The 82,149-nt window shown below is 64.4% G+C and carries 82 protein-coding genes and 1 pseudogene; 46 read left to right on the top strand and 37 right to left on the bottom strand.

Annotated features, from left to right (window positions below; all coding sequences use genetic code 11):
- From LJ656_RS32195 to LJ656_RS32165, 7 genes and pseudogenes are all read left to right on the top strand, one after another.
- Positions 1-205 (top strand): annotated as a pseudogene (locus LJ656_RS32195) (catechol 1,2-dioxygenase); the annotation flags it as partial.
- A gap of 111 nt (positions 206-316) precedes the next feature.
- Positions 317-1,675, top strand: coding sequence for an SRPBCC family protein (locus LJ656_RS32190; RefSeq protein ID WP_230513496.1), 1,359 nt, complete (start codon positions 317-319; stop codon positions 1,673-1,675).
- Positions 1,672-2,160, top strand: coding sequence for a benzoate 1,2-dioxygenase small subunit (gene benB / locus LJ656_RS32185; protein ID WP_230513495.1), 489 nt, complete (start codon positions 1,672-1,674; stop codon positions 2,158-2,160). Before LJ656_RS32190 ends, benB begins: the two co-directional genes overlap by 4 nt.
- 41 nt (positions 2,161-2,201) lie before the next feature.
- Positions 2,202-3,218: a benzoate 1,2-dioxygenase electron transfer component BenC gene (benC, locus tag LJ656_RS32180; protein ID WP_230513494.1), complete on the top strand. Its 1,017-nt coding sequence runs from the start codon at positions 2,202-2,204 to the stop codon at positions 3,216-3,218.
- Positions 3,215-3,994, top strand: coding sequence for a benzoate diol dehydrogenase BenD (gene benD / locus LJ656_RS32175; protein ID WP_230513493.1), 780 nt, complete (start codon positions 3,215-3,217; stop codon positions 3,992-3,994). The genes benC and benD overlap by 4 nt, the downstream gene beginning before the upstream one ends.
- 54 nt (positions 3,995-4,048) lie before the next feature.
- Complete coding sequence (locus LJ656_RS32170; RefSeq protein ID WP_075304518.1) at positions 4,049-4,447, top strand: RidA family protein; 399 nt, start codon at positions 4,049-4,051, stop codon at positions 4,445-4,447.
- 79 nt (positions 4,448-4,526) lie between these two features.
- On the top strand, positions 4,527-5,246 hold the full coding sequence (locus LJ656_RS32165) for a ribonuclease activity regulator RraA (RefSeq protein WP_230513492.1): 720 nt from the start codon (positions 4,527-4,529) through the stop codon (positions 5,244-5,246).
- Positions 5,247-5,300: 54 nt separating this feature from the next.
- Here the strand turns inward: LJ656_RS32165 and LJ656_RS32160 are convergent, their stop codons facing one another.
- The 6 genes from LJ656_RS32160 to LJ656_RS32135 form a co-directional block, all read right to left on the bottom strand.
- On the bottom strand, positions 5,301-6,128 hold the full coding sequence (locus tag LJ656_RS32160; protein ID WP_230513491.1) for an ABC transporter permease: 828 nt from the start codon (positions 6,126-6,128) through the stop codon (positions 5,301-5,303).
- Positions 6,129-6,152: 24 nt separating this feature from the next.
- Complete coding sequence (locus tag LJ656_RS32155) at positions 6,153-7,409, bottom strand: ABC transporter permease (RefSeq protein WP_230513490.1); 1,257 nt, start codon at positions 7,407-7,409, stop codon at positions 6,153-6,155.
- A gap of 42 nt (positions 7,410-7,451) precedes the next feature.
- Entirely contained in the window at positions 7,452-8,507 is a 1,056-nt protein-coding gene (locus LJ656_RS32150) for an ABC transporter substrate-binding protein (protein WP_425606053.1), read from the bottom strand.
- A 2-nt stretch (positions 8,508-8,509) separates the two neighbouring features.
- Positions 8,510-9,712: an ABC transporter ATP-binding protein gene (locus tag LJ656_RS32145; protein WP_230513489.1), complete on the bottom strand. Its 1,203-nt coding sequence runs from the start codon at positions 9,710-9,712 to the stop codon at positions 8,510-8,512.
- Between the two features lie 44 nt (positions 9,713-9,756).
- Positions 9,757-10,908, bottom strand: coding sequence for an SRPBCC family protein (locus tag LJ656_RS32140; RefSeq protein ID WP_230513488.1), 1,152 nt, complete (start codon positions 10,906-10,908; stop codon positions 9,757-9,759).
- 122 nt (positions 10,909-11,030) lie between these two features.
- Positions 11,031-11,957 carry a LysR family transcriptional regulator gene (locus tag LJ656_RS32135; RefSeq protein WP_230513499.1) on the bottom strand — a complete coding sequence of 309 codons (927 nt, stop codon included), beginning with the start codon at positions 11,955-11,957 and terminating at the stop codon, positions 11,031-11,033.
- A gap of 226 nt (positions 11,958-12,183) precedes the next feature.
- On the opposite strand from LJ656_RS32135, the gene LJ656_RS32130 reads away from it, so the two are divergent.
- From LJ656_RS32130 to argE, 4 genes are read left to right on the top strand one after another with little or no spacing between them, the layout of a single operon-like run.
- Positions 12,184-13,542: a flavin-containing monooxygenase gene (locus tag LJ656_RS32130; protein ID WP_230513487.1), complete on the top strand. Its 1,359-nt coding sequence runs from the start codon at positions 12,184-12,186 to the stop codon at positions 13,540-13,542.
- Complete coding sequence (locus LJ656_RS32125; RefSeq protein ID WP_230513486.1) at positions 13,542-13,973, top strand: RidA family protein; 432 nt, start codon at positions 13,542-13,544, stop codon at positions 13,971-13,973. The genes LJ656_RS32130 and LJ656_RS32125 overlap by 1 nt, the downstream gene beginning before the upstream one ends.
- A gap of 10 nt (positions 13,974-13,983) precedes the next feature.
- Positions 13,984-14,661, top strand: a complete 678-nt coding sequence (locus tag LJ656_RS32120; protein WP_230513485.1) for a DUF1028 domain-containing protein — start codon at positions 13,984-13,986, stop codon at positions 14,659-14,661.
- Complete coding sequence (gene argE, locus LJ656_RS32115; RefSeq protein WP_230513484.1) at positions 14,654-15,817, top strand: acetylornithine deacetylase; 1,164 nt, start codon at positions 14,654-14,656, stop codon at positions 15,815-15,817. The genes LJ656_RS32120 and argE overlap by 8 nt, the downstream gene beginning before the upstream one ends.
- A gap of 52 nt (positions 15,818-15,869) precedes the next feature.
- On the opposite strand, the gene LJ656_RS32110 is transcribed toward argE, so the two are convergent.
- Positions 15,870-17,588, bottom strand: coding sequence for an alpha/beta-hydrolase family protein (locus tag LJ656_RS32110; RefSeq protein WP_230513483.1), 1,719 nt, complete (start codon positions 17,586-17,588; stop codon positions 15,870-15,872).
- 346 nt (positions 17,589-17,934) lie between these two features.
- On the opposite strand from LJ656_RS32110, the gene LJ656_RS32105 reads away from it, so the two are divergent.
- From LJ656_RS32105 to LJ656_RS32080, 6 genes are all read left to right on the top strand, one after another.
- A complete protein-coding gene (locus LJ656_RS32105) occupies positions 17,935-18,969 on the top strand; it encodes an ABC transporter substrate-binding protein (RefSeq protein ID WP_230513482.1) in 1,035 nt (344 codons plus the stop codon).
- A 105-nt stretch (positions 18,970-19,074) separates the two neighbouring features.
- Complete coding sequence (locus tag LJ656_RS32100; protein ID WP_230513481.1) at positions 19,075-20,592, top strand: sugar ABC transporter ATP-binding protein; 1,518 nt, start codon at positions 19,075-19,077, stop codon at positions 20,590-20,592.
- Complete coding sequence (locus LJ656_RS32095) at positions 20,589-21,554, top strand: ABC transporter permease (protein WP_230513480.1); 966 nt, start codon at positions 20,589-20,591, stop codon at positions 21,552-21,554. The genes LJ656_RS32100 and LJ656_RS32095 overlap by 4 nt, the downstream gene beginning before the upstream one ends.
- Positions 21,551-22,537, top strand: coding sequence for an ABC transporter permease (locus tag LJ656_RS32090; RefSeq protein WP_230513479.1), 987 nt, complete (start codon positions 21,551-21,553; stop codon positions 22,535-22,537). Before LJ656_RS32095 ends, LJ656_RS32090 begins: the two co-directional genes overlap by 4 nt.
- An 86-nt stretch (positions 22,538-22,623) precedes the next feature.
- Positions 22,624-23,532 carry an SMP-30/gluconolactonase/LRE family protein gene (locus tag LJ656_RS32085; RefSeq protein ID WP_230513478.1) on the top strand — a complete coding sequence of 303 codons (909 nt, stop codon included), beginning with the start codon at positions 22,624-22,626 and terminating at the stop codon, positions 23,530-23,532.
- 34 nt (positions 23,533-23,566) lie between these two features.
- Positions 23,567-24,586 (top strand): ABC transporter substrate-binding protein, encoded by a 1,020-nt coding sequence (locus LJ656_RS32080; RefSeq protein ID WP_230513477.1) that lies wholly within the window; start codon positions 23,567-23,569, stop codon positions 24,584-24,586.
- A 181-nt stretch (positions 24,587-24,767) separates the two neighbouring features.
- Here LJ656_RS32080 and LJ656_RS32075 read toward each other — a convergent pair whose 3' ends face one another.
- The 5 genes from LJ656_RS32075 to LJ656_RS32055 all read right to left on the bottom strand — a co-directional run bounded on the left by LJ656_RS32075 (position 24,768) and on the right by LJ656_RS32055 (position 29,594).
- Positions 24,768-25,784: a fatty acid desaturase gene (locus LJ656_RS32075; protein ID WP_230513476.1), complete on the bottom strand. Its 1,017-nt coding sequence runs from the start codon at positions 25,782-25,784 to the stop codon at positions 24,768-24,770.
- Between the two features lie 153 nt (positions 25,785-25,937).
- Positions 25,938-26,726 (bottom strand): CDP-diacylglycerol diphosphatase, encoded by a 789-nt coding sequence (locus LJ656_RS32070; protein ID WP_230513475.1) that lies wholly within the window; start codon positions 26,724-26,726, stop codon positions 25,938-25,940.
- 42 nt (positions 26,727-26,768) lie between these two features.
- Positions 26,769-28,223 (bottom strand): indoleacetamide hydrolase, encoded by a 1,455-nt coding sequence (iaaH, locus tag LJ656_RS32065; protein WP_230513474.1) that lies wholly within the window; start codon positions 28,221-28,223, stop codon positions 26,769-26,771.
- Between the two features lie 148 nt (positions 28,224-28,371).
- A complete protein-coding gene (locus LJ656_RS32060) occupies positions 28,372-28,587 on the bottom strand; it encodes a transcriptional regulator (RefSeq protein ID WP_230513473.1) in 216 nt (71 codons plus the stop codon).
- A 332-nt stretch (positions 28,588-28,919) separates the two neighbouring features.
- Positions 28,920-29,594 carry an NADPH-dependent FMN reductase gene (locus LJ656_RS32055; protein WP_230513472.1) on the bottom strand — a complete coding sequence of 225 codons (675 nt, stop codon included), beginning with the start codon at positions 29,592-29,594 and terminating at the stop codon, positions 28,920-28,922.
- 462 nt (positions 29,595-30,056) lie between these two features.
- Between LJ656_RS32055 and LJ656_RS32050 the strand changes: the two genes are divergently transcribed.
- The 3 genes from LJ656_RS32050 (at position 30,057) to LJ656_RS32040 (ending at position 32,002) form a co-directional block, all read left to right on the top strand.
- A complete protein-coding gene (locus tag LJ656_RS32050; RefSeq protein ID WP_230513471.1) occupies positions 30,057-30,809 on the top strand; it encodes a J domain-containing protein in 753 nt (250 codons plus the stop codon).
- A 141-nt stretch (positions 30,810-30,950) separates the two neighbouring features.
- Positions 30,951-31,250, top strand: a complete 300-nt coding sequence (locus LJ656_RS32045) for a hypothetical protein (RefSeq protein WP_230513470.1) — start codon at positions 30,951-30,953, stop codon at positions 31,248-31,250.
- A 125-nt stretch (positions 31,251-31,375) separates the two neighbouring features.
- Positions 31,376-32,002, top strand: coding sequence for an arsenate reductase/protein-tyrosine-phosphatase family protein (locus LJ656_RS32040; RefSeq protein ID WP_230513469.1), 627 nt, complete (start codon positions 31,376-31,378; stop codon positions 32,000-32,002).
- Here LJ656_RS32040 and LJ656_RS32035 read toward each other — a convergent pair.
- The gene (locus LJ656_RS32035) at positions 31,999-32,331 is read right to left on the bottom strand and encodes an H-NS family nucleoid-associated regulatory protein (RefSeq protein ID WP_230513468.1); all 333 of its coding nucleotides are present in this window, start codon (positions 32,329-32,331) and stop codon (positions 31,999-32,001) included. The two genes, LJ656_RS32040 and LJ656_RS32035, sit on opposite strands and share 4 nt — an antisense overlap.
- Before the next feature lie 766 nt (positions 32,332-33,097).
- Between LJ656_RS32035 and LJ656_RS32030 the strand changes: the two genes are divergently transcribed.
- Positions 33,098-33,406 (top strand): hypothetical protein, encoded by a 309-nt coding sequence (locus tag LJ656_RS32030; RefSeq protein WP_230513467.1) that lies wholly within the window; start codon positions 33,098-33,100, stop codon positions 33,404-33,406.
- Positions 33,407-33,494: 88 nt separating this feature from the next.
- Here LJ656_RS32030 and LJ656_RS32025 read toward each other — a convergent pair whose 3' ends face one another.
- Positions 33,495-33,773, bottom strand: coding sequence for a hypothetical protein (locus LJ656_RS32025; protein ID WP_230513466.1), 279 nt, complete (start codon positions 33,771-33,773; stop codon positions 33,495-33,497).
- An 841-nt stretch (positions 33,774-34,614) separates the two neighbouring features.
- On the opposite strand from LJ656_RS32025, the gene LJ656_RS32020 reads away from it, so the two are divergent.
- From LJ656_RS32020 to lra1, 5 genes are all read left to right on the top strand, one after another.
- Positions 34,615-35,214 (top strand): hypothetical protein, encoded by a 600-nt coding sequence (locus LJ656_RS32020; protein ID WP_230513465.1) that lies wholly within the window; start codon positions 34,615-34,617, stop codon positions 35,212-35,214.
- A gap of 158 nt (positions 35,215-35,372) precedes the next feature.
- Positions 35,373-35,606 carry a DUF2964 family protein gene (locus tag LJ656_RS32015; RefSeq protein ID WP_230513464.1) on the top strand — a complete coding sequence of 78 codons (234 nt, stop codon included), beginning with the start codon at positions 35,373-35,375 and terminating at the stop codon, positions 35,604-35,606.
- 202 nt (positions 35,607-35,808) lie between these two features.
- Entirely contained in the window at positions 35,809-36,561 is a 753-nt protein-coding gene (locus tag LJ656_RS32010; RefSeq protein ID WP_230513463.1) for an SDR family NAD(P)-dependent oxidoreductase, read from the top strand.
- A gap of 130 nt (positions 36,562-36,691) precedes the next feature.
- Positions 36,692-37,870 (top strand): L-rhamnonate dehydratase, encoded by a 1,179-nt coding sequence (gene rhmD / locus LJ656_RS32005; RefSeq protein ID WP_230513462.1) that lies wholly within the window; start codon positions 36,692-36,694, stop codon positions 37,868-37,870.
- Between the two features lie 82 nt (positions 37,871-37,952).
- Entirely contained in the window at positions 37,953-38,735 is a 783-nt protein-coding gene (gene lra1 / locus LJ656_RS32000) for an L-rhamnose 1-dehydrogenase Lra1 (protein WP_230513461.1), read from the top strand.
- Positions 38,736-38,754: 19 nt separating this feature from the next.
- Here the strand turns inward: lra1 and LJ656_RS31995 are convergent, their stop codons facing one another.
- A complete protein-coding gene (locus LJ656_RS31995; RefSeq protein WP_230513460.1) occupies positions 38,755-39,768 on the bottom strand; it encodes a LysR family transcriptional regulator in 1,014 nt (337 codons plus the stop codon).
- 152 nt (positions 39,769-39,920) lie between these two features.
- On the opposite strand from LJ656_RS31995, the gene rhaM reads away from it, so the two are divergent.
- The 6 genes from rhaM to rhaS all read left to right on the top strand — a co-directional run bounded on the left by rhaM (position 39,921) and on the right by rhaS (position 45,949).
- Positions 39,921-40,244 carry an L-rhamnose mutarotase gene (gene rhaM, locus LJ656_RS31990; protein ID WP_230513459.1) on the top strand — a complete coding sequence of 108 codons (324 nt, stop codon included), beginning with the start codon at positions 39,921-39,923 and terminating at the stop codon, positions 40,242-40,244.
- A gap of 53 nt (positions 40,245-40,297) precedes the next feature.
- Complete coding sequence (locus tag LJ656_RS31985) at positions 40,298-41,191, top strand: amidohydrolase family protein (RefSeq protein ID WP_230513458.1); 894 nt, start codon at positions 40,298-40,300, stop codon at positions 41,189-41,191.
- Positions 41,192-41,253: 62 nt separating this feature from the next.
- Entirely contained in the window at positions 41,254-42,783 is a 1,530-nt protein-coding gene (locus LJ656_RS31980) for a sugar ABC transporter ATP-binding protein (RefSeq protein ID WP_230513457.1), read from the top strand.
- Positions 42,780-43,835, top strand: coding sequence for an ABC transporter permease (locus tag LJ656_RS31975; RefSeq protein ID WP_230513456.1), 1,056 nt, complete (start codon positions 42,780-42,782; stop codon positions 43,833-43,835). The genes LJ656_RS31980 and LJ656_RS31975 overlap by 4 nt, the downstream gene beginning before the upstream one ends.
- Complete coding sequence (locus LJ656_RS31970; protein WP_230513455.1) at positions 43,828-44,859, top strand: ABC transporter permease; 1,032 nt, start codon at positions 43,828-43,830, stop codon at positions 44,857-44,859. The genes LJ656_RS31975 and LJ656_RS31970 overlap by 8 nt, the downstream gene beginning before the upstream one ends.
- A 79-nt stretch (positions 44,860-44,938) precedes the next feature.
- The gene (gene rhaS, locus LJ656_RS31965; RefSeq protein ID WP_230513454.1) at positions 44,939-45,949 is read left to right on the top strand and encodes a rhamnose ABC transporter substrate-binding protein; all 1,011 of its coding nucleotides are present in this window, start codon (positions 44,939-44,941) and stop codon (positions 45,947-45,949) included.
- A 43-nt stretch (positions 45,950-45,992) separates the two neighbouring features.
- Here the strand turns inward: rhaS and LJ656_RS31960 are convergent, their stop codons facing one another.
- The 3 genes from LJ656_RS31960 to LJ656_RS31950 form a co-directional block, all read right to left on the bottom strand.
- On the bottom strand, positions 45,993-47,159 hold the full coding sequence (locus tag LJ656_RS31960) for a CmpA/NrtA family ABC transporter substrate-binding protein (RefSeq protein ID WP_230513453.1): 1,167 nt from the start codon (positions 47,157-47,159) through the stop codon (positions 45,993-45,995).
- Positions 47,160-47,166: 7 nt separating this feature from the next.
- Positions 47,167-47,742: an ANTAR domain-containing response regulator gene (locus tag LJ656_RS31955; protein ID WP_075304483.1), complete on the bottom strand. Its 576-nt coding sequence runs from the start codon at positions 47,740-47,742 to the stop codon at positions 47,167-47,169.
- 288 nt (positions 47,743-48,030) lie between these two features.
- Entirely contained in the window at positions 48,031-49,320 is a 1,290-nt protein-coding gene (locus LJ656_RS31950) for an MFS transporter (RefSeq protein WP_425606051.1), read from the bottom strand.
- A gap of 186 nt (positions 49,321-49,506) precedes the next feature.
- On the opposite strand from LJ656_RS31950, the gene LJ656_RS31945 reads away from it, so the two are divergent.
- Entirely contained in the window at positions 49,507-50,265 is a 759-nt protein-coding gene (locus LJ656_RS31945; protein WP_230513452.1) for a GntR family transcriptional regulator, read from the top strand.
- 187 nt (positions 50,266-50,452) lie between these two features.
- Here the strand turns inward: LJ656_RS31945 and infA are convergent, their stop codons facing one another.
- The 3 genes from infA to LJ656_RS31930 all read right to left on the bottom strand — a co-directional run bounded on the left by infA (position 50,453) and on the right by LJ656_RS31930 (position 51,957).
- Complete coding sequence (infA, locus tag LJ656_RS31940; RefSeq protein ID WP_230513451.1) at positions 50,453-50,728, bottom strand: translation initiation factor IF-1; 276 nt, start codon at positions 50,726-50,728, stop codon at positions 50,453-50,455.
- Positions 50,729-50,878: 150 nt separating this feature from the next.
- A complete protein-coding gene (locus LJ656_RS31935; protein ID WP_230513450.1) occupies positions 50,879-51,160 on the bottom strand; it encodes a hypothetical protein in 282 nt (93 codons plus the stop codon).
- A 578-nt stretch (positions 51,161-51,738) separates the two neighbouring features.
- A complete protein-coding gene (locus LJ656_RS31930) occupies positions 51,739-51,957 on the bottom strand; it encodes a hypothetical protein (protein ID WP_075304476.1) in 219 nt (72 codons plus the stop codon).
- Positions 51,958-52,321: 364 nt separating this feature from the next.
- Between LJ656_RS31930 and LJ656_RS31925 the strand changes: the two genes are divergently transcribed.
- The 3 genes from LJ656_RS31925 (at position 52,322) to LJ656_RS31915 (ending at position 53,491) form a co-directional block, all read left to right on the top strand.
- Positions 52,322-52,966, top strand: coding sequence for a helix-turn-helix transcriptional regulator (locus tag LJ656_RS31925; protein WP_075304475.1), 645 nt, complete (start codon positions 52,322-52,324; stop codon positions 52,964-52,966).
- 53 nt (positions 52,967-53,019) lie between these two features.
- Positions 53,020-53,232: a DUF1653 domain-containing protein gene (locus LJ656_RS31920; RefSeq protein ID WP_230513449.1), complete on the top strand. Its 213-nt coding sequence runs from the start codon at positions 53,020-53,022 to the stop codon at positions 53,230-53,232.
- A gap of 64 nt (positions 53,233-53,296) precedes the next feature.
- Positions 53,297-53,491, top strand: coding sequence for a YqaE/Pmp3 family membrane protein (locus LJ656_RS31915; protein WP_230513448.1), 195 nt, complete (start codon positions 53,297-53,299; stop codon positions 53,489-53,491).
- Between the two features lie 35 nt (positions 53,492-53,526).
- On the opposite strand, the gene LJ656_RS31910 is transcribed toward LJ656_RS31915, so the two are convergent.
- Positions 53,527-53,850 carry a 2Fe-2S iron-sulfur cluster-binding protein gene (locus tag LJ656_RS31910; protein WP_230513447.1) on the bottom strand — a complete coding sequence of 108 codons (324 nt, stop codon included), beginning with the start codon at positions 53,848-53,850 and terminating at the stop codon, positions 53,527-53,529.
- A gap of 282 nt (positions 53,851-54,132) precedes the next feature.
- On the opposite strand from LJ656_RS31910, the gene LJ656_RS31905 reads away from it, so the two are divergent.
- Positions 54,133-54,423, top strand: coding sequence for a DUF1488 family protein (locus LJ656_RS31905; RefSeq protein ID WP_230513446.1), 291 nt, complete (start codon positions 54,133-54,135; stop codon positions 54,421-54,423).
- Positions 54,424-54,474: 51 nt separating this feature from the next.
- On the opposite strand, the gene LJ656_RS31900 is transcribed toward LJ656_RS31905, so the two are convergent.
- The 7 genes from LJ656_RS31900 to LJ656_RS31870 form a co-directional block, all read right to left on the bottom strand.
- The gene (locus tag LJ656_RS31900; protein ID WP_230513445.1) at positions 54,475-55,008 is read right to left on the bottom strand and encodes a cytochrome b; all 534 of its coding nucleotides are present in this window, start codon (positions 55,006-55,008) and stop codon (positions 54,475-54,477) included.
- A 177-nt stretch (positions 55,009-55,185) separates the two neighbouring features.
- Entirely contained in the window at positions 55,186-56,487 is a 1,302-nt protein-coding gene (locus LJ656_RS31895) for an NCS2 family permease (protein ID WP_230513444.1), read from the bottom strand.
- 206 nt (positions 56,488-56,693) lie between these two features.
- Positions 56,694-57,188 carry a YaiI/YqxD family protein gene (locus tag LJ656_RS31890; RefSeq protein ID WP_230513443.1) on the bottom strand — a complete coding sequence of 165 codons (495 nt, stop codon included), beginning with the start codon at positions 57,186-57,188 and terminating at the stop codon, positions 56,694-56,696.
- A 191-nt stretch (positions 57,189-57,379) separates the two neighbouring features.
- Entirely contained in the window at positions 57,380-57,649 is a 270-nt protein-coding gene (locus tag LJ656_RS31885; RefSeq protein WP_230513442.1) for a DUF4148 domain-containing protein, read from the bottom strand.
- Positions 57,650-57,789: 140 nt separating this feature from the next.
- Entirely contained in the window at positions 57,790-58,560 is a 771-nt protein-coding gene (locus tag LJ656_RS31880; protein WP_230513441.1) for a slipin family protein, read from the bottom strand.
- Complete coding sequence (locus LJ656_RS31875) at positions 58,557-60,416, bottom strand: NfeD family protein (protein ID WP_230513440.1); 1,860 nt, start codon at positions 60,414-60,416, stop codon at positions 58,557-58,559. The genes LJ656_RS31880 and LJ656_RS31875 overlap by 4 nt, the downstream gene beginning before the upstream one ends.
- Positions 60,417-60,506: 90 nt before the next feature.
- Positions 60,507-61,553 (bottom strand): AraC family transcriptional regulator, encoded by a 1,047-nt coding sequence (locus tag LJ656_RS31870; RefSeq protein WP_230513439.1) that lies wholly within the window; start codon positions 61,551-61,553, stop codon positions 60,507-60,509.
- 232 nt (positions 61,554-61,785) lie between these two features.
- Between LJ656_RS31870 and LJ656_RS31865 the strand changes: the two genes are divergently transcribed.
- The 7 genes from LJ656_RS31865 to LJ656_RS31835 all read left to right on the top strand — a co-directional run bounded on the left by LJ656_RS31865 (position 61,786) and on the right by LJ656_RS31835 (position 70,538).
- Positions 61,786-62,919: an acyl-CoA dehydrogenase family protein gene (locus LJ656_RS31865; RefSeq protein WP_230513497.1), complete on the top strand. Its 1,134-nt coding sequence runs from the start codon at positions 61,786-61,788 to the stop codon at positions 62,917-62,919.
- 167 nt (positions 62,920-63,086) lie between these two features.
- The gene (locus tag LJ656_RS31860; protein ID WP_230513438.1) at positions 63,087-64,778 is read left to right on the top strand and encodes an AMP-binding protein; all 1,692 of its coding nucleotides are present in this window, start codon (positions 63,087-63,089) and stop codon (positions 64,776-64,778) included.
- Between the two features lie 166 nt (positions 64,779-64,944).
- Positions 64,945-66,486, top strand: a complete 1,542-nt coding sequence (locus LJ656_RS31855; RefSeq protein ID WP_230513437.1) for a CoA-acylating methylmalonate-semialdehyde dehydrogenase — start codon at positions 64,945-64,947, stop codon at positions 66,484-66,486.
- A gap of 54 nt (positions 66,487-66,540) precedes the next feature.
- Positions 66,541-67,455, top strand: coding sequence for a 3-hydroxyisobutyrate dehydrogenase (mmsB, locus tag LJ656_RS31850; protein ID WP_230513436.1), 915 nt, complete (start codon positions 66,541-66,543; stop codon positions 67,453-67,455).
- 34 nt (positions 67,456-67,489) lie between these two features.
- The gene (locus tag LJ656_RS31845; RefSeq protein WP_230513435.1) at positions 67,490-68,677 is read left to right on the top strand and encodes an enoyl-CoA hydratase/isomerase family protein; all 1,188 of its coding nucleotides are present in this window, start codon (positions 67,490-67,492) and stop codon (positions 68,675-68,677) included.
- Between the two features lie 422 nt (positions 68,678-69,099).
- Positions 69,100-69,282: a CsbD family protein gene (locus LJ656_RS31840; RefSeq protein WP_230513434.1), complete on the top strand. Its 183-nt coding sequence runs from the start codon at positions 69,100-69,102 to the stop codon at positions 69,280-69,282.
- Positions 69,283-69,440: 158 nt separating this feature from the next.
- On the top strand, positions 69,441-70,538 hold the full coding sequence (locus LJ656_RS31835) for an AI-2E family transporter (protein ID WP_230513433.1): 1,098 nt from the start codon (positions 69,441-69,443) through the stop codon (positions 70,536-70,538).
- Between the two features lie 72 nt (positions 70,539-70,610).
- Here the strand turns inward: LJ656_RS31835 and LJ656_RS31830 are convergent, their stop codons facing one another.
- The 7 genes from LJ656_RS31830 to LJ656_RS31800 form a co-directional block, all read right to left on the bottom strand.
- A complete protein-coding gene (locus LJ656_RS31830; RefSeq protein ID WP_230513432.1) occupies positions 70,611-71,642 on the bottom strand; it encodes an AI-2E family transporter in 1,032 nt (343 codons plus the stop codon).
- 46 nt (positions 71,643-71,688) lie between these two features.
- Positions 71,689-72,348, bottom strand: coding sequence for a DedA family protein (locus tag LJ656_RS31825; RefSeq protein ID WP_230513431.1), 660 nt, complete (start codon positions 72,346-72,348; stop codon positions 71,689-71,691).
- A 213-nt stretch (positions 72,349-72,561) separates the two neighbouring features.
- Positions 72,562-73,797, bottom strand: coding sequence for a GNAT family N-acetyltransferase (locus tag LJ656_RS31820; protein WP_230513430.1), 1,236 nt, complete (start codon positions 73,795-73,797; stop codon positions 72,562-72,564).
- Positions 73,798-73,805: 8 nt separating this feature from the next.
- Positions 73,806-75,788 carry a M48 family metallopeptidase gene (locus LJ656_RS31815; RefSeq protein ID WP_230513429.1) on the bottom strand — a complete coding sequence of 661 codons (1,983 nt, stop codon included), beginning with the start codon at positions 75,786-75,788 and terminating at the stop codon, positions 73,806-73,808.
- Positions 75,789-75,840: 52 nt separating this feature from the next.
- Entirely contained in the window at positions 75,841-76,440 is a 600-nt protein-coding gene (locus LJ656_RS31810) for a LemA family protein (RefSeq protein WP_230513428.1), read from the bottom strand.
- A 162-nt stretch (positions 76,441-76,602) separates the two neighbouring features.
- Positions 76,603-78,099, bottom strand: coding sequence for a Na+/H+ antiporter NhaC (gene nhaC, locus LJ656_RS31805; RefSeq protein ID WP_230513427.1), 1,497 nt, complete (start codon positions 78,097-78,099; stop codon positions 76,603-76,605).
- Positions 78,100-78,317: 218 nt separating this feature from the next.
- A complete protein-coding gene (locus LJ656_RS31800) occupies positions 78,318-78,581 on the bottom strand; it encodes a hypothetical protein (protein WP_230513426.1) in 264 nt (87 codons plus the stop codon).
- Between the two features lie 64 nt (positions 78,582-78,645).
- Here LJ656_RS31800 and LJ656_RS31795 point away from each other — a divergent pair, with 64 nt between their 5' ends.
- Positions 78,646-80,049, top strand: a complete 1,404-nt coding sequence (locus LJ656_RS31795; RefSeq protein WP_230513425.1) for a basic amino acid/polyamine antiporter — start codon at positions 78,646-78,648, stop codon at positions 80,047-80,049.
- Between the two features lie 386 nt (positions 80,050-80,435).
- Entirely contained in the window at positions 80,436-80,783 is a 348-nt protein-coding gene (locus LJ656_RS31790) for an RcnB family protein (RefSeq protein WP_230513424.1), read from the top strand.
- A 263-nt stretch (positions 80,784-81,046) separates the two neighbouring features.
- Here LJ656_RS31790 and LJ656_RS31785 read toward each other — a convergent pair whose 3' ends face one another.
- Positions 81,047-81,988 (bottom strand): autotransporter family protein, encoded by a 942-nt coding sequence (locus LJ656_RS31785; protein WP_230513423.1) that lies wholly within the window; start codon positions 81,986-81,988, stop codon positions 81,047-81,049.
- Positions 81,989-82,149: the final 161 nt, after the last annotated feature.

The following is an 82,149-nucleotide window of genomic DNA, read 5'->3' as shown; positions in this document are numbered from 1 at the left end:
AGGCGATCCGCTGATCTGGGACGACTTCGCGTATGCAACGCGTGAAGAACTGATCCCGCCGGTGACCGAAAAGACCGGTGGCGCGGCGCTGGGTCTGAAGGCCGACGCGTACAAGGAGATCGAGTTCAACTTCACGATCACGCCGCTGGTGCAGGGCAAGGACAACCAGCTGGTCCACCGCCTGCGCGCTTCGGCCGAGGCTTGACACAGAGCGGCGGCGGCGCGGGAGCGCTGCCGTTGTCCAACAGTACTTAATAGTCCGATACCAGCGCAAGGGACTTCGAACCCGCTTCGGAGCCTGCCTAGGAGTGCAAAAATGTCTGCCATTATCGATAAAGCCAGCGATCTCGAACAACTGCTCGCGACCGCGGTGCAGGACGACAAGGAAGCCGGCGTGTATCGCTGCCGCCGCGATATGTTCACCAACGCCGACCTGTTCGAACTCGAGATGAAGCACATCTTCGAGAAAAACTGGGTGTATCTCGCGCACGAGAGCCAGATTCCGAACAACAACGACTACTACACCACGTGGATCGGCCGTCAGCCGATCGTCATCACGCGCGACAAGACCGGCGAGCTGAATGCGGTCATCAACGCGTGCGCTCACAAGGGCGCGATGCTGTGCCGTCGCAAGCACGGCAACAAGGGCAGCTTTACCTGCCCGTTCCACGGCTGGACTTTCTCGAATACCGGCAAGCTGCTGAAGGTGAAGGACGAGAAGACCACCGAATATCCGGTGCAGTTCAACAAGAACGGCTCGCACGACCTGCGCAAGGTGCCGCGTTTCGAGAACTATCGCGGCTTCCTGTTCGGCAGCCTGAATGCGGACGTGCAATCGCTCGAAGAGTATCTGGGCGAGTCGCGCGTGATCATCGACCAGATCGTCGATCAGAGCCCGAACGGTCTGGAAGTGCTGCGCGGCAACTCCACGTATGTCTACGACGGCAACTGGAAGATGCAGATGGAAAACGGCTGCGACGGCTATCACGTCAGCACCGTGCACTGGAATTACGCGGCAACGATGGGCCGCCGCAAGGAAGACGGCACCCAGGCGGTGGACGCGAACAGCTGGAGCAAGTCGGTCGCCGGCGTGTACGGCTTCGACAACGGCCATATCCTGTTGTGGACCAAGACGATGAATCCGGAAGTGCGTCCGGTCTTCAAGCAACGCGAGGAAATCCGGAGCCGTGTCGGCGAAGTGCAGGCCGACTTCATCGTCAATCAGACCCGCAATCTGTGCCTGTATCCGAACGTGTTCCTGATGGACCAGTTCAGCACGCAGATTCGCGTGGTGCGCCCGCTCAGCGTCGACAAGACCGAAGTCAGCATCTTCTGCTTCGCGCCGAAGGGTGAAAGCGCCGAAGACCGCGCGGTGCGGATTCGCCAGTACGAGGACTTCTTCAACGTGTCCGGCATGGGCACGGCCGACGACCTCGAAGAATTCCGCGCGTGCCAGTCCGGTTACGCGGGCATCACGGCGATGTGGAACGACCTGTCGCGCGGCGCGCCGCTGTGGGTCCACGGTCCGGACGAGAACGCGAAGAAGATGGGCCTCAAGCCGCTGATCTCCGGCGAACGCAGCGAAGACGAGGGCCTGTTCGTGTGCCAGCACGAATACTGGGTGAACACGATGAAGGACGCGCTCAAGAGCGAACAGAAGGAGACCGCAGCATGAGCTTCGATTACCAGAAAATCTGCGCGGTGCTGTATCGCGAAGCGCGCCTGCTCGACGACCGTCAGTGGGACGAGTGGCTGAACTGCTACACGGAAGACGTCACCTACTGGATGCCGGCGTGGGACGACGACGACCAGCTGACCGAAGACCCGCACAGCCAGATCTCGCTGATGTACTACCCGGATCGCGGCGGTCTGGAAGACCGCGTGTTCCGTATCAAGACCGAGCGCAGCGGCGCGTCGACGCCCGAGCCGCGCACCGGTCACAACGTGACCAACGTCGAAGTGCTGGCCGAGCGCGGCGAGGAAGTGGACGTGCGCTACAACTTCCATACGCTCAGCCATCGCTACAAGATCACGGATCACATCTACGGCACGATGTTCGTCACGCTGCGTAAAAGCGGCGCTGACCTGCTGATTTCGTCGAAGAAGATCGTGCTGAAAAACGACTACATCCGGCAAGTACTCGACGTCTATCACGTCTGATACCCGAGCATTACGTAATACCTGAGGACGGAGGAGCTTCCATGTCCAGCTACAACATTGCATTGAATTTCGAAGACGGCGTGACCCGTTTTATCGAATGTAAGGCCGGCGAGAAAGTTCTCGACGCGGCGTTCCGCGCGAAGATCAATCTGCCGATGGATTGCTCGGACGGCGTGTGCGGCACCTGCAAGTGCCGCGCCGAAAGCGGCAGCTACGATCTCGGCGACGATTACATCGAAGACGCATTGAGCGAGGACGAAAAAGACAGCGGTCTCGTGCTGACGTGCCAGATGGTGCCCGAGAGCGATTGCGTGATCGCGGTGCCGGCGTCCTCGGCGGTATGCAAGACCGGCCAGAGCAAGTTCGCCGCGACGGTCACCCGGGTCGAGCAGCACAAGGACGCGGCGATCGTGCTGGAACTGGACGTGGAAGCGGCGGCGCCGGTGTTTCTGCCCGGCCAGTACGTGAACATCGACGTGCCGGGCAGCGGTCAGCACCGCTCGTACTCGTTCTCGTCGGCCCCCGCCGAGAAGAAGATCAGCTTCCTGATCAAAAAAATTCCCGGCGGCGTGATGAGCACGTGGCTCGACTCCGCGCAGGCCGGCGAGAAGCTGGAACTGACCGGCCCCCTCGGCAGCTTCTATCTGCGCGACGTGCAGCGGCCGCTGCTGTTCCTCGCCGGCGGCACCGGACTCGCGCCGTTCCTGTCGATGCTGGAAGTACTCGCGCGCACCAATGCGCAGCAGAAGGTCCATCTGATCTACGGCGTCACGCGCGACCTCGACCTCGTGCTGGTCGAAGCGATCGAGGCGTACGCGGCGAAGCTGCCGAACTTCAGCTTCGCGACGGTGGTCGCCGACGCGGACTCGAACCATCCGCGCAAGGGCTGGGTGACCCAGCACATGCCGGCCGAGTCGCTGAACGACGGCGATGTCGACGTATATCTGTGCGGCCCGCCGCCGATGGTCGACGCGGTGCGCCAGTACTTCGACGATAACGGTGTGAAGCCGAACAGCTTCCACTACGAGAAGTTCACCCCGAACGCGGTGGCGAAATGACGAACAACCAGCGATTCGCAGGCAAGGTGATGGTCGTGACGGGCGCGGCCCAGGGTATCGGCCGCGGCGTCGCGCTGCGCGCGGCGGCCGAGGGCGCCCGCGTGCTGTTCGTCGATCGCGCGGATTTCGTCGCCGAGGTGGCGGCCGAGGCGGGCGGTGCGGAAACCGCCGGCTTCGTCGCCGATCTGGAAACGTATGAGGGCGCGCAGGCGGCGCTCGCGTTTGCGGCCGAGCGGTTCGGCGGGATCGACATTCTGATCAACGGCGTCGGCGGCGCGATCCGCATGCGGCCGTTCGCCGAATTCGAACCGGCGCAGATCGACGCGGAGATTCGCCGCTCGCTGATGCCGACGCTGTATGCGTGCCACGCGGTGCTGCCGCATCTGCTCAGGCGCGGCGGCGGCACGATCGTCAACGTGTCGTCGAATGCGACGCGCGGCATCCGGCGCGTCCCCTATTCGGCGGCCAAGGGCGGCGTCAACGCGATCACCCAGTCGCTCGCGATGGAGTACGCGGAGCACAACATCCGCGTGGTCGCGACCGCGCCGGGCGGCACCAGTGCGCCGCCGCGCCGGATTCCGCGCAATGCGGCCGGCGACAGCGAGCAGGAACAGCGCTGGATGAGCGAAGCGGTCGAGCAGGTGACGCAGTCCACGTTCATGAAGCGCTACGGCACGATCGACGAGCAGGTCGCGCCGATCCTGTTCCTCGCGTCCGACGAAGCGGGCTATATCACCGGCTCGGTGTTGCCGGTCGCCGGCGGCGATACGGGCTGAGGCGCGAGCGTTTCCCCAACTGGGGCTACCAACACGAATATCAAAGGAGACTTCATGAGTGACCGGGAAGCAGTGATCCCGCCGGGAATGGAAGCGGTATATGAAAAGATCCGCTATTCCCCCGCGGTGAAAGTTGGCAATACGATCTATGTGTCCGGGCAGATCGGCCGCAATAGCGCAATGCAACTGATCGAACCGCGCGAAGCGCAGATCGTGCAGGCATTCGAAAACCTGAAGCAGGTTCTCGAAACCGCCGGCGCGTCGATGCGCGACGTCGTCGATCTGACCACCTTCCATACCGACCTGCGCGATCTGCCGCTGTTCATGCAGGTCCGCGACCGCTACTTCGATTCCGATCCGCTGCCGGCATGGACCGCGATCGGCGCGCACATGCTGTGCGGCTCGCCGGGGTACATTATCGAAATCAAGGCAGTGGCCGTGCTGTCGAAATAGTCCTTCCCGAGCGCGCCAGCTTCGCACAAGGGCAGTCACTGACCGAATCCTCCAGCTATTTCTTTTGCCGAGGTGACGCATGACTGTCCTGACCGCCGGGTTGCGCGCGCAACTGGAAAAGATCAGTACCGCAACGCTTGCCACCGCGCTTTTCAAGCGCGGTTTTCGTCTTCAGGCGATTCAGGGCGTCACGCCGCTAAAACGCCTGAGCAAAAGCATGGTCGGCGAAGCATTCACGCTTCGCTATATTCCCGCCCGCGAAGACCGCAACGGTCTCGAAGTGTTTCGCAATCCGGAGCATCCGCAGCGCAAGGCCGTGGAGACCTGTCCGCCCGGCGCGGTGCTGGTGATGGACAGCCGCAACGATCCGCGTGCCGCATCGGCGGGCGCGATTCTCGTGACCCGGTTGATGAAGCGCGGCGTGGCCGGCGTCGTCACCGACGGCGGCTTTCGCGATGCCGACGAGATCGCCAGTACCGACATCCCCGCCTTTCATAACCGGCCGTCCGCGCCGACCAATCTGACGCTGCACGAAGCGCTCGATATCGACGTGCCGATCGGCTGCGGGCAGGCGCCGGTGTTTCCCGGCGACGTGATCGTCGGCGACAACGATGGGGTGATCGTGATTCCCGCGCATCTCGTCGCGGAAATCGCGGCGGAAGCGGTCGAGATGACCGCGTTCGAGGACTTCGTGATGGAGCAGGTGCGGGCCGGCGAATCGATCGTCGGGCTTTATCCGGCGACCCGGCCGGAGACGCTGGACCGGTTCGCCGCATGGCGCAGCCGCAACGGGCGCTGAGCGGTGGGAAACGCGTTCGTACCGGTGCGCGCCGTCGTCTAAAAGGTCGGCCCGTCAGGCGTACGTGCTGCTCGCCACGGCCGCGCGTTTGCGCAGCCAGTTGATGCTCGCGAACAACGCGATCGCGAACAGCATCAGCAACGTGGCGACGGCAAGGATCGACGGATCGATCTGTTCGCGGATGCCGCTCCACATCTGGCGGGGCACGGTGCGCTGATCCGGGCCGCCGATGAACAGGATCACGATCACCTCGTCGAACGACGTCGCAAACGCAAACACGCTGCCGGTCGCGACAGCGGGTGTGATCAGCGGCAGCGTCACGCGCCTGAACGCGACCCACGGCGGCGCACCCAGGCCCGCCGCGGCGCGCAGCAGGCTCTGATCGAACGACAATAACGACGCGGTGACCGTGATCACGACGAACGGCGTGCCGAGCGCCGCGTGCGCGAGCACGACGCCCAGATAGGAGTTGACCAGTCCGAGCGGCGAAAACACCAGATAAAAGCCCGCCGCGACGACGACGATCGGAACGATCATCGGCGACACGATGATCGGCATGATGATCGAGCGCAACGGGAACTGTCCGCGGCTCAGACCTAGCGCGGCAAGCGTGCCGAGGACCGTCGCGATCAGCGTCGACGCGGCACCGATGCCGATGCTGTTCACGAACGCGCGTTGCCAGTCCGGGGAACTCAGTGCCTGCTCGTACCAGCGCAGCGAAAAGCCTTGCATCGGATACGAGAAGAACGAACCGGAGTTGAACGACAGCGGCACGATCGCAAGGATCGGCGCGACGAGGAAAAAGAACACGAGCGCGCAATGCACGTTCAAACCCGCGCCGGCGATGCGTTCCGAAAGTATTCGCGTGCGTCCGTCTTTCATGTCGGTCTGCCTTGTGATGACTCGCTAGCCGAAGCGCAGCCGGTCGATCCCGACCAGCCGGTTGAAAATGAAATAGAAGATCGCGGTGAACAGAACCAGATAACACGACAGCGCACCGGCGAGGCCCCAGTTGAGCCGCTCGTTGGTCTGCGAGGCAATCAGTTGGCTGATCATTTCGTCGCCGGCGCCGCCGAGCAGCGCGGGGGTGATGTAGTAGCCGAGCGCGAGCACGAAGACGAGAAAGCATCCGGCGCCGACACCGGGCAGCGTCTGCGGAATATAGACGCGCACGAATGCGACCGCCGGATGCGCGCCGAGCGATTTCGCCGCCCGCATGTAGACCGGCGGGACATTCTTCATGACCGAATAGATTGCGAGGATCATGTATGGCAGCAGCACGTGAGTCATGCCGATCAACACGCCGGTGCGATTGAAAATGAGCGGCAGCGGATGAGTGATCAGACCGAGACTGAGCAGCGCGCTATTGATCACGCCGCTGGGCTGCAGCAACACGTACCACGCGGTGGTGCGCACCAGCAGCGAAGTCCAGAACGGCACGATCACGAACAGAAGGAGGCGGTTGCTTTGCCGTTCCGGCAGTGTCGCGAGCAGATACGCGACCGGGTAGCCGAACAGCAGACAGAGCACCGTGACCGTCGCGCTGATCAGCACGGTGCGCTGGAATGCGGCACGGTACACCGCGCTATCGGCTGACACGGCAACTACGGAACCGTCGGGCCCGACCCGTGCGTCGACGGCGTTCAGCAAATAGTCCGGGGTCGGCGAGACGGACGCGCGTTTGAGCAGCCGCCAGGTTTCCGACTCGTTCCAGCGCGCATCGAGGTCGATCAGAGCGGGTTTCCATTGCGCCGGGGTTTGCGAGCGCGCGACGCGGGCCGTTTTGAAAAAGAGGCTGCGGAATTCCGGCTGATAGAAATTCATGCGCCGCGCGATATTGCCGAGCTGACTGTTCTCGCCCGCTTCCTTCAGGTCGTGCGCGAGCGCGGCAAATACGGCTTCGTCGGGCACGCCGGCGCCGTTCCACGTGGCCAGCGCCGCGCTGAGCTGCGGCATGCCCGCGCGTACCTCGTGATTCTGCACGCTGCGGCCGAGCAGACTGGCGATCGGCGCGACGAACGTCACCAGAAGAAATACGAGCAACGGCAAAGCCAGCAGCAGCGCGCGTGCCGCGGCTTTGCGGCGCGCGGCGCGAAACGCATCGCGGTCCGCGCTGCGTGGGCTGCGGCCAAAGCCAGCGGTGGATGGCAGCGGCGTGTTCATCGTATGGATCGCTCCGATGACGTTCGTTATGGCGGCGTGGCCTTACTGCGTCAGCCAGTTCTGGAATCGCTTGTTGATTGCGTCGGCGTTGTCGGCCCAGAACGTCGCGTTGATCTGCACCGGGCGCTTGAAGTTCTCGGGCGCCGTGGGCAGATCGTTCAGGCGTGCCTTGTCGATCAGCGGGATCGCATCCTTGCGCGGCGGCGCGTACGCGATGTACTTCGACAGGTCCGCATACGCTTGCGGCGTCGACGCGGAGACGATGAACTTTTGCGCGGCGTCCGCATGCTTGGCGTTGTTGACCACCGCCCACCACTCGTAGTCATATACCTGGGCATCCCAAACGACCTTGAAAGGCTTTTTGTCTTTATGGACCGCGTCGTCGATACGCCCGTTGTAAGCCTGGGTCATCACGACCGCGCCGTCGGCCAGCAACTGGGGCGCCTGCGCGCCGGCTTCCCACCAGACGATGCTCGGCTTGATCGTGTCGAGCTTCTTGAATGCGCGATCGACGCCCGCCGGTGTGCCGAGAACCTTATAGACGTCCGCCGGCGCGACGCCATCGGCGATCAGCGCCCATTCCATCGCGACCTTCGGCGATTTGCGCATTCCGCGTTTGCCGGGGTATTTCTTCAGGTCGAAGAAGTCGTTGATGGTGGTCGGCGCAGTCTTCAGTTTGCTGGTGTCGTACGCATAGACCGTGGACCACACCATTGCCGCGACCGCGCAGTCACTGATCGAGCCCGGCAAAAAATCGGCGGTGTTGCCCAGGAGCTTCTTGTCGAATTTGGCAATAAGGCCCTCGTCGCATGCGGTGATCGCGTCGTTGGTCTCGAGGTCGATCAGATCCCAGGTGGGATTTTTCGCCTGCTGCATCGCCTGCAGCTTGGCAAGGCCACCATCGTACGACTCGGTCGAGAACTGATTGCCGGTCTTCGCGGTGAAAGGCTCGAACCACGCCTTTTTGGCCGCGGCCTCATAGGCGCCCCCGAAGGTGACCACCGAAATCGTATCCGCGGCGTGCGCGGTACCGCCGGCCAGCATGCTGAAAGCGCAAGCCGCGAGGGTGGTGCGGAACAGAGAAGTATTGGTCTTCATTTTTAATTGACTCCTGCGATAAGTGGCGAGGCGGACGAGGAAGGCGAGATATCGGAGCGGGTGTCGCCGGACGCCGTGGTGGCGGGCAGCGCGGCAGCGGCCGCGGGCAGAACCTTGCAGTCGTCTCTGTGCCAGGTTACCGCGGCCGGCCGGCCAAGCGTGGGTAGATCACGGTGCTGCGTGTTCGGCACCTTGACGACGATCGTCTCGCCGTGGCCGAGTTTCAGATGAACGCGATGGTGGTCGCCGCAATAAACGAGTTCTTCCACCAGTGCCTGTACGACGTTCATGCTCTGTCGTGCGGCTTCCTCGAGTGCCTCCGGGGTCGCGGCGATACGCGCGCGCTCGGGACGCAGTGCCAGCATCGCGCTATCGCCGGGCGCGAGTCCGGCACCCGCACGGCCGAACACGACGCTGCCGTCGGCCAGTTGCATCGACGCCCATTCGCCGTCGTACGGATTCACCCGGCCGGTCAGTCCATTGTTCTCGCCGACGAAATTGGCCACGAATGCGTTCGCCGCGTTCTCGTAAAGTTCGGTCGGTGTGGCGGCCTGCTGGATCCGGCCGTCCGAAAACACCGCAACCCGGTCCGACATCGTCAACGCTTCGTTCTGATCGTGCGTCACATACACGATCGTCAGTGCCAGTTCGCGATGCAGCCGCATGATTTCGTACTGCATGCTTTCGCGCAGCCGTTTGTCGAGCGCGCCGAGCGGCTCGTCCATCAACACCACGCTCGGCTCGAACACGAGCGCGCGAGCCAGCGCGACGCGTTGTTGCTGGCCGCCGGAGAGCTGGGCGGGGCGCCGTGCGGCCAGATGCGGCAACTCCACCATCTCCAGCGCGCGCTTCACTCTCGTCTTCTGCTCGCTGCGACTCACGTTGCGCACCGACAGTGGAAACGCCACGTTCTCGGCGATCGTCATGTGCGGAAACAGCGCGTAGTTCTGAAACACCATGCCGATGTCGCGCCGGTGCGGCGGCTTGTCGTCCAGACGCTTGCCCGCCAGACGGATTTCGCCGCGAGTGGGCGATTCGAAACCAGCGAGCATCATCAGCGTAGTGGTTTTGCCCGATCCGGATGGCCCGAGCAACGACACGAATTCGCCGCGCGCGACATCGAGATCGAGCCCCTCGACCACGCTATGCACGCCGTCGTACGACTTGCTGACGCCGGCGAAGGAAATAAACGGTTGGCTTGACATGGGCAACTCGTCAGTGGGTTGGCAGTGCAGGCGCGGCGATGACGTCAATCCGACGCCACGCGTTGCGCAAGGTAGCGCGCAAAGTCGTAGTTCGGCCGCTCCAGGTGGCTCAGATGACCCGGTTTCGCGAGCGGCGCATGGACGCCGCGAAACACTGCCTCGACTCCGCGCCGGTCTTCGGCGTTCACGTCGTCGAGCAGCGCTTTGAGCGTGGCCATGTATTCGCCGGCTTTAGGGTCGTCGATGAACTCCGGCGCGAGCCCGCCGCCGAACCGGATATGCACGCGATCGACGCCGCGCGGCTGCAGGATCAGATACCAGAAGTAACCGGGCGTCAGTGTAATCAGATGATTCGGGTAAATCGCGAGCAGTGCGGTGGTGCGTCTCCAATGATCTTTCAGCCGGGTATTGTCCGGATGTGCGTTACCGATCGGCAACGACGCTTCCTTGGTAATCCAGTGATAGTTGAAAGCGGGCAAACCCGGCGGACATTCCATCTCCTCGAGCTTCGAATGCGGACCCACCGTGGCGCGGTGCAACATCGGCAGGTGATAGCTCTCCATGAAGTTTTCCGCGAGGATCTTCCAGTTCGTATCCCACACGTGTTCTTCATAAAACGTTTCGACGTAATCGGTCATCCCGTACGGTTCGATCAACTGCGTCAGATCCGCCAGATGCGCGTGTACCGGCGGCGCCTTGTCGTTGAGCGTGACATAGACCCAGCCCTGCCACGTCTCGCAGCGCACCGCGGGCAGCTTGTACTGGTCCTTGCAGAAGCCGGCTTGCCGATCCATTAGGGGCGCGCCCGCAAGCGAGCCGTCGAGCGTGTAGTTCCACGCGTGATACGGGCAGACGATCCGGCGGACATTACCGCGCCCTTCGAGCAGAACCGACATCCGGTGCAGGCAGACATTCGAGAATGCGCGCAGCTCGCCGCCTGCATCTCTGAGTACGACGACCGGTTGATCGTCGATGGTCCCCGTCAGATAGTCGCCGTGCTTCGCGAGCGCGCTCGCACGGCCCAGGCACAGCCATTCCCGACGGAATACGTCACGCCGTTCGAGCGCAAGAAAAGCCTCCGACGTATAGACCTCCGGCGGCATCGAGCGTGCGTCCTCGAACGGGCGCTCGCAGTTCGCGCGCAGCGCGTGAACGAGATCGAGTCCTGCGGGTGACGGGGTGATCGAACCGACCATGTGGCCTCCGTGACAGCGCGTACGTTGCGTTGCGTTCCAATCTACCAATCCAAATTTCAAGTCAAAATACTGTTTTTGGATGCATTGAATAAGCAAATGCTATGCAGCGTCTATTGGAGCTTTTACTGGGCGATGTGCAGCGTGTGGATATAGCTTTCGCAGAATGCCGCGAAGCGTTTGACGATTTCCCGCGGCTTCATGCTGCTCGACTGCGCGATGCCGAGCGAAGTGGCCTTCACGTCGTCCTTGAAATGCTTAATGACGAAATCGGCGCCGTCCACGGTCCGCGTCGATTTAAGCGGGAAGTTGAGAATACTGTAGCCCAGTCCGTTGGCCACCATCCCGCGGACCACCTCGGGTTGTGACGAACGGAAAGCCGCGCTCGGCCGGGTGCCGACCGCGTCGAACAGTGCCGAGAAATACTCGCGGCTGTGCGGGAGATCGAGCATCACATAGGGCTCCTCCAGCAGATCGGCGAGCGAAACCTTGCGTGCGCGCGCAAGCCGGTGCGTAGCGGGCAGGATCACATAGGGCGGCAGCGACAGCAGTGGGGTAAACGCGATGCCCTCCGTGATGTCCAGGCTGTAAGTGAGCGCGATGTCGAGCGAGCCGTCGTGCAGCCCGCTGAGCAGCGTGTCCTGATGGGCTTCTGTAGTCCTGAACGTAATCGCGGCGTGCTCCGTCACGAACTGGCTGATGATGCCGGGCATCAGCGGCGGCGCGAGCGAGACCATGCAGCCCAGAGAGATCGAGCCGGACATGCCCGCGTCCATCTCTTTCGCGCTCAACTGCAACTCTTCCGCATTTTTTAGAAGGTTGCGCGCCTGTCCGAGCAGGTCGCGCCCCGGTTGCGTGAGCGACAGGCCGCTCGCGTGATGGCGGATGAACAACTGGACTCCGAACGATTCTTCGAGATCGGCGAGCGCGGTCGAAATGGATGGCTGTGAAATATGCAGACGTTTAGCGGCGGCGGTGAATGACAGGGTTTCCGCCGTGATGACGAAATACCGCAACTGGCGCAACGAATACCTTACCGAATGGCCTTCCATGCAGGTCTCCCGATGAGCGTCTTTATTGTGGTCGCAAAATAAACCGCTGCATAGCAAAAAACAATGCATAGCATTTTTTGAATGTATTTTTGTTTGCGAGAGACGCGGCGTACATTCAGTCCCAGAGCGATCCGCCGGCAGACGCAATGCGGCCCGAGCGCTTCGCGCTCGTATCGCGTCAGCAACGGAACATCCGAATCCACTCGCTTTTCGAAAGGAGACAGCCATGACGGCTGAAACGTTGTCGATTGACACGCTGGTCGTGGGTGCCGGTCAGGCCGGCGTCGCGATGAGCGAGCATCTCGGCAAACTGGGCGTGCCGCATCTGGTGCTGGAACGGGACCGGATCGCCGAACGCTGGCGCACCGGGCGCTGGGATTCGCTGGTCGCCAACGGCCCGGCCTGGCATGACCGCTTCCCGGGGCTGGAATTCGAAGGGCTCGACCCCGACGCTTTTGCCGGTAAGGATCAGGTCGCCGAGTACTTCGAGGCCTATGCACGCAAGTTCAATGCGCCGATCCGCACCGGCGTCGAAGTCACCAGCGTCAAGCGTCGCGACGGGCATCCGGGCTTCACGATCGAAACCACCGACGGCGTGATCGAGGCCAACCGCGTGGTCGTCGCGACCGGGCCGTTCCAGCGGCCGGTGATTCCCCAGCTCGCGCCGGACGATGCAGGTCTGACGCAACTGCATTCGGCCGATTACCGCAACCCCGCGCAACTGCCGGAAGGCGCGGTGCTGGTGGTCGGCGCGGGCTCGTCGGGCGTGCAGATCGCCGACGAACTGCAGCGCGCGGGGCGCCAGGTCTATCTGTCGGTCGGCGCTCACGACCGTCCGCCGCGCTCGTACCGCGGCCGCGATTTTTGCTGGTGGTTAGGCGTGCTCGGCGAGTGGGACAAGGAAGTCGCCGGGCCTGGACGCGAGCACGTGACGATTGCCGTCAGCGGTGCGTACGGCGGCCAGACGATCGATTTCCGCAAACTGGCTCATCGGGGCATTACGCTGGTCGGCTTGACGCGATCGTTCGCCAATGGCGTGGTGAGCTTCGAACAGGATCTCGCCGACAATATCCGGCGCGGCGATGAGAACCTGATGGCGCTGCTCGATGCCGCGGACGCTTATGTTCAGCGCAACGGCATCGATTTGCCCGAAGAACCCGACGCACGGCTGGTCCCGCCCGATCCCGACTGTGTCACGCAGCCGCTGCGCGAGCTGGATCTTGCGCAGGCCGGTGTAAAGACGATCATCTGGGCGACCGGCTATGCGGTCGATTTCAACTGGCTCCAGGTGGATACCTTCGATGCGAAGGGCAAGCCGCAGCATCAGCGCGGTGTAGCGAAGGAACCGGGCATTTATTTCGTCGGCCTGCCGTGGCTGTCGCGTCGCGGTTCGTCGTTTATCTGGGGTGTATGGCACGACGCGAAACACATCGCCGATCACATCGCCACGCAGCGCAAATATCTGGCTTATCACGACGCGTCGCAGCGTCGCCAGAATGAGCGTCTCGCGCGCGCGGCGACTGAAGCCGAGGCCTCGCGCGAGAAGTCGCAGGTTACAAAAGCCAACGAACTGGGAGTGAATTGATGCCGACGCATACCCGCATCCGCATGTTCAATACGAAGGATACCTACCCGAATCAATCGCTCGACAACGACCTGTGCCAGGCGGTTCGTGCCGGCAATACGGTCTACGTGCGCGGCCAGGTCGGTACCGATTTCGACGGCAATCTGATTGGATTGGGCGACCCGCGCGCGCAGGCCGAGCAGGCGATGAAGAACGTCAAGCAACTGCTCGAAGAGGCGGGCAGCGATCTGTCGCATATCGTCAAGACGACGACCTATCTGATCGACCCGCGTTACCGCGAACCGGTCTATCAGGAGGTCGGCAAGTGGTTGAAGGGCGTCTATCCGATTTCGACGGGTCTCGTGGTGAGCGCGCTCGGTCAGCCGCAGTGGCTGATGGAAATCGATGTGATCGCCGTCATTCCGGACAACTGGACGCCCGCTCAGGCGTGAGGAGCTGCGCATGACATTCTCGATCGTCGGACGCTGCCGGCAGACCGGCCAACTCGGCATCGCCATCAGTTCGTCGAGCATCGCGGTCGGTGCGCGGTGCCCGTGGGCGCGTGCCGGGGTAGGCGCGGTCGCGACGCAAAACGTCACGTTGCCCGCGCTCGGTCCGCGAATACTCGGTCTGCTAGAACAGCAACAGCTTGCGCCGGATGCGGCGCTCGAACAGGCGTTGCGAGAGAGCGAATGGAGCGAGTATCGGCAGGTGACCGTGATCGACAGTCACGGGCGCACCGCGATGTTCACCGGGCAACAGGCGCTCGGCGTGCATAACGCGGTGGCGGGCGAGCAGTGCGTTGCGGCCGGCAATCTGCTGGCCGGCCAGCAGGTGATCGAAGCAATGGTCGACGCGTTCGAGCGCGCGCAGGGAGCGCTCGCGGCTCGCCTGCTTGCAGCGATGCACGCCGCGCTGGCAGCGGGCGGCGAGGCGGGGCCGGTGCATTCGGCCGCGTTGAAGATCGTCGATGCGCAAGTCTGGCCGGTGGTCGATCTGCGCGTCGACTGGGCCGACGAAGATCCGCTCGGTCAGCTCGATGCATTGTGGCAGGCCTATCGGCCGCAAATGCAGGACTACACCGCGCGCGCATTGAATCCGACTGCCGCACCGAGCTACGGAGTGCCAGGCGATGAGTGAACTGTCGAGCCGCGAATTGCTCGGGCGGCTGATCGGTTTTTCGACCGTCAGTCGCGACTCCAACCTGGAATTGATCTCGTTCGTGCAGCAGTACCTTGCGGACCTCGGGGTGGAAAGCGAACTCTTTCATAACGACGAGCGCAGCAAAGCGAATCTGTTCGCGACTATCGGTCCGCGCGACCGGGGCGGCATCGTGCTGTCCGGGCACACGGACGTCGTGCCGGTCGACGGTCAGGCATGGACGGTCGAGCCATTCCGTCTGACCGAGAAGGACGGGCGTCTGTACGGTCGCGGCACCGCCGACATGAAAGGGTATATCGCGTCCGTGCTGGCGGCAGTGCCCGTATTTCTGAAGCGCAAGCTCGACGTGCCGGTCCACCTCGCGTTTTCCTACGACGAGGAAGTCGGTTGCGTTGGCGTTCGACCGATGTTGGCCGAACTGGCGCGGCGCGAGCATAAACCTCGTTTATGCCTGATTGGCGAGCCGACCGAATTGAAACCGGTGCTCGGTCACAAGGGCAAACTGGCGATGCGCTGCAGCGTGAAGGGCGCCGCGTGTCACTCGGCCTTCGCACCTTATGGCGTGAACGCAATTCAATATGCGGCCCGTTTGATCAATCGGCTCGAAGCAATCGGGGAAGAACTGGCCGAGCCGCAACACCACGATGCTCGTTTCGATCCACCGTTCTCGACCGTGCAGACCGGCGTCATCAAGGGCGGCCGCGCATTGAACATCGTGCCGGCCGAATGCGAATTCGATTTCGAAGTGCGTTCTGTTCCGGGGTTCGATGCGACCGTCGTAGCGGATAAATTGCAGGCCTACGCGCAAGCCGAACTGCTGCCGAAAATGCGGGCAGTACAAGCGTCGACGGATATTCGTTTGGAGCAGTTGAACGCGTATCCGGAACTGGCAACTGATAAGGAAAGCGAAGCGGCGCGTCTGCTCGCGCTGCTGAGTGGATCGAATGAATTCGGCACCGTGGCGTTCGGCACCGAAGGCGGGCTGTTTACGCGCGCCGGTATTCCGGCGGTCGTTTGCGGGCCGGGCAGCATGGACCAGGGGCACAAGCCGGACGAGTTCGTCACCGTCGAGCAATTGAATGGTTGCGACGCGATGCTGATGCGCCTGGCGGATCATCTTGCGGTCGCCGGCTAGTCAGGCCCGACTCCCATGGCTGCTACCGGGTTGAACTGTTTGAGCAGTTCGCTCACGGCTCTGATTCGTCGCCCGCCGTCTCGTCGATTGAGTGCGCCAGTCGTTCGGTGTCTGCGTCCGTCCAGCCGTCGGGAGGCATGATACTGGCCCAAGCCTTGACATACTCTGATGACGCGTAGTTGTGTCCGAAGCCCGGCGGCACGTTGAGCTGGTTGAGCAGATCGCCCGCCGCCTGCACACCCGAGACGATCGGAAACCAACGCACGGCGTCACGTACGTCGAAGCCACGGGGCGCAGCCATCCACTCCGGCGGCCACCACAGCGCCTTGCCATTCCAGAAGACGGCCGGATCGGCCGCATGCTGCAGATACACGATTCGCGGAGCCGGCCAGTCGGCATCCAATGACAGCTGATGCGGATCCCGGTTCAGGAACCGTACGGAGCGCCCCTCGTCGAAGATCGGCTGCCAGAAGGGCGACCTGGAATCGCGCTCGCGAGTGAGCTGGGAATGGATAGGATTGCTTTGTCTGCCGCCGGTGATCAGCACGCCATCTGTCTGACCCACCATGTTGGCGACCGAGGCAGAGGCGTCCGCTCCGACGAAAGATGCCTCCACCCCCGCGGCGCCGAGGCTCTTGCCGAACACGACAAGCTTCGGGCGCCGATCCGGCGGCAGCATTGACCAGCGCGCGCGAACGGCGTTGAAGAGCGTGATTCCCGCCTCGTTCGCGAGTCCATCGTCCATGAAGACGGCGAGCAGACTAGGCAGAAAAGAGTATTGGATGGCGACGATCGCCGTATCGCCGCGGTACATCTGCTCAAGCGAAGTCGCGGCTTTCGGGACTATCCAACCCGTGCCGGTGGGCACCCACACGACAAGCACTTTCCGCTTGAACCCGCCCGCGCGTTCGAGCTCACGAACTGCGAGCTGTGCGCGCTGCCGCGCGGACTTCGCGGAATCCAACCCAACGTACACTCTCACCGGATCAACGAACCCGGCATCCGTCGCGTGGGACGTCGCAAGCTCCTGCCCGCTTGTGACTGCCGCCACGAAGTTGCGCCCCCTGAGTCCCAACGTGTCCCAGGCAACCAGCGATGCGCTGCTGCCGGAGACCGCCGACGAGCTGGGAGCCTGGATTCCATCAGCCGTTTTCTCGTTCACCCGCGCATGGACGAAGTTGGCGGCCGCGGTGAAGGCGGGAAGCGCCACTCCGCGAGCCAGCGCGATGCCGATCACGGCGACCAGCAGCGCTGTTGCCGGCACCGACACGATCGACGGCACGTAGCGCTGGACGACCCGCTTCGCTGCGGCGAAACCGTGGATCATCACGCGCCCGGCGCCCACCAGAACCACGGCGGCGAAAGGCGAGAGCAGGCCCACCAGCACGCCGTCAGACCAACCGATGGACGCCATTCCCATGAAGCTGCGTTGCTCGTTCTGCCAGTCGAGCCATAGCTTCGGGCCGACGAATATCGCAGCGAGCCAGGCCACTGCCAGAACGGTCCAGCCACACCGGCGGATCATGCTTGCGGGCAAGCATCCCCACCACTTCAGGAGCCGATGCACTCCAGCGCCGGCCATTGTGCCTATCCCGTAGCCGATGGCCACGCAGATCGCGCCGATCGCGGTTTGCATTCCCCACGACCGCGGTATCAGTGTCGGCGTCAGTGACTGCCACCAGAACAGAAGTGCGAGCAACGAGCCGCCGAGCGTCGGCGTCCCGAGTGCGTTGCGGAGCGCGGGAGCTTCTAATTTGTGGACGTTCTGCATGCTTGCTTGCTCGATTGATACAACTCGTACCCCGTTCCCGCGTGTCGACCGCGAAGAAGTTCAGGACGCGCAGAAGCGGGGGGCCGGACGGAGCTTGCATGAATCGTGTGCAACCGCATTGGGCCGATCGTAACGCATAACAATGTTACGGCCAGAGCGCAGCTGGTACACAGCGGTTACCGGTAACCACCCGCATTGCACGCGCCAAAACCAGTCGCTATACTGGCTCCGCGATCAATTGGCCTGACCAGAACTAATTGGCCTGACCGCGCCGGAGATCAATGCAGCGGCGCACTGTCCATCAAGCCGCGTCGTGTCTCCAAGAAAAACCATAGGAGATGACAGGATGTTCCGTCGAGGAATACAGCTCAGGGCCGCGCTTGCGCTCGCAGCGTGCATGTTCGGCAGCGCGGCGCACGCGCAGGTCGCGACCGGCGATACGTCGCAAAAGAAAATCGCGCTATCCAACAGCTTCGCGGGCAACGCGTGGCGCCAGTCGATGCTCAAAAGCTGGAACACGGTCGCGCAACAGGCGGCGAGCGACAAGAAGATCGCCGCCGCGCCCGCGTTCACGACCGCTGAAAACCAGGTGACCGAGCAGGCGCAGCAGGTGCAAAACCTGATCCTGCAAGGCTACAACGCGATCGTGATCGACGCCGTGTCGCCCACCGCGCTCAACGGAACGATCAGGAAGGCGTGCGCGGCGGGCATCGTCGTCGTGTCGTTCGACGGTGTGGTCGACGAACCGTGCGCGTATCGCGTCAATTTCGATTTCAAGGGCTGGGCCGAGCAGGGCGTCGACTATCTGGCGACCCGCCTGAACGGCAAAGGCAACATCCTGGAAGTGCGAGGCGTGGCCGGCATTTCCGTCGACAACCTGATGCATGAAGGCGTGCTCGAAGGGCTGAAAAAGCATCCGGGCCTGAAGCTCGTCGGCTCGGTGAACGGCGACTGGACGCAGTCGGTCGCGCAGAAGGCCGTCGCGGGCGTTCTTCCGACGCTGCCGCAAGTCGATGGCGTCGCGACCGAAGGCGAGATGTCGTTCGGCATCGCGCAGGCGTTCAAGGCGGCCAATCGACCCACGCCGCCGATGATCATCGGCAGCACCTACCCGGAACTCCAGTGGTGGAGCGAGCAGGCGAAGACCGGTTACCAGTCGCGCTCATTGTCGAACCCGCCGGGCGCTGTGTCGTTCGCGTTCTGGGTCGCGCAGCAGGTGCTCGCGGGCAAGCACATTCCGAAGGACGTGACGATCAACGTGCCGCTGCTCGCAATCTCCGAACAGGAGTTGCCGGCGAAGCTCGCGGCGACGCCACCGGGCGGACTCGCCGACGTCACCTACACGCTACCGCAGACCGTGGCCTTGCTCGACAGGAAGTAAGCGCGTCCGGTCACATCCCAGCAAGCAGTTCAGGCAATTGAAGCAAGCAGTTCGAGCAGGCGGTTCGAGCAAGCGGTTCGCGTCGCCGGGCATGGAGGCATGTGAATGGGAGCAACAGCGGGAGCAACAGCGGGAGCAACACCGGGAGCAACATCGAGCAACGAGCAGCAGGGCGCGCTGATTCGCTTCGAAGGCATCGGCAAGGTCTTCGGCCGGGTACGCGCGCTCGCCGACATCGACTTCGCGTTCCAGCGCGGAGAATGCGTAGGCATCGCGGGACACAACGGCGCCGGTAAATCCACGCTGATGGCCGTGCTGGCCGGCGTCTATCCGCCGACGCAGGGGCGCATCGTCGTCGACGGTCAGCCTGCCCCGCATTACGATGCGAATGCCGCGCGCGATGCCGGCGTGCGCTGCGTGTTCCAGGAGCTGTCGCTGTGCGCGAACCTGACGGTCGCCGAGAACATGACGATCGTGCATCCGCAATTGCGCGGGCGCGGCTGGCGCCGCGAGGCGACCGCGCTGATGCGCGAGAAGCTCGATGAAATTTTTCCCGGCCACGGGCTCAAGGGCAACGAGCTGGTATCCGACCTGACGCTCACCCAACAGCAGATGGTGGAGATCGCGCGCGGCTTCACGGTGACGGATACACCAGTGCGGCTCGTGATTCTCGACGAGCCGACCTCATCGCTCGACGCGCACACCGCCGAACAATTGCTCGCGTTCGTGCGGCGCGCTGCGCAACGCGGTATCACGTGTGTACTGATCACGCACATGCTCGGCGAGATCGAGCGTGTCGCGGATCGCGTGGCCGTGATGCGCGACGGCGGCATCGTCGGCGTGTTGCCGCGCGAGTCGGCGAGCCGCGCGGCGATCATTCAGGCGATGGGCCAGCAGCTCGAAGCGGACAAGACGCCGACGGCCGCGCGCTCACGCAACGCGAGCGGTGGCGAACGCGCGTTCCGCTGGAACTTCGGCGCGCAGAAGCGCACGTCGATAGAGGCGTCGCGCGGCGAGATCGTCGGCTTTGCGGGACTCGCGGGACAAGGGCAGACGGAGGCGCTGCTCGCGATCTACGAGGCCGCGACGCGTCACGGCGCCGCCCGCGTGAAGGCCGCGTTCGTCGCGGGCGACCGCGGCCGCGACGGCGTGTTTCCGGTCTGGTCGATTGCGCAGAATCTGGATCTGCGGTGGCTTCTCGGCGGCGCGAAAGCGCGGCGCGGTCTGGTCGATCGCAGCGCGGCGCGCGCGCTCGTCGAAGCGTGGCGCACGAAGATCGGCATACGCGGCGCGCCGATGAGCGCGGGCATTCTGTCGCTGTCCGGCGGCAATCAGCAGAAGGTGCTGTTCGCGCGCGCGCTCGCGTCGGACGCGCAGTTGATCCTGATGGACGATCCCACGCGCGGCGTCGACGTCGGCACGAAGCGCGACATCTATCAACTCGTGCACGACGAGGCGCACAAGGGCCGCACCTTCATCTGGTACACGACGGAAAACGAAGAGCTGTCGCATTGCGACCGCACGTACGTATTTCGCTCGGCGGCGGTCACCCGCGTACTCACCGCCGACCAATGCACGGAAGAAGCGCTGCTTGCGGCGAGCTTCGAGGAGCAGGCCGCATGACGCCAGCGCGCTTTACAGTCGAACGCTTCACTGTCCAGAACACTCAGGCGCGCCTGCGCGCGCTGCTTCCGGCCATCTCGCTGATCGCGGTGCTGGTGCCGATCCTGATCATGCAGCCGGCGGTGATGAGCTACTTCGGCAGCAGCCTGCTGCTCAATCTCGCGGTGCCGATCGTGCTCGCGACGCTCGCGCAGCTCGCGATCATCACCGTCAACGATCTCGACCTGTCGATCGGTTCGTTCGTCAGCCTTGTCGCGTGCATCGGCGCGACGCTGCTGGTGAAACAGCCATGGCTCGGCGTGCTCGCGCTCGTCGGCTGCGTGCTCGCGTATGCGGCCGTCGGCGCGCTGATCGAGCTGCGGCAGATCCCGTCGATCGTCGTGACGCTCGGGCTGTCGTTCGTGTGGAGCGGCCTCGCGATCGTGCTGCTGCCTTCACCGGGCGGCACGAGCCCCGCCTGGCTCGGCACCGCGATGAACTACCAGACGCCGTTGATCGCGGCGCCGATCGTGTGGTCGGTGCTGATCGCGGTCATCGGCCATGTGCTGCTGATGCGTACCTCGGCCGGCGTGCGGATTCGCGGCGCCGGCGGCAATCCCCGCGCGATGCGCCGCTTCGGCTGGTCGCTCGTGCGCAGCAAGGCGACGCTGTACGGTATCGCGGGCATCTTCGGGGTATTGTCCGGGCTGTCGCTGCTCGGGCTCACGACTTCCGCCGACGCGAATCTCGCGCTGCGCTACACGCTGCTGTCGATCGCCGCGGTGATTCTGGGCGGCGGCGAATTCATCGGCGGACGCGTGTCGGTGATCGGTGCGGTGCTCGGCGCGATAACGCTGACGCTTGCGGCATCGTTCCTCGCCTTCCTCAACATTTCGGCTGACTGGCAGGTCGGCATGCAGGGCGCGATTCTGATCGTCGTGCTGTCGCTGCGCGTGCTGCTCCAACGCGGAGAGCGTCAATGAAAACGCAGACTTCGGACAGCGCGATCGGTGCCGGCGGCGGCGTCTTCACACGCTGGCGGGAGCTTCAGGCGCCGTGGGTGTGGTCGTTCGTCGGCGCGGTGCTGGTGTGGTTCGGCATCGTCGGCGTGTTCGGCTTCGGCATCGCCAGCAACGTCGCGCAAACGGCGCTCACGTACGGCGTGTTCATGGTGCTGGTCGGTCTCGGGCAAATGCTCGTGATCACGTCGGGGGTCGGCAACATCGACCTCTCGGTGCCGTCGACGATCGCGCTCGCCGGCGTGATCGGCATGCACGTGATGGACGGATCGGACGCGCGCGTCGCGCTCGGCGTCGCAGCCGCGCTTGGCGTCGGCGTCGCGGTGGGCCTCGCGAATTTCGTGCTGATCCGGCTGCTGCGGATTCCGCCGATCATCGCGACGCTGTCGTCGAGCTTCATCATCCAGTCGATCGCGATCACGCAAGGGCGGCAACTGCCGCCGCCGCCGCCCGCGCTCGGCGCGTTCGCGACCGGACGGTTCGTCGGCGTGCCGTATATCGCGCTGTTTGCGCTCGCGTTGTCGGCGGCGCTCGCGGTGCTGTTGCATCGCGCGGTGTATGGCCGCCGGCTTTCGGCGATCGGGCAGAACGCGCGGGCCGCGTGGCTCGCCGGTGTCGACGTGCACCGCACGCGCTGCGTCGCGTACGTGTTGTGCTCGATGATCGCGGCGCTCACCGCGCTGCTGCTAGCGGCGACGTCGGGCGGCGCGTCGCTCGACATGGGGGTCGAGTACATGCTGATCTCGATCGCCGTGGTCGTGATCGGCGGCACCCTGGTCAGCGGCGGCAAGGCGACGATCGTCGGCGTGTGGGGCGCGTCGATGTTCCTGTACCTCACCAACGCCGCGCTCAATGCGCTTGGCGCCGATGCGGGCGTGCGCGCGATCGTCTACGGCGTTCTGATCGTCGCGGTGACGGTCGCGGCCGGCGGAAAGACCGCGCGGTGAGGCCGCGTGAGCGCACATGAGTGCACATGAGCGCGCATGAACCCGCATGAACTGCTGTTCGAATCCACCCAAAGAACGAGAGGGACATGAAATCCAGCGACTACGAAGTGCATGACCCGCGTTTCAGGCGGCTGCTTCAGCCCAACGCGTTCCTGACGCGCGTCACCGATCAGTGCCTGTGGGCCGAAGGACCGGTCTATTTCCCGGCGACCGACCTGCTCGTCTGGAGCGACATACCGAACAACCGGATGCTGCGCTGGGCACCGGGCATGGGGGTCGGCGTGTTTCGCGCGCCGTCGAACTACAGCAACGGCAACACGCGCGACCGCGAAGGCCGGCTCGTCACCTGCGAGCACGGCACGCGGCGCGTGACGCGCACCGAACACGACGGCAGTGTGACCGTGCTCGCATCGCACTACGAAGGCAAGCGGCTCAATTCACCGAACGATGTCGTTGTCGATTCGAGCGGCAACGTCTGGTTCACCGATCCGGACTACGGAATCCTGAGCGACTACGAAGGGTATCGCGCGGAGAGCGAGATCGGCCGGTGCAACGTCTATCGTGTGGCGGCGGACAGCGCACGCGTGGAACTGGTCAGCGACGAGTTCGCGAAGCCGAACGGCCTGGCCTTCTCGCCGGACGAATCGCGCCTCTATATCGCGGATTCGGCCGCGTCGCACGACGACGGCGCGCCGCGTCATATTCGCGTGTTCGACGTGGCGGGCGGCGCACATTTGCGCAACGGACGGGTGCTGGTCGGGATGGACAGCGGCGTGCCCGACGGCATGCGCATCGACGAGCACGGCAACGTGTGGACCAGCGCGGAAGACGGCGTGCACTGCTATGCGCCGGACGGCACGCTGCTCGGCAAGATCCTGATTCCCGAGGTCGTCGCAAACCTCACGTTCGGCGGGATCAACCGCAACTGCCTGTTCATCGCGGCAACCTCGTCGATCTATTCGCTGTACGTCGGCGTGCGCGGCGCGGGGCGTTGAAGCGTTACACCATCAAAAACAACCGGAGACAGACATGACGATGACAAGATTGGCCGTGGCGCTGTGCATCGCCGCGGCATCGGCGGGTGCGTCGGCGCAGGTCGCGACCGGCGACACCTCGTCGCAAAAGCTCGCGCTGTCGAACAACTACGCGGGCAACAGCTGGCGCCAGCAGATGCTCAAGAGCTGGGCCAGCGTCGCGGACCCCGCGGTGAAGCAGAAGGTCGTCGCGGCCGCGCCGAGCTTCACGACTGCCGAAAGCCAGGCGACCGAGCAGGTCCAGCAGATCCAGAACCTGGTTTTGCAGGGCTACAAGGCGATCGTCGTCGACGCCGTGTCGCCGACCGCGCTCAATGGCGTGATCAAGCAGGCTTGCGGCGCGGGCGTGACGGTCGTGTCGTTCGACGGAATCGCGACCGAGCCGTGCGCATACCGGATCGCGGTCGACTTCCAGGGCATGGGCCGCATGCAGGTCGATTACCTTGCGAAGCGTTTGAACGGCAAGGGCAATCTGCTGGAGATCCGCGGACTCGCGGGTGTGTCGGTGGACGACGAGATTCACCAGGGCGTCGTCGAGCAGTTGAAGAAGTATCCCGGGCTGAAGATCGTCGGCTCGGTGCACGGCGACTGGACGCAGACGGTCGCGCAAAAGCAGGTCGCGGGCATTCTGCCGACCTTGCCGCAGATCGACGGCGTCGTGACCCAGGGCGGTGACGGCTTCGGCGCCGCGCAGGCGATCAAGACGGCGGGACGGCCGACGCCGATCATCATCCTCGGCAACCGTCAGGAAGAACTCGCATGGTGGGCCGATCAGAAGAAGAGCGGCTACCAGACCATGTCGGTGACGATTCCGCCCGGCGCGTCGACGTTCGCGTTCTGGGTGACGCAGCAGATTCTGGCCGGCAAGAAGGTGCCGCACGATATCCGGATGCCGGTGCTCGAAGTGAAGCCGGAAGAACTCGATGCGGTGCTCGCCAGGACGCCGGCCGGTGCGCTGGCGAACAAGGAGTACACGCGCGACGAGGTGGTCGCCGTGATCGACGGGAAGAAGTGAGCGCGCGGTGCGGCTCGAGCGTTTGCTGGCCGTGCCGTTGGTTCGAAGCACGCTCGCCTCCGGGTGGAGGCCATAGGCCAGCAGTTTGGCTGCGGCGTTGGGAAGTTGGCGAGCGTCGGCTAGCGAAAGGTCGGGAAATCGGCCGAGGGTCTAACTGCAACCCTTGCGATCCAACCGATGGTCAAATTTCCAGATTTGCCCGCCGCAATTTACCCGCAAAACCGCCGGAAACAACTGGATTTTCATGGCGTGTGCCGAGCGCAGCGCCAGTCACCGGATGGCTCACCGACGCAAATGCATAACGCCTGACCCATTCGCTGTAACCGCCGACCAGAAAGCCGCCCGAGCGTTCGATGTACTGCTCGCGCGAGTTCCGATAGACCGCCCCCAGCGCAAACCACGGCACCTGCGGCAGGTCGTGATGAACGAGGTGGTAGTTGTTGTTCAGGAACAGCAGTCGCCATCCCCATGCCGCTTCGTTGATTACCGTGCGATGCGCGGCCACCTGGGCGTCGCGATGTTCGTAAAACGAGCGCACCGACGCGAGCGCCAATGAACCATACCCGGCCCCGACGATGAACACCCACACGGGTATTGCGCAGCGCTGCTGCAACCATCCGGTCAGCGCGGCCAGGGCGGCGAGATGGGCGAGCCACGCCGGCACGTCGCGCCAATCGCCGTCCCTGATTTTGCCGAGCGCTTGCGCGCCGGTCGCGGCAAGCGAAAACGCGGGCCCAACCAGCAAGCGACCGAACAAAGTAGTGCGAAACAACAGCAACGCACGCATCGCGGCGCCGGCGCGCAGCCAATCTGCGGAGCTGACGAAATAGCTTTCGGGATCGTGGCCGGGGCGCGTCAGCTGCGCATCGTCGTGATGCTGAAGGTGCGATTCGCGATAGATGCGATAAGGAAACCACACGGCCAGTGGCGCGAAGCCGAGCAGACCGTTGATGAATGGCGAGCGGGTCGGATGTCCGTGCAGCAGCTCGTGCTGCAACGACATGTACCAGGCGCCGAGCACGGCGAGCAGCAAGGTCGTAGCCGGCAAACCGAGTGCGCGAGCGTGTGTCGCGACACCGAACCAGCTAGCGTAGATCGTGACGATCAGCGCCCAGGTTGGCCATTGAGTGCGCCAGGTCCAGCTTCTCGCAAGATCGGCGAGGTCGCTGCGCTGGGTGTCGTCGAGATAGATCGCCATCGTAAAACCGGTCTGAATGCAGAGTCAGACCGATCGTACGGGCGCCCGCCGCGTGCAGGAACCATTTTATCGAGCAATGTATCTGTGCAATCGTGGATAGCGGCTGCCGCGCGATGCACGCTCAACGCAACACGCACTGAATGCAACGCAAGCTCAATGCTGGTCCGCGATCCGGCACTCGTGATCGAGCAGGCCTTCGGCGGTGCCGGTGCCGCCGTCGACATCGATGCCGCTGTTGACGATCAGCCAGCCGTCGCGTTCGGCGGACGGTCCGGCGCCGGTCACGAGAATCGTTTGCGTGGCCATCGTCGCGGGGTCGGGATTGTCGCGCGCGACGATTCGGAACGGGTCGTCGGCGCCGCTGATCGAACTCACGCGCATCACGCGGTAGCGCCGGCCGTCGAGCGTGGTCCAGCGCCAAACGCCCAGCGCATCCTGCGCGTGCCCGGCGAGCGCCGTGCTGATATCGCCGCGCATGCAATCGATATGCAGATGCAGCTGATTCTGCGAGCGTCGGTACTGCGAATTGATTTCAAGGCCGAGCTGATTGTCGGGCAATTCGCGCTTCACCGCGCGCTGCACGTAATGGCGCGAGTTCCACGCGTCGAGCCAGTAGTCCTTCGCGCCGGGGGCCACGATCAGCGGACTTTCGATGCCGGTGATGCGATCGGTCGGCATCAGCAGATATTGCGAGCGGCCGAGAATATCCTTCAGGATCACGTAGCGTTTATCGAGGTCGACGATCTCGCACTGGCCCGGGGTGCCGGTCGCCTGCTGCGACGGCACGCAACGGATATCGACGATTTTCCACAGTGCGTTCGAATCGACGGTCGCCAGACGCGCGCACGAGGTCGCGCTCAGCGCGAGCGCGAGCACGGCGGCGAAATGGGCGAGACGGTCAGGCAGTGTGCGGCGGGAGTGGGCGGTGGCGGTTCTCGTCATCGTCACTTGGGGGGAGGTTGAGCAAACGTAGCAAGGGTGGCGTCATAGTACCGGCGCCGGCAATGCGCCGAGCACCTGTTCGAACGCGATGCCGAGCGCCAGCAGCCGCCGGTCCGAGCCGAGCGGTCCGTCCAGCTCGAGCCCGACCGGCAGGCCGCTCGCGCTGATGCCGGCCGGCAGCGACAATCCGGGAAGGCCCGCGGTGCTGGCGGGATCCGTGTTGCGCAGGAACGCTTCCATCGTATCGAGCGTCGGCCCGCCGTCGATCCTGACCGTCGACGAACCGTTCAGATCGTCGATCGGTACGGCGACGAGGCGGGTGGTCGGAAACAGCAGCGCGTCGAGACCGGCATCGGCGAAGGTCGTCGCAAGATAGCTTTGCAGGCGCGGGCGCCAGTAAGTGAGCGCCGCAGTGTAGTGCGGGCCGAGCACGTCGGCGAGCACTTCGTCGTAAATCGCGCGCACGTCGGGGCTCGCGATCCGCGCGGCCAGTTCGGCGACCGTTTGCACCGGCGCGCGATTCGCGACGAGCCACGCGCGCACATCGTCGAGCGCTTCGTGAACCGCGATCGGGCCGCCGACCATCGCGTTCAGATGTTCGAGTTCGTCCATCGCCACCGGCACGAACGTCACGCCCGCCGCTTCGAGTTTGCGTAACGCGGCGTGCGCGACGTCGTCGACCTGGTGTTCGAGCCCGGCCCACAGCGGCGCCGGCAAACCGATGCGCAGGGTGTCGAGCGCGACCGTGGGCAGTTTGGCATCGCCGCTGATCACGCCGTCGAGCAGCGCCAGATCGGCGACGCTGCGCGCCATCGGGCCGACGGTGTCGCGCGTATGGCTGATCGGCACGACTGCGTCGTGATCGTGATAGCGGCGCTCGGCGCCGCCATTGCCGACCGACGGACGCAGCCCCGCGGTGCCGGTCAGCGCGGCTGGAATCCGCGTCGAGCCGCCGGTGTCGGTGCCGAGTCCTGCCGGTGCGATTCGCGCGGCGATCGCGACGGCTGTGCCGCCCGACGAGCCGCCCGGCATCAGCGACGGATCGTAAGGATTGCGTACCGGTCCCGCATGCGCGGCGAGGTTCGTGCTTGTGATGCCGAACGCGAGTTCGTGCATGTTGGCCTTGCCGAGCACGATCGCGCCCGCGTCGACGAGCCGTTGCAGCGACGGCGCATTCTGTGCCGCCACGAAGTTCTCCAGTGCCGGTGTGCCCGCCGAGGTCGGCAGACCCGCGGTGTTGATGTTGTCCTTGACGACGATCGGCAGACCGGCGAGCGGCAGGCGCGCTCTGGCGGCCGCAGGCAACGCGTCGATGCGGCGGGCGGCGGCGAGCGCGCCGCTCAGATCGAGCGTGGTGAACGCGTTCAGATGGGTGAGCGCGGCGGCGCGCGCGAGCAGCGTGGCGACGTAGTCGGCGGCTTTGAGGCGGCCGGACTGCAGCGCCTCGACCGCCTCGGTTGCGGTCAGCGCGAGTTGTGCGTCGACGGTCCAGGTCATGATTGCAGAATGCGAACGCAAGGGTCCGACTATTCTGGCACAACCGTCTGAATACCGACCGCCGGTCACGCACCACAGCGACGACGTGAAGCGTGCGAGGCGAATTTACCGGCGCGCCTCGCGCGCCTCGTAATCGATACCGACGCGCTTATGGATGATTGTCGATCCACATGCGTCCCCAATCGGACGCGTACGCGAGCGCATGCTCTTCGTCGAAGAAGTAATCGAGCGCGTCGAATGAATACGCTTTACGGGTGTCGGCATTGCGCCGTTCGATCGTCAGATTCGCGGCGAATAGACCATTGGGAAGCGGTTGCGTGGCCGCTTCGACTTCGTAGCCCTTGTAGCGGATATGTGAGTTCATGGTCTTGACTTGTCAGTGTGCTCGCATGCGTCGTGCGGAAAACCAGCGCGAGTCGCGCCGCTCTGTCGATGCCGAGGGTTCGTGAAACGGCAGGCAGGGTGTAGCGTAGGGCGCGCTGTGCAGCGGGTGAACCAATCTTTCGTCGTAAGCAAATCAGCGCGAGGCGGGAGTGATAATCAGCCGCCAGGATTGGCTCAAAATCGCTGTGTTCGATCACACTAAAGCGTTGGGCGCGCGGTGTCTGTTATGTGGCGCACGGTGCGCGGAGCGTGCCGTGTTTTTGATGCGGCGTGACGCGGTCTGAACCGCGTCACGCGGGGGCGTGCAGCGGTTCAGACCGCGTGCAGAAGGCGGGGGGCGTGACTGTCGGCGGCGCCGCGGGTCGATGGCTGGCTTGCGGGCGGCGTCAGTGCGGGCGTATGCCGCGCGTTGAACGCGAGCGCGAATTGCGCCGCTTGCTGACCGACTATCGCCAGTTGTTCGACCACCTTCGGATCGGAGCAACGGTCGGCGCTGTCGAAGCGCGTTTCCAGCGTGTTGATGCCGGCGCCGAACGGCGTCGGCCAGCCGCGCAGCGCATGCGCGATCGAACGCAGCGAGGTCAGCACGGAGCCCGCCGCCTGCCAGCCATAAGCGGTGACGATGCAGCCGACCGCGCGGCCGTCGAGATACGGCCGTTCGTCGGCGCGCAACTCTTCCAGCGTATCGAGCGCGTTTTTCACGAGGCCCGACACGCCGCCGTGATAACCGGGGGTCGCGATGATCACCGCGTCAGCGCGACGTACGGCGTCGATCAACTCGAGCTGTTCGTCGGTGCGCGCCGGTTGTTCCGGCGCGTAGTGCGGCAGGCTATGCAGAAAAGCGCCGCCAAACAGATGGGTCTGTGCGCCGGCCGCTTCGGCGCCGCGCAATGCGAACGCGAGCGCGCGTTCGGTCGACGAGGCCGCGCGCGTCGTGCCGCCAATGCCGACCACGAGAGGGCGGCGGGAATGATCGGGTCTGCTCAACGAAATGCTCCTTCGGTTTTGCGGCTTTTATACGGCTTTCCCTGCGATCCGTGCGCGCGGGCCGTAGCACGACGCGCACGGATCGCAGCGGGCGAACCGGACTTTGAAGTGTCATCTTAATGAGCGCCCGCCGCGCCGCTAAGCGACTTTTTGTTCTAACGATATAACCGCGCGGCCGCTGCAATACACGTGAACGACCGCGCGATAAGCATATGGCGAACTGTTGGTTGGGCACCCGCGGTGCCGACGGTATGATGAATCCGTCTCCTCCATGACATCTCCTTTGACATGGGACTCGGCCTCGCCGCGCAAGTGGCGAGGCCTTTTTTTCGGCCATTTTTCAGTCGACGTGACGGCGCTGCGCACTGTCGTGCGCGTGGTGGTTCCAGCGCTTGCGTCACGATGGCGGCGTTTCTCGCATGCTACGATGCCGCGTGGATTCCCCGCGATATCGAGTTCAGCATGGCAACCCTGTATGACACGCTCGGCGTGCCCGCGCACGCCACCGACGAAGAAATCAAACGCGCTTACCGCAAGGCCGCGATGAAGTGGCATCCGGACCGCAATCATGGCGCCGAAGAAACCGCGCGTGCCGCATTTCAGGAAATCAAGGACGCGTACGCGATCCTCTCCGACGCGGACCAGCGCAAGGTCTACGACACCGTCTACGCGGAACAGATGAGCGCGTTCGAAGCCGAATTGTCGGGCCGGCGCCGCGAGCAGGCCGAACGCGATGCGGCGGCGCGCGCGGCGGACGAAGCGGCGTATGCGGAGATGGTGTCGATCGCCATCCGCTTTGCCGACGAAGGTCATAATCGCGACGTGCTGTTCGGCGTGCTACTCGGGCGCCAATGCGAACCGCAACGTGCGGCGCAGATTGCGGACAGCGTCGCGGCGTTGCAGGCGGCGCGGCGCGAGGAAGCCGAGCGGGCGCAACAGAAGCGGCACGCGCGCAACGCGGCGCGAAGCGCGAAAGCGCACCAGGCTGCCGCTCAGAGGCCCGAGTCAGAGCCAGCCGAAGCCGTTGGGGAGGCCGGCGCCGCGTCGGCCGCCAACGGGACCGATAAGGCGACCTCCGCTCGCCACGGCCACCCCGACACGCCGCATGCCGGACGCGCGCAGCCGCCCAAACGCGAGGAAACCGCCAGCGATATGCACCCGGCCAGCGCGCTGAGCCACCTCTGGCTGCAATTCCTGAACGGTCTGAAATTCTGATGTCGCCCGTTGCCAGCGTGTGACGAATATCCCCCTGTCCGCCAGACGATAGACGTCGACCGAATTGATCGGCAGTCCCGTCTTTGGCGCTCGACATGGCGCTTCTACAATCGATTACGGGTTCGCAATCGAGCGTCCGCCATGTTTCTCACCTACATCCTCGTGGTCGCGATCGCGGCGTTTATTCCTTACGTCGCGACACCGGCAATTGCCGATGGCGCGAAAGCGCTCGACACACCGCCCGCGGCGACCTCGCCCGATGCGACGCCAAACGCGCAGACTCCGGCCGCAGTGGACGGCGACGCGGTCAAGCAGGTCGGGGGGGGGCCGCAAGGACGACCAGGTCCTTTGATCCGACGAATATTGAGCCGGCATGAAAGAGCCGCCCGGACACTGGTACACTGCGCATCGTTCGCAGTGCGTTGTGCCTTGTGCCCGTGACTCGAGATGCCTGGTGCGAATCCCGTGGCGCAAATAATAAAGACGCCGTAGTGTCACGGGGGCGCAAGACTGGATCGGCATAATGCCGGCCGGAGACCAGATAAAAACATCGGTACGGGGAAAGTGTGACCAATAAATATAAGGTGCTGTTTCTTTGCCGCGACAATTCAATCCGCAGCATCATTGCCGAAGCGTTGCTGCACGAACTGGCGGCACACCGGTTCGACGCCTTTAGCGCGGGCCCCGAACCGGCCGCGGGAATCCATCCTCAGGCGCTGGCGCAATTGCAGCCCGGCATCGCCGGGCGCGCGCCGTTGAGCCCGAAAAGCTGGCTCGAATTTACCGGCGAATGGGCGCCGCGCATGGATGTCGTGATCGCGCTCGACGAAGCCGTCGATGCACTGCATGCGCCGGCATTTCCCGGCCAGCCGCTGTTTCTCCACTGGTCGATTGCCGATCCTCTCGCGGGCGAGGCCGCCGGCGCGGACGAACTGGCGCGTCTGTTCGACAAGACTTTTTGGCAAACGGTACGGCAGGTGAGTGCGTTTATCGCGCAACCGGAATATGCACGGCGTACGGCGAACGGGGTCACTTCGGAGCATGCGGGCGAGGCGGCGGAGGCAAGCGGGATTGTCGATGCGCGCAATGCGGTCAATACCGCAAACGGCGGGGGCAGCAGAGCGCTGCGCGGTGCAAGCGGTCATTTTGAAGTCGCCGCGAGGGCGCCTTCGAGCGTGGCAGCCCGCGCCTAGCGGTTACCGGGGCGCGCAAGTCGCGTACCGGCGAATGGATCGTTCGACCAATCCACCTGTTTTTTCGGTTGCGGCACGGCAGGCGCCGGCTTGTCCACCACCAGTTCGAAATGCTCGATGCTCTGGCCTGCGCTGATTGCCTGCTTCAGCCATTGGGGCATTTCGCCGTTTCCGTCCCAGCTGTCTCCGGTCGCGCTGCGATAGCGCTCGGCCTTTTTGGCCATCGACTCGGACGCGAGCGCCGCGGCAAGGTCGTCTGGTTTGATACCAAACTCTTCCATACGATGGCGGAGATACGCAATCATGCTATCCCGCTTTCTTTCGTCCATAAGATATTCGTCCTTCTAAATCGTGCCGCATTCCGTCATTGACGGATGCAGGAAAAAGCTGCGAAGCATCGCGCCCCAAACCAGAGAGGGTCGGCCCGCGATCGGGTTGTCGAGTGAAGTGAAGGCCATGAGCGCCGTTAAAAAACGTTGCTCTCCGAATTGCAAAGCGGGCTGCGCCAAAGGCGGCCGCCTGAAAATCCGACCATCAAACTGAGTATGTCGATCTGCAAATAGTTCAGCATGTCACAGCGCGGCGAACGAGGCCGGTAGACCTGACGTCCGGCAAAGAAGAAACCGTGTTTCGATGCAATGATTGCGAATGGCTGGGATCACTCCACGCTGTCCGTCTTTCACCGGACTTTCGCCGGTGTGCGGGCGCCGCTTCTTGTGCGTTATAGCGACATCATAACGCAATGCGCGCACAAAGCACGTTTTGTTCACGCCGATTTTGCCGACCAATGCGGTTTATCGAACGGTGTGGGCAATTGACCACATCTCTCGCAGCTCCGGATTGAATTCCCCGATGTGCGAACTATAAAAGAACTACGAAAAACTGCGCAATGCAGACTGACAGCTCGCCTCCAGCGGCCATTTCCCGAGTGAAGAGGCGGCAATTCTTTATCTGTTTAGTTCGATGACCCGTCGCGGCAGTGGCGCATTGGCATCGATCCGTTCCCCGCTGTCGTGGGCAATCTCGCTTTCGCCCACGCGGATCCATTGTTCTGGAGGACGAACACTGCTGCGCCGGAGTCGAGGAGTTCCGGAAATGAAATTACGTGTATTGATGATCGCCGCCAGCGCGTTGCTGTTTCTGATCCCCAGGACCGCTAGCGCCGCGGAGCCGGGCGGGCCGCCGGACGCCGCGATGCCGGCCCATGCGGTAATGCAGCAGAACGCGAACGAATCGGCGCAGGCGACTACCGACATATCGTTGGGACAGGGCTGGCAGTCGCGCCAGCAACCGATACAGAACACCGCTTATGGCGGCGTCGCCGCGGGGCACGCGGAAACGGGCGGCCGCCACGCGCAAGCCTGCGCGATCGGCTCCGGCTGCAACGTGTATTTCGGCCAATAAGCGTTGCTTCAGTGCCAACGATAGCGGCAGCGGCCGCGGCGCGCGCGATAACCGACGCTCGCCACGACGCGCCGCGCTTCGTCCTCTGTCATGCAAGCGCCGGTTCGCGCGGCGCGCGGCCGGCGGGCTCGCCCAGTTGCGCGACCAGCGCTTCGACGCCGGGCGCGCTTGCGCTGCTTCCGGCCGCTTCGTAATACCCGCGGAATTCATCCAGCAGTGAGCGCCACGTGCCATGCCAGCGAGTCTCCCGCAGACACGCGCCGGACGAATCGGCAATCCGCAGCACGACGTTGTCCGGATGGAACGTCAGCGTGACGAGGCGACCGTCGATCACACAGGCGGCGGTGCAGGGGCGGGCAGTAATCATATGCGGTGTCCTTTGGATAACGAATGGTGTGCGGTAAAAGTTGACGCGGTTTCCCAGCAAGCGCTGTGCCTGCTTTGCTTTCCTTTCGCCCGGGGGCCGTTATTGCACGGACATTGGGCGGCATGCAAAGTATCGCGGGAATTGACGACAATTTTTTGTCTCTACCGATGCGAAATGCGTGTTAACCCACCGGAAGAATCGTTAAGGATATTTACGCATCTTTTTACACCAGCTTCGACACGAACCGTGCTATGGGAATGCGAATTTAATGGTGCATTGCGCTGGCCTCGATTCGCGGATCTGGTGCTTATGCGCGGCCGTGGGGCCTGCCTTGCCATTCCCCGACGCGTTTGCTAGCATCGCCGGACAGTTCAAGACAGTCATAACCTTATTTATTTCCGGGCCGATTCATTTGCGCCTAACGGTAATCGATGTCCTTGCGAGGAAAGTGTTATGACTAGTCGTTCCCGCGTCCGCTGATGCCCATGCAAGCGGACGTCCACCCGCGCGGTTCCGCGTGCGCCGCCCGCCACAAAGGCCGCGGCGGTTGCGTCGCGGCTCCGCCCGCGTATCGCCCCCTCAGGTTTTTCCGTACGAGATTGCTTTACGTATTGCGACGCGTCCGGGTCGAAGCGCCCTTATGTCCACAGCGCGGGCAGATTTCGACTAAAAGCGGATTAACTGCCCCATTCGCCATTTTTAATGCTCGCGCGAGCGGCGGTTTTGCCGTCAACGCATATACGGAAAATCCAACCGCCGTGCATAGGCATCGTCTTGCGCCGGCCATGCCGATAAGAACAGTTTTTTGCCGTACTACCGACGTAGTCAAAAGGAGAATGTGATGGCTTGCAATAGATCGGATTCGCGGTTCGCGCGCATGAAGGCGATTGCGGTGGCGTTGACGCTGACCGCGGCGACAGCGGGGCCGGCGCTCGCGCAGCAGAACCCGGCGCCCGGGACTGAGCAGCAGGCAGTCGGCGCGGCCGCGCTGCTGCATGTGCAGGCGCGCGTCGTGGCGATCGATCCGGCCACCAACAGTGTGACGCTGATGGGCCCGGAAGGCGGCGTGGAGACGTTCGACGTGAATCCGCAAGCCGCGGACGTGAGCAAGCTGCGGATCGGCGACCTGGTGACAATTGCGTACAAGAAGGCGGTGCTGATCGGCGTCGACAAACTCGCGGCGCGCGGCATTCGCCAGCGGATCGACACCGAACTCACGCAGCCGGCGGCCAACGGCGTGGTCGCGTCGGCGCGGCGCGTCGAAGTGGTGGCGACGATACGCCAGATCGATCGCAAGAATCGCACGATCACGTTGCGCGGTCCGACCCGCACGGAAACGCTCGACGTGTCGCCGGAAGTCGCGCTCGAACGTTTGAAGGTCGGCGATTCGGTGCGCGCGGTATTCGTATCGGCCGCGGCCGCGTCGGTGTCGCGCGATTAGAGGTAGAGCGAAACGGATACGTTCAAGCGTATCGCCGCGCGCGGCGTGGGTCGGCATCAGCGAAGCCGATCACGCGGCGCGTGCACCGGGCGGCGGGCGCCGGCAGGGCGCCCGGCCCGATTGGCGCCACCGGCGCGCCGCCTGCGAAGGAGCACGGCATGGAACCGAAGCAAACGCAATCCACACCCGAAGCGGAGCGTCGGCGGCTGATCCGCAGCAAGATCCACGTCGGCCTCGCGGCGTTCGGCACCTTGTCGGCGGTCGCCGGGATCGGCGTGGTGATCAAGGGCGGTCTCTATTTCGATCGCACCAAGGTGCTGATCGGCGTCGGCATTATCGTCGTGTCGACCATTCTGTATGTCTCGATGCTGTTCGTCGCGGCGGACGAATAACGTCTGCCCGAAAGGCGTCGGACCGGCAGCAAGCGGCGTATCAAGCGCGCCGGCCTGCCGATTCACTTTTGATATCGCCCGCTCCAATAGTCGAATTGTTGCTGTATCGCGGCCCCCGTATATTTGACCCAGACGTCGAATACGGCAGCAGCGATATAAACAGACGACGGCGCGCCGCACGGCCGCCCACAGGAGCACGGCAATGAATCGGATCGATCTGGAGGGGCGCGCGGTCGTCATCACCGGCGGCGCGCGCGGCATCGGCTATGCGGTTGCGCAGCGGGCGTTGCGCTCGGGCGCGTCGGTTGCGCTGTGGGACGTCGATAGCGAACGCCTCGCGCGCAGTCGGCGCGAGCTGGCCGAACTCGGCAAGGTCAGCGCGGTCACTGTCGAGTTGACCGACGAGGCCGCGGTTGCGCACGCCACCGCGCAAACGGTCGGCGAACACGGCGCGATCGACGTGCTGATCAACTGCGCGGGCATCACCGGCGGCAACGGCACCACGTGGGAACTCGAACCCGAAATCTGGCGCCGCGTGATCGACGTGAATCTGATCGGCCCGTATCTGACCTGTCGCGCGGTAGTCCCGCAGATGCTGAAGCAGGGTTATGGACGCATCGTGAATATCGCTTCGGTGGCCGGCAAGGAGGGCAATCCGAATGCTTCGCACTACAGTGCGTCGAAAGCGGGTTTGATCGGACTGACCAAATCGCTCGGCAAGGAACTGGCGACCAAAAATATTCTTGTCAATGCGGTCACACCGGCCGCGGCCAAAACCGAAATCTTCGATTCGATGTCGCAACAGCATATCGACTACATGCTCGCGAAGATTCCAATGAACCGTTTCCTGCTGCCGGAAGAAGCGGCGTCGCTGATCCTGTGGCTGTCCTCCGAAGACTGCGCGTTCAGCACCGGCGCGGTATTCGACCTGTCCGGCGGCCGCGCGACTTACTGAGCGCGCGCTGCATTCGCGTCCTGCGCGCGCTATTCACGCAGATTCGCACGCAGATTCGCACGCAAACTCGCACGCAGCGTCGCACGCAGCGTCGCACGCTGCCTTACGCATTCCTCACCGGAGTCCTTTCATGGCCATGCCTACCATCCGGCACGTGCGTGCCTTCATCGTTCGCGGCGGCGGTGCGGACTATCACGACCAGGCCGGCGGCCACTGGATCGACGATCACATTGCGACGCCGATGGCGCGTTATCCCGAGTATCGCCAGAGCCGCCAGTCGTTCGGCATCAATGTACTCGGCACGCTGGTCGTCGAGATCGAAGCGAGCGACGGCACGGTCGGCTTCGCGGTAACCACCGGCGGCGAGATCGGCGCGTTCATCGTCGAAAAGCATCTCGCGCGTTTTCTCGAAGGGCAGCTCGTTACCGACATCGAGAAGATGTGGGATCAGATGTACTTCGCGACGCTGTATTACGGCCGCAAGGGCGTCGTGCTCAATACCATTTCCGGCGTCGATCTCGCGCTATGGGATCTGCTCGCGAAAGTGCGCAAAGAACCGGTGTACCAATTATTGGGCGGACCGGTGCGCGACGAGCTGGAGTTCTATGCAACGGGCGCGCGCCCCGATCTGGCGAAGAAGATGGGTTTTATCGGCGGCAAGCTGCCGTTGCAGCATGGTCCCGCCGAGGGTGAAACGGGACTGCGGCAGAACCTCGACAAGCTCGCCGAAATGCGCAGCCGCGTCGGTGACGACTTCTGGCTGATGTACGACTGCTGGATGAGTCTCGACGTGCGCTATGCGACGCGGCTCGCGCAACGCGCGCGTGAATACGGACTCAAATGGCTGGAAGAGTGTTTGCCGCCCGACGATTACTGGGGTTACGCCGAACTGCGCCGCAACGTGCCGCGCGGCATGATGGTGTCCACCGGCGAGCATGAGGCGACGCGCTGGGGCTTCAGGTTGCTGCTCGAAATGCAGTGCTGCGATCTGATTCAGCCCGACGTCGGTTGGTGCGGCGGCATCACCGAGCTGATCAAGATTTCCGCGCTCGCCGATGCGCACAATGTAATGGTGGTGCCGCATGGGTCGTCGGTGTACAGCTACCATTTCGTCGTCACGCGCCACAACTCGCCATTCTCCGAATTCCTGATGATGGCGCCGCAAGCCGATCAGGTCGTGCCGATGTTCAACCCGTTGTTGCTCGACGAACCGGTGCCCGTCAACGGCCGGATGAAAGTGCCGGACACGCCGGGCTTCGGCGTGCGGCTCAATCCGGAATGCGCGCTTGCGCGGCCGTATCAGCATTGAATGTTCGAGACGCATCGAGCTCATCGGAGCATGAGCGCGGCGACGCGGCAGTAAAACAGACTTCGACGCAAAGGAGAGTGACGTGCTGCTCAAGGACAAGGTCGTGATCGTCACCGGCGGTTCACGCGGCATCGGCCGCGCGATTGCGGTGGCCTGCGCGCGCGAGGGCGCGGACGTGGCGATCAACTACTGGGGCGATAACGACGCATCGTATGGGCGCAGCTCGGCCGTCGAGGAAGTAATCGGCGAAATCGAAGCGCTTGGCCGGCGCGCGATCGCGGTCGAGGGTAATGTCGCCGCCCGCGATACCGGTCAGGAACTGGTGCGGCGCACGGTCGATGCGTTCGGCCGCGTCGACGTGCTCGCGAGCAATGCCGGCATCTGTCCATTCCACGCGTTTCTCGACATGCCGGCCGACGTGCTCGAAGCGACGGTCGCGGTGAATCTGAACGGCGCATTCTTCGTGACCCAGGCGGCCGCGCAGCAGATGAAGAAGCAGGGCAGCGGCGGCGCGATTGTCGCGACCAGTTCGATCAGCGCATTGGTCGGCGGCGGGATGCAGACGCATTACACGCCGACCAAGGCCGGCGTGCATTCGCTGATGCAGTCGTGCGCGATTGCGCTGGGACCGTTCGGTATCCGATGCAATTCGGTGATGCCCGGCACGATCGCGACAGATTTGAATGCCGACGATCTCGCCGACGAAGAAAAGAAAGCCTACTTCGAGAAGCGCATTCCGCTCGGCCGGCTCGGCCGTCCGGACGACGTTGCCGATTGCGTGGTGTTTCTCGCATCGGACCGCGCGCGCTATGTGACCGGCGCCGCGTTATTGGTCGACGGCGGGCTGTTCGTGAATCTGCAATGAGCGGCGCGCGATGCGTCCGTTAATCGACCGCACTGGGCGTGCTCAGCGTATGCGGCGCGATCGGTGTATCTACCGCGTCGAGCAGGTTGTCGCGCGCGAGCCTGGACGAGAAACCGCGCAGCAGTTCGATGAAACGCAGCGCCGGTTCGGCGAGCGCTTCTTCTTTGCGCGTCAGGATGCCGAAGCCCGCGAGGCTCTTGCCGATTTCGAGCGGCAGCGCGACCAGCAGTGCGCCGCGCAGGTGATCGCGTACGACCGATTCGGGCAGCATCGCAACCGCGTCGTAGTTTTCGAGCAGTTGCAGCGTCGCGAAGATCGACGCGCATTCGGTCAGATTGACCGGCGTCGCGAGCCCCGCGCGCGCAAGTTCTTCCTCGAACAGCACGCGCGCCGGACTCGTGACCGGCTGCGCGACCCACGGCCAGTCGACCAGTTCGCGCAACGTAATACGAGTGCGCCGCGCGAGCGGATGCACCGCGCGCACGACCAGCAACAGCGTTTCGCGCGCGAGCGGCTCGAAGCCGAAGTCGTTGTGCTGAAGCGGATTGGTCAGGCGGCCCAACGCAAGATCTACCTCGCGGCGATGCAACAACTGCACGACCTGGTCGCTCGTTTCGCCGAGAATGCGCACGTTGAGCAGCGGGCTTTCGGTCTTCAGCGCGGCGACCGCCATCGCCAGCAGATCGGGCGCGGCGCCCATGATCGCGCCGACGGTCAACTGTCCATGTCCGCCACGCCGTTTGACTTCGAGATCTTCGGCGAAGCGCGTCAGTTCGGTGAGTGCACGGCGCGCGTAGGCAAGTGTGACGACGCCGAGTGGAGTCGGCGTCATGCCGCGCGCGTTGCGTTCGAACAGCAGGAAGCCGAACGCTTCTTCGATGTCGCCGAGCATGCGGCTCGCGCTCGGTTGCGCGACGTTGACGGTTTCGGCGGCCTGATGAAGATTGCGGGTGTCGTCGAGTGCGACGAGCAGTGCGAGGTGCTTGAACTTGAGCCGGTTGACGAGGGCAACGGCGGCTGAATATTGGCTCATGATGCCCGTGCGATTCGGTTTGTGGATCGCCCAATCCCAACAACGGATTGAGATGCTATCGACGCAGGAATTATAGTCGTTCCAGACGCTCGCCAGACACAGCGCCGCTTAACCGCAGCAACCCGCTTGCATGGGTTTGGAGACAGGCCGCAATGGAAACAATCGCTTTCCGGATGGTGCTCAACCCCGGCATGCGCGCGGAATACGAACGGCGTCACGCGCAAACCTGGCCCGAACTGGTTGACGCGCTGCACAACGCCGGCGTGCGCGACTATCGGATCTTTTTCGACCCGAACACCCATCACCTGTTCGCGGTACTCACGCGCAATAGCGATCACGCGATGGACCAGTTGCCGCAACTCGACGTAATGCGCAAATGGTGGGATTACATGGCCGACATCATGCAGACCGCGCCGGATCATACGCCGCTATCGCAGCCGCTCGAAGCGGTCTTTCATTTGAGTCCGCTGGGCTAACGAACGATTGACGAGTTCCCCCATAACCGCTTTTCACCCGACGAAGGTGCCGAATGCAGGTTGTCGACTCGCATATTCATCTGTGGGATCTGAGCACGCATCGCTATCCGTGGCTGGAAAATCCGGGCGTGTCGTTCGTCGGCGATGCGCGCGAGCTCAAGCATAACTATCTGCTCGACGATCTGCTCGGCGAAGCCGGCGAGATCGAGGTACTGAAACTCGTGCACGTCGAGGCCAATCACGATCCCGCCGATCCGGTCGAAGAAACCCGCTGGTTGCAGTCGCTTGCCGACGCGCCCGAATCGCGGGGGATGCCGAACGCGCTCGTCGCGGCGGTGAATCTGTCCGCCGCGAATGCACCCGCGTTACTGGAAGCGCATGCGTCGTTCGCGAATACGCGCGGAATCCGGCAGATCCTCAATGTGCATCAGAACAAACTCTACGATTACGTCGGCCGTCATTTCATGCGCGAGCGGCAATGGCGCGAGCATTTCGCGTTGTTGCGCCGTCATGATCTGTCGTTCGATCTGCAGTTGTATCCGTCGCAAATGGAAGAGGCGGCCGCGCTTGCGCGCGAGCACGCGGATACGCTGTTTATCGTCAATCACGCGGGAATGTTCGTCGATCGCAATAGCGTCGCCGGGTATCGCGCGTGGCGCGACGGCTTGCGCATGCTCGCGGCTTGTTCAAACGTCGCGGTGAAGATCAGCGGCCTGGCGATGTTCGATCATCGCTGGACGGTTGAAAGCCTGCGGCCCTACGTGCTTGAGACGATCGATGCGTTCGGCGTCGAGCGCGCGATGTTCGCGTCGAATTTTCCGGTCGACCGGCTGTTCGGCTCGTACACGGATGTGTGGCGCGCGTATGCGGCGATCGTCGCCGATGCGAGCGAGGCCGACAGAGCCGCGCTGTTTCGCGGCAACGCTGAACGCTTTTACCGCATTTGAAGCGCCTGCGAAGCAATAGAACACTGCACAGATAACCGCAGCAGAAGTACAGGAGACACGCAGTGCAGCAATCCCCATCCGCGGTGCCGCGACTCGAATTGCGGCATGCGAGCAAATCTTTCGGCCGGGTGCGTGCGTTATCGGACGGCGACCTCGTGCTGTGGCCCGGCGAGGTGCATGCGCTGCTCGGCGAGAACGGCGCGGGCAAATCGACGCTCGTGAAAATCCTCGCCGGCGTGCATCAGCCCGATGCCGGCGAATTGCTGTTGAACGGCGAGCCGCGCCGCTTCGCAACGCCGGCCGAAGCACGCGACGCGGGGCTCGCGGTGATCTATCAGGAACCGACGCTGTTCTTCGATCTGTCGATCGCCGAGAACATCTTCATGGGCCGCCAGCCGGTCGACCGCTTTGGGCGGATTCAATACGACGCGATGCATCGTGAAGTGGACGCTCTGCTCGCATCGCTCGGCGTCGAGTTGCGGGCGGATCAACTGGTGCGCGGTCTGTCGATCGCGGATCAGCAGGTGATCGAAATCGCCAAGGCGTTGTCGCTGAATGCGAGCGTGCTGATCATGGACGAGCCGACCGCGGCGTTGTCGTTGCCCGAAGTCGAGCGGCTGTTCGCGATCGTGCGGAAATTGCGCGAGCGCGACGTCGCGATCCTGTTCATCACGCACCGGCTTGACGAAGTGTTCGCGCTGACGCAGCGCGTGACGATCATGCGCGACGGCGCGAAAGTGTTCGACGCACCGACCGCCGATCTGACCACCGAGGCGATCGTCGCGAAGATGGTCGGCCGCGATCTGGAGACGTTCTATCCGAAGGCCGCTTGCACGCCAGGCGAAGTGCGTCTGTCGGTGCGCGGGCTGACGCGCGTCGGCGTGTTCAAGGACATTTCATTCGAGGTGCGCGCGGGCGAGATCGTCGCGCTCGCGGGTCTGGTCGGCGCGGGCCGCAGTGAAGTCGCACGGGCGATCTTCGGGATCGATCCGCTCGATGCGGGCGAAGTGTGGCTGTCCGGCAAGCGTCTGGCGACCGGCAAGCCCGCGGCGGCGGTGCGCGCGGGGCTCGCGCTGGTGCCGGAGGATCGCCGCCAGCAAGGGCTCGCACTGGAACTGAGCATCGCGCGCAATGCCTCGATGACGGTGCTCGGCCGGCTCGTGCGGCATGGGCTGATCTCGACGCGCAGCGAAACCCGGCTCGCGAATCAATGGGGCGCGCGGCTGCGCCTGAAGGCCGGTGACCCGAATGCGCCGGTCGGCACGCTGTCCGGCGGCAATCAGCAGAAGGTCGTGCTCGGCAAGTGGCTTGCGACCGGCCCGAAAGTGCTGATCATCGACGAACCGACACGCGGCATCGACGTCGGCGCGAAGGCCGAGGTGTACGGCGCGCTCGCCGAACTGGTGCGCGACGGGATGGCGGTGCTGATGATTTCGAGCGAGCTGCCCGAAGTACTCGGTATGGCCGATCGCGTGCTGGTGATGCACGAAGGCCGCATCAGCGCGGAGATCGCGCGCGCCGACGCGAACGAGGAGCGCATCATGGGCGCCGCGCTCGGTCAGGGACTTTCACCGTTGGGACGTGCGGCATGATGCGCCATTCGATCCATTCCGCGCCGGTCCGGCAGTCGCTGCCGAAGCGCTCCGGGCTCGCGCCCGGCGGCCTCGTCGCGAGTCTCGCGAAGAGCCGCGAAACCACGTTATTCGTCGTCCTGATCTTGCTGGTGGCCGGCACCGGGCTCGCGAAGCCGCAGTTTCTGAACCTGCAAAATCTGCGCGACGTGCTGCTGAACGTGTCGATTATCGGCCTGCTGACCGCCGGGATGACCGTGGTGATTTTGATGCGGCATATCGATCTGTCGGTCGGCTCGACGGTCGGCATCAGCGCGTACGCGGTGGGCAGTCTGTATGTCGCGTTTCCACATATGCCGGTGCTGGTCGCGCTGGCGGCGGGGCTCGCGATCGGACTCGTCGCGGGCGGCATCAATGCGCTGCTGGTCGCGGTCGGGCGCGTGCCTTCGCTGGTCGCGACGCTGTCGACGCTGTACATCTTTCGCGGTGCCGATTATGCGTGGGTGCACGGCGGCCAGATCAACGCGACGAGCTTGCCCGACGCGTATTCGCGGCTCGCGACCGGCACGTTGCTCGGGATTCCGAACCTTGCGCTGATCGCGGTCGTCGTGCTGCTCGGGCTTGCGATCTATCTGAAGCAGTTCCGCGCCGGCCGCGAGCATTACGCGATCGGCTCGAATCCGGAGGCCGCGCGGCTCGCCGGCGTGAATGTCGAGCGGCGCGTGATGTCGGGCTTCCTGCTGTCCGGCGCGATTGCCGGTTTCGCCGGCGCGCTGTGGCTCGCGCGTTTCGGCACTGTCGATGCGAGCACCGCGAAGGGCATCGAATTGCAGGTCGTCGCGGCCGCCGTGGTCGGCAGTGTCGCGATCACCGGCGGCGTCGGCACGATTCTCGGCGCGACGCTCGGCGCGCTGGTGCTCGGCGTGATCAGCATCGCGCTGGTCGTGTTGCACGTGTCGCCGTTCTGGGAGCAGGCGATCCAGGGCACGCTGATCGTCGCCGCGATCGCCGCCGATACCTTGCTGGCCCGCTCAGTCGCCAAACGCATGATGAGGAAACGCGCTCATGGCTAAACCCGATTCCGCGCTGCTCACGCGCAAACGCGAAACGCCGCTGCAATGGGAGGCGTTGCTGGTGATCGTGCTGGTCGTGTCACTCGGGCTCGGGCGCTGGTTGTCGCCGGTGTTTCTGACCGGCGCGAATCTGAGCAACGTGCTCGCCGATCTGACTGAAATAGCGTTGATCGCATTGCCGATGACGCTGATCATCGTCGCCGCCGAAATCGATCTTTCCGTTGCGTCGGTGCTCGGCGCGTCCAGCGCGTTGATGGGCGTGCTGTGGCATATGGGTCTGCCGATGCCGCTCGTGATCGTGCTGGTGCTGGTCGCCGGCGCGTTGGCCGGTTTGCTGAACGGGCTCGTGATCGTCAAGCTGAATCTGCCGTCGCTCGCGGTGACGATCGGTACGCTCGCGCTGTTTCGCGGCCTCGCTTACGTGCTGCTCGGCGATCAGGCGATCGCGGATTTTCCGGCCCGCTACACCGCGTTCGGGATGGATACGCTCGGCGCGAGCTTTGTTCCGCTGCCGTTCGTAATCGTGATCGTCGCAGCGGTGCTGTTTACCGTACTGCTGCAGGCGACCGCGTTCGGCCGCAGCCTCTACGCGATCGGCGCGAATCCGACCGCCGCCGCCTTCTCCGGCATCGAGGTCGCGAAGATCCGCTTGCGGCTGTTCGTGCTGTCGGGCTTCGTCAGCGCGCTTGCCGGCATTGTGTACACGCTGCGGTTCACCAGCGCGCGGGGCGACAACGGCGAGGGCTTCGAGCTGTCGGTGATCGCCGCGGTGCTGTTCGGCGGCGTCAGCATTTTCGGCGGGCGCGGCTCGATGGTCGGCGTGCTGCTGTCGCTGCTGATCATCGGCGTGCTGAAAAACGCGTTGACGCTCGACGACATGTCGAGCGAAACGCTGACGGTGGTCACCGGCGTGCTGCTGCTCGCGTCGGTGCTGATCCCGAACCTGGTCGCGCGCTGGCGCGCTGCGCGCGACCGGCGTTTCATCGCGAAGTCGGCCGCGGCCTCGGCTTCGTCTGTTTCTTAGTGATCCCATGTAATCCACAGCTCTGCACGACCGATAACCCGGACCACTTTCTGTCCAACAACAACGCAGGAGACACGTCATGTTCAAACCTCTACGTCATACCGGCACGGCCGCGCTATGCGCCGCGTTGCTCGCGATCAGCTGCGGCGGCGCGCTTGCCGCGGACCTGAAAAGTGGGCTGAAGATCGCGTTCCTGCCCAAGCAGATCAACAATCCGTATGAGGTGATCGCCGACGATGGCGGGCTGGCCGCGATCAAGGAATTCGGCGGCATGGGCAAGGCGGTGGGACCGTCGGATGCCGGCGCGTCGTCGCAGGTGTCGTATATCAACACGCTGATCACCCAGCATCAGGACGCGATCGTGATCGCCGCGAACGATGCGAACGCGGTCGTGCCGTATCTGAAGAAAGCAATGGGCCAGGGGATCAAGGTCGTGACCTTCGATTCGGATACCGCGCCCGAAGGCCGCCAGTTGTTCGTCAATCAGGCGAACGCGGAAGGGATCGGCCGGGGCCAGGTGCAACTGGTCGCGAAGCTGATGGGCGGCGAGGGCGAGTTCGCGATTCTATCGGCGACGCCGAACGCGACCAATCAGAACACGTGGATCAAGTGGATGCAGGACGAGCTGAAAAAGCCCGAGTACTCGAAGATCAAACTCGTCAAGATTGCTTACGGTAACGACGACGATCAGAAGTCGTTCGTGGAAACTCAGGGGCTGTTGCAGGCGTATCCGAATCTGAAGGCGATCGTCGCGCCGACCACGGTCGGGATCGCGGCGGCGGCGCGTTATATCTCGACGTCGTCGAGCAAGGGCAAAGTCGCGGTGACCGGTCTCGGCACACCGAACCAGATGCGCGCGTTCGTAAAGAACGGCACCGTGACCGCATTCCAGTTGTGGGATCCGGCCGAGCTCGGCTATCTGGCCGCGTATGCGGCAGCCTCCCTCGCGTCGGGCAAGATCAGCGGTAAGGAAGGCGAAACGTTCGACGCCGGCAAGCTCGGCAAGCGGACCGTCGGCGCGCAAGGCGAAATTATTCTCGGACCGCCTACCACCTTCGATGCGAGCAATATCGATAAGTACAACTTCTAGGCTGCGGTTCTTCTCAGGGCGGGCAGTGTCGGTGTTTCAGCACTTAGCGCCTGATCGGAAAACGCTGCGCATAAGCGACGGACGGCGAGGTACTGCCCCAGCTCTTGCCGTCGATCAACTCACGGGTCATGCCCGCGTCGCGCGGCACCGCCACGTTCACGCGCGCGGCGGCCTCGCGATACAACTGCGTCTGGTTGATGCGCGCGGCTATCGCATCGTAATCGCCGCGCGCGTCGATCATCCCCCAGCGCTCGAACTGCGTCAGAAACCACGCGCCTTCGAACGGATGCGGATAGTTGACCGCGCCGTCGTCGAAAAAGCGCATCGGCAGACGGCGCGGCTGCGCGGCGTCGGTGCGATTGTCGAGCCGCGCGGCGATCAGCGCCGCGTCGATGCCGATGTACTCCGGCTGCGCGAGCCAGCGCGCAATCTCTTCGCGATGGCCGGCGCCGTCGAGCCAGCGGCATGCTTCGAGCACCGTCTGCACGAGCGCGCGGCTCGTGCGCGGGTAGGCGTCGACGAAATCGCGCCGGCAGGCCAGTACTTTCTCGGGATGGTCCGGCCACACCTCACTCGTATAAGCGACGGTCCTGCCGACGCCGTGCGCGTCGGCCATCGCATTCCACGGCTCGCCGACGCACAGTCCGTCGAGCCGGTCTTCGGCGAGCGCAGCGACCATCTGCGGCGGCGGAATCGCGACGCTGTCGATCTCGCGCAACGGATCGACGCCCTGCGCCGCGAGCCAGTAGTTCAGCCACATCGCGTGCGTGCCGGTCGGAAACGTATGCGCGAACACCGGCTTGCGGCCGAGCGTCGCGAGCGCGGCGCGCAGCGTGCCGTGTTTCGCGAACGCGTCGGCGAGACGGTTCGACAGGGTGATCGCCTGGCCGTTGCGGTTCAGCACCATCAGCACCGCCATCTCGGCGCGCGGGCCGCCGAGGCCGAGCTGCACGCCGTAGGCGAGGCCGTATAGCGTGTGCGCGGCGTCCAGGTCGCCGGACAACAGTTTGTCGCGCACGGCGGCCCACGACGGCTGCTTGCACAGTTCGAGCGTGAGCCCGTGCGCGTGGCCGAATTCGAGCAGCTTCGCGGCGACGAGCGGCGCGGCGTCGGCGAGCGCGACGTAGCCGAGCCGCAGATGGGTGTTTTCGGGCGGCGGCGCGGAACAAGGCTCAGAAGCGGGCGCGGTGGTGGTAGTGGCTGGATTCATGAGCGCATCATTTGAGCGAGCCGGCCGACGCGACGACCGCGCGCGCGACCTCGGCGAGTTTGACGCCCTGGTTCATCGCGCGTTTGCGCAGGCTGGCATAGGCGGCGGGTTCGGTGAGTTTTTGCTGATCCATCAGCAGGCGTTTCGCGCGGTCGATCAGCTTGCGCTCGGCAAGTTCGTTCTCCGCTTGCGCGAGGCGCTCGCGTAGTTGGGATTCCTGTGCAAATCGCGCGAGCGCGACTTCGAGGATCGGCGCGAGCCGCTCGCTCGCGAGGCCTTCGACCGAATACGCGGTGACGCCGGCGTTGACCGCGTCGCGGATCAGCTGCTGGTTGGCGTCGTGGCTGAACATCAGCACCGGACGCGGCGCGCTCGCGTGCATCACGGCGAGCTGTTCGAGCGTGTCGCGCGACGGCGACTCGGTGTCGATGATGATCACGTCGGGCCGCTCGTCCTGCACCGCGCGGTGCAGCGCGTGCGGCGTCGCGGTGCCGGCGAGCATTTCGCAGCCTAGCCGGGCGAGCGCATCGCGCAGATCGCCGATTGGTTTGTCGGTGTCGGTGACGAGAAGAACACGCAGCATGGGGGAGGTGGGGGAGACGACCTATGCTTTAAAGCAATGGGTGTGCCATGTGGTGCGTGGGGTCGCTGGGGGCGGCGCGAGAGGGAGAGGTGGTGGTGGTCGGCGAATCAGGCGGGATTTAGCGGGGATTTAGCGCTGAACGTGGGTGATGGCTGCGCGACCCATCGGCGGGCGATCTGTTGTCGGCGAGTCCGCGCTCCTGCACCGGCGCGGGGCATCGGCCGGCGCGGACGCGCGATGCACCGAAGCGGCGCATCGTGTGCGCCGCTGCCGAAGCTCTCGAAGCTCTCACAGCCAGCGCGAATAACTATGCGGCGAAAACAGCACCGTGACCGCCATCATCGCGGCGATGCAGCCGGCGAGCATGATCCATGCGGCCCCGAAGCCGCCGCTCCAGCCGCGCACGACGCCGGCCACGAGCGGCGCCAACGCCGCGACGATAAAGCCGACACCCTGCGTGAACGCGACCAGCTGCGCGGTGATCCGGTGATCGGCCGAGTGATCCATCGCGGTCACGAGCGTCAGCGAGAACACGCCGCCGAGTCCCGCGCCGGCGACGCCGACCCATAGCAGCGGCGCGGCATCGGGCATCACGATCAGGCCGAGCACGCCGGCCAGTTGCGCGCACAGCCCGAGCAGCAACCACGGCCGCCGGTCGCGAAACGACGCGGCCGCAAGCGGCAACAGCAACGCCGACGCGGCCTGGAACACCGTCATCGCCGCGAGCAGCGAGCCGCTCCCGGCAACGCTGACGCCGCGCTGCTGATAGAACGCCGGCAGCCACGCGACGAGACTCGTATAGCCGCCGTTGACGATGCCGAAGTACAGGCCGAGCGTCCACGCGCGCGGCGTGCGCCACGGTGAGAACGAGCGGGCGGCCGCAGCCGCGGAGGCCGCCGCCGGCCGCGCCGTACCGGCTCCGGCGCGGCCAGCGTTGCTGCCAGCACCGCCGGTACCAGCACCACCCCGCCGCGTCAACCCGCACCAACACGCGAGCGCGACACAAGCCGGCAGCCCCCACACCGCGAGTCCCGCATGCCACGACTGCACGGACTGACTGACCCACGGGCTCAGGCGCGCGCCGAGCCCGCCGCCGCCCATGATCGACGCCGAGAACACGCCCATCGCGAGGGGCACATGCGCCGGAAAGCGTTGCTTGATGACGGCCGGCAGCAGCGCCTGGATCGCGGCGACGCCGGCGCCCGCGAGCAACGCGGTCGCGAGCAGCGTGAGGCCGCTCGACGCGAACCAGCGCGCCGCGCAGGCGAGCGCGATCGCCTGCAGACCGAGCGCGACCCCGCGCGTTTCGCCGACGCCGCGCGTGAGCGCCGCCGCGCCGAACGCGCCGATCCCCATCGCGATCACCGGCAGACTCGTCAGCAGCGACGCGCCAAAGAAGCTCAGGCCGGTGTCGGCTCGAATGGTTGCCATCAGCGGACTGATCGAGGTCAGCAACGGCCGCAAATTGATGCCGATCACGACGATCACCGCCAGCCACACGAACTGATGCAGCGTCAGCGCGGCGGGCTCACGGCTCGTGCGGGAGTGGGGCGGGTTGACGCTGGAAGGCGAATTCACGGAGCGACCTCGAAAGTGGCGGGCGGTTTTTTGGTCAACCATAATAGCTTTAAATGGTTAACCAATTTCCGAATGTCCGGTATAAGCGCGGCGGTAGCCGAGCGAATTGGCGTCCGCAGCGGGCCGTCGCTAGAATGCTGCGGCGCCGTTCCGTTTTACGTTCCTAACCTTCCGCTCACTGAATTCATGGCTATGCGTTCCCGGCGTCCCTCGCCATCCTCTTCGGCCGAAGCCGCTCCAGCCGCAGCCCCAGCCACAGCCGGCGACCCCGCCGCGCAAAGCGTCGAAGAGCGCATTTACGCGTCGATTACCGCGGCGTTGCTGCAAGGCCGTTTGCGGCCGGGCGCGCAACTGGTCGAGCGCGATCTGGCGGCCGCGTTCGGCTGCACGCGCGGCGCGCTCCGCAAAGTGCTCGCGCGCCTGGGCTACGAGGGCAAGCTGGTGCTGGAGGTGAATCGCGGCGCGTTCGTGCCGTCGCCGTCGGAGGAGGACATTCGTCAGGTGTATCGCGCTCGACAGATCGTCGAGGCGGGCATCGTCGCATCGCTGTGCGGCGCGTTGAGCGCCGCGCATAAACGCCGGCTGCGCGCGCATGTGCGCGGCGAGGAAAAGGCGTTGCGGGCGGGCGCGATCGATGAATCCGTGCGTCTTGCCGGCCAGTTTCACGTGTTGCTGACCGAACTGGCGGGCGGCACCGAATTGCTCGGGCTGGTCGGTCAACTGGTCGCGAAGACCGAGTTGTACAAGGCGCTATTCGATCCGTCGAAGGGTTCGAGCTGCTCGGCTGACGAGCACGCGCGAATCATCGATGCACTCGATGCGGCAGACTTGCCGAGCGCATTGGCCGCGATGCGCAAGCACCTTGCGGAACTGGAGGAACGGGTGGTGAAGCAGGTGAGGAAAAGCGCGCAAGGCGGGGATATCGGGGCGGTGTTTGGCGGGTAGGTTGTGGCGACAGTGCGGGCAATACGTGGCGCGATGCCTATCGGAGGATCGGAGGATGGGCGAACCGGATCACCCGCTGTGCCGCCCCCGCCACGAGGCTTGACCCGCGTGCATGAGGCCGCAATGCATCGCACTACCTGGCAACGCGATGCCCACCGCGTTGCCAAACCCGAACCGCCGCGCCGGATTAGCGGCGCCGCTGCCCCTGCGAGGCCGGGCGCGGACCGCCGCCGCCCGGGCGTTCGTCCTTGTGACGGAAATTGATCCGCCCTTTGGTCAGGTCGTAGACCGACATTTCGAGCGTCACGCGGTCGCCCGCGAGAATACGGATATGGTTCTTGCGCATACGTCCGGACGCATAGGCGCCGACCACGACGCCGTTGTCGAGCGTCACGCGGTAGCGGCTATCCGGAAGCACTTCGTCGACGATGCCGTCAAGTTCAATCAGTTCTTCTTTCGCCATGCATAACTCCTGGTCGATGGGATAAAGGGGAGGTCGGCCGCCGGCGCACCGGACAAACACGACTTCAATTCAATTGCGGTAATCGGACAGCGGCGCCCAACGGGCTCGAATGCACGCTGCACGATATCTGTGATGAGCCGATGACGCCGTTCAAAGATCGGTGACCGACTGGCCGCTCACCTGGCCGTCGATCAACTTCTGCGCATGCGCCATGCACGCGATGCGCGCCTTGCCCATGCCGTCGAACGGAAACAGATACTGGAGACGAAACACCCGGCCGTCGGCAGCCGGATTCGCGCCGACGCGGCAGATCCGCACCGACGCGTCGTAACCGGCGCCCGGATTGCGGCCCGCTTCCGCGCTCGCCGGGCGGCGCGGATAGACGAGCGGGTGAATTTCGTAGCCCTTGTAGGTCTTTACTGCTGGATTCATCGAAAACGTGTCCTGTATGCGTGGTCCGCGTGTGGCTGCCCGCGTTGCCCGCGCGCTCTGCGCGGGCCGGTCGCAACAGCGCGACGACGGGGACCGGCGGCGCAGCACCTTGGGGGCGCGCCGCAATGAAAATGGTTGGCACAGGCCTGCCGGGCCCGGCTGACTCGATGTCGCAAGCAATGGCAATGACGATGACTCACCGGTCGCGCGCAAGCGCGGGTTCGACCGAAAATGCGGAAGCGGCGCGGAACTCGCGCGCATCGGACGGAAGAAGCTGAACCGCTCGGTGTGCTACTCGCGACGGCGAATGCATGCGGCGCATTGCCGGAATGACGGGACCGCGGAAAGCGGCGGTCGAACAGTCGGGGGTAGTGCGGAGATGCCGGCTTGAGACTGCCTGGTGCTGCCAGTGCTATATGGGTGCTTACTGCAACTATTGCAATATTTTGCCTGAAACGGGCCGGATTGGATAGTGGCAACTACCGTGCAGCGCTGGAACGCCCGCCTGGCGGGGCTTTGCACGCAGCGGGCCGGGGCCGCCGAGCGGCGCGGCGCGGCAGACGACGCCGGCAACCGCGTCAGCGTACCGTGTCGGCGACCCGTTTCTGTTGCTCGCGCGCGGCGGCTAGCGGGATCCGCGCGTCGTCCCAACTGGCCAGCCATTCGACTTCTTTCGCGGTGAACACCTGGCCGTAGTTGCGCAGCGCGTATTGCAGGGAATCGATCACGTGATTGCGGATAATCTCCGGCGTGCGGGTGTCGTCGAGCACGGCGCGAAGCGCTTCGAGTGTGGCCATCGGTTGGCTCCGTTCGGTTGGATAAACGGTATTTATCCCACGAAAAAAATCGCTCCGCGAGGCGGACAAAAATTGGTGCGTGGTCTCGCGTGGGCAGGTGGCGAAGTTGCGGCGATATTGCGCCGGCGTTGCTACGGGCCCTGCCAGGCCGCGGCAGCGGCAGCGGCGGTGACTCTGCGAGCTTGCCGTCGCCGCCTGCTCGGCGCGGTCGCGACGCCCGGGCGAGGCCGCTACAATGGCGAGTTGCCGGCTGCGGGCCGAGCGCGCGCTGTGTAATGTTGCATCGCTTGCGTCGCGGCAGCGGCGTGGCGACGCAACCGCAACCGCGCCGCACCGCCGTCTCCTCCGAACCCAGCGATTTCCGATGCGCAATCCGAACGTGTCTCCTGTCAAAGACCTGCTGCTCAAGCGTTACGCGCCGATCGCCGACGGCATCGCCGCGCTGCTCTATCCGTGCGCCGAAGTGGTGATTCACGACCTGCGTGATCAGACCATCGCGTATCTGGCGAACAATCTGTCGCGGCTCGAGGTCGGTGCGCCGTCGGTGCTCGACGACGTGCTGTTCGCGGCGCGCGGCCAGACCATCGGTCCGTACGAAAAGCTGAACTGGGACGGCCGCCGCATGCGCTGCGTGAGCAATATCCTGTTCGACGACGACGGCAAGCCCGCCGGCATGATGTGCGTGAATTTCAACATCGCGGTGTTCGAGGACGTGCGCTCGACGCTCGATCTATTCATCAAGGGCGGCGCGATGAGCGACGCGCCCGGCGAGGACCTGTTCCGCGACGACTGGCAGGACCGCATCAACACCTATCTGCACACGTGGCTGCGCGAGCGGCAGATCGGCATCAATGCGCTGACCCGCGAGCACAAGCGCGAAATCGTCGAAGCGCTGCATGCGCAGGGCGCGTTTCGCGGCCGCAGTTCGGCGAACTACGTGGCCGCGGTGCTGACGATGGGCCGCGCGACGGTCTACAAGATTCTGAAGCAGATGAAAGAGGGCGGTTGAGCGTGTAGCATGCGCGCGATCGCTCCGATTCACCCGATACGAGGTCATTCACTGTGCGTTTCCGGCACTACAAAGGCGGTATTTACGAACTGGTTTGCGAGGCTATCCTCGAATCCGATCCGGGCGTCACGATGATCGTCTACAAGGCGGCTAACGGGACGATCTGGACTCGGCCGTCGACCGTGTTTTTCGAGCTGGTCGAGGTGGACGGCGCGCGGGTGCAGCGCTTCGCGCCGCTTGATTCCGCGGCCGACGCACCCAACTAACGAAGCACCCCCATCCCGCGCGGATCGAACCGCGCCGCGTCAACCACACGAACAGGAAATCACCATGCGCCTCTTGCTTGCCATCCTTCTGCCGTGGCTGCAGTTCTTCACCATCGGCCGTCCGTTTGCGGGCATCATCTGCCTGATTCTGCAAATCACGCTGATTGGCTGGGTGCCGGCCGCGATCTGGTCGGTGTATGCACTGAGCCAATACAACACTGACAAGAAAATTGCCCGCGCGATGGGCGCTCAGCGTTAAGCGAGGCTGCGGCGCTGCGGCGCCGCGTTAAAGACTTAGTTCGAATCGCTTCCGTCCTGCCTGATCAACGACGCCTCCGGCACCTGCAAAATGAGATCGGACTCGGCGACTGCGACACACGGCAGGATCAAACCCTCCGCCTTTTCCTCACGGCTCACGCCCGGCCATTCGATCGTGTAACGCACACGTCCAGCCTTCATCTTGCACAGACAGGTTCTGCAAGTGCCGTTGCGGCATGAGCGCGGCAAACGCAGATTCGCAAAACCGGCGGCTTCGAGAATCGTTAGCGAATCGGGCGCTTCGAAGCTCAGGCCGAGCGGCTCGACGCGAACCAGGGGCGGGCGGGTGGAATTGGACATCGCGTTAAGGGGGCTGGGTCGGCGACACTTTACACGGGATCGTTTGGCGCGAATGCCGGCCACCCCCTCCAATCCGACAAAAACTAGAACTTGCGCGTTGCCCGAACTCGTCTAAAGTGAATCAATTCACCTCCGCGTGTCGCGAACCGTCGATACCGCCGCGAGGTGACGGCCCGCGTCGACAGCATGGGACAAGGAGGAAACGAGCGGTGGACGCGGCACGACGAAACCGGCGCGCGCATTACCCATTCGCCATGCGCGGCACTCTTCCAGGTGATTCCCATGCAGATCCATTTCCCGAACGAAGCGCCTGAATATTCAGGGCGCGAACTTACCCTGGCGTTTCCGGCGCTGGTCGATGGACAGAGGGTGGAGTGCATGATCACCGCGGAAGCGCTCGAAGACCACTTCGGCGCGGAGTCGCCGCGGCAGGAAGACATGATCGTCGCGTTCGACGCGCATCGGCCGCGCATCGAGGCGGCCACGCGCCGGCTGTTGTCGGAGACGCGCGCGCAATGCCTCGTACTGCGAAGCGGCTACGTGCGCTTTTACGAGGCGAACTGGCGCAACTGAGAACCGGGGCCACCGCACCGGTGGCCGAAGGGATAACGGGCCGGGGCGCGCTTAAATCATTCGCCGCAGCGTGCGATCCTTGAGCACCACGTGGTGCCCGATCGCCGCGAGCGCGTGCAGGCCGATGACCCAATAGAACACGTTGCCGAGCAGCTCGTGCGCGTCCTTCAGCAATGGCCGCGCGATCGAATCCGCGCCGATCAGCGTGATGCTGATATCGCTCCATGGGAGTGCTACCGGCCGCCCGCCCGCGTTGACCAGCAAGATGCCGAGCAGCGGCTGAACGATGATGAAGATATAGAGCACCAGATGCGCGCCGCGCGCGAGAAAGGCGAGCAGCCGGTTGTTCTCGACCTCTTGCGGCGCGCCGGCCCACAGCCGCCACAACACCCGCAATATCGACAATCCCAGCACCAGCGTGCCCGCCCAGAAATGAATCCCGGTCCAGAACGCGCGGCTGTCTGAGCCGCGCGGGCCGCGGATTTCGATCGCCAGGTAGGCGAGCGCGATCAGCAGAAAGATGATCCAGTGAAAGAAGATCGCGGGCTTCGTGTAGCGGTCCGCCGTGGGGCTGTATGAGGACATCGGAGGCTCCTTCAGTTCGATCGTTGTTCGAATCGTCTGATAATAGACGGTGCACATCGGAGCGCACACCGCTGATACGCCTTTCCTTGATTTATGCCTCGATGCGCGCCAGTTTTCGGCCTCGTCCTGGCTGCCCCCCGGTTCGCCGGCCCTGTTTCATCCGGCGCGGTGTCGCGCTCATTCGCTGCCGAGATAGAAGTAACGGAACAGGAAAATCGCCGCGATGATCCACACCACCAGCTTCACCTGACGCGCCTGGCCCGTCAGCAGCTTCAGGCCCGCGTACGAGATGAAGCCGAACGCGACGCCGTTCGCGATCGAGTAGGTGAACGGCATCAGCAGCGCGGTCAGCGCGGCCGGCACGACTTCGGTCGCGTCGTCCCACGGCAGGTCGAGCATTTCGCGCAGCATCAGGCACGACACGTAGAGCAGCGCCGGCGCGGTCGCGTACGGCGGCACGACTTCGGCGAGCGGCGCGAAGAACAGCGCCGCGACGAACAGCACCGCGACGGTGATCGCGGTCACACCGGTGCGCCCGCCCGCCTGCACGCCGGACGCGCTTTCGATATACGCGGTCGTCGACGACGTGCCGAGCATCGAGCCGGCCAGAATCGCGGTGCTGTCCGCGAGCAGCGCGCGGTTCAGCCGGTGCATCTTGCCTTCGACCAGCAGCCCGGCGCGGTTCGCGACGCCCATCAGCGTGCCGGTCGCGTCGAACAGTTCGACGAGGAAGAACACCAGCACGACGTTCAGGATGCCGGTCGACAGCGCGGTGCGGATGTCGAGCTGCAACAGCGTCGGCGCGATCGACGGCGGCGCGGACACGATGCCGTGAAACTCGTTGCCGCCGAAGAAAAAGCTCAGGACCGTCACGCCGACGATGCCGATCAGGATCGCGCCGCGCACCCGCAGATGATCGAGCGTGACGATGGCGAAGAAGCCGATCGCGGCGAGCACCACGTGCGGATCGTGCAGATTGCCGAGCGTGACGAGCGTGGCCGGATTGCCGACCACAATGCCGGCCGACTTCAGCGAAATGATCGCCAGAAAGAGGCCGATACCGCCGGTGATCGCGATCCGGATCGAGTGCGGAATGCCTTTGACGATCACCTCGCGCACCCGGAACAGCGTGACGATCAGGAACAGGCAGCCGGAAATGAACACCGCGCCGAGCGCGGCTTCCCACGTGTAGCCCATGCCCTTGACGACCGTGTACGCGAAATACGCGTTCAGGCCCATGCCGGGCGCGAGCGCGATCGGGTAGTTCGCGTACAGCCCCATGATCAGCGACGCGAGCGCGGCCACGAGGCAGGTCGCGACGAACACCGAACCCTTGGGCATGCCGGCGTCGCCGAGAATCGCCGGATTGACGAAGATGATGTAGGCCATCGTCAGGAAGGTGGTCACCCCGGCGAGCACTTCGGTGCGCAGGTTGGTGCCGACGGCGTCGAAGCCGAAGTAGCGTTTTATCGAGTCCATGTGGCGGGTGTTCTCTCTCGTCGTTCGGAAAGTGTTGTTGTGGTTGGGTAGTTGAGGCGGATACGGATGCGGATCGCGGTGACGCCGGGCGGGCGCCGGGCGAAGCCGGCCGCGCGCCGGCCGCACGCCGGCATTACGGCGGAATTGTAAACACGAATGAAGGCGGCCCGGCGCCTACGGCGCGCCGCGTCGCGCGCGAACGCCCGTCAGCCGGGCGATTGACCCGGCGAGTGTGGCGCCGGCGCATCACCGCGCGGCGGGTTGCGGGCCAGCCAGCGATCCAGTTCGCCCGCGAAACTTTTACCGTCGCGCGGGCTGTAGGCGGCCGGGCCGCCGGTATCGACGCCGCTCGAACGCAGCTGGTCGAGCATCGAGCGCATCCGCAGGCGTTCCTCGATCGTGCCGGGCGTGAACCAGTTGCCGCGCGGATCGAGCGCATGCGCGTGTTTGGCCAGCACCTGGGCGGCCAGCGGGATATCGCCGGTGATCACGAGGTCGCCCGCCGCGACGCGTTCGACGATCAGCTGATCGGCGGCATCGAAGCCGGGCGGCACCTGGATCGCGCGGATCAGCGGCGACGGCGGCACCCGCAGAAAGGAGTTGGCGACCAGCGTCAGCGGCATGCCGGTGCGGCGTGCCGCGCGATAAAGCATGTCCTTGACGACGGCCGGGCAGGCGTCGGCATCGACCCAGATAGGCATGGTGCGGATTCCGGCTGAGCGCGGCCGGGCCCGGCGGACGGGGCGGCTGCGGAAGGTGGTGAAGGTATCGAAGGGTCGAGATGATACCGCGCCGCCGGGCGGCGGTGGTTTTGCCCCGGGAGCGGCGGCGACCGGCGACCGGCCAGCGCTCGCCGTCCCACCGCTGTCCGCTCAGCGTCGTCGCCCCCGCGTTACTGCACCGCGGTTGCGCCCGCCTGCTGCGCGCGTTGCTGCGCGACGATGCGGCCCGCGCGCAGCGCGTTCTCCGGATAGTTCAGCCAGTCGAACGGGTCGTAACCGGCGGCGCGCCATGCGGCGAGGTCGGCGCGCACCTGCGCGCGGGTCTTCGGCGCCGACGGATCGGCGGGCTGCGTAACGGCTTGCGTAACGGCTTGCGCGCACACGCTGAAACTCACGGCGCCGAGCAGCACGCCGAGACCAAGTTGGGAAAGCATTTTCATCACAGACTCTTCAGGCTCCGATGGAGCATTAAAAAACAGCCGGGCATTCTAGATTTTTGCTGGGCGCCGAGTAAGGCGACAGGAAGCAATGCAGCATTTCTGCCGGCGGGATGGGCCGGGTAGGCCGGGTGCGATGGAGCTCAGGCCGGCGGCTTGCCGAAGCGCTCCATCACCGCGCTGACCAGATCGATCGGCAGCGGAAAGACGATCGTCGAATTCTTGTCGGCGGCGATCGTCGTCAGCGTTTGCAGATAGCGCAACTGCATGGCCTGCGGCTGCTGCGCGAGCGTCTGCGCGGCCTGCAGCAGTTGCTGCGACGCCTGCAGTTCGCCCTCCGCGTGAATCACCTTCGCGCGCCGCTCGCGCTCGGCTTCGGCCTGGCGCGCGATCGCGCGAATCATCGTTTCGTTGATGTCGACGTGCTTGATCTCGACGATCGACACCTTGATGCCCCACGCGTCGGTCTGCGCGTCGAGCACCTTCTGGATGTCGGCGTTCAGTTGTTCGCGCTCCGACAGCAGCTGGTCGAGTTCGTGCTTGCCGAGCACCGCGCGCAACGTAGTCTGCGCGAGCTGGCTGGTTGCTTCGAAGTATTTGGCAACCTGGATGACGGCCCTTTCCGGATCGACCACGCGGAAATAGACGACCGCGTTGACCTTCACCGACACGTTGTCGCGCGTGATCACGTCCTGCGGCGGCACGTCGAACACGACGGTGCGCAAATCCATCCGGACCGCCTGCTGGACGATCGGCACGATCAGCACCAGACCGGGCCCCTTGACCTTCCAGAAGCGCCCCAGCATGAACACGACGCCGCGCTCGTACTCGCGGAAAATCCGCACCGACGATGCGATCAGCGCGGCCACCAGCAGGATCAGGATGCTGCTGAAGCCGAATGTGAAGCCGATCATGAGCGTTCTCCCTGGAGCGCGTCCGGCGCGTCGACCGCCGAGCGCACGGGAACCACGGTCAGCGTCAGGCCATGCCGCGCGGTCACGCGCACGGTCTGGCCGGCGGCGGCTGGCGCGCTGCTCGACACCCGCCAGCGCTCGCCGTGCACCCGCGCCCAGCCGGCCAGCGCGCCGCCGCCGCTCGCCGGCTCGGGCTCGGGCAGCAAGCCGCCGTCCAGCACCACGCCGATGCAGCCGATCAGCGCCTCGGAGCCGGTCACGACCGGCCGGCGCCGCGCGCGCAGCGCGAGACGGGACACGCCGAGCACGAACGCGACGCTGAACACGACGACCGCGGCAATCAACGGCAGCGGGATCCCGTAGCCGGGTACGTCGGTATCCATCAGCATCATCGCGCCGATCACGAACGCGACGACGCCGCCGAAGCCGAGCGAGCCGAAGGTCGGCAGGAACGCCTCGCCGATCAGAAACGCGATGCCGAGAAAGATCAGGCCGAGACCGACGTAGCTGATCGGCAGCATTTGCATCGCGAACAGGCCGAGCAACAGACTGATCGCGCCGACCACGCCGGGCAGCACGAAGCCCGGATTGGCGAATTCGAAGAACAGCCCGTACATGCCGAGCATCAACAGCACCAGTGCGACGCTCGGATCGGTGATTACCGCAAGGAAATGGCTGCGCCAGTCGGGTTCGAGCGTGACCAGCGGCGCGTGCGCGGTGTGCAGCGTGACGGCGCCGGCGCTGGTCGTCAGCGTGCGGCCGTCGAGCTGACGCAGCAGGTCGGGCACGTCGCGCGCGACGACGTCCACCACGTGCTGCGCGAGCGCTTCCTCGTCGGACAGGCTGACCGCCTCACGGACCGCGCGCTCGGCCCAGTCGGCGTTGCGGCCGCGCATCTGCGCGAGGCCGCGGATGTAGGCGGCCGCGTCGTGGACCTGCTTGCGCAGTTCGGTCGATTGGCTGTCTAACGGGAGTGTGCTGGCAGGGGCAGCCGCGGATGCTTCGGCGGCGGACGAGGATGCCGGCGACGCGGTGGACGGATTGACCGAAGGTGTCGAAGTGCCGCCGGGCAGCGTGCGCGTGTCGGGCAGTCCGGGAGGGGCACCGCCGGGAGCCGTGGCCTGACCACTCAACCCGCCACCGCTGCCGTCACCGGCACCGCCAAAGGCGCTACCCCCGCCAGCGCCGCCAAACCCGCGGCCCGGGCCACCGACTCCGCCGCCACCGCCCCCCGGCGGCTCGCTGCCGCCGATCCCCACCTGGATCGGGGTCGCCGCGCCGAGGTTGGTGCCCGGCGCCATCGCCGCGATATGGCTCGCGTAGACGATGTAGGTGCCGGCGCTGGCGGCGCGCGCGCCGCTCGGCGCGATGAAGGTCGCGACCGGCACCGGCGACGCGAGGATCGCCTTGATGATCTGCCGCATCGACGTATCGAGGCCGCCGGGGGTATCGAGTTGGAGTATCGCGAGTTGCGCGTGGCGGCTCGCCGCGCGTTCCAGACCACGCACGATGAAATCCGCGCTGCCGGGGCCGATCGCGCCATTGACCGAAATCACCACCACGCTGTTCGAGATGGCCGCCGGGGGGCTGGCCGGATTGCTGGCCGGATTGCCGGCTGCGCGCGCCGCCGTGAGCGGCGACAGCGCGGCAAGCGGCGCAAGGAGCGAACCCAGCGAGCCCGGCGAGCCCGGCCAATGTCCTTCGCGCGCCGCGACCCCGACCCCGACCCCGAACCCGAGCGCCAACAGCACGCCGAGCGCGGCGATGCCGCGCATCAAACGGCCCGCGCCACCACCGCGGATAAGCGGCGGACGCGGACCGGACTGCCGGAGCGGAAGACGCACCATCGTGTTCATCGCTGCCGGCCGCCGCCTCCGCCGGCGCAAAAAACCGGCGGCGCGGCGGCCGCTACCTCGATCAGGGGCTGGCCGGTTGCCGCTTAAAGCTTAGTCCGATTCGGCGCGGCGCGTGAGTTCGACCCGGCCCGCGCGCGCGGGTCGATAGTCGGCCGGCCGCATCCCCGTCCATTTGCGGAACGCGCGATGAAACGCGCTCGGCTCCGCGAACCCGACCGTGTTCGCGATATCGGCGATCGTGCGCTGGCCGCGCTGCAATTCGGCAATCGCGATGTCGCGCCGCAGCGCGTCCTTGATCGACTGATAGGTATGGCCTTCCTGCTTCAGATGCCGCCGCATCGTCGCCTCCGCGACGTGCAGGCGCGCGGCCATCTGGTCGGCGGCGGGCCAGTTGGCCATCGGCAGCGCGCGCAGCGTTTTGCGCACGCGCGCGGCGAGCGAGCCCGGATCGCGGTATTTGACGATGAAGCTGCCCGGCGCATCGCGCAAAAACGTGCGCGCCGAGCGCGCGCTCTGGATCACGGGCAGGTCGAGAAACGCGGGCTCCAGATCGACGTACGACTCGGACTGGCCGAAGCGCATGTCGTCGCAGAACATCAGCCGGTATTCGTGCGCGGCCGGCGGCGCCGCGCAGCGAAAGCGCGCGGCGAGCAGCGGAATGCGCCGGCCCACCAGCCAGCACACGAGCCCATACACGAGGATGAAATACGTCGCGTACGCGAACATCGCCGGCGGCTTCGCGCGCGGCCGCTCGACGTAGCGCAGCCGCACGCGCTCCGCATCGCTGTCGATCGTCACGCCGAGATCGTCGAGCACGAGGCGCATGAAACCGACCGCGCGCGTCAGCGCCTGCGCGCCGTTGCGCGCGCCGAGCGCCATCTGCGTCATCGCGATGAAGCTGCCGCTTTTCATCGGATGGGAGTCCTGACCGAAGAATTCGTCGTCGAGCGCGCGGGCGATGCTCGCCCACAGCGCGCCGTATTGCGCGGACGACACGCGGCCTTTCGGCGACGCGAGCATCGGCGCGGCGATCCCGGCCGCTTCGGCGAGCGGCCGGGCGTCGAGGCCGCGCGCGCTTGCGAGCGCGAGGGTTTCCTCGACGAGACTGATGGAGATCGTGCCTTTGTCGCTTTTCATGCGGATAGGGGCGTGCTGGCAAAAGCGCTCAATCCGGGAGCGCTCGAGGTTTATGCAACTCGCAAAATAACGGGCCGCGGCGAGGCCTGATGTTAGCAGTATGGCAAAAGCGCTCAGCGAGATTGAGCGCAGCGAGCATCGAGCGACGCGGGCGGCTTGCCTACACTTGCATCCATCGAGCCCTCGCGGCAACGCACAGATCGTCTGCATAGCAAAGGACGCAGTCATGCACATGGACAGCTTCTACACCGACGAACAACGGATGATTCGCGACGCGGCGCGCGACTTCGCGAGCGAGTGCCTCGCGCCCCACGCGGCGCAATGGGATCGCGACGCGCAACTGCCGGCGCAAGTGGTCGCGCAGATGGGCGAGCTCGGTTTTCTCGGCATGATCGTGCCGCCCGAGTGGGGCGGCTCGTACACCGACTACGTCGCCTACGCGCTCGCGCTCGAAGAAATCGCCGCCGGCTGCGCGGCCTGCGCGACGCTGATGAGCGTGCACAACTCGGTCGGCTGCGGACCGATCCTGAATTTCGGCAGCGCCGCGCAGAAGGACCGCTATCTGCATGACCTTGCCACCGGCCGCACGATCGGCGCGTTCTGCCTGACCGAGCCGCAGGCGGGCTCCGAGGCGAACAATCTGCGCACCCGCGCGGTGCTGCGCGACGGCCAATGGATTCTGAACGGCAGCAAGCAGTTCGTGACCAACGGCGCGCGCGCCGGTCTCGCGATCGTATTTGCGGTCACCGATCCCGAGCGCGGCAAGCGCGGACTGTCGGCGTTCATCGTGCCGACCGCGACGCCGGGCTTCCAGGTGGGCCGGCCCGAGCACAAGCTCGGGATCCGCGCGTCCGATACCTGCCCGATCTCGCTCGATCACTGCGCGATCCCCGAGGCCAATCTGCTCGGCGAACCGGGCGACGGTCTGCGCATTGCGCTGTCGAACCTGGAAGGGGGGCGCATCGGCATCGCCGCGCAGGCGGTCGGCATCGCGCGGGCGGCGTTCGATGCCGCGCGAGCCTACGCGAGCGAGCGCGAACAGTTCGGCAAACCTTTGAGAGATCACCAGACGATCGCCAACATGCTCGCCGATATGGCGACCCGGCTGAACGCCGCGCGCCTGCTCGTGCATCACGCGGCGCGGCTGCGCTCGGCGGGGCGGCCGTGTCTGTCGGAGGCATCGCAGGCGAAGCTGTTCGCGTCCGAGCTGGCCGAGGAGATCTGCTCGAACGCGATCCAGATTCACGGCGGCTACGGTTACCTGGAGGATTACGCGGTCGAACGTCACTACCGCGACGCGCGCATCACGCAGATTTACGAGGGGACCAGCGAAGTGCAGCGGATGGTGATCGCGCGCCATGTTTGATTGCGCCTGTTTTGACGGCGCCGTTTGAGCGCACAATAACCGGGCCGTGGACGACGCGTCGCACCGAACGGCGCAGCGCAGTACACGCGCAACGCAGCGGCAAGCCGGCAAAAACAACCGGGCGCATCGGCGCCGACAGCAACCAACTTGCTGACAGGAGACAAACGATGACTGCAGCGAAAGCCTTTCTCGACGCGCGCGATCTGCTGGTGCGCTATCGGACCGACTACGGGCGGGCGTACAGCGAGTTCGCGTGGCCGGCGCTCGACGAGTTCAACTGGGCGCTCGACTATTTCGATGCGATCGCGCGCGACAACCCGAATCCGGCGCTGTGGATCGTCGACGACCCGGCGAGCGACGGCCTGAAGCTGTCGTACGCGCAGATGTCGGAGCGCTCCGCGCGGATGGCGAACTTCCTGCGCGCGGCGGGCGTCGGCCGCGGCGACCGCGTGTTGCTGATGCTGCCGAACCGGGTCGAACTATGGGACGTGATGCTTGCCGCGATGAAGCTCGGCGCGATCGTGCTGCCCGCCACCACCCAGCTATCCGCCGACGACGTGCGCGACCGCGTGCAAATCGGCGGCGCGAAATTCGCGGTCGTCGATAGCGCGGAACTGGCCAAATTCGATGCGCTCGATGCGCCGCTCACGCGCTTTTCGGTCGGCGCGACGCGCGACGGCTGGATCGATCTGGCCGGCGCGTACGACGCATCGCCGGACTTCACACCTGAGGGCGTGACCCGCGCGAGCGATCCGATGCTGCTGTACTTCACGTCCGGCACCACGTCGAAGCCGAAGCTGGTCGAGCACACGCATCAGAGCTATCCGGTCGGCCATCTGTCCACGATGTACTGGATCGGTCTGCAAGCCGGTGACATCCACTGGAACATCAGTTCGCCGGGCTGGGCCAAGCACGCGTGGAGCTGCTTCTTCGCGCCGTGGAACGCGCAGGCCTGCGTGTTCGTGTACAACTTCGCGCGCTTCGTGCCGAAAGACACGCTCGCCGCGCTCGTGCGCTTCAACGTGACCACGCTGTGCGCGCCGCCGACCGTCTGGCGGATGCTGGTGCAGGAGCGCCTGACCGACTATCCGGTCAAGCTGCGCGAGATCGTCGGCGCGGGCGAGCCGCTCAATCCGGAGATCATCGAGCGCGTGAAGCACGCGTGGGGGATCACCATTCGCGACGGCTACGGCCAGACCGAAACGACCTGCCAGATCGGCAATTCGCCGGGCCAGCCGGTCGTGCCCGGCTCGATGGGGCGTCCGCTGCCGGGCTATCGGGTCGAACTGCTCGATGCGGACGACCAGCCGGTTACCGAAGGTGAGATTGCGCTGCCGCTCGCCGGCCGCCCGCTGGGCCTGATGACCGGCTACGCGAACAATGCGAAGGCCACCGAACAGGCGATGCGCAATGGCTTTTACCGCACCTCCGATGTCGCGCTGCGTCGCGACGACGGCTATTACGTGTACGTCGGCCGCGCGGACGACGTGTTCAAGTCGTCCGACTATCGTTTGAGTCCGTTCGAACTCGAAAGCGTGTTGATCGAACACGAGGCGATCGGCGAGGCGGCGGTGGTGCCGAGCGCCGACCCGCTGCGTCTCGCGGTGCCGAAGGCGTTCGTCACCGTGCGTCAGGGATACCAGGCCGGTCCCGAACTCGCGCGCGCGGTATTCGCGTTCTCGCGCGAAAAACTCGCGCCGTACAAGCGGATTCGCCGCCTGCAATTTAGCGAACTGCCGAAAACGATCTCCGGCAAGATCCGCCGCGTCGAATTGCGGCGCCGCGAGCTGGAGCGCGCGGCCGAGCCCGCGCGTTTGCCCGATGAGTACTGGGAAGAGGACTTTCCCGATCTGCGTTGAGCGTGGTTATTGCGCGCTTTGATTCGACGTTCCGAATCTACGTGGTTAATCGCCTTTGATTGAATCGCCAGCTCCGGACTCGGGTTGCGAATCCGGGGCGGGAGAACTGTTGCCTTTTTCTTATTGCTGTCCGGCCGCCGCGCGGCCATCGCACAGGAGTGTCAGCATGAACGCAATTGCTTCGAACCCGACCGGCCGCGACGCGGCTGGCGATGTCGCGACCGTCAAGCTGCTGATCAACGGCGAGTTCGTCGAATCGGCCAGCACCGAGTGGCGCGAGATCGTCAATCCGGCCACCCAGGCGGTGCTCGCGCGCGTGCCGTTCGCGACCGCCGCCGAAGTCGACGAAGCGGTGCGCAGCGCGCATGCCGCGTTCAAGACGTGGAAGGACACGCCGATCGGCGCGCGCATGCGCATCATGCTGAAATATCAGGCGCTGATTCGCGAGCATATGCCGCGTATCGCGAAGACGCTGTGCGCGGAGCAGGGCAAGACACTGCCCGATGCCGAAGGCGATATCTTCCGCGGCCTCGAAGTGGTCGAGCATGCATGTTCGATCGGCACGTTGCAGCAAGGCGAATTCGCGGAGAACGTCGCCGGTGGTGTGGATACCTACACGATCCGTCAGCCGCTCGGCGTCTGCGCGGGCATCACGCCGTTCAACTTTCCCGCGATGATCCCGCTATGGATGTTCCCGATGGCGCTCGTGTGCGGCAACACCTTCGTGCTGAAGCCGTCCGAGCAGGACCCGCTCTCGACGATGCAACTGGTCGAACTCGCGCTCGAAGCCGGCGTGCCGAAGGGCGTGTTGAACGTCGTGCACGGCGGCAAGGAGGTGGTGGACGCGCTGTGTACGCATGAACTCGTGAAGGCGATCTCGTTCGTCGGCTCGACCGCGGTCGGCACCCATGTTTATCGGCTCGGCAGCGAGCACGGCAAGCGCGTGCAGTCGATGATGGGCGCGAAAAATCACGCGGTCGTGCTGCCCGATGCGAATCGCGAGCAGACGCTCAACGCGCTGGCCGGCGCCGCGTTCGGCGCGGCCGGCCAGCGCTGCATGGCGACCTCGGTCGCGGTGCTGGTCGGCGCCGCGCGCGACTGGTTGCCGGAACTGGTCGCGAAGGCGAGGACGCTGAAGGTCAACGCGGGCCACGAGCCGGGCACCGATGTCGGCCCGGTGGTGTCGCGCGCGGCGAAACAGCGGATTCTCGGTCTGATCGAGTCGGGGGTGCGCGAAGGCGCGACGCTCGCGCTCGACGGCCGCGACGTTCGGGTGCCAGGCTACGAGCAGGGCAACTTCATCGGCCCGACCGTGTTCGCCGACGCGACCACCGAGATGGAAATCTATCGCACCGAGATTTTCGGGCCGGTGCTGGTGGTGCTGAGCGTCGCGACGCTCGACGACGCGATCGCGCTCGTCAACCGCAATCCGTTTGGCAACGGCGTCGGCCTGTTTACGCAAAGCGGCGCGGCGGCGCGCAAATTCCAGAGCGAGATCGATATCGGCCAGGTCGGCATCAATATTCCGATCCCGGTGCCGGTGCCGTTCTTCAGCTTCACCGGTTCGCGCGGCTCGAAGCTCGGCGACCTCGGTCCATACGGCAAGCAGGTCGTGCAGTTCTATACGCAGACCAAAACGGTGACCGCGCGCTGGTTCGACGACGATGCGGTGAACGACGGCGTCAACACGACGATCCGCCTGCGCTGAACGATATCCGGCGAGAGCGCGCGGTGCGGCGCAGCCGGAAACGGAGACGACATCATGAAAATAGGCTTTATCGGACTCGGCAACATGGGCGCGCCGATGGCGCTGAACCTGCTGAAAGCGGGCCACGCGGTGAAGGTATTCGATCTCAGCGCGGCCGCGGTGCAGACGCTGGTCGACGCGGGCGCGCAGGCGTGCGGCTCGCCGAAGACGGCGGCGAGCGACGTCGAATGCGTGATCACGATGCTGCCGGCCGCCGCGCACGTGCGCAGCGTGCTGAGCGCGGACGACGGCGTGCTCGCCGGGATTGCCACAGGAGTGCCGATCATCGATTCGAGCACGATCGATCCGGCCAGCGTGAAGGCGTTCGCTGAACTCGCCGCGCGCCACGGCAACAGCTTCATCGATGCACCGGTGTCCGGCGGCACCGGCGGCGCGGCGGCCGGCACGCTGACCTTTATGGTCGGCGGCAGCGCGAGCGCGTTCGAGCAGGTGAAGCCGGTGCTGGCGGCGATGGGCAAGAACATCGTCCATTGCGGCGACAGCGGCACGGGCCAGGTCGCGAAGATCTGCAACAACCTCGTGCTCGGTATTTCGATGGCCGGCGTCGCGGAGGCGATGTCGCTCGGCGAGGCGCTCGGGATCGATCCGAAGGTGCTCGGCGCGATCATCAATACGTCGACCGGGCGGTGCTGGAGTTCGGACACCTACAACCCGATGCCGGGCGTGATCGACACTGCGCCCGCATCGCGCGACTACAGCGGCGGCTTCGGCACCGATCTGATGCTGAAAGACCTCGGCCTCGCCACCGATGCCGCGCGCAGCGTGCGCCAGCCGGTCTATCTCGGCGCGCTCGCGCAGCAGCTGTATCAGACGATGAGCAGCAACGGCGCGGGCCGGCTGGATTTTTCGGCGGTAATCAAACTGTATCGGTGCGAAGGCGGTACCGGCAGCGGGGGCGGCGCGCGATGAACGACCTCGACCACCCGCAGCAGGAGGTACGGCGATGAGCGCTCTGCAAAGCGTCGTGCTCGAGACCGGCAGCGCGACTGATCCGGCAACCAACCCTTCAGAGCATGCCCGCGGCAAGCCCGAAGCCGAGCGCGAGATCCTGTTTCGCGTCGTCAACCGCGTCGCGATCATCACGCTGAACCGGCCGGCCGCGCTCAATGCGCTGTCGCACGCGATGGTGCGCGAACTCGCGATGCTGGTCGAGCACTGCCGCGCCGATAGCGGAATCGTCGCGCTGGTACTCAGGGGCGCCGGCGACAAGGGCTTTTGCGCGGGTGGCGACGTGCGCGAGGTGCATCGGCTCGCGACCGCGAACGACCCGCGCTGGCTCGCGTTCTTCGTCGACGAATACCGGCTCGATTACGCGCTGCAGACGTTTCCGAAGCCGGTGGTCGCGCTGCTCGACGGTATCGCGATGGGCGGCGGGATGGGGCTGGGTCAGGGCGCGCGGCTGCGGGTCGTGACCGAGCGCAGCCGGCTTGCGATGCCGGAGACGCGCATCGGCTTGCTGCCCGACGTCGGCGCGAGCCATTTCCTGAACGTGATGCCGGCCGAGCTGGCGCTGTACGTCGCGCTGACCGGCGCGACGCTGGGCGGCGCCGACGCGGTGCGACTGAAACTGGCCGACCTGTGCGTGCCGTCCGACTGGCTCGCGAGCTTCGAAGAGCGCTTGCAGCGGATGCCGCACGACGGCGAGCCCGTTCGAGCGCTGCGCGCGGTGTTCGAACCGCCGTGCAATATCGTGCCGCACCCGCCGCTCGCCGCGCTGACGCAGCCGATCCTGCGCCACTTCGACCGCCGCTCGGGCGTCGAGCGGATCGTCGCGACGCTGCGGCAGGATCTCGAACGCGAGCCGCCGCGCGAGTTGCGGCAATGGCTGCAGGCGACCCACGACGCGCTCGCCGCGCATTCGCCGACGATGCTGTACGTGACCCGCGAAGCGCTGCTGCGCGGCCGTCAGATGACGCTCGCCGAGTGCTTCCGGATGGAGCTGGGCATGGTGAAGCGGGCGATCGACGACGGCGATTTCCGCGAAGGCGTGCGCGCCCAACTGCTCGACAAGGACCGCCGTCCGCGCTGGTCGCCGGCGACGCTCGCCGCCGTGCGGCCCGAGCGGGTCCGGCAATTTCTCAGTTCGCCGTGGAGCATCGACGCGCATCCGTTGGCGGGGTTGGGCGAATAGCGGGGGTGGGCGGTCGGCGCCGGTTGCAGGGGCCAGATGCAGGTGGTCCCTGCCGCCCCGTCGAATTTGTCAAAAGCACAAGGGTTAACCCCATTTTTTCAATCGCGTTTTTCACTATGTGGGAAATGCCCATCGCGTGTGCAGCGACGCGCGCGCCCGCGCGCTCCTTTCCATCTCGTCCATCGGTTCGTAACCCGCTGCCCGGCGTGGTTTTGCGGCCGCCTTTCCCGGCTTTTCGTTCAGTCAACCGCTGCTGATCGAGCGACCGGGTACGGTATGTGCTTTTATTAGCAGGTTGCTTGGACGCGGAACGCCTCTCGCGAGGCGGTTCGTGTGTTGGAACGGCGCGCCGCGCCGTCCGTTTGCTGTTTCGTTGCAACGTCAGCAGGCAACTCCACAGTCAAACTTACGAGGAAAGCGCGATGGATATGAATCGAATGGAAGGTACTGCGAAGGAACTGCGGGGCTCGGTCAAGGAAGCGATCGGCAAGGTCACCCGCAACCGCGTGAAGCAGGCGGAAGGCGCGGCGGAAAAGCTCGCCGGCCGGATGCAGCTGCGCGTGCTCGAAGCCGCCGATGCGATGCGCGAACGGATGAAGCAGTAAGGTTGCGCTGTCCCCGGCCGGTCATTGCCGGCCGGTAAATGCGGGCGGGTCCCGACGCAGCCGCACCCGGTGCGTGCGCCGGTGTCACGCTAGCGGAAGGCTTCGCCCGTCGCTGGTGCCTGCGCCGGCAGCGCATCGCGCCCACACAAGGAAGTTCCATGCTGGGATTCGAAGTCAGCACGGCCAGGAAAGTCTGGACCGCGTCCCTGATTGCGCTGCTGTTCTATCTCATCTATATCGCGTCGACCACGGTGCTGGTGGTCGTGTTCGCGGTGTTCTTCAGTTACCTGATCTTCCCGATGGTGCAGCTCGTCGAGCGCGTGCGGCCGCGGCGGGTGCCGCGCGTCGCGTCGATCGCGCTGGTGTTCGTCGTCGTCGTCGCGGCGATCGCGGTGGTCGGCTCGGTGTTCGGCGTGCAACTGCAGGATCAGGCGACCAAACTGGTCACCCAACTGCCGACGCTGATGCGCAGCGACGTGCCGAACCGTCTGCCGTTGCCGCATTTTCTCGAGCCGCTGCGCGAACGGATCGCCGATTTCGTGCGCAGCCAGATCGAGACCGGCTCCGACAACGCGGTACCGATGGCGCGCAGCCTGGGTCTGGGCGTCGTGCACGCGGCCAGCAACCTGATCTACCTGGTGCTGATTCCGATCCTGAGTTTTCTGCTGGTCAAGGACGGCGCGCGGATGCGCGACGCGTTTCTCGCGCTGCTGTCGAAGCAGCAGCGGGTGCTGTGGAGCGATATCACCGACGATGTGAACGTGCTGTTGTCGAAGTACGTGCGCGCGCTGCTGTTCCTGTCGCTCGCGACGCTGATCTTCTACGGCATCGCGTTCTCGCTGTTCGGCGTGCCTTACGCGTTTCTGCTCGCGGTCGGCGCCGGGCTGCTCGAATTCGTGCCGTTCGCGGGGCCGCTTGCCGCGGTCGCGGTCACGCTGGTCGTCGCGCTGTTCAGCGGCTTCCCGCATCTGCTGTGGCTGGTGGTGTTTTTCGCGCTGTACCGGACTTTCCAGGACTACGTGCTCAATCCATATCTGATGAGCGAAGGCGTCGAGGTCAGCCCGTTCCTGGTGATCGTCGGCCTGCTCGCGGGCGACCAGCTCGGCGGCGTCGCGGGGATTTTTCTCGCGGTGCCGGTGATCGCGACGCTGAAGATCGTGATCGGTCGCGCGAAGGTGTTTTACGCGAGCTCGCACGAGCAAGGGGAGGCGGCGCGGCGCGCGTTGACGGGGAAGGTGACCGACGAACAGGAGTGAGGCGGGGCCGGCGCCGCAAGCGCTTGCTCCGTGTGTTGACAGCTATCGCTCGTCCCCGACGGGCGAACAGGGTTAGTCATCGTTGGTCAGGAGAACTGCGAAACGACGTGTCGATTCGAACGCGGAAAACGCAATGACCAGACCGACGGTGATCGGCACTGCGAGGAAGGCACCTGCGATGCCCCAGATCGACGACCACACCGCCAGACTGATAAGAATAATCGCGGGGCTCAGATTCAGTGAGCCGCCCATCAGCCACGGGTCGAGGAGATGGCCGACCACGAAGTTCGCGAGAGTGAGTGACATGAACAGCACGAGCGCCGCGTTCCACTGGCCGAACTGCAGGGCGGCGAGCAACGTCGGCACCGCGACCGAGATCCACGAGCCCGCATAGGGGATGAAATTCAGCAGGCCGATCAGCACTGCCCAAAGCTCCGCGAATTCGAGTCCGACTAGCCGCATGCAGATCCAGCTCACGATGCCAAGGATCGCGCCAAGCAGGGCCTTCATGGCGAGATAGATGCCGATCTTCGAGTTGATCTCGTCGATTATCGACACGATCCGCGTCGAGCCGCCCGCGAATTTCACGAGCTTGCGGCGGTATTTCGCGTGTTCGATGAGAAAGAAGGTCGCATAAAGCAGCACAACGATGATCGCCGCGAGCAGCGACGACACCGACGACAGCGTGGCGGTCATGATCGCCTGCACGTTGACGCTCGCTAACAGATCGCGGCGGATCGCAGCCCAGTTCGCCTCCGTTTCGATGTGCAGCAGCGCGGCGAATTTCGTCAGCAAAACGAGCAGCGTCGCCTCGTACTTCGGCGCAACGGCCATCAGCCGATCGCGGTCGGACAGCAGCAGGTCGACCGACAGGTAGACCGTGAAGAGCATCAGCGTCGCGGCGATTGCGTGGCGCAGGCCGTCCCGCAGGGGGGCGCCGAGGTAGGGAACGCGGCGCAGCAGGTTGGCAAGACCGAAGACCACGTACGTCGCGATGATGGCGAACGCAATCGGCACCAGCACGGGGCGGCCGACATACAGTCCCCACGCAAGCAGTGTGACGAGCACGGCCGCACATGTGCATTTCAGCAGACCCTGGTTCATGCGTCTCCTCGCGAGCAGCGTTGCCTGCCGGGTCGTGGGTCGCCGGTCAGTCGAAACCAGACTTTTCGTCGGACAGCGTCGGGTCGGTGGCGTGGCGCTGGCGCCGTCCTCGCCACAGCAGGCTGACGACGAGCGCGACGACACCCGCGCCGATCGTGATCGCCATCGCCGCCGGCAGGTGCGAGCGGACCCATGGCACGTTGCCAAAAAAATAACCGGGCCCCGCAAGTGAGCATATCCAGATCACCGCGCCGCCGGTCGCGAAGCGCACGAAGCGGCGAAACGGCATCTTCGTCGCGCCGGCGAGCGCGGGTGCAACCGCCCGGACTATTGCAATGAAAGGAGAGTACAGCAGCAGCGCGGCGCCGTGACGTGCATAGAGCGCACGCGTTCGCGCACTGGCCTTTTCGATCCAGCCGCTGCGCTTCGGTTTCCAGACCGACGCGACGGCACGTGCCAGCGCATAGTTAAATCCTGTTCCGGCAACCGCGGCCGCGACCAGCAACGGCGCGAGCCACAACGGCTGCAGCACGCCGACGGCGGCGAGCGCGCCGGACAGAATCAGCAGCATGTCCGCGGGCAGGATCACGAGCGGCAGTACGCCGACACTGCAGAAGACGACCGCGCCGATGATGGCGTAGGCCAACGGTCCATGCTGGACCAGCAACGCTTCGAGGTCCTGTTCCAGTTGCAACACGAATTGCATGAACGTCGCCATGTGTGCAGGCTATGTGTCCGTTGCTCGAGAGTGGAATATAGCGGCAAGCGCGGTAGCACCGCGCTGTGTTGCCGACGGCCCGAAGCGCGTTGCACGCCATGACGTGGCGAGCAACCAGCTAGCATTCGAGACTTTCAGGATGCGAACCTGTCTTGCTCAATCTTGCTCCTGCGTGGAAGTCCCATTACGGCTATATGAATCTCAAAGCTCTCCAGAGTGCTTCGTTGCTTTTTTAAAAGGAAAACATTCCGGCGCCTCTTCGTGCTGGATCAGTCGCAGCAAAGGGCTGATGGCCTGGTTGAGAAGAGGCTGGCGGTGGCGCACCCAGATCTGCATCGGCTCCGGCTGACAGCCAATGCGCGCTTTAGGTGCAAGCGCCGTTCTGCCGAAAGAGACGCGTCGGCAGCGGAACTCAATTGCCTGCGTCAACGACGCATGCAGTAGGCGCAGATAAAGCGGCACCCCCGTGGCGGCTGCTTCGCGATCGAAACCGATGTGCCAGACCACGGCCGTCTCCGCATCCCTGAGCGTGACAACGAAGCCATAAATATGACTACCCTTGACCGCGACGTGGAAAGTGATACGTGCGCCGGCAGCTAATGCTAATGCTGGCCAGTACTGCTGATCCAGCATAAACGGGCGCACGCTCGCATTGGTGCGGGTCTGCAGGTAAAGATCTTGAAGATGTGCGGCAACCGGCGCCACGTTCTCGAGGCGTTCGATCCGGAATCCAGCCGCATCGAACGGTTTGTAGATCTGGGACTTGACGGCATTGCGGTACTTGGACGCAAGACTGGCAAGATAGTCATCATGGGTATGGACGCCTTCGGGTAGCGTCAGCACCATGTTGGGTTCGGTTTCGACGGCGGAATAGCTGAGTTCCCCGAGGCAGGCACTGGGTACCTTGTCGGCCTCCAGAATGTCCTTAACCAGAATCACGTTGGTCTGGCCATCCAGCTTTTCGCATCGGCGGGTACGATAGAGTGCCTCCGCCACGGCTGGCCAGAGTTCCGCAGGAGCGCTGCCGGGCATGAAACAAACGCCGTGCTGCCCGTAACTGAGCAGGTTGCCGCAGACAAGAATTCGCTCTTTGAGCGGCACTTTAATTTTGCGCTTGCCTTGTTCACCAAAGTGTTCGAGGTTCACTTCGACGATTTGCATGCAGACTGTGGCTCGCGGTCCGTCGTCATCCGAGATCAACGCGTAGCGCGGCTCGAGATTGGCCGGACCAGCCGCTTCAATCATTTGCAGATATTCAGGCGAAAAATAAAAGCTTTGTCCGGCGGTTACCGTGCGCCAATCCTCGAGGTTCAGCTGTCGCAGGCGATGCGCGATGGCAATTTGAAAGCCGCTGGAGCGACGCAAGTTCTTGCGTAATTGCAGGCGGGTGTGCAGTTGCTTTGGAAGTAGTTTCATCGCAAACGGGTCGAGGGCCACCGGCAAACTCAATTGGATGCCACATCTTGCTTCGCTGCAATGCTATCTGAGGCGAAGCCTTGAACCATGAGCGGCGGTAGCGGGCAGTCGAGCGTATCGCAGATCGCGCGCAGCAGCTCCGCTTCGCGCACAGTGATCTGTTGGTTCGCCAGGATGCAGCCCGCGCAGGCGTCGACGATTCGCTGCTTGATGGCCGGGACGGATTGACTGAGCGTCTGCAGGGCCGCGTCGAACTCGGCGAGCGAGTATTCCTCGCGAGGCCGCAAGCGCTCTGTGGGTGCGCCGCCGATATAGTCGCGCATGCCTGCATCGAAAGCCCGGGTCGCCAGGTCATGTTCCGGCTGGCCTTCCCAGGCCAACAGCGCCAACACGATCGCCACCTGATGCGCCACGCTTTGCGGCGAGTTGTGGATTGGACGCGGCCGTCGTTGCGGCAGGAACTGGGCATCGAGATGGCGATGCAGCACACAGCGGAGCGTGTACTCGTACAGGGTCAGCCGCTGGTCGGCGAGCATCAGCATCTCCACCTGGGCGCGGAAAGCTCCGTGCTGGCGCGCCGACATCTGCCGCAGCGCCGGCAAGGCCAGGTCCAGCAGAGGCAGCCGATGCGTGTCCGGCAATGCCTGAACAGGGTCGAGCAGCCGCAAGGCTTCCGCGAAGTCCTGCGGTTCAGCTCCAGCTTTCAGCTGAGTCAGCTGGAGATCCCGCAGGTCCGCCCGCGGGTCCATCAGAAGAGCGTAGACGAGCGCGCGAGCACTGAACGGTTCCTGTGCGGCGACGCGGAGTACCTCGGGCATGCTGTCGTGCAGCTCGTGGGCGTAGTCGATTACTTCCGGATCGATATGGCCGACCCGGGATGCCGCGTTGGATGCCAGCCCCAACACCGGTAGAGGTACCTGCGGGAGCCCTGGTAGCGTTGGAGCCGCGCCGAAAGGCGAGTCGCGATTCGTGCGGCGCTCTTGCAGCTCTTCATGATCGAAGCCCACTGGCCGCACCTCCGGGAACCGGCCGTCGAACTCGGGATTGAGCCGGCGAATGCGCTCGACGAGGGGCGGGTGGGTGGCCAGCAGTCCGGCGAACCCGTCACCGGCGAGGGCGTTGGCGAAAAACATGTGAGCGGCCTCGGCGGCCTTGGGGCTGTCGATGCGCGACCCTTCGGCCAATCCACCGATCTTCTTGAGCGCCCCGCAAATGCCGTCGGGATTGCGCGTGAACTGGACGGCGCTGGCGTCCGCCAGGTACTCGCGCTGCCGGGATACCGCGGCCATGATCAGCCGACCGAAGAACGCTCCCACGAGGCCCAGCACAAACACGCCGAGTCCCACCAGCACCATCCCGCCGCGCGAATCCTGTCTTCCCGAGGACCGTCCGCGGGATGCGAACATAAGGCTGCGGCCGATGATCGACAACACCATGATCCCGAAGATCAGGCCTATCAGTCGGATATTGAGCCGCATGTCGCCGTTCAGGATGTGGCTGAACTCGTGGGCCACCACGCCCTGCAGCTCGTCGCGGCTCAGATAGTCGAGGCAGCCCCTGGAGACGGCGACCACAGCATCGCCCGGCGCGTAGCCGGCCGCGAAGGCATTGATACCTGCCTCAGGCAGAACGTATACGGGGGGCACCGGCACTCCCGCGGCGAGGGCCATCTCCTCGACGACGTTGAGGAGCCGTTTCTCGCGCGCGTCGGTGGTCGTGCCCGGGACCTCCTTACCCCCGAGCATCAAGGCGACGGCCTGGCCGCCGGAAGCGAGCTGAGCCACCTTGATCGCGCTGGCTCCGCCGACCACGATACCCACTCCCGGAGCCGCGATCAGGAGCAAGTCGGGTTGCCACCAGGACACCGGCTGGTGAGCGCCAGACATAGCGAGCGCCACCAACAGGCCGTACACGAGGGCGATCAGTATCAGGATCGCGAGGACGAAATAGATCACCAGCTGGACTGTTTTGCGCCGTGCTACATCCTGCTGCTGAAAGAAATTGGTGGCCATGGTCGGCGCGCTTTTAGGAGCACGAAGTGCACGGAGCTGCGGTGGTTCCTGGTTACCCGAACGACACTTTGGGCGCTGCGCGCTCGGCCTCCGCAGTTTCGAGTAGCGCCGCTTCCTTGAAACCCAACATGCCGGCCACCACGACCGCCGGGAAGACCTCGCGCCGGATGTTGTAGTCGGTGGCGGCGTCGTTGAAGGCTTGCCGGGCGAAGCCGACCTTGTTCTCGGTGGAACTCAGCTCCTCCTGAAGGGCGAGCATGTTCTGGTTGGCCTTGAGGTCCGGGTACGCTTCGGATAGCGCGAAAAGCCGGCCCAGAATGCCGCCCAGTTGCGCCTCGGCCTCGTTAAACCCCCTCATGGCCGCCGGGTCGCTGGGATTGGCGGCGACCTTTTGTTCGGCTGCCATTGCGCTGTTGCGGGCTTTGATGACGGCCTCGAGCGTGTCCCTTTCGTGGCCCATGTAGCCCTTGACCGCTTCGACCAGATTGGGAATCAGTTCATAGCGGCGTTTTAGCTGCACGTCGATTTGGGCGAAGGCGTTCGCGAAGCGATTCCGGGCGACCACTAGCCCGTTGTAGATGCCCATCAGCCAGAGCGCGAGCAGCAGCGCGACGCCTAGAAGCACGAGCAGGGTGACTACGACGGGACTCATTGGCCGTGAACTCCGACTAGAGGATTGCTGGTTCGGACGATCGCCTGACTACCAAACTAGGTTAAGTGAAATTACCTTTAATTCAAGCAATTCGTGAAACCGTTACCAGAAAAGGGTGGCCATTTCCGTCGTGCTGCGACGCCCCGGCGAGCATGGTCGACGTCATTTGGAGTCCCCATGGACTGGAGTTGGCGGTCCACCTTCGGTCGAGGTTCCGGGATGGACTTGCGGGACGCGTGGCATGCGGATACCCGCATACGCGATCGCCACCGTCAGCAGCGGACTCACCACACAAAATACAGCGAACGGCGCGTAGCTGAGTGTCGGGACGCCGAGGGTCACGGCCATGTACGCGCCGCAACTGTTCCACGGTATCAGCGCGCCGGTGGTGGTCGCCGAATCGCCTACGGAACGCGACAACACAATCGGAGCATAGCCGCGCATCGCGAAGGCATTCTTGAACATGCGCGCCGGCAGCACGACCGCGATGAACTGGTCCGCCGTGACGATGTTCGTCGCGACAGTCGCGCCGACCAGCGAGGCCACTAGCGCGCCGCCGCTTTTTGCCCAGTTGACCACCGGGGCGATCAGCCGTTCTATCACCCCGCACTTCTCGACCACGCCACCGAACGCCAGTGCCGCGATGATCAGCCAGATGGTCGTCAGCATGCTGTCCATCCCGCCGCGGGTGAGCAGGGTATCGAGTTCCGGATTGCCGGTGGTCGAGGTGTAGCCGCTCGCGAGCGCGAGCCATACGCCTTTGAGCATCGCAATCGGCACCGGCACGCCCTCGCGCGCCGCGGCAAACGCGAGCACCCGCGCCGGCTCGACGAACACCGCCACCACCGCGCCGGCAAGGGCGCCGAGAAAAATGGTGGTGAAGGCCGGAAGCTTGAACAGCGTCAGCACGACCACCAGCACGAGCGGCAGGAACAGCACGGGCGAGATATAGAACGCTCCCTGCATCGCGGCGATCTCCGCGCTTGCATCGAATTCGGCCGGGCTGCCCAGGAGATAGAACACGCCCAGTGTGATGACGATCGCGACCAGCGACGTCAGCAACGTCTCGCGCACATGGTGATAAAGATCGACGCCCGCGGCGGCGGCCGCCAGGTTGGCGGAGTCGGAAAGCGGCGAAGACTTGTCGCCGAAATACGCGCCGGAAATCACGGCGCCGGCGGTGATCGCGGGACTCAGACCCATGCTCTGCGCAATGCCGATCAAGCCGATCCCGACCGTGCCCGCGACCGTCCATGACGTCCCGATCGCGAACGAGATCAATGCGCAGATCGCACACGCGGTGACGTAAAAATAGTCCGGGTTGAGCAACTGCAAGCCGTAATAGACCATCGCGACGATGGTGCCGCACAGCGCCCACGTGCCGATCAGCGCGCCGACCGCCAACAGGATCAGAATCGCGCCGATCCCCGAACTGACGCTCGCGTTCGCCGCTTCACCGAGCGACGCGACCGAGTGACCGCGGCGCCAGCCGACGAAAACCGCCAGCATGGTCGCCACCACCAGCGCCACCTGGTTCGGGCCGTCCGCGCCGCCGTCGCCGAACAGATAGAAGGACACGCCGACGAGAAAGACGAGGCCGGCGATGGGAATCAGTGCCTCGAACATCGTGACCGGCTCAGGTGACTTGCGCCGCTTCATCGGGATGCTCCGTTTGTTTGTCGGGTAGTCCAAAACGTTGTCATCACGCCGCCCGGTGAACCAGTATTCACGAAACGGTCACGAACGGCAGGCCGGAGTATGAGGTCACCGTTCAGGTGTGGACCATCTTCCCTTCGTCGCGCTGATGGCAACTCCGGAATTGCGACCGCAGCTTCAAGGATAGGAAAGAATCGTTGCTGCGTGAAGACGCGTTGCATTCACCTCGAGAAGCAGTTGATGCCCGGCTTGAGATCCACTCCATTGATGCCTTCATTTCGGGTATCACGCAAGGTTGGTTTCCGCATTTTCCGGGCGGTTTCGCCGATAGGTTGAAGGCTGGCGATGCGCCAATGACCTGCTTGGCAATAGAGGACGTACTCGCCAAGCGGCGCTAATTTGGCAAAAGCTAGTTGACCGACCATTCTTTTTTCGTGCGGCACTTTCAGGATCGGTGTGACCGCGCGGTCACCATCTGCTGCCAATCATGCATGTCGTATTCTTTTTGAATATCAATGTAATTAGTATCATAGTTAATAGGGCTAAATAATGACGCCAACCGCGCAGAAGATGTCAAGAACGCAGCTCACCGCAATGGTGGTAGGCAGCATGGTCGGAGCGGGCATATTTTCCCTGCCGAGAACTTTCGCTAATGCCACGGGGCCGTTTGGGGCACTCATTGCCTGGTTGATTGCGGGAACCGGCATGTACATGCTGGCGCGCGTATTTCAGGCGCTGGCGGAACGAAAGCCTGAATTGGACGCGGGTGTGTTCGCATATGCGAAAGCGGGCTTTGGGGACTATCCGGGCTTTCTCTCCGCATTCGGCTACTGGATCGGTAGTTGTATCGGCAACGTTTCGTACTGGGTGCTGATCAAGTCGACGCTCGGCGCGTTTTTTCCCGTGTTTGGCGACGGCAATACGGTCGTCGCGATCGTCGTGGCTTCGATGGGAATATGGTTGTTTCACTACATGATCCTGAAGGGCGTACAGCAGGCTGCCTTTATCAATGCCATCGTCACGGTGGCCAAGATCATTCCGATTCTGGTGTTCATCGTGATCCTGAGCTTCGGCTTCCGGATGGACCTGTTCCAGGGAAACTTCTATGGCGGAGGTCTAGAGGGCAACCTTTTCGAGCAGGTGCGCTCGACCATGCTGGTCACCGTGTTCGTGTTCATCGGGATCGAAGGGGCCAGTGTTTATTCGCGCTATCCGAGGGAGCGCGCCGACGTTGACACGGCCACGATCATCGGTTTCATCTTCGTAACGTCGATGATGGTGCTCGTGACAATGCTGCCATACGCGGTGTTGCAGCGCGCCGACGTTGCCGACATGCGCCAGCCCTCGATGGCGGCGGTGCTCGAGGCAGTGGTCGGTCATTGGGGTGCTGTCTTCGTCAGCATCGGTCTGCTCATCTCTGTATTGGGCGCCTATCTCGCGTGGTCGCTGATCTGCGCCGAAGTGTTGTTCACCGCGGCGAAGACCAGGGACATGCCCGCCGTGTTTGCGAGGGAAAACGCTAGCAAGGTGCCTGCCAATGCATTGTGGCTGACCAATATCGTGGTGCAGTTGCTCGTCATCAGCACTTACTTCTCGCGGGATGCGTTCGCGTTGATGCTGAATCTGACGAGCGCGATGTCATTGATTCCGTATCTGTTCGTGGCGGCTTACGGATTCATGATTTCAAAGCGCGGGGAAAGTTACGAAGTGAGCCCGGAGGAGCGCCGGCGCGACCTGATCATGGCAGGCATCGCCGTGATCTTTGCGGGTGGTCTGAAATTTATCCTGCTTTCCGCTGTGCTGTATGCGCCAGGAACGGCGCTCTATATTTGGGCTCGGCGCGAGCAGAACAAGAACGTCTTCATCGCTTCAGACTGGATCATTTTCATCGTGGCGGTCATCGGCGCGATCGTCGGCATTTATGGCCTCGCGACTGGTCGGATTGCGCTCTAACGACATCCGGTTGAACAGAGCGGGCCAATTTGTCGGAGTCGCCTCTGCTCCCCGCTAGTCAAATTGCTCCGGTCAGCGGTACAGAACTATCGTGGTTGCAGCTACTGGAATGACCACAACCGAAGCGACTTGATTTCAACAGCCGGACACGCTGAATAGCACAGTCATTACTGTTCAAGCCGTAAGCTAAGCTGTGCCAGATGATCTGAAAATATTTGCATTTTCCAACAGCGGCGTGAGCGATAGGGGGCGCTAGCCGGCTTGAAGTTGAATGTCCACATACTATAATTTGAAAGATCGTGGAAGACATGAGTCGTCTTTTTCAGTTTGCAAGTTATTCAGTACTACGACAAAGGTTATTTCTTCGACCATAGGGAGGCCTGAACATGAGCAAGCGGATTCTCGTGCAACTGGTTGTGCTGTCATTTGCCGGTGTCTCTCTAACCGCGATGGCAGCGGGTCCAACGGCGGACGCGCAAGGTGGGCAGGCGCAGATGGAGAGCCAAGGCAAGCCCCGCCAGCAGGTCATGCCGTCAATTCCACACCGTGACTGGCACAAAGGACAACGTGTACCGTCCGACTACCGTCACTACAACTTCATTATGAATGACTGGCAAAGTCATGACCTCAAGGCGCCCCCTCGTGGCCACAAATGGCTAGGAGTCAACGGCGACTATGTGCTGGTATCGACCAGTAACTGGATCATTTCGGATATCGTTTCTGGGACGCCGTGATGGCGCGCCTGCGCGTGCGTCATTGCGGTAGGGCGGCACACGCAGGCTGCACGCAAATTTTATCTGCTTAATGTCCGCGCGCACGAGCATAGTCGCGGGGCGGACTGAGGCGTCGGTGCTTCCAGCCCCCTGAATTCGAGTGACTGCTTCCGAGCGATGAGATCGGGGAGAAGACCGACGCAGCCCGATCCGATGCGGACATGTGCGGCTGCGGGCCCGAGGGCCCGCTAGCCTCTCCGAAGCGGTCACGACGAGCCGGGACGTTACCAGGAGTAGCGCACGCCGACGTCGCCCTCGACGCCATTACGGCGAACATTGCTGTTTCCGCTCACGGCAAACTGGTAGCCGAACTGCCCGTACAGGTTCAGCCGGTCTTTGATCTTCGCTGTGACGCCACCGGCGAATTCCAGCCGCGTCGCCTGCATGATCAGCGGCACCGCATCATTGGCGAAGGTCGTGGTGGCCTGGTTACTGAAGTCCCGCCACACATTCGCACGCAGATAGGGCTGCCATACGGCGCCGTTGCTGCCTTCGATCTTCCACTTCCCGCGCACGCCGAGCCGGCCGGTCGCGCCCGAAGTCGAGCCCAGGGAGACGTCCCCCAGACCGTCGTTCGCATCGTTGAACGACACGTGCTGCCAGATGATCTGCGCCTGCGGCTCCAGCTCGAAGCCCGGGCCGAAGGGCAACGGGATCGGATAGCCCGCCTCAAGCGACGTCACGAAGCCCGTGCCCCGGACCGGCAGGTTCGCGAACTGTGTGGTCGCGTCGCCGTCGTAGTACGTGCCTTGCAGCACAGCGTCGAGATACCAACCGCCGGGGCCGTAGTGTGTCCAGTAGCCACCGCCCGAATACGCGTTCAGATGCATCGAGCCGGTGTGTTCCAGCGAGTAGCCGGTTGCCGCCGCGTTGGTGACCAGACCATCGACATCCGCCCGACCGTAGCCGTACGCAAAGTAGACGCCCGCAGCGTCGCGATGGCCGGGCCAGAGGCTTCCGCGCCAGACATCGAGACCGGTCTGCAAGCCGCCGACGCCGCCGCTTGCGCGCGGAGCGGCATAGGCGCCGTAGCGGTTGTCGATCTGCCCGCCGAACACGCGCCCCCAGGCGGACTTTGTCCAGCCCTGATTGTCCGCGCCACCGCTCTCTGGCGTCAGCGTGTCGCCGATGCGCTCATGCAGCGTACCGAGCATCTCGACACCCATCTGCCGGGACACCGGCTGAACTACGCCGTAGGTGGCCGAGCCTGTGTGAAAACGCAGTCATCGCCTAAACTGAATCAACTCATTGAGACTGGGTGACTCATGAAGCGATTCGTCGAAGGCGATGACCGCAAACAGGTCGCACTACTTCCCGAATGCGTCGA

This window comes from Paraburkholderia sejongensis, from assembly GCF_020880815.1.
Taxonomy (GTDB): Bacteria; Pseudomonadota; Gammaproteobacteria; order Burkholderiales; family Burkholderiaceae; genus Paraburkholderia; species Paraburkholderia sejongensis.
The sequence above is the reverse complement of the archived record's forward strand: the minus strand, read 5'-3'. Positions and strand labels throughout refer to the sequence as shown.

What these genes read in the sequence shown, in the direction of transcription:
- LJ656_RS32190 (WP_230513496.1), top strand. Translation starts at nt 317, where the DNA reads ATGTCTGCCATTATCGATAAAGCCAGCGATCTCGAACAACTGCTCGCG.
- LJ656_RS31880 (WP_230513441.1), bottom strand. Translation starts at nt 58,560, where the DNA reads ATGATCGGCTTCACATTCGGCTTCAGCAGCATCCTGATCCTGCTGGTG.
- LJ656_RS31830 (WP_230513432.1), bottom strand. Translation starts at nt 71,642, where the DNA reads ATGAACCAGGGTCTGCTGAAATGCACATGTGCGGCCGTGCTCGTCACA.
- LJ656_RS31845 (WP_230513435.1), top strand. Translation starts at nt 67,490, where the DNA reads ATGAGCGCTCTGCAAAGCGTCGTGCTCGAGACCGGCAGCGCGACTGAT.
- mmsB (WP_230513436.1), top strand. Translation starts at nt 66,541, where the DNA reads ATGAAAATAGGCTTTATCGGACTCGGCAACATGGGCGCGCCGATGGCG.
- rhmD (WP_230513462.1), top strand. Translation starts at nt 36,692, where the DNA reads ATGGCCATGCCTACCATCCGGCACGTGCGTGCCTTCATCGTTCGCGGC.
- LJ656_RS31970 (WP_230513455.1), top strand. Translation starts at nt 43,828, where the DNA reads ATGGCTAAACCCGATTCCGCGCTGCTCACGCGCAAACGCGAAACGCCG.
- LJ656_RS31795 (WP_230513425.1), top strand. Translation starts at nt 78,646, where the DNA reads ATGACGCCAACCGCGCAGAAGATGTCAAGAACGCAGCTCACCGCAATG.
- LJ656_RS32135 (WP_230513499.1), bottom strand. Translation starts at nt 11,957, where the DNA reads ATGGAAGGCCATTCGGTAAGGTATTCGTTGCGCCAGTTGCGGTATTTC.
- LJ656_RS31825 (WP_230513431.1), bottom strand. Translation starts at nt 72,348, where the DNA reads ATGCAATTCGTGTTGCAACTGGAACAGGACCTCGAAGCGTTGCTGGTC.
- benC (WP_230513494.1), top strand. Translation starts at nt 2,202, where the DNA reads ATGTCCAGCTACAACATTGCATTGAATTTCGAAGACGGCGTGACCCGT.
- LJ656_RS32125 (WP_230513486.1), top strand. Translation starts at nt 13,542, where the DNA reads ATGCCGACGCATACCCGCATCCGCATGTTCAATACGAAGGATACCTAC.
- LJ656_RS32015 (WP_230513464.1), top strand. Translation starts at nt 35,373, where the DNA reads ATGGAACCGAAGCAAACGCAATCCACACCCGAAGCGGAGCGTCGGCGG.
- LJ656_RS31810 (WP_230513428.1), bottom strand. Translation starts at nt 76,440, where the DNA reads ATGAGTCCCGTCGTAGTCACCCTGCTCGTGCTTCTAGGCGTCGCGCTG.
- LJ656_RS31885 (WP_230513442.1), bottom strand. Translation starts at nt 57,649, where the DNA reads ATGAAAATGCTTTCCCAACTTGGTCTCGGCGTGCTGCTCGGCGCCGTG.
- LJ656_RS31875 (WP_230513440.1), bottom strand. Translation starts at nt 60,416, where the DNA reads ATGAACACGATGGTGCGTCTTCCGCTCCGGCAGTCCGGTCCGCGTCCG.
- LJ656_RS31900 (WP_230513445.1), bottom strand. Translation starts at nt 55,008, where the DNA reads ATGTCCTCATACAGCCCCACGGCGGACCGCTACACGAAGCCCGCGATC.
- LJ656_RS31905 (WP_230513446.1), top strand. Translation starts at nt 54,133, where the DNA reads ATGCAGATCCATTTCCCGAACGAAGCGCCTGAATATTCAGGGCGCGAA.
- LJ656_RS31945 (WP_230513452.1), top strand. Translation starts at nt 49,507, where the DNA reads ATGGCTATGCGTTCCCGGCGTCCCTCGCCATCCTCTTCGGCCGAAGCC.
- LJ656_RS32165 (WP_230513492.1), top strand. Translation starts at nt 4,527, where the DNA reads ATGACTGTCCTGACCGCCGGGTTGCGCGCGCAACTGGAAAAGATCAGT.
- LJ656_RS31955 (WP_075304483.1), bottom strand. Translation starts at nt 47,742, where the DNA reads ATGCTGCGTGTTCTTCTCGTCACCGACACCGACAAACCAATCGGCGAT.
- LJ656_RS31995 (WP_230513460.1), bottom strand. Translation starts at nt 39,768, where the DNA reads ATGAGCCAATATTCAGCCGCCGTTGCCCTCGTCAACCGGCTCAAGTTC.
- iaaH (WP_230513474.1), bottom strand. Translation starts at nt 28,223, where the DNA reads ATGACCTGGACCGTCGACGCACAACTCGCGCTGACCGCAACCGAGGCG.
- LJ656_RS32060 (WP_230513473.1), bottom strand. Translation starts at nt 28,587, where the DNA reads ATGAACTCACATATCCGCTACAAGGGCTACGAAGTCGAAGCGGCCACG.
- LJ656_RS32155 (WP_230513490.1), bottom strand. Translation starts at nt 7,409, where the DNA reads ATGAACACGCCGCTGCCATCCACCGCTGGCTTTGGCCGCAGCCCACGC.
- LJ656_RS31985 (WP_230513458.1), top strand. Translation starts at nt 40,298, where the DNA reads ATGCAGGTTGTCGACTCGCATATTCATCTGTGGGATCTGAGCACGCAT.
- benD (WP_230513493.1), top strand. Translation starts at nt 3,215, where the DNA reads ATGACGAACAACCAGCGATTCGCAGGCAAGGTGATGGTCGTGACGGGC.
- LJ656_RS32120 (WP_230513485.1), top strand. Translation starts at nt 13,984, where the DNA reads ATGACATTCTCGATCGTCGGACGCTGCCGGCAGACCGGCCAACTCGGC.
- LJ656_RS32085 (WP_230513478.1), top strand. Translation starts at nt 22,624, where the DNA reads ATGAAATCCAGCGACTACGAAGTGCATGACCCGCGTTTCAGGCGGCTG.
- LJ656_RS32150 (WP_425606053.1), bottom strand. Translation starts at nt 8,507, where the DNA reads ATGAAGACCAATACTTCTCTGTTCCGCACCACCCTCGCGGCTTGCGCT.
- LJ656_RS32130 (WP_230513487.1), top strand. Translation starts at nt 12,184, where the DNA reads ATGACGGCTGAAACGTTGTCGATTGACACGCTGGTCGTGGGTGCCGGT.
- benB (WP_230513495.1), top strand. Translation starts at nt 1,672, where the DNA reads ATGAGCTTCGATTACCAGAAAATCTGCGCGGTGCTGTATCGCGAAGCG.
- nhaC (WP_230513427.1), bottom strand. Translation starts at nt 78,099, where the DNA reads ATGAAGCGGCGCAAGTCACCTGAGCCGGTCACGATGTTCGAGGCACTG.
- LJ656_RS31910 (WP_230513447.1), bottom strand. Translation starts at nt 53,850, where the DNA reads ATGTCCAATTCCACCCGCCCGCCCCTGGTTCGCGTCGAGCCGCTCGGC.
- LJ656_RS31865 (WP_230513497.1), top strand. Translation starts at nt 61,786, where the DNA reads ATGGACAGCTTCTACACCGACGAACAACGGATGATTCGCGACGCGGCG.
- LJ656_RS31930 (WP_075304476.1), bottom strand. Translation starts at nt 51,957, where the DNA reads ATGGCCACACTCGAAGCGCTTCGCGCCGTGCTCGACGACACCCGCACG.
- LJ656_RS31975 (WP_230513456.1), top strand. Translation starts at nt 42,780, where the DNA reads ATGATGCGCCATTCGATCCATTCCGCGCCGGTCCGGCAGTCGCTGCCG.
- LJ656_RS31870 (WP_230513439.1), bottom strand. Translation starts at nt 61,553, where the DNA reads ATGAAAAGCGACAAAGGCACGATCTCCATCAGTCTCGTCGAGGAAACC.
- LJ656_RS32035 (WP_230513468.1), bottom strand. Translation starts at nt 32,331, where the DNA reads ATGGACGAAAGAAAGCGGGATAGCATGATTGCGTATCTCCGCCATCGT.
- LJ656_RS31925 (WP_075304475.1), top strand. Translation starts at nt 52,322, where the DNA reads ATGCGCAATCCGAACGTGTCTCCTGTCAAAGACCTGCTGCTCAAGCGT.
- LJ656_RS32025 (WP_230513466.1), bottom strand. Translation starts at nt 33,773, where the DNA reads ATGATTACTGCCCGCCCCTGCACCGCCGCCTGTGTGATCGACGGTCGC.
- LJ656_RS32095 (WP_230513480.1), top strand. Translation starts at nt 20,589, where the DNA reads ATGACGCCAGCGCGCTTTACAGTCGAACGCTTCACTGTCCAGAACACT.
- infA (WP_230513451.1), bottom strand. Translation starts at nt 50,728, where the DNA reads ATGGCGAAAGAAGAACTGATTGAACTTGACGGCATCGTCGACGAAGTG.
- LJ656_RS32050 (WP_230513471.1), top strand. Translation starts at nt 30,057, where the DNA reads ATGGCAACCCTGTATGACACGCTCGGCGTGCCCGCGCACGCCACCGAC.
- LJ656_RS32075 (WP_230513476.1), bottom strand. Translation starts at nt 25,784, where the DNA reads ATGGCGATCTATCTCGACGACACCCAGCGCAGCGACCTCGCCGATCTT.
- LJ656_RS32070 (WP_230513475.1), bottom strand. Translation starts at nt 26,726, where the DNA reads ATGACGAGAACCGCCACCGCCCACTCCCGCCGCACACTGCCTGACCGT.
- LJ656_RS31785 (WP_230513423.1), bottom strand. Translation starts at nt 81,988, where the DNA reads ATGGGTGTCGAGATGCTCGGTACGCTGCATGAGCGCATCGGCGACACG.
- LJ656_RS32105 (WP_230513482.1), top strand. Translation starts at nt 17,935, where the DNA reads ATGTTCCGTCGAGGAATACAGCTCAGGGCCGCGCTTGCGCTCGCAGCG.
- LJ656_RS32170 (WP_075304518.1), top strand. Translation starts at nt 4,049, where the DNA reads ATGAGTGACCGGGAAGCAGTGATCCCGCCGGGAATGGAAGCGGTATAT.
- LJ656_RS32160 (WP_230513491.1), bottom strand. Translation starts at nt 6,128, where the DNA reads ATGAAAGACGGACGCACGCGAATACTTTCGGAACGCATCGCCGGCGCG.
- LJ656_RS32110 (WP_230513483.1), bottom strand. Translation starts at nt 17,588, where the DNA reads ATGCAGAACGTCCACAAATTAGAAGCTCCCGCGCTCCGCAACGCACTC.
- LJ656_RS32080 (WP_230513477.1), top strand. Translation starts at nt 23,567, where the DNA reads ATGACGATGACAAGATTGGCCGTGGCGCTGTGCATCGCCGCGGCATCG.
- LJ656_RS31915 (WP_230513448.1), top strand. Translation starts at nt 53,297, where the DNA reads ATGCGCCTCTTGCTTGCCATCCTTCTGCCGTGGCTGCAGTTCTTCACC.
- LJ656_RS31815 (WP_230513429.1), bottom strand. Translation starts at nt 75,788, where the DNA reads ATGGCCACCAATTTCTTTCAGCAGCAGGATGTAGCACGGCGCAAAACA.
- LJ656_RS31855 (WP_230513437.1), top strand. Translation starts at nt 64,945, where the DNA reads ATGAACGCAATTGCTTCGAACCCGACCGGCCGCGACGCGGCTGGCGAT.
- LJ656_RS31890 (WP_230513443.1), bottom strand. Translation starts at nt 57,188, where the DNA reads ATGCCTATCTGGGTCGATGCCGACGCCTGCCCGGCCGTCGTCAAGGAC.
- LJ656_RS32145 (WP_230513489.1), bottom strand. Translation starts at nt 9,712, where the DNA reads ATGTCAAGCCAACCGTTTATTTCCTTCGCCGGCGTCAGCAAGTCGTAC.
- LJ656_RS31960 (WP_230513453.1), bottom strand. Translation starts at nt 47,159, where the DNA reads ATGAATCCAGCCACTACCACCACCGCGCCCGCTTCTGAGCCTTGTTCC.
- LJ656_RS32020 (WP_230513465.1), top strand. Translation starts at nt 34,615, where the DNA reads ATGGCTTGCAATAGATCGGATTCGCGGTTCGCGCGCATGAAGGCGATT.
- LJ656_RS31860 (WP_230513438.1), top strand. Translation starts at nt 63,087, where the DNA reads ATGACTGCAGCGAAAGCCTTTCTCGACGCGCGCGATCTGCTGGTGCGC.
- LJ656_RS31790 (WP_230513424.1), top strand. Translation starts at nt 80,436, where the DNA reads ATGAGCAAGCGGATTCTCGTGCAACTGGTTGTGCTGTCATTTGCCGGT.
- LJ656_RS32090 (WP_230513479.1), top strand. Translation starts at nt 21,551, where the DNA reads ATGAAAACGCAGACTTCGGACAGCGCGATCGGTGCCGGCGGCGGCGTC.
- LJ656_RS32140 (WP_230513488.1), bottom strand. Translation starts at nt 10,908, where the DNA reads ATGGTCGGTTCGATCACCCCGTCACCCGCAGGACTCGATCTCGTTCAC.
- LJ656_RS31840 (WP_230513434.1), top strand. Translation starts at nt 69,100, where the DNA reads ATGGATATGAATCGAATGGAAGGTACTGCGAAGGAACTGCGGGGCTCG.
- LJ656_RS32045 (WP_230513470.1), top strand. Translation starts at nt 30,951, where the DNA reads ATGTTTCTCACCTACATCCTCGTGGTCGCGATCGCGGCGTTTATTCCT.
- LJ656_RS32010 (WP_230513463.1), top strand. Translation starts at nt 35,809, where the DNA reads ATGAATCGGATCGATCTGGAGGGGCGCGCGGTCGTCATCACCGGCGGC.
- rhaM (WP_230513459.1), top strand. Translation starts at nt 39,921, where the DNA reads ATGGAAACAATCGCTTTCCGGATGGTGCTCAACCCCGGCATGCGCGCG.
- rhaS (WP_230513454.1), top strand. Translation starts at nt 44,939, where the DNA reads ATGTTCAAACCTCTACGTCATACCGGCACGGCCGCGCTATGCGCCGCG.
- LJ656_RS31835 (WP_230513433.1), top strand. Translation starts at nt 69,441, where the DNA reads ATGCTGGGATTCGAAGTCAGCACGGCCAGGAAAGTCTGGACCGCGTCC.
- LJ656_RS31935 (WP_230513450.1), bottom strand. Translation starts at nt 51,160, where the DNA reads ATGAATCCAGCAGTAAAGACCTACAAGGGCTACGAAATTCACCCGCTC.
- LJ656_RS32030 (WP_230513467.1), top strand. Translation starts at nt 33,098, where the DNA reads ATGAAATTACGTGTATTGATGATCGCCGCCAGCGCGTTGCTGTTTCTG.
- LJ656_RS31895 (WP_230513444.1), bottom strand. Translation starts at nt 56,487, where the DNA reads ATGGACTCGATAAAACGCTACTTCGGCTTCGACGCCGTCGGCACCAAC.
- LJ656_RS32100 (WP_230513481.1), top strand. Translation starts at nt 19,075, where the DNA reads ATGGGAGCAACAGCGGGAGCAACAGCGGGAGCAACACCGGGAGCAACA.
- argE (WP_230513484.1), top strand. Translation starts at nt 14,654, where the DNA reads ATGAGTGAACTGTCGAGCCGCGAATTGCTCGGGCGGCTGATCGGTTTT.